This is a genomic window from Bacillus sp. LH1, from assembly GCF_057924895.1.
Genome location: NZ_CM175007.1, coordinates 4,777,501 through 4,892,843 on the forward strand (window position 1 = coordinate 4,777,501; position 115,343 = coordinate 4,892,843).

Sequence of the window (115,343 nt, forward strand, 5' to 3'; positions counted from 1 at the left end):
GTTTTCAAAGAACTACTTGGTCGCTCATTTGCGACTTCCTTATGTTAACATCTTCGTTTTTCGATGTCAACTAAGTTTTTCAATTTCTTTTTTGTCGTTTTCTGCGTTTCCGCATCAGCGACGGTTATTAATATATCATGGTGAAAAATGAAATGCAACACCTTTTATAAACTTTTTTTAAAACTGCCCACATTTCTTTTTTTATATCATATACTTAAACGAAATATCTCTTTCATGTATGAGCAATTCCTACATATATTTTATATAAAGTTACTCTATCAAAAGACGTTTCTTTCTATAATAAGCGTTTTATTCATATAGCATATCATACAGGGAGGAATATATATGGACTATACCGATTTATTAATCAAACTAGGTCTCTCGGCTATTTTAGGATTTGCCATTGGTTTAGAACGTGAATTAAAACGGAAACCACTTGGTTTAAAAACGTGTTTAGTTATTTCTATTATTAGTTGCCTCCTAACGATTGTTTCTATTAAAGCAGCTTATAACTTACCACATACCGATCATATGAATATGGATCCACTTCGACTTGCCGCTCAAATTGTATCAGGAATTGGTTTTTTAGGTGCTGGCGTAATTTTAAGAAGAGGTAACGATAGCATTGCAGGGCTCACGACTGCCGCTATGATCTGGGGTGCTTCTGGTATTGGTATTGCTGTTGGGGCCGGATTCTATATTGAAGCGATATTCGGAATGTGTTTCCTTATGATTAGTGTCGAACTTATACCACTCGCGATGAAATATGTAGGCCCTAGATCATTTCGTCAACGTGATATCGCTGTGAAACTTGTTGTACGAAATATGGACAATATCCCAATCGTAATTGAAGAAATAAAAGAAATGGATATAAAAGTTAAGAATATGAAGCTTAAAACATTAGAAAACGGTTCTCACTATTTACATCTTAAACTGTCCATTGATCAAAAAAGACATACTGCTGATGTTTACTATGCTCTCCAGCATCTTGAAAGTGTCCAACAAACTGAAGTGGAAAGTATGTAACATAAAACAAACTCTCTTTAATTAGAGAGTTTTTCTTTTTTCTATAATGGCAACAATGAATGTAGTCCTACAAAGTAAGGAGGAATAGGCAATTGAAATCCCGTCCGAATTTAGTAGATACATTTCGTGATTCCATTATTTTTCGTTTAATTTGTTTTATTATTGTACTGACTGCTTTTTCCGGTTTTCTTATACATAGATTAGAACCTTTTCATTTCACTACATGGTTTGACGGAATTTGGTGGTCAATCGTTACCATTTTTACAGTTGGATATGGAGACTTTGCTCCCCATACGACGATAGGAAAACTAATAGGTATAAGTATTATTTTATTAGGAACTGGCTTTTGTTCTTATTATATGGTGCTGTTTGCTACTGAAATGATTAATAAACAATATATGAAAATTAAAGGTGAAGAAGCCGCTACTTCTAACGGTCATATGATTATCGTTGGCTGGAATGAGCGCGCAAAACATGTTGTAAAGCAAATGCACGTATTACAACCAAACCTTGATATCGTTTTAATTGATGAAACACTTTCTTTACTCCCAAAACCATTTCATCATTTAGAATTTATAAAAGGTTGTCCGCATCACGATCAAACTTTATTAAAAGCCAATATTGCAACGGCACACACCATATTAATAACAGCTGATAAAGAAAAAAACGAAAGCTTAGCGGATACACAGTCCATTTTAAATATTTTAACTGCAAAAGGGCTCAACCCAAACATTCACTGCATCGCTGAACTTCTTACTTCTGAACAAATACAAAATGCAACGAGAGCTGGCGTGTCAGAAATTATAGAAGGAAATAAATTAACGAGCTATGTATTTACCGCTTCTCTTTTATTCCCTTCCATTTCAGGTGTACTATTTTCACTTTACGACGAAATCTCTGATAATAAATTACAACTGATGGAGCTTCCATCGTCCTGCACCGGACAAACTTTTGCCAATTGTAGCTATACTCTTTTAAAGCAAAACATTCTCTTACTAGGTATAAAGCGCGACGAACAATATATGATTAATCCAGTTCATTCCTTTGTTCTCATTGAAAGCGACATACTCATTGTTATTCACCATTAGTAAAATGACGCTCTAATTCTTGCATGAGCACTTTCCCAATATTGATATATTTTCTTTTCACATCTCCATCTGGATCTTTCGGCTCAGCAAATTGATCCATTCCACTCGTTCCAGCTGTTAAAGTATTCACATTATCATCTAGTTCGTCTTGATATACGTGCGAAAGAATATACGGCGTTCCAAGACGAACTATTACGCCTGGTACATCTAGTTCTCCATCAATGGCTGTAAATGGAACTCGTAAAAATTGATACCCATCTTCTTCATCAATTTTGTAATCGAAGCATCCTTTATCATAATCCCAATTACCACCGATGCTATATCCAAGTGGTTTCATAATCTCTTCTAACTTATATAACGCATATGTACGTCCTTCTAAATTTGATTGAATCGGAATCAAGCCCATCCCTCCTAGACTTTTCCTTTAGCATACCCACTTTAGTTTGAATATACTGATGGACTTTTCGATAAAATAATAAAAAGCGACCGGAATCCGGTCGCTTTTTATTATTTTAAACGCTCTTCTAATTCTGCTTTTAATTCTTCAAATCCTGGTTTACCAAGTAAAGCAAACATGTTTTTCTTGTATGCTTCTACTCCAGGTTGGTCAAATGGATTCACGCCTAATAAGTAGCCGCTCATCGCACATGCTTTTTCGAAGAAGTATACAAGGTAACCGAATGTGTACTCATTTAATTCAGGAATATTTACGATTAAGTTTGGTACTCCCCCGTCGCTATGTGCAAGTAATGTACCTTCGTATGCTTTTGTGTTTACGAAGTCTACAGTTTCACCAGCAAGGTAGTTTAATCCGTCTAAATCGTTTTCTTCTGATTCGATTGTTAGTTCATGTGTAGATTTACCTACTTTAAGAACTGTTTCAAATAAGTCACGACGCCCTTCTTGAACGTATTGACCTAATGAGTGTAAATCAGTTGAGAAGTTTGCTGAAGATGGGAAAATACCTTTTTGATCTTTTCCTTCACTTTCACCAAATAACTGTTTCCACCACTCAGCGAAGTATTGAAGTGCTGGCTCATAGTTAACAAGCATTTCAATTGTTTTTCCTTTATTGTATAAAGCGTTACGAACTACTGCGTATTGGTAAGCTGGATTTTCTTCTAGTTCTGATGTTCCGAAGTCATCATGACCAGCAGCTGCACCTTTCATCATCTCTTCAATATTTAAGCCACTTACTGCGATTGGTAATAAACCAACTGGCGTTAATACAGAGAAACGACCTCCAACATCATCTGGAATAACAAATGTTTCGTAACCTTCGTTATCAGCTAATGTTTTTAATGCACCACGCGCTTTATCTGTAGTTGCATAAATACGTTTGCGAGCTTCTTCTTTTCCATACTTTTCTTCTAATAACTTACGGAAGATACGGAATGCTAGTGCTGGCTCTGTTGTTGTACCTGATTTGGAAATAACGTTAATAGAGAAGTCTTTACCTTCTAATACGTCCATTAAATCTTTCATGTAAGTGGAGCTAATGTTTTGTCCAACAAATAGCACTTGTGGAGTTTTACGTTGTTCTTTAGAAAGCGTGTTGTAGAAAGAATGGTTTAACATTTCGATTGCTGCGCGTGCTCCTAGGTAAGAACCACCAATACCTACAACAAGTAAAATGTCAGAGTCATTTTTAATTTTTTCTGCGCATTTTTGAATGCGAGCGAATTCTTCTTTGTCATATTGAAGCGGAAGGTCTACCCACCCAAGGAAATCGTTCCCAGCTCCAGTTTTTTCGTGGATTGCGTGATGTGTTACTTTCACTGCATCACGTAAATAAGTGATTTCATGTTCACCGATGAAGGATAACGCTTTAGAATAGTCGAACGTTACATGTGTACTCATCTTTTTCCCTCCAATTATGGATATGTATTTCTGTATTCACTTTAGCGAAACTGAAGTTGTAAATCAAGCGATTAGGCAATTGTAAACGTAACCAATATATATTTTTTAGAAAAAGTTCATTTTTTGCATAAAAATTCGCATTTTTCGGTATAGATGTATATACATCCTTTTCTAAACATTTTTTATGTATAAAAACAACATAACTACCCCATTCTATAAAAGAGTTAATTAACTCATCGCTTGCTCATGCTTCACAATTAAGGGGGGCTTTTTCATGAGTACTTTGCAACGTATCGCATTAGTCTTTACTGTAATTGGCGCTGTGAACTGGGGACTAATCGGGTTTTTCCAGTTTGACTTAGTAGCAGCCATTTTCGGTGGACAAAATTCAGCTCTTGCACGTATTATTTACGGCATCGTTGGTATATCTGGGCTTATCAACCTTGGTTTACTGTTTAAACCATCTGAAAATCTTGGTACGCACCCAGAAACAAACGAAATTCGATAATCAGTATGTCCTTTCACCTCCGACATACGAATATGATTGCATGCAATCATATTTGCAAATATATATCATAAGATAAAGTAAAAGAGGAACGCTCATATGCGTTCCTCTTTTACTTTGTTAACTCGGACTCTTCAATCCATTCTGCCAACTTTTCTCGCAGCGTATTAAATCCGTCTTCAGATGGGTTCGGTATAAGAATCCTTCCTTGTTTTCTTTTCGCCGCTTTTAACGATAAACTCATTTTTCTGTGCTCTTCATCAATTGAAAGTACCTTTACTTCTACTGTATCGCCGACCTTTAAAAAGTCATGAATATCCTTTACATATCCATTTGTAATTTCAGATATATGCACAAGTCCTTGTGTTTCTGCATCTAACGCTACAAACGCACCGTAATCTTGAATTCCAGTCACTTTCCCTGTTACAACCACTCCTGTTGTATATTGTTCTGACATATGAAACACTCCCATACGTTTACCATTCTCTCTACAATTATAGAGAGCAAAGCAGATATATTTATTTTAAATATCCGATTGGTTAGTACGCATTCTAGATAACAATATCTAGAATGCGCATACCTTATATTAGTAAATTATACCACTATGACAGAACTCATTCAAAATTCATGAAAAATTTCCCTTAAAGAAGTATAATTCTCCAATATTGGGATAGACTACTAACACATGGCTTTCTAGTATTCCCCCCCTTTTATGGACAAAACGTATTACGTTTTGTCCTTTTTTTATTTTCAACAAACCGTTCCATTCTCTTCATTGCTTCCATAAGTTGTTCAAGCGACGTCGCATAAGAACAACGAATAAACCCTTCACCACTTTCGCCAAATACGCTACCAGGGACAACAGCTACTTTTTCTTCCAGCAATAACTGTTCTGCAAATTCCGCTGAAGATAATCCTGTTGAAGATATAGAAGGGAAAACATAAAATGCTCCGCCCGGCACATGACACGTTAAGCCCATTTCATTGAAAGATGTCGTCATAAAATTACGACGCTTCTTATAACTATCTCTCATCCGAATTACTTCATCATTCCCCGCACGTAACGCTTCAAGTGCTGCGAACTGAGACATCGTCGGTGCACACATCATGGAATATTGGTGAATTTTGAGCATCAATTCTGAAAACTGAACAGGAGCTGCAATCATACCGAGACGCCATCCTGTCATCGCAAATCCTTTGGAAAATCCTGAAATTAAAATCGTATGCTCGCGCATATTTTTAATACTCGCGAAACTTGTATATGCTTCGTCGTATACAAGCTCTGCATAAATTTCATCAGATAATACAATTAGATTGTACTTCTCAACAATCACTGCTATTTCTTCAAGCTCGGATTTATTTAGCATTGCACCTGTCGGGTTATTTGGTGAACAAAGCAAAATCGCCTTTGTTTTCGCTGTAATAGCTGCTTCAATTTGTTCTGGTTGTACTTTAAACTCGTTTTCTAGCTTAGTCTCCACAGGAACCGGAACTCCTCCAGCTAATGTCACAAGTGGTGCATAAGAAACGAAGCTTGGTTCAACAATGAGCACTTCATCATCAGGATTTATAATGGCACGCATCGCTACATCTAACGCCTGGCTCGCTCCAACTGTAACAATGATTTCATCACTTGGATCATAAGATACTGCAAATTGTTTTTTTAGATACTTTGCTATTTCTTGACGGAGCTCCAATAATCCTGCATTTGCTGTATATGACGTATACCCTTGTTCCAAAGAACGAATACATGCTTGCCTTACATTCCAAGGGGTAACAAAATCCGGCTCTCCTACCCCGAGGGAAATAACACCTTTCATATTTGCTGCTAAATCAAAAAATTTTCGAATACCAGATGGTTTTAAAGATTCTGCTGATCTAGATAGTTCAAATTGCTTCATGGTGTCACCACAATTCGCTTATCATCATCGTCTTTTTCATAAATAACGCCCTCATGTTTATACTTCTTCAAAATGAAATGAGTAGTTGTAGAAACGACAGATTCAATTGTTGCTAATTTCTCAGAAACAAACATCGCTACTTCCCCCATCGTTTTACCTTCTAATGTAATAGAAAGATCATATGTCCCTGACATTAAATAAACGGATTTCACTTCTGAATAACGATAAATTTGCTCAGCAACCGCATCAAACCCAACGCCATGCTTTGGCGTAACTTTCACATCGATCATTGCCGTTAAACCTGTATGTTCTTTCACTTTCGTCCAATCGATATGTGTTACATAATCCACAATAATCTTTTCATTTTCTAATCTCGCAACCATCTTCTTTACTTCTTCTACTTCTATATTTAACAGCTTCGCTAATGTATCTACAGATAATCGACTACTCTTTTCAAGACAAGCTAATAATTCTAATTCTTTTTCTGTCACCATATAAATCATCCTTCCTTTTCGTTTGTGTCTAAATTATACAAATACCCTTTCCAGTTTGAAAAGAAGATTTTTCTATTGAATTATGTCAAAATAAAGTGAAACTTTAATCAGCGGAAAAATGCGTGATAAAGCGAAAGGGGATGGAACCGTGAAACCAAAAATTTATATTGCTGAACCAGTTCCGACATTTGTAGAAAACTATTTATCAGAACACTGTGATTATGAAAAATGGGATCAAAATGAGAAAGTACCTCGTGATGTTCTATTAGAGAAAATACAAGATAAAGATGGGTTATTAAATTTCGGATCTGCTATTAATGAAGAATTACTGACAGTGGCTCCTAACTTAAAAGTAGTGAGCAACATTTCTGTTGGTTACGATAATTTTGATTTACAAGCGATGAAAAATCGAAAGGTTATCGGAACGAATACACCATACGTATTAGATGATACAGTAGCTGATCTCGTTTTCGCCCTTATGCTATCAGCTGGGCGCCGCGTTTGCGAACTCGATTCTTACGTAAAAAATGGTGAATGGAACGCTGAAATCGGAAAAGAACACTTCGGACTAGATGTACACCATAGCACAATTGGTATTATCGGTATGGGCCGAATTGGAGAAGCCGTTGCAAAACGAGCAAAATTCGGATTTGATATGAATGTTCTTTACTATAACCGCCGTCGTAAAGAAGAAGCTGAACAAAAATTCGATGCTACATATTGTGATTTACAGACGCTACTGAAGCAGTCTGACTTTATTGTTCTTCTTACTCCATTAACAGATGAAACATATCACCTTATCGGAGAAAAGGAATTTTCATTAATGAAAGAAACAGCAATCTTCATTAATGCTTCTCGGGGGAAAACAGTAGATGAAGAAGCGTTAATCCATGCTTTAACAGAAAAGAAAATCTTTGCAGCAGGCATCGATACTTTTACACAAGAGCCAATTCAAAAAGATAATCCACTCTTATCATTACAAAATGTTGTGACTTTACCGCACATCGGATCTGCAACATTAAAAACTCGTCAGCAAATGGCCATGGCCGCCGCTGAAAATTTAGTTGCAGGATTACAAGGAAAAACACCGCCTAATATTGTGCGCGGGTAATACTGAATAAACGAAAGGCAAGATGACATCGTCATCTTGCCTTTTTTTGTTAACATATTTTCTTCTTCCTTGGAGATGATATGAACAAAAATCAATGGAGTGACAAAAAATGAATCATAAATATACTTGTCCTTATTTCACTTTTTCCACTCGCGGCACTACTGTTCATTACGAATTGTATGAACATGATAATAAAACAGAACGCCCTACTTTCGTACTCGTTCACGGCTTTTTATCTTCCTCATTCAGTTACCGCCGTCTCATTCCTTTACTAGCGAAGGAAGGAACAGTCATTGCTCTTGATTTACCACCGTTCGGAAAAAGTGATAAGTCTCATCTGTTTAAGTATTCTTATCACAATTTAGCAACGATTATTATTGATTTAATTGAACATTTATCTCTCTCAAACATTGTATTAGTTGGGCATTCTATGGGTGGGCAAATTTCTCTCTATGTAAACCGTATACGTCCTGAACTCATTTCAAAGACGATTTTACTATGTAGCTCGAGCTATTTAGCGCGCGCAACCTTACCTTTACTATACTCTTCTTATTTACCGTTCTTTCATTTATACGTAAAGAACTGGATTATACGGCGCGGCATTGTTCATAACTTAATGAATGTCGTTCATGATCACTCATTAATTGACGATGAAATGAAAAAAGGTTACTCCGCTCCTTTTTATGACAACCGTATATTTCCCGCTTTAACTCGCATGATACGAGACCGTGAAGGTGACTTATCTTCAACTGAATTACAAAAAATCGAAACACCTATCCTACTCATTTGGGGTGAAAAAGACCGCGTCGTCCCTGTACATGTAGGTCATCGTCTACACAAAGATTTACCGAATTCGAAATTTATTTCTTACGAAAACACAGGACATTTACTACCTGAAGAAAAACCGGAACATGTTTATGAAGAAATTATGGCTTTTTCTGCGCAGTAATATAAAAAGGCTGTCGGAAATTCCGACAGCCTATAATGAACAGCTTCCACCTTCTTTTATTACAAGTAATTCCATAGCTAATTTCTCACATTTTTCAAGCGCAGGTACTTCCTCAAAAGACATAAAGTATATATGTTGAATCTTCTTTGCGATGTATTTTGGATCGTCAAACACACTTATGACGTTCACAACATCGCTCGCTTCTGTTTCATAAAACTCCGGTCCCATTTGAAACGGATCCCAATTCTTCACAACCTCTATCATCTTTTCATATGTACCCATTCGCTTCCCGCCTTTTCACTTTTTAATACTTTTCTTTATCCTATCACATCAGCTATTCTATAAGAAGAGAGAGAACTTTCATAACTTATTGGTTTTACAGAAGAAGGGAGCAAACTTATGCAACTATTTCATAAAGCAATCAATCGACGTGGAACGCATAGTATAAAATGGGATACATATAAAAACGAAGAACTTATCCATGCTTGGATTGCTGATATGGATTTTGAAGTACCAAAACCAATTCAAACTGCCTTAAAACAACGAATCGAACATCCGATTTTTGGCTATACACTTCCTCCCGAAAATATTGGGAATATTATTTGTAACTGGACAAAACAACAATACGATTGGGATATTCAAAAAGAATGGATTGTCTTTAGCGCCGGAATCGTTCCAGCTCTTAGTACGAGCATACAGGCTTTCACAAAAGAAAACGAATCCGTTCTCGTACAACCACCTATTTATCCTCCATTTTTCGAAATGGTCACAACAAACAACAGACAGTTATACGTGAGTCCATTACAGAAACAAAATGATACATATGTGATAGACTTCAAGCATTTAGAAAAGCAGTTTCAGCAAGGCATCAAACTCATGCTTCTTTGTAGCCCTCATAACCCAATCGGGCGCGTTTGGACGAAAGAGGAACTTTTGCAGCTCGGATCGTTATGTACTAAATATAACGTAATCGTTGTGGCGGATGAAATTCATTCCGATATTATTTACGCAGATCATACACATACACCGTTCGCTTCTTTATCTGAAGAATTAGCAGCTCGCACGATTACTTGTATGGCTCCAAGTAAAACATTTAATATCGCTGGATTACAAGCATCGATTATTATCATTCCAAATGAAAAACTCCGTCAAGCCTTTACATCTATCCAATATAGACAAGGCTTCCACGGATTAAATATCTTCGCTTATACAGCGATGCAAAGTGCCTATACAGAATGTAATGATTGGCTAAACGAAATTCGATTATATATAGAAGATAACGCTCAATTTGCTTGTGAATATATTAAAACTCACATACCTGCTCTTTCCGTAACGAAGCCAGAAGGTAGCTTTTTATTATGGATTGATTGTTCTCGTCTAAAGCTTTCTCAAAACGAGCGTACTGCATTACTTGAGGAAAAAGGAAAAATCATTGTTGAACCTGGTGAGAAATACGGGTTAGGTGGCGAAGAACATATTCGAATTAATATCGGCTGTCCACGATCTGTTTTAGAAGAAATTTTAAACAGACTGCGTCATACGTTTTCATAATAAGAAAGGAGTCTGTCCCCCTAATCATTCTTGGACAGACTCCTTTGTAATATTTTGTCGGTAAGTCGCTATATTTCAAGTTACGGTCGATATATTCCAATAATCGCCGATATAATTTGAGTTACAGTCGATATATTCCAATAATCGCTGATATATTTTTAATTACATTTCACAAAGAAAGCTACCATTCACGGTAGCTTTTACTTTTTCTTCATATCCGATGCTTTTTTTACAATTACGCCACAAGCAATTCGATCCCCTGATTTACCTGTCGGTTGAGTCATACCATCATCAGGGTTTTCTGTAATAATAATAGACGCTCCATCTTTTCTATGAATCGTCGTTTTTCCTTCTTCAAGTGTGATGTGAGGTGCATCGATTTCCGCTTTAATCTTTCCAGAACCATCTGCAACTACGTTCGGTAAATCACCGTTTTCTGCACCCTTCGGATTAAGAAGACCATGTTTTTTATCATCAGGATTAAAATGATTCCCGGATGATTCAAAACGAGGTGCCTTACACTCTCCGATTTCATGTACATGTAGTCCGTGTGGTCCTGGCGTGAAACCTTCTCCTTTAATCGTAATTTTCACGCCACTTGTTTGCTGCACTACTTTCGCAGTCCCTACTTCATCTCCTGAAGCATTATGTAATTTCACTTCAATTTCTTTCGGCTTTCCTTGGTCACAACCTGCCATCAGAAATAATAAACAACAACTGAAAAAAAGCCGTTTCTTCATTTTATTCCCTCCAAAATATATTCTGCCCTTAGATTGTCCGAGCATAGAGGGAAACATACAAAAATGCATTACTGTTTCTTTTCAGCTAATAGTTTTTCTTCAACTTTCTGCAATCGCTCTGCTTCTCTTTTTGATACACGAATAAACATGCGCCACGTGGCAATAGCACCGATAATAAATAGAACGCAAACAATCCCTGGAATAATATATTCTGTTTTATCTTCCGGAAAATATAAAGGCATCATATAGAACACTCCTTATTATAGGATTTATAAAACATCAGAATTTTCTGTTATATCATTTTAAATTATAGTGGAACCTATCTATATTCTCAAGGGGCGTTCTGAAAGCAAATGATTTCTTTGACTCCTTCTCCTACTTTCCTTACTATAAACTTGAGGTGAAAAATATGAGAGAAACATTTGAAATTGGCGAAATCGTTACTGGTATTTATAAAACAGGAAAATACATCGGCGAAGTTACAAATAGCCGCCCTGGCAGTTACGTCGTAAAAGTATTAGCTGTTTTAAAACATCCGGTGCAAGGTGACTTACATAACGTAAAACAAGCTGACGTACCATTTTTCCATGAAAGACGCGCTTTAGCTTTCCGTGAACAGACGAACATTCCAGAGCAAATGGTGAAAAAATATGAAGGAGAAATTCCGGATTATACCGAGTCACTAAAATTAGCATTAGAAACTCAAATGAATTCATTTTCTGAAGATGATTCACCTTTTGCAGAGCGTAGTCTAGAAACATTACAACAGTTAAAGAAAGACTACAAACTCTAAAAAACAAAACGACCAAATTACATAATGTGCAATTTGGTCGTTACTGTGTGCTCACTTTCTTTAACACTTTTGAAAAATCAACAAGTTCTCCTAATGTTGGAGGTGCTGGCTTTACTAAATACTCTTTATCTTTTTCTACTAGTTTAAAAATATTGTACGTCGTCATCGCATCATCAAGCGCACAATGATGCTTCCCTGTCCCTACTTTTCCATACGCCTCAATTGCTTTCCATAATCCTGTTTGATTTCTTTCTCCAAAAAACTTCTTATACTCAAGCGATAAATCACGACACTGTCCGAAGAATGGAAAAGCTATCCCTGCCATTTCACAATTATGTTTCAGCACTTTCATATCCATATTTCCCCACGTTACAATTGTCGGTTTACATTTCGTTTCGTATTCTGCAAGCTTCTTAACGAGTTCAGGAAATGAAATCCCTTTATCCACGACTTCTTGTTTTATTCCTAAAAACTTCTTACATCGATCCGTTAAAGAAGGAAATGTTTTCGGCCTGACATGTGATGAATACGTATCTTCTACCTTACAGCCAGCAACTGAAACGAGTCCTACCTCAATAATCTCTGGAAAAAATCCTTTCGGTTTCTTTCTATGCTGGGGCATCGTAAACTCAAAGTCTAAAAATAAAAATCGTTGTTCATCCATACGATCCCTTCCTTATCATTTTTGTCATTCCTTTCTATTTGAAACTCCTACACGAACAAGCTCGAATGCTAATTCCATTTTAAATATTCAGATTGGATGTATCTTATATATATGTCAAATGCCCACAAATATTTTAAAAAATAAGAAAAAATGACCTATGCAGAAAATATGACAAAATCTCTCCTTTCATTTACATCCGCAGTTTTTCTACTTTATAATGACGTTATGTGTGTTTCATCTAGTTAATATTTGACACACTAAGAAAAATGAATGAAAGGAGATGAGATTTTTGCACGAAACAACGCAAGAACTCGCTAACTGGCAGTATTATTTTGCTATCGCAGTCTTTTTAATTACATATGCCATTATTATTTCTGAAAAAATTAATCGCGCTGTCATCGCACTTCTCGGTGCAGCATTCATGGTAATTGTGGGGGTCGTCGATTTACATAACGCCTTTACGAAACATATTGAATGGGGAACGATTACGCTACTCATCGGTATGATGATTTTGGTGAACATTACGAGTAAATCAGGTGTTTTCCAATACGTTGCCATTAAAGCAGCAAAAGGGGCACAAGGAAATCCAATTAAAATTTTAATTTCCCTTTCCCTACTTACCGCGCTTGGCTCCGCATTTTTAGATAACGTTACAACTGTACTTCTTGTTGTTCCAGTTACTTTATCTATTACGCGCATACTGCAAGTAAATCCTGTTCCTTATTTACTTTCTGAAATTATTTTTTCAAATATTGGAGGAACAGCAACATTAATTGGTGATCCACCTAACATTATGATTGGTTCTGCAAATAAGCATTTAGACTTCAATGCTTTCCTATTAAATCTAGCACCAATCGTAATTATTATTATTGCAGTTACAGCAACAATACTTTACTTCATGTACCGTAAACAATTAATTGCCGATCCTGTACAAGTTAAAAAATTAATGAGCTTAGATGAAAAACAATACATTAAAGATCCAGTATTAATGAAAAAATCTTTAACGGTACTTGGACTTACAATTGTAGGTTTCATGACTCATTCTATTTTCCATATTGATGCCGCTATTATCGCCTTAACTGGTGCTACTGTACTTATGTTAATTGGTGTGAAAGAACATGAAATTGAAGAGGTATTCGCAAGTGTAGAGTGGGTAACAATCTTCTTCTTCGCAGGGCTATTCGTACTTGTTGGAGGACTTATCGATATCGGTCTTATCAAAATGTTAGCTCAAAAAGTAATTGGTATAACAGGCGGAGATATTTCTTACGCATCCATCCTTATCTTATGGGTATCTGGTATCGCCTCTGCAACAATTGATAACATCCCATTCGTTGCAACAATGATTCCACTTATTAACGATATGGCAGTTGGGCTAGGCTTATCACCATCTGACGCACAAATCGATGTATTATGGTGGGCATTAGCACTAGGTGCTTGTCTGGGCGGAAACGGAACATTAATCGGAGCTTCTGCTAACGTAATCGTTGCAGGTATCGCGAGCCGCGAAGGACATAAATTTAGTTACATGGACTTCCTAAAAGTCGGTTTCCCAATTATGATCGTTTCATTAATCATTTCTCACATTTATATTTATTTACGCTATCTTATGTAGTAAAAAAAGCGCTCTGATAATCAGGGCGCTTTTTTACTTATATCTAAAATATATCGACTTATCAACAAAAAAGAAAAATCTACTCTTTATATCTCACCGGTTCATTTCGAATGATAAATAAATGAATCGGTAAGAACACTGAAAATGTGATTACATGAATAATCGTAAATAATATAGAGTTCGTTCCGTATCTGTCTAAAATAGCGTAGATAAGATAAATGGACAATACAATCGATACAGCTGTTGCTAGTAAACTTATAATTGGTACGAAATTAAAAATAAAACATGCAACGTATATACCGAATACTTTCCACCCTGCTTCTTCTTTCAAAAAATCTGGTAATTTATCTTTCGCTAAGTCACCCCATGTCTTACTATTCAAAAACGGAATAAACGCAAGCACCCCGTCCGTTGCACCATCATTTTTCGCCATCGAATAAAGTGCAAAAGCCGTTAACAAATATGAAATAATTGCCCAAATCAATATAACAAGAATAAACGCAAAACTAAGAGCAAAGAAACCTGCTAATACGCCTTGATCCTCCATCTTATCCTCTCCTCTCTACTTTCAACATATTTCATTACATTGCAAGTTATGTTTTAAAATTTATCCAAACTCTTTGTATAATAAGAGAAGAAAGAGAATAAGAGAGGAGCAACACTTATGCATCCATTTGTAAAAGCATTACAAGAGCATTTCACAGCTCATCAAAATCCTGAAAAAGCAGAACCTATGGCTCGTTATATGAAAAATCACTTCCTATTTCTAGGTATTCAAACACCGGAAAGACGCCAATTATTAAAAGACATCATTCAAATACATACTCTCCCAGATCAAAAAGACTTCCAAATTATCATACGTGAGCTTTGGGACTTACCAGAACGTGAATTCCAAGCGGCCGCACTTGATATTATGCAAAAATATAAAAAGCATATAAACGAAACTCATATCCCCTTCTTAGAAGAACTGATTGTCACAAAATCTTGGTGGGACTCTGTCGATAGCATCGTCCCTACATTTTTAGGCGATATCTTTTTAAAACATCCAGAATTAATTTCTGCCTATATTCCAAAATGGATTGCATCAGATAACATATGGTTACAACGTGCCGCTATTTTATTCCAACTAAAATATAAACAAAAGATGGATGAAGAACTTCTTTTCTGGATTATTGGACAACTACATTCTTCAAAAGAATTTTTCATTCAAAAAGCGATTGGCTGGGTCCTTCGTGAATATGCAAAAACAAATCCGGATGTAGTTTGGGAATACGTTCAAAACAATGAGCTCGCTCCATTAAGTAAGCGTGAAGCAATTAAGCATATTAAGCAAAATTACGGAATAAATAATGAAAAAATAGGCGAGACTCTATCATAGATAGACGCGTTCCTCTATTGAGATTTAAAAAAGAACGTGTTAGAATATGTTCATTATTATTAATATAAGTAGCGATGACGGACTTATAAGTACTTGCATAAAAAGCGATTCAGGGATAGTGAAAGCCTGAAGCCGCAAGGAAACGGCAGTCCCGAGCAATACATGATAAAGTGGATGCACCTTTTGTGTATCAACTAGGGTGGAACCGCGGGCAAACGCTCGTCCCTAGGCAAATAAGCCTTGGGATGAGCGTTTTTTTATGTTCTTTTTAGCATATACTGCTCGTTTCCAAAGTATCAGAGTATGTCATCGCCAATACGTTAACTTTCAAAAGGAGGATTTTCTTATGTATTCAATGGAACAAGTTGTAAACTTAGCGAAACATCGCGGTTTTGTTTTCCCTGGTTCTGAAATTTACGGTGGTCTTGCAAACACTTGGGATTACGGTCCACTTGGAATCGAATTAAAAAATAACGTTAAAAAAGCTTGGTGGAAAAAATTCATTCAAGAATCTCCACACAACGTTGGTTTAGACGCAGCTATTTTAATGAACCCTAAAACTTGGATCGCTTCTGGTCACGTTGGTAACTTCAACGATCCAATGATTGACTGTAAAAAATGTAAAGCTCGTCACCGTGCTGACAAATTAATTGAGGATGCTTTAGATGCAAAAGGCATCGAAATGGTTGTTGACGGTCTTACTTTCGACCAAATGGCTGACTTAATGAAAGAACATGAAGTAAAATGTCCTGATTGCGGTAGTGAAGAATTCACTGAAATCCGTCAGTTCAACTTAATGTTCAAAACATTCCAAGGTGTTACAGAGTCTAGCACAAACGAAATCTTCCTTCGTCCTGAAACAGCACAAGGTATTTTCGTAAACTTCAAAAACGTTCAACGCTCTATGCGTAAAAAGCTTCCATTTGGTATCGGCCAAATCGGTAAGAGTTTCCGTAACGAAATCACGCCTGGTAACTTCACATTCCGTACACGTGAATTCGAACAAATGGAACTTGAATTCTTCTGTAAGCCTGGTGAAGATTTAGAGTGGTTTGCATTCTGGCGTGAAACTTGTAAAAACTGGTTACTTTCACTTGGTATGTCTGAAGAGAGCATGCGTCTTCGTGACCACGGTGAAGAAGAGTTATCTCACTACAGTAATGCAACAACTGACATTGAATTCAAATTCCCATTCGGTTGGGGCGAACTTTGGGGCGTTGCATCTCGTACAGACTTCGACTTAAAACGTCACATGGAACATTCAAACGAAGACTTTAACTATATTGATCCACAAACGAATGAGCGTTACGTGCCATACTGCATCGAGCCATCTTTAGGCGCAGACCGCGTAACATTAGCATTCTTATGTGATGCATATGAAGAAGAGCAATTAGAAAACGATTCTCGTACAGTTCTTCGTTTCCACCCTGCTTTAGCACCATACAAAGCAGCTATCTTACCATTATCTAAGAAGCTATCTGAAGGTGCTACTGAAGTATTCGCAGAATTAGCTAAAGACTTCATGGTAGACTTTGATGAAACTGGTTCTATCGGTAAACGTTACCGTCGTCAAGACGAAATCGGTACACCATTCTGTATCACATACGACTTCGACTCAGTTGAAGACAAAGCTGTTACAGTACGTGACCGTGACACAATGGAACAAGTTCGTATGCCAATTAGCGAACTAAAAGGTTTCTTAGAGAAGAAAATCCAGTTCTAATTATAAGAAAAAGAGGCTGCTCGTAAGAGCGCCTCTTTTTTACTTTTCACGTTTTTCTTTAATTGCTACTGTACATCTTGATATACATAGTAAATCATCATTTTCATCAATAATACGAACATCCCAAACCATTGTCGATTGTCCTCTATGTATCGGTGTTCCGATCGCCGTTACAATTCCATCTTTCTTTGAGCGAATGTGGTTTGCATTAATTTCTAATCCGAAACAAATACATTTTTCTTGATCAATTAAATTATATGAACCAACACTTGCCACTGTTTCCGCTAATGCAACCGATGCACCTCCATGTAAAAATCCAAACGGTTGATGCGTACGCTCATCAACAGGCATCGTAGCAACTACCTTATCTTCTGTCATCTCTAACAACTCAATTCCAAGTGAATCCATTAAAGTTTTTGCCATATCGCTTCCCCCTTCTCTTACTTTAATTAAATGTATAATTTTACCTATTTATTTTCAAACTACTTATAACACTTATATAAGGAGGCTTCACCTAAATGAAACAGAAATTTTGTATATTACTGCTTATGTTCTCCTTGCTGACTATTGTACCAAATTGTGCAATAACAGCCAAAGCATCTAACCTGACAATCGATGTTAAGACTGTAACGCAAAAAGGTAAGAAACCTTATATAGAATATCAAATAAATAGGCCTTCTTTTCACAACTTTTCTGATTCTAAATTTCAAAATAAACTCAATTTATACTACAAAAAATCCACTGACAAATTTAAAAACAAATTAGAAAAAGAAGCAAAAAAATATTATAAAGAGACAGCAGGATCTAGTACACCCTTTCATCCGTACGTAGCAAATGTTGATTATAAAGTCTCTTTAAACAAACCACCTTTTCTTAGCCTATATGTGAATTACTATCAATATACTGGCGGAGCACACGGTCTTTATACGTGGAAGGCAAATACATTTGATTTAAACGAAAAAAAGGTGCTGCACTTAGACGATTTATTTCAACAAAAGGATAAATATAAAGATGTAATCCGTGCAGAGATTGTACGACAAATTAAACAAAATGAAAGCATTTATTTTCCTGATGCAACTGAAAAAGTAATGAGTATGAAAAAATTTCACTTCTTTTTAGAGCCAGACAATCTCGTCATTTATTTCCCTTTATATGAGATTGCTCCCTATTCAAGTGGAATTCCGCAATTTCGTATTCCATATACGTTGCTAAGAGACTATTTAAAGCCTTCTTATCAAAATATTTTGATTGACAACAAGTAAATATTTTCGCTACGATAATGTTAACCTAAAAACAACAGGAGGTTAACATTATGAGAAGATTTCATGTTTTAGATTTAGCATTAGCTGCCATGTTCGTTGCTCTTATGGCCATCGGTGCAAATATTGTATCTTGGGCACCTTTCTTACAAGTAGCAGGCATCCCATTATCTATGCAACCATTTTTCGCAATTTTAGCAGGTCTTCTTCTTGGAAGTAGACTTGGTGCCTTATCCATGACTGTATATATGCTCGTTGGCTTAGCCGGCGCACCAATCTTCGCTAACTTCAAAGCTGGATTTGGAGCACTTTTAGATCCTACTGGTGGTTTTATTATCGCATTTATTATCGTTGCTTACGTATCAGGAAAACTAGTAGAACAAAAAGAAAGACCCACTTTCATTACATTTGCAATTGCCTCTTTCACTGGAATTATTTTAACTTATATAATCGGTACTACTTACATGTACGGAGCAGTCAATCTCTTTATGGGCGGTAATATGAGCTATAAAGCTGCTTGGATGATTATGATGTGGTTTGCAGTAAAAGATATTGCATTTACAATTATCGGTGCTATTATCGCACCTCGCATATACTATGCTGTGCGTCGCTCTGCTTATCAGCATTCTCATTCGACGATTTCATAATAAAAAAGAGTTATTGCAGCTTGCTGCAATAACTCTTTTTTTATATTAAGACTCTTGATTCGCTTGTTCTTCTAAAATTTTCTTCATCATTGCAACCATGTCATCACGTAATTCTGGGTGTTGCAGGGCCATTTCAATTGTCGTTTGAACGAATCCTAGCTTTTCACCTACGTCGTAGCGCTTTCCTTCGAAATCGTAAGCAAATACACGTTGGATTTCATTTAAGCTTTGGATTGCATCTGTTAATTGAATTTCACCACCAGCACCGACATGTTGCTGTTCTAAGAACATAAAGATTTCGGGCGTTAAAATGTAACGGCCCATAATTGCTAAGTTTGAAGGAGCTGTACCTTGTGCTGGTTTCTCAACGAAATTGCGAACTTGGTAACGACGACCTTCTTGTTCTAATGGATCGATAATTCCATAGCGATGTGTTTCCGACTCTGGAACAGTTTGTACACCAATAACAGAAGAAAGTGTTTTTTCATACTCATCCATTAATTGACGTAAACACGGTTTCTCAGCTTGGACAATATCATCACCTAGTAACACTGCAAACGGCTCATCACCAATGAATTTACGCGCACACCAAACAGCATGTCCTAGTCCCTTCGGCTCTTTTTGACGGATGTAATGAATATCTACCATTTTTGAAGAAGCTTGTACTTTTTCAAGCAACTCATATTTTTTCTTCTCTAATAAGTTTTGTTCTAGTTCAAATGCATTATCAAAATGATCTTCAATAGAACGCTTTGTTTTACCAGTAACGATAATAATATCTTCGATACCCGATTTCACTGCTTCTTCTACAATGTATTGAATCGTTGGTTTATCTACTATCGGTAACATTTCTTTCGGCATTGCTTTCGTTGCTGGTAAAAAACGTGTTCCTAATCCAGCTGCTGGGATTATCGCTTTTCTTACTTTTTTCATCACAAAATACCCTCTCTCCTGTCGGAATCAATAGCAAGCATTTCCTACATAAAACAAAAGGGAGATTTCGCTCCCTTTTGTTCCTTACTACTTAAAATTACTTTGTATTATAAACGATTCATAATGTCTTCTTTAATAGTAAGTAACTTTTGTTCACTATTTTGTAAAGAACTATCTTTTACACCAAAGTAAAACTTAATCTTCGGCTCAGTTCCAGATGGACGTAGGCAGAACCATGAACCATCCTCTAATTGATATTTTAACACATTTGATTTCGGTAAGTGAATCTCTTCTTTATGTCCATCTTGTAAAGATGTAACGATGCTTGCTTTATAGTCTTCCACTGCTACGACTGTTAAGCCAGCTACTTCTTTCGGCGGATTCTCACGGAACGTTGCCATCATCTCTTGGATTTTTTCAGCTCCATCTTTTCCTTTTAACGTTAACGATACAAGGTCTTCACGGAAGAAACCGTACTTCTCAAATACTTCTAATAGACCGTCATATAACGTTTTCCCTTGTGATTTGTAGTATGCAGCTACTTCACATGCAAATAGGACAGATTGTACTGCATCTTTATCACGGCAGAATGGGCGGATTAAATAACCATAGCTTTCCTCATAACCGAATTGGAATTCATATTGTCCGCTTTCTTCATACTGCCTAATTTTCTCACCGATAAATTTAAATCCAGTTAACGTATCAACTGTATCTAAACCGTATGCTTTCGCAATTGTACGGCCAATCTCAGACGTTACGATTGTTTTTAATACGACACCGTTCTCCGGAAGCGTTCCGTTTTCTTTCTTTTGAGATAGTAAGTAATCAAGCATTAATGCACCTGTTTGGTTTCCTGTTAATACTTGGAACTCACCATTATGATTACGCACTGCTACACCAAGGCGGTCTGCGTCAGGATCAGTTGCGATTAATACATCTGCGCCTACCTTTTCACCGTCACGAATGGCATACTCAAACGCTGCGTGCTCTTCTGGGTTCGGTGATTTTACTGTAGAGAAGTTTGGATCTGGTAACTCTTGCTCTTTTACAACTGTTACATCTGTAAATCCAACTTCTTTTAAACCACGGCGTACAGAAATATTTGATGTTCCGTGTAATGGTGTAAAGACGATTTTTAAGTCTTTACCAACCTTTTGCACCATTTCTTTATTAATGATGACATTGTTCAATTCTGCAGCATATGCATCATCTACTTCTTGTCCAATAATATGTAATAAACCGTCAGCTTTTAATTGCTCTACATCAGCGACTTCAACTGTTAATTCATCTTCTACTGCATTTACGTAGCTAATTAACTCATCTGCTTCTTTTGGGGGTAACTGTCCACCATCTTCACCGTATACTTTGTATCCGTTATATTCAGGTGGATTATGGCTTGCCGTAAGAACGATTCCACTTACTGTATGTAAATGACGAACTGCGAAAGAAAGTACTGGCGTTGGACGTAAGCTTTCAAACACATATGTTGTGATACCGCGTGCCCCAAGTGTAGCAGCAACTTCCATTGCGAACTCAGGTGATTTATGACGAGAATCATAGGCTACAACAACACCGCGTTTTTTCGCTTCCTCACCTAATTTTTCAATAAAGCTTGCTAATCCTTTTGTTGCTTTACGAACTGTATATACGTTTAAACGGTTCGTACCAGCACCAAGTTCACCACGCATACCACCTGTGCCAAACTCTAGATTTTTATAAAAGCTATCCTCGATTTTCTTCTCATCTTGCTTCATATTTTCTAGCTGTTCTTTTAATTCTGCATCTAATTGTGCGTAAGAAAGCCAGCGACTAAATTCTTGTTTCCAATTCATTCTTCTCTCTCCTCTCGCTCGTCATACCTTTATTATATGAAAAAAACATGCTGTATCTCAATATTTTATAAAATCTAGCAGGATTTTACTAGGAATATTTGTATACACTATTGTTAAATACTCCACTAAAGGGAATGAGGATTATGCACGAATGGGGCTTGTCAGAAGAGCTCAAAATACAAACAAAGCAAATGATTGAAATTGCTGAAAAAGAACTATCGATTATGAGGAACGCAATCGATAAAGAAGACGAATGTATTTTATGCAAAATGGAAGATATTCATCATATGTTAGCAAATGTACAAACATTGGCAGCTACATACTATATTCAGGCATATTTATCACCTTATACGGAAAGTTCATCTTTTATTACGACAGCTATCCAACACTTAAGCGCCAGAAAACATGGTGCTCTTATCGTTGTGGAAAGAAACGAGACGCTTGAAGCTCTCATTCAAACTGGAACGACATTAAACGCTCATTTAACTGCACCATTACTCGAATCAATATTTTATCCAGGTAACCCTCTTCATGACGGTGCCGTTCTCGTAAAAAATAATCATATTGTCTCAGCTGCTAATATTCTTCCTTTAACGAAAAGTACAGAAGTTGATCCTGAGCTAGGAACACGTCACAGAGCTGCAATTGGCTTATCAGAAAAGAGTGATGCACTTATATTAGTTGTCTCTGAAGAAACGGGCCGTACTTCTTTTGCTTTAAACGGGATTTTGTATACGATTTCTTTATAAACACTTTTTATCACTTTTTTGAACAGCACGGTAGTAAATGAAGTTATATCGAATTACCACCAAATACACCTACCATATCAATAGAAAAAGCTGTCTCCAAAATTTGAGACAGCTTTTTCTTCAAAAAAAATTATTCTTCTACAAAATGCTCGAAAAGTATACGAATTACCTATACCATTGCTCGAGCTGACCATAAATTATTTGCTCAAAGGGATGTCTAAGTACACTTACTACTCTTTTTGTACTCAAAACATGTTTAGACCTCTTTCATAACAACTGTATGTTTTCTAAAATGCTTCACTTCTAGCTATTATTTTTTATCTATTTTTAATAAATAGTAAAAAAGGGTACTTTAGAAATCCTATCTAAAGTACCCTTTTATTAAAAATCTATTTTATTATAAAGAATAATTGGAGACTGCAAAATGATAAAAATATAGCATACTTTCAAAATTATTTATAATTATTAATATTAATATTAAACATAAAGCAACTACTTTTACACGTCTCATCACTTTAAAACCATATGCTAATAATAACGGTATTGTAAACAGCATATGTGCGCCATAAATAAATGCTTCAGATGCCCCAAAACCAATAATTCCATGTAAAACAATATTAAATAGTAAACAGAAACTTAAAAACCTTACGAAAGGCTCTTTTCTAAAGTTTTTCCATACAGCTACTATTATAAAAGCATACACAGATACAATCACAATCCACCCGATCATAGTATGCGATGGAAGTATATTTAATTGTGCGAATTGCTCACCTTGTCTTAAAGTAACTTCCGAGAATGGTCCAAAGATGAATGAAGATCCTAATAATAGATGAAATACTAATATACCTGATGGCTTAACGTATTCTGGTGAAAAACTCTGTCCTTGCGCAGCAAAGTCCATACTACCCTTTAATCCTTCGATAAGAACGACATTATTTGCGTTCATTGCTAATACAAACAGGACCACGACAATAACAATCGAAATACCAGTCCAAATAATTTTTTTCCGTAGTTTCTTATAACTCATCAGACTACCTAAAAACCACATAAACGAATTGGTTAATGTAACCCCTGTTATTACTATTGCCAACAATACATTCGCAATACTAAATCCTATTTTCGCTTCTTTTTCCCCTGTAATAAATGGATAGCATACAAAGCACATAAGTACCAATGTGAAATTTGCATAGCTAAAAGATTCTGGTGTCCACGTAATAACTAACATTGTAGCTGAAAATCCATACATGACCGCTAGTAAAAAAGAAACAATCGTATTCTTACAAATTTTACAGCATAATGTATAAATCATCACTACACTGAGCGCGCTTAAAAACGTTTGAATGAATATAATACCATGTACAATATTCCCTACTTTTACTGTCTCCAGCATCCACATGAATTGCTGAATAAAATAATAAAGGAATGGATGTCGGAACCAGGTCGCCGCTGCTACATCTACTTTTTCAAGGAAAAAGGAGATGATATAATATCCTTGATCAAAAGAAAAATAGGTATCAACCACCCACGCTTCAATAAAAAGCTTAGAGTGAGTATCCATTTTCCAACCGATAAAAAAATAAAATGACCAATAAAAAATGAAAAGGACAAGGGCTAATATCCCCTTTCCTTTATAATCATTCCAAATATTCAATACTTCTTCTCCTCTCTACGGTAGAAATAACATAATTAGATGTGCCACGTATCCAATAACTGTTCCTAACACAAGCCCACCAAAAATCTCATGCCAATGATGTCCTTGACGCTCTCTTAATTTTTCTTCTTCCGAACTTATATGTTTATTCAACATTCTTGCATGTTTACCAACTGTACGGCGAAGTCCTGTGGCATCAATGATAACAATTGTTAAAATTGCCATCCCGATTCCAAACATCGGTGTATTAAATCCTTCATGAAACCCTATTGTCATGACCATACTTGATAAAATCGTTGTATGCGTGCTAGGAAATCCACCATTTCCAACTAAACGAAAAGCATCTTTTCCAGAACGAAGATAATTCACTAAAAATTTCAATACTCCCGAAGCTACCCAAGCTATAAATGGAAGTATACAATATAAATATGTTCCCATTGCTTTACCTCCTATGATTTTGCAATAAATAAAATGCCAGCTACTATACATACCATTCCAGCAATTTTCATGAAATTGATTGTTTCACCAAATAATAATGCTGACGCAATAATAACAAATACATATCCGAAACTCACCATTGGGTATGCATAACTTAAATCAACCTTTCTCAGCACAATCATCCATAATAATGCACTTAAACCGTAAAAAGCTAGTCCGAAAAAGTTCGGTACGTTAATGAAATTCATAATACCTACAGCCGCTGAACTTTGTGATTTCATTGCACCAAATTTTAATAAAATTTGCCCTACAACTCCCATACCAACTGATAAAATAATCATTAAAAATTGTTGCATCTCTATACTCCTTAACTGTTTATATTCAAAAAATGTTTTATTCCAAATAAAAAACGTTTAAGACACTCCTCTTAAACGTTTTAACAAACCCGAATAGAGTAATTAAAAGTTCAATAGTATAATAATAACTGTTATCGCATATAACAACACTGTTATTAAAATATGCTGATCCTCTAATAAAACTTTATCTGGTTCTCCACCTTTATCTTCCATGTGAACTAAATATAAATAACGAAAAATCCCGTAAATTACAAATGGGATTGTCCACATTAAATAGATACTTTTCCCTGCATTAAAAGTAAAGATAGCATAAGTTACAATAGTTGCCGATGTAACAATTGTACTTAATTGGTCTAACAAAGCAGGAGAATAACTTTCTAATACTTTTCTATGAGAACCTTTATTATTCTGTAACAATACTAATTCATGTCTTCTTTTATTAATAGCCAAGAATAGTGACAGTAATAATGTACATAATAAAAACCACGGTGTAAATGGCACTTGAATAACTAATCCACCGGCCAATGCTCGTAAAACAAATCCAGCTGCAATAATTAAAATATCAATGATTACAACGTGTTTCAAACGAATTGAATACGCTACATTTAAAATAAAATAGACTGCTAATACTAAGCACAATAACGGATTTAATATATATGAAACTACTAAAGACGCTACTAAAATAACACAACCTGCCGTAATAGCAAAGTACGGATTTAATGCCCCCGATGCCATCGGTCGATATCGCTTAACAGGGTGTTGTCGATCTGCCTCAATATCCATAAAATCATTTAAAATATAGACACAGCCAGATATTGCACAAAATAGCGCAAAACAAATTGCAGCTTGTGCCACCATAGTTAAAGATACTTGTTTTATTGAAAAGACTAACGCTGCAAATACAAGCAAGTTTTTAGTCCACTGTTTCGGGCGTAACTGTTTAAAAAACAATACAACTATATTTTGTTGAGATAAAGTTCCTTCCCTCATAATAATAAGAGTGCTTCTATTTTTATCACTCTCTTCTTTCCCTCCCTATTCAATTGTTATTTACTTCTAATACAGGAAAGATTATATCACATAAGTATAGCATTGAAAATCAACTATTAAATACCAATAAAAAAGGCTGCCTCAAAAATTTGAGACAGCCTTTTCTTCAAAGAATTATTCTTCTCCAAAACGCTCCACAAGTGTTGCAAGTGTACGTACCATTGCACCAGTTGCTCCAGCTGGACCTAAGTCGTGCGCGCCTTTTGTTTCTGATGTTCCAGCGATATCTAAGTGTACCCACGGTGTATCTTCAGCGAATTCGCCTAAGAATGTACCTGCCATAACCGCATGTCCTTCACGGCCTGGTGAGTTATTTAAATCAGCAAACTTACTGTTTCGAACGCGTTCTTTATCACGATCAAAAATCGGTAGTTGCCAAATTGGCTCATCTGTTTCCATAGAAGCCTCTAGCACTTGCTCAAATAACTCTTCATTATTTGTCATTGCGCCTGTCGTATAGTTTCCAAGTGCAACAATTACACCGCCTGTTAATGTTGCAACATCAACAAGGTAGTTTGCACCAAGTTTTTTCGCATACGTAATACCGTCAGCTAAAGCTAGACGACCTTCTGCATCCGTATTTAATACTTCAATTGTTTTTCCGCTCATAGATGTGATTACATCGTCTGGCTTAAATGCCGTACCACTTACAACGTTATCAGTTGAAGGAATAACAGCGATCACATTTTGTTCTGGGCGAAGTTCACCGATAATTTCCATCGCACCTAATACAGCAGCTGCACCGCCCATATCACCTTTCATACCAACCATGCCTTCACGTGGTTTTAAAGAATAACCACCTGTATCGTATGTAATACCTTTTCCAACGAACCCAATGACATCTTTCCACTCTTCTTTTCCCTTATAAATAAGAGCGATCATTTTTGGTGGCTCTACACTACCTTGGTTTACTGCAAGTAACGCACCCATACCAAGATCTTCCATCTCTTCTTTCTCAAGAACTTTATAGTCCATATCATACTTCTCCGCTAATTCAACAGCATACTCAGCAAGCTTTGTCGCTGTTAATACGTTTGGCGGCATATTTACAAGTGTACGAGCTGAATTTGTTGCACGTCCATGTACGTAGCCAACTGTTAATGCGGCTTCAATTTCTTGTGCATCTTCCGATGTAATAGCCGTGAACTTCTCTAACTCTACACGATCCTTTTTATCTGATTTATACGTTTGTAATTCATATGTACCAAGGCCTTGTACCTCTGCTGCAATATGAGCGACATCAATCGCGTCTAATTTCTCTGTTACGAAAGAATCAAGTAAGATTGCTGCATCTTGTACTTTTGCTGCTTGCAGTGTTTTAAATGCCTTACCAAGAGCCGCACGTAACGTTTCTGTCGTGTAAGACTCTTTCTTGCCTAAACCAACAAAGTAATAACGTTTCACATTTGTTTTTCCTAAGCTATGCACTTTCGAAATGGCCTTTTTCTTCGTAGATAATTCTTTCTCTTCTAGTAAAACTTGTAATTGTCCTTCAAACGCTTTGTCCAGTTCTTGTACAAAACTACTCATTTTCTCTTCTTCAAATAAAGCAACAATTACTGCTTCATGACCTGCTAATTCTTTTTGTACTTGAAACATGTTCAGACCCCCTAAATTTCTCTACCACCATTATAACTTTATTTTCGATAAAATGCGACAATTCTAACTACAGTTATATGACGTGTAAAATCCCCTCTATTATGAAATAAGCCAAGAAAAAAAGTCTAGCGTAATTACGACTAGACTATCTTTGTTTTAAATATTGACCACGAAACACTTGCATCGTTTCGTCTTGATTTAACATCGTTAACTCTTCTTCTGTAAACTTACCATTTCCTACTTTTACTACGTACACATTTACTTTTTTCTTACCCCATTGGCTATAAACATCTTTCACCGTATCATAATATAGATCAAGACGGTTTCCTTTTATTGCACCGCCCTTATCAGCTACTACACCATATCCATAACCTGGTACGAATAGAATCGTTCCAATCGGAAATACGCGTAAGTCCGCAGCGATTGTGGAATATAAATCCCTTTTCACTTTAACACCTGAATATGTAATACCATACTCTGGATGCCCTGGCCTCTTACCAGTTGACTCAATTCCCGACGTATAACCTGTTGCAGTCATTTCAATTGAACGATATTTAGACCAGTCGTTTGCCTGCTCTAAAGCATTTATCACTTCTTTACTCGGAGCAACATTTCTCTTAACTTCTGCTGCATGTACTTCTTTTGCACTCGTTCCCTCATACTTCTTTACAATCTCTAATAAAGAAACTCCTGTGAAAGCATTCCATGTTACGCATAATGCAATTGCAAGTAAACAAGTCATCATAATGCGAATACAATATCGTTTTAACATTTTTATATTCCACACTCCTTCATCGTTAATCATTCCCTATACCATGAAGGAATATGCAAAAAAATAATCTCCAACTTAATTGGAGATTAAAACATTTGATATCCGCTTTTCCGAAGTTTCTTGATTACGACTCCTGCTAAAGCAGCCCCTACTAATCCAGTAGATAGAATAAATACGTCTGCTTGTCCTAAGTGCGATACACTTGTCCCAAATGAAGAAAATGTTTCTTTCGGTTTTGAAAAATAATCCCACATACTCGCTTTATTAATAATAAGCATACAAACAATCGGATACACAATAACCATTACCCAAGTAGCTCGCAAAATCATGTTGAGTAAAAATCCAATTCCAAAGAACAAAATAAAGAATAACATCATTGAAATAAGTAGTACCGGTATACTCACTCTTTTCCCCTCTCCTTCGCACGTGCCGTAAATACGTGATAAGCTGTATAACCAAATGGTTCGCCTGGATTTAATGTTTTGTCCACTTCAAGATGTAGTTCTGATCTTCCTTCTAACAAATATTTAATAAGCACAGACGTATTCGGATCGTCTACAATCTTATCCGGATGTAAGAACGCCACTTCAGACAATTCTTTCTCCTGTATAATAATATTTTCTCCTTCAGGCTCCAAAAGAAAAATAATCATATTATCACTAATCTCATTACGAATAACACCCGATCGAACACCAATGATCCCCTTCACATGAGCGACAATGCCTGTCTCTTCTAACACTTCGCGTTTCACAGCTTCATCAACCGTCTCACCTTCATTTACAAAACCAGCCGGTAAAGACCATTTCCCTTTTAATCCACTGTATTTCTTCTTAACAAATAGCCACCTACCATCTTTTGTAGCTACTAAACCACTAACAGCTAGCCATACCTTCCCTCGTTTCTCCATGATGTAATAACCTCCTCTTTCAGAACGGACAGAATATTCTTTCTTTTTTATATTATACTATATTTTTAATATGAAAAAAGCAGAAACAGCTCTTAGCCGTTTCTGCTTTTTCTACTATATATTAAAAGAACTTTAATTTACCTTTTTTAAGAACTAATAAAGGTCCACCTAATAAGAATAGGTAACGGTTATCGATTACTTTCTTCATGAAGGAAGCTTTCCAACCTGTTAACTTTTTACCCATAACAACGCCCATTGCATCGTCATGACCTAAAGAACATACAGATCCTTTATTATCAAATGCGAATTTTTTCATTTCACCTTTACCACGAACTAATACAGTTAAGTTGTGTGCAATATTGTAACCTTGTTGAATTGCAATTTGTGCTGTTGGTGGGTATGGACGGTTAATTTCTTCATTAATGATTAACGCTGCGTCACCAACCATGAATACATCTTCGTATCCTGGAGCATGCATGTACTCATCAACTTTTACACGTCCGCGCATTGCTTCAAATCCAGACTCTTCCACAATACCGTTACCACGAACACCTGCAGCCCAAACTACTGTTTCAGACTTAATTAATTCAGTGTCATCGCCATTCGCAACGATAATACCTTCTTCAGTTGCTTCTTTAATTGCTGTACCGATGCGGAATTCTACACCTTTTTTCTCAAGTTGTTTTACAGCGTATTCTACTAACGCTGGATCGAAACCTGGAAGTGCTGTTGGAGCAGCTTCTACACAGATGATACGTGCTTTTTCACGTGGTACATTGTACTCTTTGCAAAGTTCAGGAACACGGTTTGCAAGCTCACCTACGTACTCGATACCAGTAAATCCAGCACCACCAACAACGATTGTTACTAACTCATCGCGTTGTTCAGTTGCATATTTAGAGAAACTAGCTTCCATATGCTCACGAATTTCACGAGTTGCATTAATGTTAGCGATTGAGAATGCATGCTCTTTTAATCCTGTAATTCCGAATGTTTCTGATTCGAAACCAAGACCAATTACTAAGTAGTCATACTCTAACTCGCCGTCTTTTAAGATAATGCGTTTTTCAGCAGCTTTAATTTCTACTACTGTGTCTTGTACAAAGTTTACTTTATTTGTATCAATAACGTCTTGAATATCTAGACAGATTTTTTCATCTTGTAATGTACCAGCTGCGCTCTCGTGTAACCAAGTCGCTTGGTAGTGATAGCTGTTGTTGTTTACTAGCGTAATTTCAGCTTCATTTACAGATAATGCTTTTTGCAGACGAACAGTCGTAATCATCCCGCCATAACCTGCACCTAAAACTACGATTTTTGGAGTCTTCACCAAATCACAACCCTTTTCTTTATATAATAGTAATGAGAAATAATACCAAGTACTAAAAACTCTATTTGTCAAGAATGTGGAATTTATCACATTCTATATCATAACAAAACGCAGTCAAAAAATCGTACGAATTTTGTCATAGAAATTTAACATAATACTTCCCTATATTAGTCGGTTTTATTCCAGAATTCAAGCGTCTGGAGAATTATCAATATTTTAAAATAACATAGCGTTTTCAAGGGTTTTTTAGACTTTTTTTCATGTATTTTCCTTTCTGTATATTTTATACAATAAAAAAGAACCTATGCGAAAACTTACACACAATTCAGTCGTTTTCAGAAGTATTATGAACTCAAATATGCTATCATTTATTTGAAAGTGTCATCATTTGCAGGATTTTCGTGTACATATGAACAATATATGAAATCAATATCAAAATTCCATCTATAGGGGGAATGAAAGTGGCAGAAAATCAAAAAGTTTACGACATAACAATTATTGGTGGTGGTCCAACAGGGCTGTTCACAGCATTTTATGGCGGTATGAGACAAGCAAGTGTAAAAATCATTGAAAGCTTACCTCAACTTGGAGGACAATTATCCGCACTCTACCCTGAAAAATACATTTATGATGTAGCTGGATTCCCAAAAGTGCGCGCACAAGAATTAGTTGATAACTTAAAAGAGCAAATGAAGAAATTTGACCCAACCGTTTGTTTAGAAGAAGCTGTCGATACGCTTGAGAAACAAGCTGACGGTATATTTAAACTTGTTACGAATAAGCAAACTCACTATTCTAAATCAGTTATTATTACTGCTGGCAATGGTGCTTTCCAACCACGCCGCTTAGAATTAGAAGGTACAGCAAAGTATGAAAAGAAAAACTTACATTATTTCGTTGATGATATGAATAAATTTGCCGGTAAGCGCGTCGTAGTATTTGGCGGCGGCGATTCAGCTGTTGATTGGACAATGATGTTAGAACCGATCGCTGAAAAAGTTACAATCGTTCATCGCCGCGATAAATTCCGTGCGCATGAACATAGCGTCGAAAACTTAATGAATTCTCGTGCAGAAGTAAGTACACCGTATGTTCCAGTTGAACTCATTGGTGATGACAAAATTGAACAAGTTGTTCTTCAGCACGTAAAAACGGAAGAAAAAGTTATCATCGATGTTGATGACGTAATTGTAAACTATGGCTTCGTTTCTTCTCTTGGCCCAATTAAAAACTGGGGCTTAGATATACAAAAAAACAGCATCCTTGTAAATTCAAAAATGGAAACAAATATTCCTGGCATTTACGCTGCTGGTGACATTTGTACATATGAAGGAAAAGTAAAACTCATTGCTTGCGGCTTCGGTGAAGCACCAACAGCAGTAAACAATGCAAAAGCTTACTTCGATCCAAATGCAAAACTTCAACCAATGCATAGCTCAAGCATGTTTTAATATGTAAAAATAAAAGCTCCTTCCATACGTGGAAGGAGCTTTTATTTTATATACCACGAAAGCACACTGAATTCGATAAACTATCGAATTCAGTGTGCTTTTCGTCTAAAAAAATTATTGTTTTCTTCTTCTACCTAATACGAATAATACTCCGCCAACTAAGAATGAAATTCCAGCACCAACTGACATCATCCATGGAGACGCTGCCCCTGTTTTCGGTAATTCTCTTTCTGTTTTTACTTGCGGCTCTTTAATTAATTTTTCCAATCTTACTTCCGGTTTCACTTCTGGCTCCTTCGGTTCTTCCGGATCTTCCGGTTTCACTTCTGGCTCCTTCGGTTCTTTCGGATCTTCTGGTTTCACTTCTGGCTCCTTCGGCTCTTTCGGATCTTCTGGTTTCACTTCTGGCTCCTTCGGTTCTTTCGGATCCTCCGGTTTCACTTCTGGCTCCTTCGGCTCTTTCGGATCTTCTGGTTTCACTTCTGGCTCCTTCGGTTCTTTCGGATCTTCCGGTTTCACTTCTGGCTCCTTCGGTTCTTTCGGATCTTCTGGTTTCACTTCTGGCTCCTTCGGTTCTTTCGGATCTTCCGGTTTCACTTCTGGCTCCTTCGGCTCTTTCGGATCTTCCGGTTTCACTTCTGGCTCCTTCGGCTCTTTCGGATCTTCCGGTTTCACTTCTGGCTCCTTCGGTTCTTTCGGATCTTCTGGTTTCACTTCTGGCTCCTTCGGTTCTTTCGGATCTTCTGGTATCTTAAAATCTTCTTTTGTTTTCGGTAAAATTGTAACTGTAGGCTCAAGTGGCGGATTTATTTTATCGTCCACTACTGCTTTATTTGTTATCCCTTTACTCGGCGCTTCTTTTACCTTCGCGTTAAAAATAATACTACGTTCTTTCGTATCTGTAATTTCTAGATACTTGGCGATTACTTTTCCAAACTCCATTTTTAACTCTATTGGATTTGGCTCAGCCCCTTCAAATCTAATACTACCTTGCACGTATTCTAAACCGGCTGGAATTTCATCTTCTATTGTAACTACATCTAGTTTTCCGTTTTCCACCGTATTTTTGAAGCTAATTCGGTATTCTACTTCTTCTCCGAGCTTTGGCTCTTTATTACTTACTGTCTTCGCTGCTGTTAACTTACCATCTTTATATTCTGGCTTTATTTTCGCTGTCGGTTCTATAACTGGATGTTTCGGATCATCCACTTCAATAATCGCTTTATTTGTTATTTCTCCTCCAACTTTTGCTGTTTCTTTTACCTTTACTTTAAAGATGACACTTCTTTCTTTCGTATCCGTAATTTCTGGATACTTCACTGTTACTTTTCCATTCTCTACTTTAAGTTCTGTAGGCACAGGCTTATCACCTACGGCCTCCAGACTATCTTTCACATACTCTAAACCAGACGGAATTTCATCTTCAATCTTTACATCAACTAACTTCCCGCCATCTACTGTGCCGTTAAAAGTAATTCGATATTCAATTTCTTCCCCTAGCTTTGGTCCATGATTACTTACTTCTTTCCTTGCCTCTAGTTTCCCATCTTTATATTGCGGTGTGATTGGTATAAGTGACTCAACTGGCGGAGTCGTCGGATTATTATCATCAACAATCGCCTTGTTTACAATCTCTTTTCCTACTTGTACCGTCTCTTGTACTCTCACTTTAAAGATGATACTTCTTTTTTTCGTATCCGTAATTTCTGGATACTTTGCTGTTACTTTTCCATTCTCTACTTTCAGTTCCACCGGATATGGTTCCGGCCCATCAGACTTTATACTATCTTGTACATATTCTAAACCGGCTGGAATTTCATCTTCTACCTTTACCTCAGTTAGTTTTCCGTTCTCTACCGTATTTTCAAAGCTAATTCGATATTCTACTTCTTCTCCTAACTTTGGTTCATGATTACTTACTGTTTTTTCTGCTTGTAATGCACCATCTTTATATTGAGGCTGAATAGAGATATTCGGTTGCTCTGGTGGATTTATTGTATCTTCCACAATCGCCTTGTTCACAATCTCTTCGCCTACTTTAGCTTTTTCTTTCACTTTCACTTTAAAGACGATACTTCTTTCTTTCATATCCGTAATTTCTGGATATTCCGCAAGGACGATTCCGTTTTTCACTTTCACATACAACGGTTTCGGATTCTCTCCCTCGGCTCTTTCACTACCTTCTACAAACTCTAAGCCAGTTGGTAATTCATCCTTAATCTTCACCTTCGCTACTTTTCCATGCTCTACTACGTTACGGAAAGTAATTCGATACTCTACTTCTTCTCCTAATTTTGGAGCTGGATTATTTACTGTTTTCTCAGCTTTTAGTTTTCCGTCCTTATACTCCGGCGTAATAATCGCTTCTGGTTTTTGCGGCGGATTCTTCGGATTGTCATCATCCACAATTGCCGTATTCACGATTTTCTTACCGACTTTTGCTACTTCCGTTACTTTCACTTTAAAGATAATACTACGCTCAGCTGTATCAGTAATATTTTCATACTTCGCTGTAATTTTCCCAGCTTCTTCTTTTAACTCTACTGGCGCTGGCTCATTACCTTCTGATTTTAAACTATCCTTCACATACTCTAAACCAGTTGGTAATTGATCCTCAATTTTCACTTCTGCTAGTTTTCCGTTTTCTACCGTATTTTTAAAACTAATTCGGTACTCTACTTCTTCTCCTAGCTTTGGATCTTTTTTATTTACCTTTTTATCAGCTTTAACTTTACCGTCTTTATGCTGCGGGGTAATTTCTACTTCTGGTCGCTCTGGTGGATTTTTTGTATCATCAACAATTGCTTTATTTACAATTGCTTTGTCCACTTCAACAGAATCTTTCACCTTCACTTTAAAGATAATGCTTCTTTCTTTCATGTCAGTGATATTTTCATACTTCGCACTAACCTTACCAGCTTCTTCTTTCAACTCTACTGGTGCTGGCTTATCACCTTCTGCTTTTAGACTATCTTTCACATACTCTAAACCAGACGGAATTTCATCCTCAATTTTCACCTCTGCCAGTTTTCCATCTTTCACCGTATTATTAAATGAAATTCGGTATTCGATTTCTTCCCCTAGCTTCGGTTTATGATTATTCACCTTTTTATGAGTAGCAATTTTACCGCCTTTATATTGCGGTGTAATTTTTGCTGTCGGATCAATTACTGGATGGTTCGGATCATCAACATGGATAATCGCTTTATTTGTGATGTCTTTACCTATTGCAACTGAATCTTTCACCTTCACTTTAAAGACGATACTTCTTTCTTTCGTATCCATAATCTCTGAATACTTTGCCATTACCTTACCATTTTCTACTTTCAGCTCCACTGGTTTTGGCTCTTCACCTTCAGCCTTTTCGCTTCCTTCTACAAACTCTAATCCAGCTGGAATTTCATCTTCTATTTTTACCTCTGCTAGTTTTCCATCTTTCACCGTATTATTAAAAATAATTCGATATTCGATTTCCTCACCTAACTTCGGTTCATGATTACTTACTTCTTTTCTTGCCTCAATTTTCCCATCTTTATATTGTGGTGTAATCGGTACATAAGGCTCTTCTGGCAGATTCTTTGTATCATCTATAATTGCCTCATTTACGATTTCTTCTCCCACTTTTACGCTTTCTTTTACCTTCGCTTTAAAGACAATACTTCTTTCCTCTGTATCTGTAATTTCTGGATACTTTGCCATTACCTTATTATTTTTCACCTGTAGCTCTACTGGTTTCGGTTTAGAACCTTCTGCTATGATGCTGCCTTCTACATACTCTAAACCATTTGGTAATGTATCCTTTATATTTACCTCTACTAGTTTTCCGTTTTCTACCGTGTTTTTAAAACTAATTCGGTATTCTACTTCTTCTCCTAGTTTCGGTTTATGATTATTTGCTACTTTCTGCGCAGCAATTTTACCCTCTTTATATTGCGGAGTAATTTCCACACGAGGCTCTTCTGGCTCATTTTTTGTATCTACTACGATTGCTTTATTAACAATCTCCTTGCCTATTTCTGCCTCTTCTTTTACTTTCACTTTAAAAATAATACTTCTTTCTTTTGTATCCGCAATTTCTAGATACTTTGCCATTACCTTGCCGTTTTCAAATTTCAATTCTACCGGACTTGGTTTAGAACCTTCTGCTTGTAAACTGTTCTCCACGTACTCTAATCCAGCTGGAATTCCATCTTCTACTGTAACCTCTACTAGTTTTCCGTTTTCTACCGTGTTTTTAAAACTAATTCGGTATTCTACTTCTTCTCCTAATTTCGGTTTTTTATTGTTTACAAATTTCTCTGCTTTAAGCTTACCGTCTTTATATTCTGGCGTAATTGTTACTTCTGAAGTTGTTGGATCTTTTGTATCATCAACAACTACTTTATTGACAATGCCTTCACCAACCTTAAATTCTTCTTTTACTCTCGCTTTAAAGACGATACTTCTTTCTTCTGTATCCATAATTTCTGGATATTTTGCGATTACTTTTCCATCTTTCACTTTCAGTTCTACCGGATCTGGCTTAGAACCTTCTGCTCGTAAACTATCTTTCACATACTCTAATCCATTTGGTAAATCATCTTTTATTGTCACCTCTGCTAGCTTTCCGTTTTCTACCGTATTTTTAAAGCTAATTCGGTATTCCACTTCTTCTCCTAACTTCGGTGTTTCATTATTTACCGTTTTCTTCGCTTCCACTTTTCCGTCTTTATGCTGTGGAGTAATTTCTGCCGTCGTTGTTTCTGGCTTATTTTTCGTATCATCAATAATTGCTTTATTGACGATTTTTTTACCGACTTTCACTTCATCTTTTACTTTCACTTTAAAAGTGATACTTCTTTCTTCTGTATCCGTAATCTCTGGATACTTCGCCATTACCTTACCATTTTCAAATTTCAATTCTACTGGATCCGGCTTAGAACCTTCTGCTTTCACACTGTTTTCTACGTACTCTAAACCTTCTGGTAAAGTATCTTCTATTTTCACCTCTGCTAGTTTTCCGTCTTCTACCGTGTTTTTAAAACTAATTCGGTATTCTACTTCTTCTCCTAACTTCGGCGTTTCATTATTTACCGTCTTCTTCGCTTTCACTTTTCCGTCTTTATGTTGCGGAATAATTTCTGCTGTCGGTGTTTCTGGCGGATGTTTCGTATCGCTCACAATCGCTTCATTAACAATTGAATCGCTCACTTTACCTTTTACTTTCACTTTAAAGGTAATACTTCTCTCTTTTGTATCTGTAATCTCAGGATACTTTGCCATTACCTTACCGTTTTCAAATTTCAATTCCACTGGATCTGGCTTAGAACCTTCTACTTTTACACTATCTTTCACATACTCTAATCCATTTGGTAAATCATCTTCTATCTTTACCTCTGTTAGCTTTCCATGTTCTACCGTATTTTTAAAGCTGATTCGGTATTCCACTTCTTCTCCTAACTTCGGCGTTTCATTATTTACCATCTTTTTTGCTTCAAGTTTTCCATCTTTATACTGAGGAATAATTTCCGCAGTCGGATTAACTGGCTTATTTTGCGAATCATCAATAGTTGCTTTATTAATGATTTTTTTACCGACTGTTACTCCTTCTTTTACTTTCACTTTAAAAACGATACTTCTTTCTTCTGTATCCATAATTTCTGGATATTTTGCCATTACCTTACCGTTTTCAAATTTCAGCTCTACTGAATCTGTTCCGGCACCTTCTGCTTTCAAACTATTTTCTACATACTCTAAACCTTCTGGTAAAGTATCCTCTATTATCACGTCTGTTAGCTTTCCGTACTTAACCGTATTTTTCATACTAATTCGGTATTCTACTTCTTCTCCTAACTTCGGTGTTTCATTATTTACGCTTTTCTTCGCTTTAATTTTTCCATCTTTGTGTAATGGTGTAATTTTCACTTCTGGTTCTTTCGGATCTTTCATATCATCCACAATTGCCTTATTGATGATTTCCTTACCTACTTCCGCTTCTTCCTTCACCTTTACCTTAAAGACAATACTTCTTTCTTTCATATCCGTAATATTTTCGTATTCAGCAGTGACTTTTCCATCTTTCACACTTAACTTTAATGGAGCTGGTTTATCACCTTCAGCCTTTTCACTGCCTTTTACATACTCTAAACCGTTAGGAATTGTATCCTCTATTATTACCTTTTCTAGTTTTCCGTTTTCTACCGTGTTCTTAAAGCTAATTCGGTATTCTACTTCTTCTCCTAGTTTTGGTGATGGATTATCTACTGTCTTCTTCGAATCAATTATTCCATCCTTATGTTGCGGAGTAATTCTTTCCTCCGGCTCAATCGGTGGATTTTTCGTATCATCAACAATTGCTTTATTGACAATCTCTTTATCTACTTTTGCTTCTTCCTTCACCTTTACTTTAAAGACGATACTTCTTTCTTTCATATCCATAATATCGATATACTTAGCTTTGACTATCCCATTTTCAACAGCTAATTCTACTGGTCCAGGTGCTTCTCCTTCGGCCTTGATGCTATTTTCTACATATTCAAGACCTTTTGGAATTGTATCTTCCACTCGCACCTCTTCAAGTTTTCCGTTCTCAACCGTATTATGAAAACTAATGCGGTACTCGATTTCTTCGCCTAACTTTGGCTTCTTATTATTAACTACCTTTGTAGCAGCAATTTCACCTTTTTTACTTTGCGGTGTAATAACAACCTTTGATTCAACAGGCTCATTTTTCGGATCTTTTGCAATTGCTTTATTTACGATTGCTTCCCCTACTTTTGCCGAATCTTTTACTTTCACTTTAAAAACAATACTTCTTTTTTCTGTATCCGTAATTTCTGGATACTTTGCCATTACTTTTCCGTCTTCCACTTTTAGTTCTACTGGCTCTGGTTTTATACCTTCAGCTTTCAAACTATCTTTCACGTATTCAACACCTTTAGGTAGTGTATCTTCTACTAGCACCTTTTCTAGTTTTCCGTTTTCTACCGTATTATAAAATGTAATTCGGTATTCCACTTCTTCTCCTAGTTTTGGTGTTTGATTCGTTACGCTTTTTTCAACATCCACTTTACCGTATTTATAATCCGGCGTAATCTTTTCTTCTGGATGCTCAGTTTGTCCATTCGGCTCACTCACAACCGCTTTATTAACAATCGTTTCTCCGGCTTTTGCCTCTTCTTTTACTTTCACTTTAAAGGCAATGCTTCGCTCTTTTGTATCCGTAATCTCTGGATATTTTGCGATTACCTTACCATTTTCTACTTTTAACTCTACTGGATTTGGTTCAGCACCTTCAGCTCTCTCACTGCCTTGAACAAATTCTAAGTTAGCTGGAATTTCATCTTCTATTGTAACTGCATCTAGTTTTCCGTTTTCCACCGTATTTTGGAAGCTAATTTGATATTCAAATTCTTCTCCTAGCTTTGGCTTCTTATTTGTTGCTTTTTTCTTTGCAGCAATTTTACCGGCCTTATGCTGTGGTGTAATCTTCTCTTCTAGATTCTTTGGTGGATTTGTTTTATCACTAACGGTTGCTTTATTAACAATTTCTTCACCAATTTTTGCAGTTTCTTTTACTTTTGTTTTAAAAACGATACTTCTTTCTTCCATATCCATAATTTCTGGATACTTTGCAATTACTTTTCCATTTTCAAACTTCAGCTCTACTGGCTCTGGTTTTGCACCTTCTGCTTTCAAACTATCTTTCACGTATTCAAGATTGCTTGGTAATTCATCTTCAATCGTCAATACATCTAGACGTCCATCTTTTGTCTTATTTTTAAATGTAATACGATACTCTACTTCTTCACCTAGTTTCGGTGTTTTATTAGATGCTATTTTTTTAGCTTCTATTTCTCCAGGGATCTCTTTTGGAGTCGTAACCGTAATATCTGCATCATCTGCAGTTTCATAATTTACCTCGGTACTATCTTGTCCCTTTACAACAACGATATTTTTTACTGTTGTATCTGATTGTACAGAAGCTTTCACTTTTACTTTGAATGTAATAATGGCACTTTCACCAGGCTTTAAAACACCGCCGTCTTTAGCATTAGCACCTTCACCAACACGGAAATCAATTTGATTATTTACAAACTCTGCTTCATCATCGCTTGCATCATCTGTTTTATTTCCTTTATTACTTCCAGAAATATATTGTATAGATCCCGGAACATACTCTAAACGATCATCTAATTTATCAAAACCTTTTACATTCGATACCGGCGCTTGATTATTTTTCGTATCATTTTTCACTTCAATTTGATACGTAAACTCTTCACCAGCTTTAATTTCCTTAATTTCTTTACCGGTACTATCTAATGCCTTTTTATCAACTTGTAAGTTTGGAGCATTATGCTCTGTAACGAATGTGGCGTTATTTAATACGTAAATATCACCAGTACCAGCATATGCTCTAAAACGCATTTTTCCTTCTTTCAAATCATTCTTTACTTGAGTCGGTCCTTCAAGATGATACGTATGAATGTCAGTACTGAATGAATTTGTCCAATCCGGGTTATATCCTGGATATTTTTTTGTAACAAACTCGTTAGTACCGTCTACTTGTACTTCTGTCATAGATGAGTCATTAACATCATTATCTTTACCTTTAATATTTTTAAATTTTTGATACCCTAATCCAAAATCATACTCTCCATAATCATAGGCATACCCATCGTTATCAGCTGGATCACCTTGCGATGAAAAATAACTAAATTTCGCCTTAAAAGCACCTTCTTTTGGTGTGTTTATTTTATTAACACTAATATCTGTCCAAGCTGTACTTTTTTGAGCAACTAAACCTTCCCAAATCTTCATATCTTTTACTGTTTCTTTATAGTTTTCATACACTAATATAAGATTCCAGTTGCCCCAGTAGTAACCACTGCCTTTTTCAAATTTAATTTGTGGCACATTCGCAACTGTCACCGTTTGAGAAATACCTTGTTTTGCAATCACATTTGTTACGTCAGCATATGCAACATATCCTGCGCCACTGCTATAGTGATTTGCAATATACGGTAAATAATCCGCTTTTCGTATACTATCAGCACTTATTTCAGCATATTGCTTATTTCCCATCTTCATTTTAACGGGTTCTCTTACATCTTCATCGCTAACTCTATAATCTGTCCTTGCATCACTTGGAGTCCCCATAGCTGCTGTCCAAAATAAATATGCCTTTTTCACTTTACTTCCAGCAGGAATGTTAGGAAATGCACCTGTTGATGAATTAAATGTAGTATCATCATTATCAACATCTACAGCTTTTTTATTGGTTTTGCCACCAACACTTTGCCTAGTATAATGATTATCTGTCAAACCAAGCGTCACATTACCAGTCTGTACTAAATTACCAGGAGCAATTATAGAATACAACGGGTCTCCAAATCCTTGTTTATCTCCTGTTTGGATTTGAACCTTCGAAGCATTTTCTGACGCAGCTTGTACTTCTGCAACACTCTGCTTTACTGCCTCTTTTTCTGGCTGTTTCTCAGCTTCGGTTACTGGTTGTTCTGGTAGTTCTGTTTTTGATGTAGGGTTATTTTTATCTTCTACAGATACTTTTAGCTTTTCATCAACTTTTTTAATTGTATTATTAGCTGATGGGCCAACTTCTTTCTTACTACTGTCAGCCTCCTCATCGGCATTAGCTGCTACCTTTTCTTCAGAAGGGATTCCCTCAACATCTACAGACATGTTTCCTATTTGTACTTGATCTTTTTGCACACTAATCTTTTGTTTGTATTCTTTATTAAAATGCTGCGTGCGGCTAGCCTTTATTAGCACCGTCATTTTTTCGTGTGATTTTAAATCTCGAATTTTAAGATTAGAAGAAAGAAGTTTTCCTCCCTTATCTTTTTCTTCTACATAGAAATCCGCTACTTTATTTTCAGGTAACTTCTCTCCGTTTACTTTCACAGATTGCGAGAGGAACGTAATTTGATTTTCATTACTTTGTTTAAGCACCAATTCTTGAATTGGTGTATCTCCCGTATTTTCAATCGTATATTGAAATACGTGCTCCCTCTTAGCTACTTCCCCCTTATATATTTCGGCATTTACTTGCTCTGCCTTAATTTTCACATCATTTCCTTGTAACTCATCCCAGCTTTTTTTATTTATCTCTGCAAAAGCACTGGGTGAAGGCAATATGATGGATAGGAGAAGTGTGATCATCGTTACGACATTAAAACACTTCAATACTTGTTTCATATTTTTTACCTTTCTCCTTTCTATATGCTTGCTATCCGTCTACTTAATTTCGTAGCCGTATACATAGCAATATATATCCACTCGCAACAATCCGACCTACGAAAATGTATTGTTGAATCCCAATGTCAACAATATAAATCTCATAGAATATTACTATTTTAATTTATCAAAAATAGCATATATATATCGGACACTTATACAAACCTTCACCATTTTTTAACATAGTAAAAAATGCCCTATTGTATAGGTTTATATAACAGTTAAAGGATACATAAAAATCTTAACATACTCCCAAATCTATTTGTACACGAAATAGAAATTTTACCATTTTTTACTTATTTTTATTTATAATTAAAATTTTCAAAAAAACTCCACATATAAAAATATGTTATATTAAAATCAGGAACGAATGTTCTTATTTTAAAGGAGGAATTTTCATGATTAACGAGCCCATTATAATGAAAAAAGAAGCTTTCCAAGCAATCGGTGTTTCAGTTACGACGACTAACGGAAGAGAGGCATCTACTAAAGGAAAAATCCCCGAGCTTTGGAACCGCTACTTCCAAGAACAAATGATGCATCACATCCCAAACAAAAAAACGAAAGCAACATTTGCTTTCTACTCAAACTACGAATCAGATGAAACTGGTACATATACATTCACAATCGGTACCCCCGTTTCTTCATTAGAAGACGTTCCTGAAAATATGACAACTTTAACAATACCTGCTGCTACATATGCGGTATTTACAACGAGAAAGGGACCAGTTGCTGAAGTCGTTTGCGAAGCTTGGGAATATATTTGGCAATGGTCGAAAGAAAATAAACGTGCCTTCACAACAGACTTCGAGCTTTACGACGAAAGAGCATTAGACCCAAATCATGCACAATTGGATATTTATATTGCGTTAGCCTAAAAAAAGATGCCCATTCGGCATCTTTTTTTGTCGTTAAATAGCTACTGGGCAAATTCATTATTATTGTCTACAATGAGAAAGTGCAGTATAGAAATATTAGAAACTGTATAAAGTGAAACTATAATCAGTGGGGGCATCTCCCATTAAGTATTAGCCCTCACCAATCGGGCGTTTACTGGTTTTTTAGTTTAAATTTGTCACATAGAAAGGAAGCAATATGGAGGAACTACAACAAAATAAAACTGCTTTAGAAGGAAGCGGAAAACCGTTATTAAAAAATACGAATTTCCTTTTTCTTTGGGCAGCTACTCTTTTTTCAAGCTTTGCTTTAGCCTTTTTTACTTTTTCACAAACGTGGTACATAGCAAAAACATTAAACCTTGAAGCTTCACTCGGTGTTGTTTTCGTAGCTCTTAGTGTTCCAAGGCTTATTTTTATGATTATCGGCGGCGCTGTAGCTGATAAATTCCCGAAAAAAAATATTATGTTTTACTCCAATATTATTCGAGCGATTCTTGTCGCAACCATTCTCACATGGTTTATCGTTGGTGATGTAACACTATATACATTTGCTTTATTCGCTTTATTCTTTGGACTTGCTGATGCTTTTTTCTGGTCAGCAGATGGATCTATCTTACCTGAATTGGTAGAAAAAAGCCGGTTAACACAAGCGAATTCACTTACACAAATGACGAACCAAGCATCGGTCATCTTAGGCCCTGTACTTGGCGGAATTCTGATCAAATTTACAAACTACGAGACAATATTTTCTATTACAATTTTATTACTGATTGTCGCAGCCATACTCGTTCAAAAAATACAATTTACGATGCCAGAACTAAAAGATACAGATAAAGGTATGTTCACTTCCATTAAAGAAGGAATCTTATATGTAAAGGAATCGCCATTCCTTTCAACTTTCCTTATTTGTAGCGCTTTTTTAAATCTATTTTTAATCGGCCCGATGCAAGTTGGTTTCCCGCTTTTTGTTAAAAACGTGCTGCATGGTGATTCGCTCCAGTTTAGTTACTTAGAAGCGTCTGTCGGCGGCGGAATGGCAATCGGTGCGGTCATTGTCGGTTTAAAAAATATTAATCGTAGACGCGGTCTATTTTGCATTATCATGATGCTACTGTCTGGTGTCTTCTTCTTATCCATCAACTTTAGTACCGTACTATGGCAAGCATTATTAGCTGGCATGTTTTACGGTATTACAATCGCAATGGCTATCGTTCCACTGATGGCGATGATTCAATCGACAGTAAAAGAAGAAATGATGGGGCGCGTAATGAGTTTGCTTATGCTATCATCAATGGGCTTTATCCCGCTTTCTTATGCATTCACATCCATCGCGCTTGCAATAGGAATTCCAATCGTAACCGTTATGAAAAGCGGTGCAATCGCCGTTATTGTCTTCGTACTCTTTGTAGCGATTCGTGTTCCAGTTGTAAGAAAGTTTGATTAACTACTTGGAGTCATGCATTTACGCATGGCTCCTTTTTAAAAGGATCAAATAACGGTATCCCCTTACTTCTTCTCACAGCTGCTCCCCATTCTAATCCAATCTCTAAAAATAAATCCCGCACTGTACTATATAAAAGTGCCTTCACATTTTTACGGATTTCCCCGTATTTATACGCCCTCACAACACTTTTCACGCGCCAAATGAAATTCCCATACACTTCTTCATCAGCTAATATTTGCTCCAGTAAAACACCTTGCTCTAGTAATCCACTCTTTTTATATGCAAGTTCCACCTTACTCCAAAATATATTAATCTTCTTCGGATTACTCGTCATCGGCAGAAGTGCGTATATAAAAGGCTTCGGTATATCATGACGGCAATACGTCTCATCAAGCTCGTACGTTATTTTTCTTTTTTCTTTTATTTGTGGAATGTTTTTAGAAAGAATTGTTTCCCTTTCGCTTTTTTGCTCCTTTCCGCTACAGCCAGCTGTATAATCCTCACTTTCACATGCGGACATTTTCATACGGTCATCCATGCGGTCAATTGCAGATATAAGAAATACATATAAGTTCGCACTATATCCGCCGCGCCTATGTCTTTCTTTTGTCGCAACACGCTTTATAATTCCTAGTTCCTCTAACTTTGCAATAGAGCGGCGTACCGTACGAATACTCTTTCCAACATTTGTAGCAATCGTCTCCATTAATGGACAAGCAACCCCCACTGTTTTCTGTTTCTCATTCACTGCATACTTTCCTAAAAAATGAATAATGGTAGCATCCGTTTTATTTAATTGAAATCGATAATGTTTCAAAACTTGTTTTTGATATGTATTAAACTCTTCTTTACTTCGAAATTCACTGTATGGTTTCATTAAATTATATAAGCTTCCCATTTATATCACCTCATTTATAAGTAAGAGGCAGGAAGAGAATTTGGCGTGGAATTTAATATTTTTTTAATGGAGATGAAAATATGATCGTAATTAGCGCTTGTTTAGGTGGTATAGCTTGTCGATATGACGGAAATGACAATCTCGTTTCAAAAATAGAGGAGCTTTTGCAAAAAGAAGATACAGTCCTCATTTGTCCTGAAGTATTAGGAGGACTGCCAACACCTCGTCCTTCTGCTGAAATTATTGGCGGGAATGGCGACGACGTTTTGGACGGAAAAGCGAAAGTGATGACAAAAGATGGTGAAGATGTTACAGAAGCTTTCGTGAGCGGTGCTTATAAAGCGCTAGAACAAATTAAAAATTTACACCCAGAATATATTATTTTGAAAGAACGTAGTCCATCTTGTGGTAGTTCTACAATTTACACTGGAGAATTTAACGGGAATAAACAAACTGGTTACGGGGTAACAACTGCTTTATTCAAAAGACATGGATTTACAGTCATTTCAGAAGAAGATTTTGAGAATATAAAAAGGAATTGACCCTGTTCGTCAATTCCTTTTTTCTTTCTTATTTTGCACCTAATTTTTCTTTCACTTTCGCTGGAAGCTCGTCTTTCTTTACTTCTTCCCAAGCCGAAACACCTTTTTTATCTGAGTGGTATACGCGTAGGAATGCTTCTTTACGAAGATTTTTTTGAGCTGTAAATTCTAATTCTTTCTCTTTACCGTCTTTATCAAAGCCAGTCAACTTATATTCATAATCTTTAAATTTTTGACCATTATCAGCTTTACTATGAACTTCTTTTCCATCTACTGTAATTTGAACGTAGTACTCATCTTTACCCATACGGTTTAAATCACAACCAACTAACAAGCTTGCGAATACAACTAAAATACTAAATAGTGCAATGTATCTTTTCATTTCCTTCACCTCATATGTTTTTTCTTATATTCTTATCTTAAAGCCCAGAGCTTAAAGAAGAAATTCAAAAACATGACATGAACATTACACTTTTGTAAGATAATAATTATTTCTTCACTTTAGAAATTGTCATTCCATCATCAATTGGAACGAGTATAGATTGTAAATGCGGGTCGATTTCTATCATTTCATTAAACTTCTGTATAACGTTTTTGTTTCGCACGCTTATCAGCTACACTACCGCCAATAACGTCTTTCACGCCAATTTTTCCACTTATCACGTAATTTCCTTATACCGTTTATTACGCCTTCTATTATACCCTCAATTATAATCTCTATTACAAAATATCTTACTAAATTAATAATAGGTTTAATTACGTATCTCCCTATGAATTCAAAAATATCCTCTATCATATTTTCCTCCTTCTTTCAAAAGGAAGCTGCTACTCCTCCACATCCTTTTACGTCCAGTTACAATTGCTGCCCTACTGCGGTATATATCAACAAAAATAATACGGCAACAACATCCACAATAACGCTATTGAATTTGGAAGAAGCTTCGGTAAATACTAATACTATAATTATTTTTTCACCTATATTGGGAGATGCTCCCAAAAACTTTATAAAATCAAAGACAACTTTACTACAATTCTTCCCGTAATTAATTTATTATCGTGGTAAACCGTCTTCCACTACATCCGTAACAGTTCCATTCGGTTCAAAGATTACACGTAATGATCCTTCTCCACCATAACCAGTATAGTCATATACTGAATAAGATTTATATTTCTCAATCACATGTGGCTGTCCAATTGTAGCTTTTACCTGATTCGCGGGCATACCTTTTTTTATTTTCAAATATTGATTGTAACTTACTGCTGCCGAATTGTTGTTTACATCTTTATACCACGGTACACGATCGTTTTTTTCTTCATATTCCTTTACAGGCTCTTCAATACGTTTCATAGATACCTCATTCTCTTTATCTGTACCCTTTATAGCAGTACGTTCAATATTCACAACGTAACCATATGTATTTAATTCAACCATAATTTCATATGTACCATCCGTATCTTTTTCAGTATAAAATACGCGTTTTTCATTGTTATTATAATATTTTATGTTCTCACCATCGTAGTCAATCGTATTAAGAATATCCGTATACGTCATACCTTCCTCAATCTTTTGAGATTCGTCATGAGAAATATAACGCTTCTTTGATGATGGAGCATCCTCATTTTTAATATTTTCACGTTTACTCGTGGTCATAGGTGTTTTCTTCTGATCTTTTAATACTTCTTCACCTTCGGCCTTCGCTGGTTGCTTTGCTCCTACTTTTGTTAATACGTCTGTATCGCTAGAACAAGCTCCCAAAATCGATACTGTAGTCAACGCCACCCCTACTATAAGTACTTTCTTAAATAACTTCATTCTAATCCCCCCGGTGTTTTTTAATATCTAGTAATCAACGTAATTTAATGAATACGGAACTATTCAGTTCTATACAATTTGCTATAGCCTTCTCCCTCATACACCTTTTTTATATAAAGTGAAACTTTAATCAGCCCTCACCAATCGGGCTTTTATGGGATAAATCTACCTATTAGTAATAACCGGTGAAACTACAGCTAGTCCGAACACGATCGCCAATCATCTTCGTTACAAATATTAACATTAAATACAACTAATAAATAGTATATTTCTTCTATTTATTTACATTTCTGTTACGAAATCTTATCTTAAAACGAGCAATATGAAACTGGAATTCACAATATAAATTACATATCCTATATATAATAACATTTAAATTAAATTCCAAAGTAACTTTACATGCATTTTCTGTTTTAACGCCAAAAGAAAAGACCTTTCTAACGATTTTATTCCATCGCTAAAAAGGCCTTTTCTATTTCGTCTAAAAACTTAGCATTCTTCTGGTTTACCAGCATTCGTCGCTGTACGGAAAGATGATCCACATCCGCATGATGCGATTGCGTTTGGATTATCAATTGTGAATCCGCCGCCAAGCATAGATTGTTTATAATCAATTTTTACTCCTTTAACAATCGGAGCACTTTCTTTATCGATAACAAATTCAACACCGAAAAACTCAAGAACTGTGTCGTCTTCTTTTGGTTCTACTTCAAACCCTAAGCCGTAAGAAAGACCGCTACATCCGCCGCCGTGTACAGCAAGGCGCACGTACTTCTCTCCATCTTCAGCATCTTTTAACATATCTTTAATTTGAAAAGCTGCTTGTTCTGTTACTTCAATCATGAAATACACCATCCTTTCTGTTCTTCTTCTATTATACATCTTTACGCTTCTATCTTGTACTCATACACTCCGCGGCAAATTACTTCTGCTGGTCCTTTCATTAACACGTTTCCTTCTTCAGTCCACGCAATCATTAAATCGCCGCCAGCTAAATGAACTGTAATTTCCTTACCTCGTTCCATCTTTCCATTTAAAATAGCAGCTACAACTGCAGCGCACGCTCCTGTTCCGCAAGCTTGCGTTACACCAGATCCACGTTCCCAAACGCGGAAGTTCATCTCGTCATCATTCAAAATTTCGATAAACTCAACATTTACTCGCTCTGGAAACATTTCATGTGTCTCGAGGACTGGTCCAAGTGTTGTAAGAGGTGCTTTTTCTACATCATCAACAAAAATAACCGCATGTGGATTTCCCATTGAAACAGCTGTAAATGCATAACGATGATTATTGTATAAGAAGTTTTCACGAATAAATGGTGTTTCACCTTCACCAAGCATCGGTATTTCTACACGTGTTAGACGCGGTGCTCCCATATCGATTTTCGCTAATGTCACGACACCATCTTCTACTGTTACTTCAGCCGTTACAATACCAGCCAACGTTTCAATTGTAAAAACTGTTTCTTCTACTAGTTTATGCTCATACGCATATTTCGCTACGCAGCGTAAACCGTTACCACAGCTCTTTCCTTCTGATCCATCATTATTAAACATGCGCATTTTCACCGGTGCTACATCAGATGGACAAATTAAAATCATTCCATCTGCTCCAATACCAGTATTAATATTTGAAACCTTTTCCGCCACAAGAGCTAAATCTTCTTCAGGAATTTGTTCTTCAAACATATTTACATATATATAACTATTGCCAAGACCATGCATTTTTGTAAAAGAAAATTGGCTCATTTATATTCACTCCAAAAATAATTTGTTATGTTAAGTATAAAATGCATGCTTTTAGAACACAATATGAATGTCCCCCGTTTCTCATATTTGACAACGTTTGGCGATGAGCCACTCTTACAAAATTTGTGTAAGAAAAAAGCCCTTCTAAAAAGGGCCTTTTTTTATTTATCCCACTATTTTCAATTGGGGAAGGCTAATAATCAGCATTAGTCTTCCCCACAAAATAAAGTTTTATCTAATGGAAAAGGTGCTGCTAATTCGCAACACCTTAAAACATTGGATTTTCATCCAAATACTCATATACATTATTAACAAGCTCTTCTACTGTTGCACCTTGTACAACTTCACCATTTACAAGTGCAAACGGTCCTTCAAAACAAATACCACAATATCCTAGACAACCATACTCCATTACATCTAAATTCGGATCTTTTTCTAATTTTTCTAGAGCTGCTTGTGAACCACTTGCAAGGTTACCTACACAAAATTCAATTAATGGTTTAATCAAAATTCTCCCCCCTGTACTACAAAACAAATTACCTTTTCACTTTATCTATAAGAAGAAAACTAAGCTGTTTCTTGTTGTTTTCGTTACACAGTCTAAACTATTTAGTTACTTCATTATTTCACTTCAAAGTAGATGATTTCTTCTATATAACATGCTACTTCCAATGAAATAGTAACTACAAAGGAAAAACAGTTTATTTTACTTTTCTTCTTATTGTACAACAGAGTATTCATTCATGCATTGTTATTTGTTCACAAATTCGATATAATTTGATTGAGTAAAGTCAAAATATTTTATTAATATAAAATTTTATGATTAGGGGATATTTCAACAGAAAAGGGGTAATCCATCATGAAACACCTCGTAATACTAGGTGGCGGCTACGGTGGAATGAGAATTCTGCAAAGGCTACTTCCAAGCAACCAACTTCCAGATGATGTACAAGTGACATTAATCGACAAAGTACCATATCATTGCTTCAAAACTGAATATTATGCATTAGTTGCGGGTACTATTTCAGAAACGCATATTCGTATACCGTTTCCTGAACACCCACGCCTCAATATTCAATACGGCACAATAACAAATATTGACCTCGAAGAAAAAGCTGTTCATCTCGATGGCGGCGAAGCAATCCAATATGATGACTTAATTATCGGACTTGGCTGTGAAGATAAATATCATAACGTTCCTGGGGCTAGGGAATATACACATAGTCTACAATCAATTGAACAAACACGTAAAACATATGAACAATTAAATAGTCTAGAACCAAATGCAACAGTAGCTGTTGTTGGTGCTGGCTTAAGTGGCGTTGAAGTAGCAAGTGAACTTCGTGAAAGCCGTTCTGATTTAAAAATCTATTTATTTGATCGAAAAGATAGAATTTTATTCCCGTATCCAGAGAAATTAAGTAGATACGTAGAAGAATGGTTCGTAAAACATAAAGTTAATATTATAAGAAACTCTAACATTACAAAAGTGGAACCAAATATTGTGTATAATCACGATGAACCACTTGAATGTGATGCAATTGTCTGGACAGCTGGTATTCAAGCAAATGAAGTTGTTCGAAACCTTCCAGTTAAACAAGATGGTAGCGGACGGGTTGTCTTAACGAAATATCACAATATTCCAAACAACGAGCATGTTTACGTTGTAGGAGATTGCGCAGCACTTCCACATGCACCATCTGCCCAACTTGCTGAAGGTCAAGGAGAACAAATTGTCCAAATATTATTAAAACGTTGGAATAATGAACCACTCCCGGATGAACTACCTGTTATTAAATTAAAAGGTGTTCTAGGATCTCTTGGTAAGAAGCATGGATTCGGTTTACTCGCAAACCAACCATTAATGGGACGTGTACCGAGATTATTAAAATCTGGTCTTCTTTGGATGTACAAATATCATAAAGGTTAATACTTTACAGGCTGTCTACTATGTAGGCAGCCTCTTTGCATCAGTTTTTAAAAATTATCAGACACATCTTTCTCAATATTTATAATGATTTATTTTTCATTTTTATATTAAAAAATATTGATAAACATTGTATGCTATTTGTAAGTTGTTTTATTATTTCCTTGAAGACCGAATTCATTCGGTCTTATTTTTTATGTGATAAATACTTTTGTAGGAGGCATTACATTCCACTTATGAACTTATCGAAACTAAACAATCGAATAGAAGCGAAAAAGAAAGAGTTAATCTATCTCGTTGAACGATACGGATTGACTCATGATAAAGTGATTTCTTTCAGCCAAGAATTAGATCGTTTACTTAACTTATTAATAAAACTCAAGACGAAGAAAAAACGTTGCTCTTTATAACCGTTATCTTCTCTTTTTTGATACGATATAACTAGAATCAGAAAGGAGCGATTTATGTTTATATTAAAAAACGTTATATATAAAGATATACTACACATTCCTTATTTACAGATTCAAAAAGAAAAGATTACTTGCATTATCGGTGAAAGCGGAAGCGGAAAAAGCACGTTGCTTCGCATGTTAAACGATTTACAATCTCCAACATCCGGCACAATTGAATATAACGGAAAATTAATTTCTGATTATCATCCTATTCAATTACGTCGTGACGTAGTTATGCTTGGGCAAACTCCACCTATTTTTGATGGAACCATTAAAGACAACCTATTAATGGGACTTCGTCTTTCTGAAAAACCATTTCCAAATGATGATGCCCTGCGGAGTGCATTACAAACCGTTAGCTTAGACAAGCAATTAGAAGATAGCGCCTCCTCACTATCTGGCGGTGAAAAACAAAGACTTGCCTTTGCACGTATCGTACTTATGGATCCGCCTGTCTATTTATTAGATGAACCTACTTCAGCATTAGACAGTGATACAGAACGCCACGTTATGAAACAATTTACTGAACTAGCACGAAAAAAGAAAAAAACAATTATCTTCATCACACACTCACAACAACTTCCAAAAGAAGTTGCAGACGACATTATTGAGATTAGTAAAGCAAACGGTGCAACTAGAAAGGAAGTGCTCTCTGTTGAAGGGCGTTATTGAACTCCAAATTTGGCAACTTGCAGCTGCCTATATTTTTATTCTTATTTTAATTGGACTTGTAAAATTAAAAGGAATACCTCGCGAAAAACAAATCGCGCTCGCAACATTCCGTATGACGATTCAGCTCGTACTTGTTGCATATGTCCTTACATACGTATTTGAAAACAGTAATCCATTTTATACAATTGCTCTCATTACTTCTATTACTACCTTTGCAATTTTTAATATTTATAAACGAGTTAACATCCCAATGTCTAAAGAATTAAAACGAGTAGCCGCCCTTTCCATGGTCGCCGGATCAATTGGGCCACTTCTACTATTTATCTTTGTTATTATCGGACATGATCCGTGGTATGCTCCGCAATATATCGTCCCTATTACAGGAATGTTAGTTGGGAATGCCATGACTGGTGTTTCTCTCGGCGCAAATACGTTCTTAAACAATATGAAATCGCAAAGAGGTCAAATTGAAGGTGCACTTATGCTCGGCGCAACACCGAAAGAAGCAGCTGCTCCGCTCATTCGAGACGCTTTTGACTCTGCTATTTTACCAACAATTAATTCTATGGTCGGAATGGGAATTATAAGCTTACCAGGCATGATGACTGGTCAAATATTATCCGGTGTATCACCATTCACAGCCATTCAATATCAAATCGCCATCATACTCGGTATTTCTGGAAGTACTGCCTTTGCTGTCATTATCTTTTTACAGCTTGGATATAAAACGTTCTTTAATAAGCGATGTCAATTGAAAGAAATTGACTATGGTGCACGGTGAATCGTGCGTAGTTCACGATGAATGAAATTATATTAACGATTTTTTCAATATATCTATCATAACTTGCAATATATCAACGATTTTTCAAATATATCTATCATAACTCAGAATATATCAACGATTTTGTACGAAATATCGATTTACCGACAAAAAGTGACATAATAAAAAGAGGAGGCTATTCGCCTCCTCTTCTATTTACTTACGCCTTCTTAACGAACTGTGATTTTAACTTCATAGCTCCGAAACCGTCGATTTTGCAATCGATATCGTGATCGCCATCAACTAGACGGATACTCTTTACTTTCGTACCGATCTTCACAACTGAAGAAGTTCCTTTTACTTTTAAATCTTTAATAACAGTAACTGCATCGCCGTCTTGCAGAACGTTTCCGTTCGCATCTTTTACAACTTTTGCACCATCATTATTTTCAGCTTCTGCTTCTTGGCCCCACTCATGAGCACATTCTGGACATACGAAAAGAACGCCATCCTCATACGTATATTCTGAATTACATTTTGGACAATTTGGTAAAGTAGCCATAAATTCATTTCCTCCGTTCATTATTTATACGTAAAAATCAAAATTGATGTTTACATCTCGATAAATAAAATTTGTATAGCATTTCTTTATAGTGCCATAGTCTCACGTTATTGACAAGCCTACCTCAAATTCTCATTTTTTATTGTATTTTACAAAATTTCAATTTGTATGCCGTTTTTCTATTTGCTCTTCTACTAATTTTAAAAATCTTCGTTGTGCATTTTTATTTTTTACAAGCAATCGAACTCTTAGCTTACTTTGTAAATATGAGCGAACTTTGTAGTTCGTAATAAATAACTTTCGATACTTTTCGTCTTCATATATCATTCGAAACCATTCATACTGCTGCAAGTAACGTATGTTAGCATCAATCTTTTTCGTGTGTAAACCCGTACTTAAACTAATCGATCCTATTAGAGCTTCTATTAATACTGAAATCATTTCTCTCCCCCTAATAAACAAAAGAAGAACCTTCACAAGATTCTTCTTTTCAAAATGAACGAGTTCCCTCTAGAAACCCCAATTATTTTCTTCAATGTAAATTTGATATTCTTCTACTTCTTCTTCACTTAACTTCTTATTATTTTCATATACCTCTTGCCACTCGAAATAATCTTCATCGAAATAAACAGCAAATTTAATTTTCACGTTTTTCTTCTCTGTATAATCATAACCAGTAAACTCTACTACGTCATAATCTTTTTCTTTCTTCACAAACTTCCAAGTTGGATTATCAGTCATAATCTCTAAAGTAACCCCTTCGCCACTTGAACGAACAACGTTTTTAATATTCGGCTCAGTTGGTAAAAAGGACAGCCCGAACGCAGCTAATCCATACACAATCCCGACTATAATCTGTAAACCAATCATACCAGCAATACTCACGCCGCCCTTTGATTGTAAGAAATACGCCTTCTCATGATCAGACGCATCTTCTCCCTTACGAAAAACACGAACAGCCTGCTTATAATATAAACGGTTTCCTTGCCATCCAGTAAATATCATCATTCCTAATTGAAGAGCTAAACTAAATGTTACATAAATCCCATCTGGAATATCTATAAAAGGGGGTATAACTATACTAGGTATAGCCAATAACGCAAATATAATAAATAACTTATACATTTTACGATAAGCTAACCAAAAAGTTGGGAAGAAAAAGGCTACCCAATTCCATGTATTCCCTTGCGCTGGATTTTCTACTTTACCCCACTTAAAGTCATAATAAGCTGTGTTCTTTTGAACAACTTTATGTAATTCTTGTGGAGAAATCGTTTCTTGTAAAACCGTGTCCTTCACGTACATCATCCTTTTCTTATTTCTATATACATTTATTGTATATGGACAAAATGAAGGAATCTAACAAAAAGTACACATATTTCATAAAAGTGAACGGAAATCGAATATATTCCGACAATTATCCGTTTCTTATTTCATTTTACTTTTAAATATATTAAAATAATCGTGTATCATACCTTTAATACACTAAGTTAATTATTTTATATATTCACTAAAAAGGATGCATCAAAATCATTTTTATACATCCTTTTTAGTGAATATATACTACTATTTTAAAACAAACATCTCGACTTAAGAGCGCTCACAAATTAGCCTTCTACTATTTCAAACATATTTCCACTTACACAACTAATGAATAGTCCATTATTACCTGCCTCAATTGATACAATAAAATCTATTACAACAACATTTTTAGGGAGTTTAATTATATCTTTTACTTCACCACATTCAGCATCAAGTATTATCAATTCTAAATTTGAAGTTGCAATGTAAATTTCTCCATCTTTATATAACAGAACCTCTGTAATATCATGTAGAGTAGTATTGTTCCAAAGCACTTTACCTGTTTGAATATTAATACCACAAATTCTGCCTTCTCCTAAGGACAATACCATCATCTCTCCGATAAGAAATGGAGGCAATTCAATTTCAAAAGACATATTTACTTCATATAACTTTTGACCGCTCTTATGATCATAACATTGTATTTGTCTACTTACCCCTTCATATCCATACTCAGTTCTTGTTAATAGTATTTTTGCTTCCTTTGATTCAATGCAAGAGTACCATACCTCATCAAAAGCTTTTTCAAAAATTAAGTTACAGCCTTCTTTTCCATATTCCCACTTTTGTAATACCTCCATTGCTACACATATAAAATGTTCATTAGTTAAAGTAACTGGTTCATTTGGATTACAATCTTCCATCATTTGTTTCCATCGTGTAGAAGCATCTAATAATTGAATGGCAATTGCAACATTACTATATGCATCAACTTCCCCATCTTCATCAAAAGGATTCCCTGCTAATACATAGTAATCTGGGCCAAGATGGCACTGCAATTTTTCTCCTCCGACTCGAACATTCTTTTCCCATACTTTTACTCCACTTTCAAGCTCTAATAAAACATTGTAGCCTTCTTGTGTAATAACTAGTAAACGTGGTAACTCTTCTCCCGTAGTTTTTACATCTTGTATAATATGCCCTTCTATTTCTAAATCCCATAGAAGCTCTCCACAACTTGATGAAATAGCATACAATTTCGCAATACTTTCTCCAAATCTATTTGCATGCCAAATAATTACGACACCATTCACAGTAATGCAATTACAATCTTCTACTATTGGAATACGGCACTGCCAAATCTCTTCTTTCGTTTCACTATCGAGTTTACGAATTCTGTGGTTATTTTCCTCTACATAAAAGATACTCTTCTTATCATGAGATAGTACCGGAGTAAATATCGGTTCAACCTCTCTCCCTTTTAAATACTTCCATTTTAATTCATACTTGTCACTTGTAGAATGATAAGTTCGATACATAATTTCGTCATTTCCATTTACAAGTTTAGGAACAAATGGATCAATTTCTAACATTCTATGGTAAGCATCTTTGATTCGAAAAGAATCAACTCCACTCATGTAAATCTGCCCTATCTCCTTTTTAAGAAACGAAAAGAGTACTCGTAAAAATTGCTCGCTATCAACACTAGCTAACTTCTTGCCTCTCTGATTAATAATGAGAAACTCCCCATCTTTCTTCTTAAATTCCATCTTTTTTTCATATTCATTTAAGAAAATTGTAGCGTCATCATATCTAAAGACCTCGATACAAGCGTCAAACAACTGACAAATCGGGTCTATTATGTCTGTTTTTTCTTGAAACACAATACTCTCATCTATACTAAGTACTATTTCTCCGGCATTTTCTGTCGGCAGTTTATTTAGTTCGATTTGAAACTTTTTCATTATTTCCTCCCTCTATTGCGTGTTATCTAAACTAACTATAATATATGACATAAGATTCTTAAAACTATTATTTGAGGTGACCGAATATGAAGAGTACAATTTGGGCAGACGATGACTATTTAAAACTAGCACCCATTAACGATGAACTAATCAAAAAAGCAGAAGAAGTACTGAACGTAAAACTTCCAGAATCATATATAAACCTTCTAAAAGAACAAAATGGGGGAACTCTTCGTCTCGATGTTCACCCTACTTCAAAGCCAAATTCTTGGGCAGACGATCACGTTAATGTATCTGGTTTATATGGTATTTCTTTTAATGAAAATGAATCTAGTATTTTAGAGAGCCGCTATTTAATTCGAGAATGGGAAATGCCTGAGAATATCGTACTTTTATCTGGTGATGGACATACATGGATTGCATTAGACTATCGAAATGTAGCTGAAAATCCTCCAGTTATATTTATCGATAATGAATTTGAGGAAATTATTGAATTAGCACCTAACTTTGAAAGGTTCTTACAAAACTTAACTACTTATGAATATGACGAAGAATAAGCCTGGCTCTAAAAAGGAGCAAGATTTTATTACAAATTTACACGCCACTTTAAAACCACTCGGCTTTAAGAAAAAAAGACATACATTTTTCAAAGCTGAAAACGGATTTTATAAGCTCATTAACATACAAAAAAGCCAGTTTGGAGATGATTTTTATATAAATATAGGAGTTCACCCTATCGGTCTCCCGCAGCTTATTACGAACCAATTACAAATAAAAGAAAACATTTCAATATTCGCTTGCATTCTACAAACAAGAATAGAGCCTATACATATCAAACAGAACCAGCTATTGCACAATGTTTCACATGAAACTATCAACATTCCGAATTACCTTTCTACTATTTTCGACTGGTTTCAAACGTGGGCATCTTATGAAAATTTAGTGGAAATAAATATACATTCCATTACTCCGATACTAGCTGTCGTTCCAATATTAGAAGAAAAAGCGTTTCTACTTCTTACCTGTTTTTCTTTCTACAAATTAAAACAGTACGAACAAGCTAATCGCTACTTACAGCAATATTTACATTGCACCGTGCATCTGAATACCGAGGAAAAAGAGCCCATATTCTTTCACGAAGTTGATATGTATATGAAAAAACTAGTAGAAAGTACAATGTAATTTCACATTGTACTTTCTACTAGTGCTTTATATTCCTCTTGTAACTTTTTAAATCGGAAACATGTTATCCCCCCTACAACTCCCAAGTAATATTCATTTCTTCAAATGAATCCTTACTAACTTCCAATCCTTTACTATCTTCCGTTCCAATCATTGCTACTTCTTCTTTGGACAACTTAATTTCCTCATTTGGACTTTGGATTTTTTTCTTATACACGAGTTGTAAAAGCTCTATTTGTTCCTCTGTCAGTTCATACTCTTCTTCTAGTCTTTCTATTGCTGATGCTGTATCAAGTAATGGAATTTCTAATAAGAATCCGCCGTGCTCTTCCATCTCTTCAAATGAATCAATTGAATACGCACCGCTATCCTCAATCCAAAATGCAGTTGTAATAAAAGGAACTGTTTCACCTTCTACTTCTTCTAATACATATTGAAGTGCTTCTTCTTTCGCAATATCTATTACTTCCGAAGGTGCCCCTTCAAAATAATTTTTCGCATCAATCCACTCATCAATTCTCTCGCTATTCACATCTTGAAGACATACAATCGTGTAATTCGGATGAAACGTAATTGTCCCTTGTCCCCCTTGGCTATCTTGCATACTATAGTTAAATCCATCCCATGAACTTTCATGTGAGAAATCTGGACAATGCGCTACATTAATTGCATGGGCAATCGAATTTAAAACGCATCCTTTCCATAATTGTTCTCTATCTATATGTAATTTATATTTACTCATCATCTTCCCCCATGCGCATATTTTTTTCTATTATCTTTCCTCTACACAATACTTGTAAATACTTTTCTATCTACTACAAAATAAAAAAGACAATACCCCCCACTGTATTGTCCATTTTCTTCCCTACCATTTCTCTCTACACGTCTCAATTAAATGCAGTAAGTACCTCTTCGTCATATCTGCCCTTCTCCACCTTGAGAGCATTCTCTTTTCTTTTGGATTGTGCCGTATTCTCGCTACTTCTTTTAATAAGAGCTCCCATTCTTCCGCTGAACGTTCTGACAAGTATTGCAATCCTCTATCTTTTGAAACGATTGTTTTATAATCTAGTGTATATAAAATGCGTCCCATCGTAACGACAGCTGATTCTACCCACTCTTCTATAAAAAATAAATATGGCTTCTTCGCCTTTTCACTCCAGTACTGTTCTACGTTGTATTTCATCGTATTTACTACATCATTCCATTGTATTTGCAGCGGAAGATCTTCTGCTTCTTTTCCTGTAACTGTAATGCCTTGATTTTTCAACGTCCACCATGTGACCGCATTAATGTCCCAATGACCAACATTAGCTTTACCATCTGCACAATACACGTACTCGTTCATTTCATCATTGTATTTCCCTAAGTCAGCAAGCGGAATATACATACCGTCCATTCTTTTACCTAGCGTATTGTCACTAAGTTTCTTATGTAGTTCCACAAGCTGCTGTTTTTCAGCTTCATTCACGGAATCATTTATCACTGTAACAAAATCAACATCGCTCGTTTCCTTATGAAATGCACCTAGTGCGATGGATCCGTAAATATATACCCCGACTATTTTTTCATCCAAAAAAATTTCTTTTAATTCTACTGTGTACCGCTCCATTAACTGTTGTACTTCCGTTGGTAACGCATGCTTCACTCCATTTTTCATATCTATCCCTCCAATAAAAAAGCCTTTGCAAATTCGCAAAGACTTCTTGTTTTATAAATATTTCTCGATTTCTTCATAAACATCCTTCAAACGAGGATTTCCTTCTCCAACAATTTCTCCATTTACAAGAACGACCGGATAAAATAAATCTTCTTCCACTACTCGCTCTGCGAATGCTTTTTTATCTTCATCTTCTTGTTCTTCTTGGAAATCAATATACTCGAAATTAAATTTATTTTCTTGTCCTTCATATTTACGACCAATTGCCGCTTGTAACCATTCAAACGTTTCTGTTGAAGATGGCATTCCGACGCAGCTCGCACAAATTACTTTCGTCCCATACACTTGCACATTAACCATTTCTTCTCCCCCACTTCTTGTCCCAACAGTATATTCAGATGTCTTATTACATAAGCACATCATTTTACAAACTTATTCCATACCCCTATACTGAAAAAACACGATACAATATTTCGACAATAAAACAAGAAGAGAAAAAATAGATTTTCCCCTCTATCTTGATTATAATAAAACTGATGAAAGGAGTCGATAAAAATGGAAAACCCACATATGCAAGAACAAGTATTAGAAGTATTAGATAAATTACGTCCATTCTTACTTCGCGATGGCGGAGACGTTGAATTAGTAGACATTGAAGAAGGTATCGTAAAACTACGCCTTATGGGTGCATGCGGAAGCTGCCCAAGTTCTACAATCACACTAAAAGCTGGTATCGAGCGCGCGTTACTTGAAGAAGTACCAGGCGTTATCGAAGTAGAACAAGTATTTTAATTAAAAGCGGAAGCGGCTCGCTCAAAATGTGAGGGGGATGGAGCTTCTGACATAGAGGCGCTTTTTGCCTCGGCGGAAGAAGCGAAGCCACCGAACATTTTAGCCGCTGGAGCTGGATATTAATCTAAAAGCAGAAGCGGCTCGTTCAAAGTCACTTGCTAAAAGGAGACCAAATTTGGTCTCCTTTTTTTTATTCAAATTATATTTATCCGTTAACATCATAAAACAAAATTGGAAATCCTTCTCAAAAAATGCGATAATTAATACTATATAGTGAATCGTTCACACATATACAGTAAAAAAACATAGGGGGGGACGACAGATGCCAAAAATGGGGAACACTTTTGTAACAATCCAAGAACTAGAAAAGAAAAAAGAGTATTTATTAGGCCTTTCATCCGTTATACCAACATGGAATACAAGCTATCAATTTTTATTTAAAGAAATCCAGCAAGAATTATTGGGTAAAGTAAATGAAAAGCTCGAAAGGCATCAATTCGTTTTAAATATATGTACAGATCAGCAGGTAGGGGCATAATGTATTACATAAAATTGTGGTATATAAAAAAGAGACCTCACTCGGTCTCTTTTTTATATTTTTAAGATAACCAATCTAATTTTCTAATCCCGAGCTTATCTACTGGTAAACGAAGTGAGCCATAAAAGTGCTTCATAAATTGCTCTGAGCGGTTCACATCGTGTAAAATGGCTTCTAAGCGATCTCTATATATGCTTTTTTGTTCTTCGTTTCCAGTTTGATAATATCGTTCGACCGTTTCAAAATAGTGAAGTGGGAACAGGAGCCTTGCAAATAATAAACGCCAACCAAATGAGGACAGCGAGTAATTCCGTTCATAATCTGTAACAAATTGAACGATTGTTTGATCCCAGTCTTTCTTTTTTTCAATCATCATATAGCGAATCCATTCTGCTATATCTCGAGTTGGGTGATCATACACCCAATCAAAAGGAAGTTTGAGACGCTTCGTTTGATGCCATAATAAAGGTGTGAATCGTTCTTGGCAAATTGTCGCTGCATCCGTTAGTTGCGGCGTATCATCCATTTCTGTATCAACAACATATTGAATGGCATTTTCTGCAACTCCTAAGTAATACGGGAAGGATTCAATAAACAATTGATCGAATACGTCTGTAGGGTGGTTCATCACTTGTGATTGCCAAAACTTTTCTAACTGATCGAGTCTCTTTTCCCATAACGCTTTCCATTCACCAATGCGGCTTAATTGCTCGATTTCTTCTGGAAAGAATGCACCTCGTTTATGGAATATAGAAAGTTCACTCCCTAATGACGTAGCATGTCGTTCTAACGCTCGCATACCTTTTAATAAGCAGTAATTTTGTTCTTCTATCTCACTTACATAGTAGCCGTGTATAGTTGGAACGAAAGTCGCTACAGTTATATCCCCTTGCTGGTTCATATAGTCACTGAGCTTTTTCATCTCTACAAGTACTTCTTCCTCCATTTCTCCAATTGGAACAAGTACATAAATTTTGTTGCGAATCCAAAAGCTTTTATAGGGGCCAAGGGGGATTAATTCTTTAACATGCATGTGATAATGCTCATAAATATGCTGAATCATCGCAGTCGCCACCTATGGTTTTTCTTTATATATATGAGCTTGTGCTCGCCTTTCATTCCTATGCACATGATAAAGCAACGAAACGTATACAAATACTAAAAAGAAAAAAAGGTGATAAACATGAAAGAATCAAATCAACTACAAGAAAGAGCATTACAACTATTACAAGAACGTGGTGTAACAATTGACGATATTGCTGAACTTGTTCATTTTCTTCAAAAAAAATATCATCCAAATTTAGAGATGTCAGAATGCCGTTACAATGTAGAACGTGTACTATCAAAACGTGAAGTACAAAACGCACTGATTACTGGTATCGAGCTTGATGTCCTTGCTGAAAAGGGAATGCTAAGTGAACCGTTACAAGATATTGTAAAACGTGATGAAGGCTTATACGGAATTGATGAAGTTATCGCACTTTCTATCGTAAACGTGTACGGCTCTATCGGTTTCACGAACTTTGGATATATTGATAAATTAAAACCTGGTATTTTAGAATACTTAAATGATAAATCAACTGGAAAGGTGCATACATTCCTTGATGATATCGTTGGCGGAATCGCTGCCGCTGCTTCAAGCCGTTTAGCGCACCGAGCTGAGCACTCAGAATAATAATGTTTTCTAGGCCGTCAGTTTCATGCTGACGGCCTTTCGTATTCCATAAGCATAAATTCTCTTCCGCGGCTCAAAAAAATAATCCCTTGTTTAAATCCGATATTTTTATATAACGTAATCGCTCTTGTATTAAATGTTGCTACGCTTAATCGAAACATTTTTGCATTAAACTCTTTCGTGGCAAACGCTATTCCAGCTTGGAAGAATTCTTTCCCTATTCCCTTCCCAGTTAACGCCGGCTTCATGCCAAGTCCGATATCAATCACATCTTCTCCACCATATAAATTAGCATCTCTTCCACCTGGCACTTGTGCATTTGCTCCAAAACAAAAATAACCGATGAGGTCTCCTTGATCGTCACAACAGCCATAATACGTTCCATCTAATAGCTCTTCTATTACTTCTTTCTCGCCTGAAAAACTATATAAACTATAAGGTTCCTCGTACGTCCACGTATTTATCTCCATCGCTTCTTCTTTTGTTAACACATGTATATCCAACCTTCTCACTCCTTATCAAATTTCTATATATTTACTCATTCATTTTTCACATTAAATTTCCCTCTAATTGCAATATGCAGAATTACATACGCACAGCTATTAAACAGATGGTACAATTTATTTGAATCGCTGTTGCTACACTTCTTGATTAGAGAAAAGGCGTTAAAACGGAAATTAGCGTCTTATCAACCTCAAGCAATTGGCACATTTTGTCATCTTAAAAGACACTCGAACGAGTGTCTTTTTTTCTATATCCAACAAGGACTTACTCATTTCAAAGTATAAATACATAAAATAATGTAAATCATGACACGCATGAATCACTTTCTAAAAGTTATAAAGTAGATTCAAAATAAAAAAGCACTCTTAACTAGAGTGCTTTTTACTTTCAAACAAGGAGGCTACATATATGGATAGTACTCTCGTATTTAACTTTGGCATTGGTATTGTTATCATTTTATTCGTCTTCTTTGTACTTTGTATGAGCGGGGTATAAAAAGGCGATTTTCGAGCGTCTTTTTATACATACATATGTATTACTTGACTTCTATAAAAGTAGTAACCATAATAGTTACAGAAATACAAATAGCTATTCACATATCCACAAATAGGAGGAAGAAAAATGAAACATGTAATCGTTTATGCACACCCGAATACAGAAAGCTTCAACCATGCGATTTTAGAAACGGTAAAAAGTGAATTAGAAGGAAAAGGTCACGAAGTACGCGTTCGCGATCTATACGAATTAAACTTTAATCCAGTATTAGGCGCTTCCGATTTCATCTCATTTTCTCAAGGAAATACACCAGAAGATATTAAAGAAGAACAAGAACATATCTCTTGGGCTGACAGCATTACATTCATTTATCCAGTGTGGTGGGCGGGACTTCCTGCTATTTTAAAAGGATACGTTGACCGTGTATTCAGCCATGGATTTGCTTATGCTTACGGTGAAAACGGCATTGAAAAGTTATTAAGCGGTAAAAAAGGATTGTTATTATCTACAATGGGCAATACGAAAGAGGCATACACAGCAGGCGGCATGTTTGATGCAATGAAGAAAACAGCGGATGTTGGTATTTTTGAATTCACAGGTATTGAAACAATTGAGCATACATTCTATACAAGTGTCCCTTCTGTGGATAATGATGTGCGTAAACAATATCTTGAAGAAGTAAAAGACGTTGTGAATCGTGCATTCTAATAAAAAAACTCCGGCTTTAACAACCGGAGTTTTTTTATTTCATCATTAATTTCGGAATATATCTTTGAAGAATGCTTTCTAATTCATTCATATCTTCCTGTCTAATAAGTAAATTCACATTGTCATTCATTTTTTCTCGCCCGCGATATAAAAATATATTTTCTTTTGGATTTTCCCATGTTGATGTTTTATAGCCTTTCAATTCTTCATATGAATAAAAGTTTAATCCATCTATTACACCTTTTTCATATATTTGTACACTTTTAATAAGATGTATAGCTATTAAAGTCATAAAACAACTTGCTACAGCATGAATACCTAGCTGAATAAAAAACTGTTCAACTGTATCAATATCGCCACTTACGTACTGAGCATATATATACATACATTGTCCAATGAAATATGCTGGTCCAAGTAATGCAATCCAACGTCTTTTCACCCGAGGATACATTGCAATAAGTTTTCCTGCGCTTTTTTTCATTTCATTTATTATATATATTTTCCATAGAACAAAGAACAAAACGCATAATGTAAAAACAAGCATAATACATGACATCCAGTACATTCTTATTCCTCCCTTATATCAATACATTTAAATTTTACATTCCGCATACCTATAGTACATATGCAATTATGCATAAAAAATGCAGGTAACCTCTTCCGGCTACCTGCATTTCATTACATCTTCTCAATCCACTCCGTCAAGTTATGCACAACTTGCGTCGGTTGAACTTCGTATTCTGTTAACTTCTCCACAGTTGTGACTCCAGTGTGGACAAGAAGCGTATGCATACCAGCATTTATTCCTGCTAAAATGTCTGTATCGTAGTTATCCCCAACCATTAATGCTTCATTCTTTTCTATGCCAAGCACTTTCAAAGCTTGTTCCATAATGATTGATTCTGGTTTTCCGATAAAGATTGGATCCACACCTGTTGATACTGCTACAACTGATGTTAATGAACCATTACCTGGTAATAATCCTCGCTCAGTTGGGATGGCAATATCCCCATTTGTAGAAATAAACGTTGCGCCATTACGCACAGCAAGACACGCTTTTGCTAATTTTTCATATGTGATGTCACGATCTAAACCCACAACAACGAAATCAGGATTTTCATCCACAAGTTCAAATCCTTTTTCCACAAGTGCATCGTGTAAGCCTTCTTCACCAATCATATATACAGTTGCGTCTTGTTTACGTTCATAAATAAAGTTCGCAGTCGCCATACTCGTTGTGAATACTTGCTCTGCTTTCGCTGGAATATCGAAACGAACAAGCTTTTCTGCTACCTGTTCCGGTTTGCGAGTTGAGTTATTCGTAACGAATAAATATGGAATGCCGCGCTCTCCTAATGCTTTTACGAAGTCGCTTGCTTCTTCAATTTGTTCTTCTCCGCGATACATCGTACCGTCTAAGTCAATTAAGTAACCTTTATACATCGATTATGTCTCTCCTTCTATGCTAACGTTCTCACCTTATCATACCACTCTTATATTACCCGCTTTTCCAAAAGAAAAAAACGCTTTACCTTAAAGCGCCCCATAACGTTCATTTTTTCTCTTTTATTTGGTAAGAACAACTACAATCGCCCTCGCACATATTTGCTAGCGTTTTCACTTCTGCGTTCGTAAATAAACGCTTATACATTTCTTTTTCATCTTCACACACTTGCGGGAATCTCTCGGCAATTTCCTTTAACGGACAGTTTTGTTTTTCAATTACGAAAGATTTCTCTCCATCTCTCTTTATTTGAACCATATAACCATTTTTCTCTTGCATAGCTGCTATCTCTTGCACTTTATATGCTAAATTCTTTTGATTACTCACTCTCTTTTGTAACTGTTCTTCCATTCGCTTCGTTCTCTCTTTTAAAACGTAACGAAGTATTTTTTCATCGCCCATTCGAGCTAAATCTTCTAGCATATCAATCGCAAATTGCTTATACTCTTTCGGGAATGTATCTTCTCCCTTTTCGCTTAATCCATACAAATAAGTTGGTCTTCCGACATGTTGCCTTACCATCTTAGAATAAATGAGTCCGTCTTTCTCAAGATTACTTAAATGTCTTCGAATCGCCATTTCTGTAATCTCTAAAACGTCAGCTAGTTCCGCTACCGTGTGCTCTCCCTTTACTTTCAACAATTGTACAATCTCGTCTTTCGTAGTACGTGCTTCCCCCATACTTCACCCTTCTCCCTTTTCTTTCTCACATACAATATAAGATCCCCAAAAGGCATTCTCTGGGGATCTTATAAGCATAATTATTCTGGTACAAATGCAGATACAGGTCCTAATTCCTTTTCTAAATAACTGCGAATATTTGCTGGGTATTTCTCTACCACTGCAATATGTTTTTGAATCGTCTTATATAATTCATCATGATTCATTTGAATATAATCTTGCGTAAGCATTTTTCGAAGAAGGATAATTTCTTTCATCCCTTGTCCATCTTCTTCACTTATCACTCGCTCGTCCATTAAAATATCAATAATATCTTCATAGCTTCCTGGATCACGCATAATAAATCCATCAATCATCGCATTTCCTACATCTAATACACAATCAATAATAAGATGGGCTATGCGCTCTAATGCGTAAAATTCAAACTCGGTTTCATATATCTTTTTCTCTTGAAATGTACTTGTTGCTCGTTCTAAACATACTAGCATTTGTTCTATTTTCTTTCTGTCTACGAAATACATGAATGTCACCTACCTGGAAATTAAAGCATTTACATTTTAATTGTAACGCTTTCTTCTGAAAAAATCGACAATTTTTCGAATTCACCTTTTCTCCGTTATTTGTTATAGTTATATTTGTATGATTTTTGAAATTGGAGGAATGGAATCTTGGAACGTGAACTCGCACTAGAAATTGTCCGTGTAACAGAAGCAGCAGCCTTAGCATCCGCACAGTGGATGGGCCGCGGAAAGAAAAATGAAGCAGATGATGCAGCAACTACAGCAATGCGTGATATGTTCGATTCAGTAAACATGGCAGGTACAGTTGTAATTGGTGAAGGAGAACTTGATGAAGCACCGATGTTGTATATTGGTGAAGAACTAGGAACAGGTAATGGTCCAGAAGTAGACATCGCCGTTGATCCATTAGAAGGTACAAACATCGTTGCAAAAGGTCTTGCAAATGCGATGGCAGTTATTGCAATCGCAGACAAAGGGAACCTTCTTCATGCTCCTGATATGTACATGGAAAAAATCGCGGTTGGTCCAAAAGCAGCTGGTAAAATTAGCTTAGATGATCCAATTGAAAAAACAATTGAAATTGTAGCAGAAGCTAACAATAAAAAGATTCGCGATCTAACAGTTATCGTTCAAGAACGTGAACGTCATCAAGATATTATTGACCGTGTTCGTGCAAAAGGTGCACGCGTAAAATTATTTGGTGACGGTGATGTTGGTGCGTCAATCGCAACAGCACTACCTGGAACGGGTATCGACTTATTCGTAGGTATTGGCGGAGCTCCAGAAGGTGTTATTTCTGCAGCAGCATTAAAGTGCCTTGAAGGTGAAATGCAAGCTCGCTTAGTTCCAATGAACGAAGAAGAAGAAGCTCGTTGTCGTGAAATGGGATTAGAAGATCCTCGTCAACTTCTTATGTTAGATGACTTAGTATCTGGGGATGATGCAATCTTCTCAGCAACTGGTGTATCTGCTGGTGAGTTATTAGACGGTGTTAAATTCCTTGGCGGAGACTTAGCTGAAACATACTCTATCGTAATGCGTTACAAAACAAGAACAGTACGATTCATTAAAACGCATCACCATTTAGATCATAAGCCACACTTAAACTTAGATATTTAATAAAAGGAGCCATGTGTATGGAAGAACGTTTCTTTCTGTACGACGACACTGTCGCTACAAAAACTCGTTTCGTTAGCTTTATGGGAGAAAATGAGCGTCATGATTTAGCGCTATTATACTCCGATCGTCATTACGGTAAAACAATTGTCCTTGATATGCAGCGTAATAAATTCGCAATCATCGGCGCTGACGATTTAAACGAACCAGGCTACTTAGAGCACGCATTTTCTATGACTGAAGAAATTGCAGAAGAATTACGCTCATTTTTATTTGAACTTATATAATTTATCTTAGGCACCAGCTTTTTAGCTGGTGTTTTTCATTATAATTATTTTAAATTTTCAATCTTTTAATTATAATTAAGAATAAATCTATTTGGATGAACACTCCCCCACTTAGCAAAGCTTGAAGTGGGGGTTTCTAACGTTTCGACCTAACGGACGATTAACGTCAGGGGAGTTAACACATTAGCGAGCTGTTTCACACCTAACCCCTCTATCCCATTTGTCCATGCATTTGGGATTACTTTTCGTAAAATGTTAGCCGCAGCATTTACATCTGCATGAATTAAAGTTTTATTTGCTGAACAATATATGCCGCGCTTTATTCGTTTTCCTGAAAAAGTTGTATTTTGGTCATTTTCTCCATACGTTGGAATGAAGTCGTTATCCAGAAAACTTGCTTTCGATGTATATGATTCTTCAGTTACAATAACTTGAATGCCTACAGCATTTGCTTTGTATGTAATCATTTGAATCAATAAACTATGTGGGATATGACAAAACGATTGGTTATTTCTTTTTCCCATATTTGTTTCTTGTTTCCAACTTTTGTTTTGACCAATAACGATTTTACAAACATCTTCTTCTTGTGCTAGTTTTACGATATGGTGACTAACTTTATGGAAGACGTCTTTTATTTTCAAGTAACGTTTTTGATGAAGTTTTTCTATCCTTTTAGAAGTAAAAGGTCCTTCATTCGTTTGTTTTCCATTTCTAAGAATGCTTGTAAAATGACTCTTCATTTTGTTGTAATATTGATTTATGCTTTTGACATGTTTGCCCTTAACAAGGACAGGTTTCATACCTGTGTTTGTTACGATGGTTGCAAGGTTATCAATACCTAAATCAATACTCATATAACGAGCATTCTCTTCAATAATTTGTTGTTCAGAAGGAACATCAATTACCAATTCCACTACATATTCATTGTATTTTGGAATCACACGAACTTGTTTCAGTTTACCTTCAGTGAAACCTAGTTTCCCAATATTTAATTGCAATTTCGTCTTTGGAAACTTTAAAAATCTACTGTTTTTAATGATGCAATCTTGGTTTGTATACAGAATCTCTTTTTCAGAAGAACGAATATACTTTGGAATCCTAGGCATTCCAGCATATTTGTTTGGATTCTTTTTATAGTCTTTTAAACTAGCAAGAAAAGATTTCCAATTTTGGAACACACCTTTCATGATTGACTGGCTACATTGCGTAGGCAAAGCTCGATAATCATTTTGAATCATAGCCTTAAATAGTGCATCTAGAAAGTTGTAATCTACATAAGGTTTTTCAAAATTAGGTTCTGAAAACAAATTACATGTAATCTCTTTCTGTTCTTCTTTAGGCTTTAATTTCTCTTTTTCCAATTTCTTCTGATAGGCAAGAAGTTGTGTGTCATTCATCTTACCAATATTTTTATGAATATGATCCAGAACTTCTTTTTGCAATGGCTGTAACTCTTTTTCTTGTGTTAATCCAGTGTACACCTGGCGTATATAAAAGTTTGTAGTGTTGTACATATTCTTAGCGTTATGACAACATTCTTGAAAATAAGAATACATACGATGCCCTTTTTTAATCCAAATTTGAAGGGTTTTATAGTTTGATGGATTTTCTTTTGCCATTTTATTCACCTCCTTGTTAAGGATATTATAGCAAAAAAGAACATACGTTTCTGTTTTTCTCAAAAATAAAATATTTCTTTCGATTCACCTCACCACCTTCACTTACGTTTAGAGGTGGGGGTCCTCTCGAAAGGCATGATAGAAAGGACATTTACGACGTATGCCAACAACTAATTTGTAATGGACCAGCAATTGGATAGCATTACTCTCAAAAAAGCACCGTGCTTTTTCAAGGGAGTAGTCTGCCCATTCCCATTACAAAGGAGCGTATTGCATCTGTAGTATGATGTTTACGGAGGTTCCTCTTTGGGGACCTCCTTTTATTCTTGTCTTTTTCTCATGCCTTCATACTACAAGACATCCAAATAGCTGTATTACGTTCCTTTACCACTACTATAAGAGGTGAAGGAAAATGCAGAAAGTACAACTTTCTTGGAGTTTATATGAAAACGAGCAAAACACAATCGAAAAATATTGTAAAAATTGCAGACGTACTACCCTATTTACCGACACAAATATTCGTAGGCATAACGCCAACGGAAAAAACATATACCGCTTTGCCATTTATAAATGTCCGAAAGACCATACGTGGAATCAAAAACTTCGTATTTATAAAGCATTTACTGATCACGTTGAAACAGTCGATATGACGCAGCAGGATCAGCCAGAAACAACTACTACCATTTCCATTACGCAACATCAAGAAAGCGGCATAACCGAAATCACGATCGTATTAGATATTGTTTTCGGTTCCCACCGCATCGATAAAGCCTTATCCACATATATTTCCGACTGGAGCCGTACACGCATTGTGGATAAAATTAAAAATGGGGATATTCAATTAAACGGACAACAAATGAAGCCAAATACAATACTTTCTGAAGGCGATCATATCTCGATTTGTTTGTAAGCAAAAATATGCAAAAAATCCTCTTACAATTGTAAGAGGATTTTTTTATTTCTTCACTTTTCGTAATACAAAATGTGCGCAACCGAAGTTACAGTACTCGTATAAATACTCCGTTAACGTACTAATTTTCGTATCATATGTCGCACGTTGGTTACTATCATCAAAGAATCCGCGCAATCTAAGTTGCTCATATCCCCAGTCCCCAACGATGTAATCATATTTATTTAAAATTTCTGCATAGCGCTCTTTAAATGCTTCTTCACTAAAACCGTCACGAAAGTTTTTAATTACTTCGTACTGAACATTATTAATGCTCACCGTAGCATGAATCTCTTGCTTTTGCTCCATCATTAACTTCCTCTCTAAGCATTCTTCTTTTTATCGTATCACAAAGCATAACAACCAACAATTTCAAATACAAAAAATTGCAAATTAGTACATGCTATGGAGAAGGAGGTGATACATCGTGAAAAAACAAATTTTACTTTCCCTTCTCACTCTTTCCTTATTTGCAGGCTGCCAATCAGCGAACAAAGCTGAAATGGAACGTGAAGAAGGAAGCCGTGTTCTTGTTTCCAATAAAAACGACATGTATCATACGGAAAATACAAATACAAGACTCACAAGAGTCGGTTATTCTTCTAAACAAAAGCATGAAGTATCTAACAAACAAGTAGGGGCCATTAATCGCGAGAAGGTCGCTGAAATGATTACAAGCATGACAGTCAAACTTCCTGACGTTACAAACGCTGCTACACTCGTTACTGATGATGAAGTGTTCGTTGTATACCGTGCAAACACAACGGATCCAAAACTCGTAGCGGATCAAGTATATAGAGCTGCTTTGTCCATCGTTCCTCGCTATTATAAAGCATATGTATCAACAGACCAAAAGTTGATTTCTCAAATTCAAGGGCTTCAATCTGGCGCATTAAATGATACAGAATATACACAAAGCCTCGATATGTTAAAACGAGAAATGAGTAAAAATCCTCATTTGAACAATACGGGAGATCAGACTTTGAATGATATGATTAAAAAGTAAAACAGGTGGAGAAAATCTCCACCTGTTTTACTTTTTATTTTTTATTACGATCCGCATAAACCTCCATCGCATCACACATAAACTGCGCTAATCCCTCACCAAACTTATCGATATTTTTCGTAAAACGCTCATCAGCGACGTACATTTGACCGAGTCCTTTAAAAGCATCTAACGAATATTCACCGAAGTTTTGCAAGTAATCGTACCATACTTTAATAGCTGCCTGCGCCTCTTTAGAATCTGGTGCATCGTGTCTAAGCGTTGCTAAATTTCTATAAATAGCATTAAACTCCTCTTGGTTCTCTTTTGACATACCTTTTGCATATTCGTTCGCTTTATCTACAGCTGCGTCTCCCCATTTTTCACGTGCTTCTTCTTCATATAGGTTATGGCTGAAATCGAATCCTTCAAATTTCTCTTTATTCGTCATTTCAATCTCTCCTTTTGTATGCTGAATTGTTTTATCAATCGTCGCAATCACCTTATCTAATCTGGCACGCTTTTCAAGAAGCATCTTCTTATGGAGCTGTAGTGCCTCTTCGCGATCAAATGATGGACTCATGATAATCTCTTTAATTTTCTTCAAAGGGAAGCCAAGCTCTTTAAAAAACAAAATTTGCTGCAATGTCTCTAAATTTTCATTGGAATACAGACGATATCCAGACTCTGTCGTCTCGTCTGGGGTTAACAACCCAATTTCATCGTAATGATGCAGTGTGCGCACACTAATTCCAACTAAATCAGCTACTTCTTTTACTCTCATTGTCATTTGTATCTCCCCCTTAGTACATACGATAAAGTATGACGCAACGTTAGAGTCAATAAGTAAATTCATTTTCTTTCTAAAAGTTTCATCTCTCCCCTATTTCATGCATAATAGATATGTACATATATTAGAAAGCGGTGAAAGTATGGTTTCAAATACTGTAATTGCCAGCATCATTTTTCAACTCATTGTCTCGATTCTGGTCCCAATTATCGTACTCGTTTATTTCCGTAAAAAATATAATATGAATTGGAAAGTGGTCGGCGTTGGTGTTCTTATCTTTATCGGATTCACCCAAATTCTTGAAACACCATTCCACCTATTTATGCGCGGTAATCCAACAATCGCTCCATTTTTAGAAAATCCGTTTGTCTTCGCAATTTATGGCGGATTGACTGCTGGTATTTTTGAAGAATTAGGACGCTTCGTTGCCTTCTTCTTCTTACTAAAAAAATATCTAGAATATAAAGATGGCTTCGCTTATGGAATTGGTCACGGCGGAATTGAATCTATTTTAATTGGCGGTTTTTCTGCATTACAAGCATTAATCTTTGCTAATTCTATTAACGATGGTAGCTTCGCTCGACTGATTGAACAAAAACCCGAGCTTAGCATTTTACAGGACATGTTAATTCAGCAACCTGCCTACTTATACTTCCTTGGTAGCTTAGAAAGAATTATGGCACTCGTGCTTCAAATCGCCTTTACAATGCTTGTTTTATACGCAGTCAAACAGAAGAAATATATCTTCCTAGTATACGCTATACTATTCCACGCATTTGTAGACTTTTTCGCGGCACTTTACCAAACAAAAACAATCAATATCTTTGTTGCCGAAGGAATTACCCTTCTCTTCACAATTGGGGCTGTCGTTCTTATTCGCAAGATGAAAGCGAAATTAATGAGTGTGCCGGAGTAAAAAATAACCCACCGATTGGTGGGTTATTTTTTATGGATTGTCGCAATGGTGATAGCTTTTTCCTTCTTGCAGCTCCCTCTTTGTTTCTGCATCTATAACGATGTACTTATGAAACTCTTCTACTTCATTTTGAGAAAAGGAAGCGAAAAAATAAACTTGGCGATCAGGATGAACAAAAAAATCTTGAAGCATCACACTACTCCGACAACCCATGGTTGTTTTTTGTAGGAAAGAAAATTCCTCATCAGCCACTTCTTTAAATAAGATTTTTTTCCGAACACTATATGCTGCATTATTGTATTCTTTATAGATTTTCTTATCTAACTGTTTATAAAAAACATCCTCACTCACAAATGACTTATTTCGATTGCTTGGATAATTTAGTTTTTGATTCGACTCTGCATAAGTTGTGGACAAGTGTATAAAAAAACAAAGACTAAATACAATACATATCATTTTATTCATGATTGCACCTCAAATGTTCATTATCCACATTACTTTTCCACATATTTAAATCAATATGCTGTTTCCAATAAAAAGGAATTATTTCTACATTTGTCGAAGTATATAGCGTCAACTTGAAAGATGGGGATGAATTATGAAGAAAATTATTGTAATACGACATTGTTCAGCAATTGGGCAAAAACGTGATGATGAATTAACGACCGATGGAAAAGACCAAGCAAACACCCTTGCTACATTCCTCTTAGAAAATCATCTACAAATCGATCATATTATTTCAAGCCCATTTGTCCGAGCTATCGATTCCATTCGGCCCTATGCGCTCCAAGCTAACTTATCTATCCAAGAAGATGAACGATTAACTGAACGCATATTGAGCAACATTCCAATGGATGATTGGATGCAAAAACTAGAATCTACTTTTACAAATATAGATATTGCCTTTTCAGGCGGAGAGTCAACAAAACAAGCAACAGACCGGGCCCTATCGCTTATTCAAGACGTTTTACAATTAAACCATACGACAACACTACTTGTTACACATGGCAATTTACTTACGCTCATTTTAAAGCATTTTGATCATACGATTGGCTTTAATGAATGGAGAACTCTAACGAATCCTGATATTTACGAAATTACAATCGACGAACAATGTATCATAAAACGCTTATGGGAAGCATCGTCCAAGTAATATCCCTTTCCAAAACATTCAGTTGACGCCACGAGAAGAGACTGTTCTAACAATAGAAAGGGGTATCATTTCATATGTACGAAGACGTACTTGCTTTACTACATAAAACAAATGTTTCTTATGAAAAATTCGAACACGAACCAGTACTCGATTATGAGACCGATCGGATCGTACGCGAGAGACTTGGCTTACAAGGCACTCCAAGTAAAAGCTTATTTTTAAAATCAAAGTCTGGAGATTATTACGTATTTTTTACGTTAGAGGGCACAAGGCTCAACCGGGGAGAGATGAAAGAACTATCAGGAGAACGCTTATCTCTCTGTTCTCCTGATGAACTGCGAGACAAAACTGGTTGTACGCCGGGATGTGTGGCTCCTTTCGGATATTCACACGATGTAACAATTATTGTGGATAACGCTATTTATACGTACGATAAAATTTTAATTACACCTGGTGTTCCTGAATTTACAATTGAATTATCCACAGAAGAATTAAAAAAGATTTTATTAACATGTCCAAATACCGTTTTAGAGTACAAACAAAAAGAGAGCTAATCATTAGCTCTCTTTTTTTCATTATTTAGCTTCTGCTGTTTTTTCTTTTGCAGAACGTACTTGCTCGTCCGCATGGTAAGAAGAACGCACAAGTGGGCCAGCTTCACAGTGGCTAAATCCTTTGCTAAGTGCAATTTCTTTAAGCTCTGCAAATTCTGCTGGTGGGTAATATTTAAGAACTGGTAAATGCTTCTTAGATGGTTGTAGGTATTGCCCAAGAGTTAAAATATCCACATTGTTTGCACGTAAGTCATCCATTGCTTCAATTAAATCTTCTCTCGTTTCACCTAAGCCCACCATAATGCTCGATTTAGTTGGAATATCAGGCTGCATTTCTTTCGCTCGACGTAAAAACTCTAATGAACGTTCATATTTTGCTCTAGCGCGAACTCGGTCAGATAATCGACGTACTGTTTCAATGTTATGGTTTAAAATATCTGGTTTTGCATCCATTAACATTTTTAAGTTTTCTTCTACTCCACCCATATCAGATGGTAATACTTCGATAGACGTGAATGGGTTTTTACGACGTACTGCGCGTACTGTTTCAGCAAAAACAGCTGCTCCCCCGTCCTTTAAATCATCACGTGCAACCGCTGTTATAACAACGTGCTTTAAGCCCATTTGTACTACTGAATCTGCTACGCGTTCTGGTTCTTGTAAATCAAGCTCAGTTGGTAAGCCTGTTTTAACCGCACAAAAACGACAAGCACGTGTACAAACCGCACCTAAAATCATAAATGTTGCTGTTTTTCTTACAGCCCAGCATTCATGAATATTCGGACATTTTGCCTCTTCACAAACGGTATGAAGATTCTTAGAACGCATCATTTTCTTTAAGCCTGTATAGTTTTCATTCGTGTTTAACTTAATTTTCAACCATTCGGGCTTGCGCTTATATTCTGTTTGTTTTGTCATGGTTATCAACTCCGCACAATATGAAATAGTTTACCGTGTTCGCTTCTTTCAATGTAACATATCTATTCTAACGTATGAAAGCGATTTGCTCAAATGAAGATTCTAAGATTTTTTCCAATCGTTCCCTATAATGAAATACTCCGTATATCCCACACTAAAAAGAGTGATGTTGTGAAAGGAGTCTATTTCATGCTTCGAAAAATTTCTCTTTTGCTTTCTATTTGTTTTCTTCTCCACCAAAACATCGCTTACGGTGAAGATAATCAGCAAAGCATATACGAAAAGCGCATGGCACTATATAAAGAAACCGAGCAGTCTTCAGGCATTCCATGGTATTACTTAGCTGCAATGGATCAATATGAAAGAAATATACGGAGCGTAAGAAAAGATATTCCGAAAAAACCAGATGCCATCATTTCCCTTTATTTCAAACCAGAAATATGGGCTGGACCTATTAATAGTAACGATACTCTCCCCCATACAATTTCTCTATTTGGCGGAATAGGTTTAGATGGTGACAAAGATGGATTTGCAAATGCAAATAGCGACCGTGATCTTCTGCATACCGCAGCGACTATTTTAAGGAAACAAGGAACGTCAGAAGACCGTATTAAAATTATGCTCTGGGAATATTATAGACGTGCAAAAACAGTTGATTTAATTAGCGAATATGCCCAAATTTATAAACATTATGGCCGTATTAATTTAGAGGGAAATGCTTTTCCTCTTCCGATCCGTAGTGACCATAGCTACCGTAGTACTTTCGGCGCTGGAAGAAGTTTTGGCGGCAGAAGGATTCATGAAGGAACAGATATTTTCGCCGGATATGGCGTGCCAGTAAGATCGACTTGCTATGGCATTATTGAAACGAAAGGTTGGAACCGCCTTGGTGGATGGCGCATTGGTATTCGCGACCTTCATAACAATTACCATTATTACGCTCATTTAGGCGGGTTCTCAAAAGAAATACAGCTTGGACAAATTGTTGAGCCAGGGAAAGTAATCGGATTTGTTGGTAGCACTGGTTATGGACCTCCTGGTACAGCCGGAAAATTTCCGCCCCACTTACATTTTGGCATATATAAAGACAATGGCTATACAGAATGGGCCTTCGATCCATACATGCATTTAAGCCTTTGGGAACGCAAAGAACGAGCAAATACAAAACGATAACCGTAGCTGCATTGCTACGGTTATTTTTTATCCATTAAAAGCCTGGCTGAGCCGGATTTCACTTTATTTACAACTAACTATCTGTTTTCTTTTTATCAGGTACAGCAACACTTCCACTTCCATAATACGTAGGCACTTCCCCTTGAACGATACGCGTCGCAATCGGAACATTTTGTTTCACCGTTATCTCTTTCGTATGAAATGGAATAATTACTTGCAATGTTACTTCCATTTCCATAACAATTTGAATCGCTGTAGTATTAATCCCATGCGGCTCAATTTTTTGTTTAATATCTGTATTCACATGCCCAATTGGCGTGAAATGAATCGGAATATCTGGTCCTATATTACCAAGAAGCGCATTATCAGTTACACGCCCAAAAGGAACTGCCATAGTCGCCCCGTTTTTTTCAGAAATACCTAGCTCCTTCAACTTCCCTTGTTCTACTTGCTGCAAATATTTTTCTATGTACGTGGTCGTTGACGTTACGATTTCATTTACTTGCTTTGTATTTAAATTAATTGTAGATACTTTTCCGTTTTTATCATTCTGTACTTTCATTAATGAATCTACATCGAATCCTTCATTAATTCGATCCTTTACTGCCTTCGTCATAATTGCCGTCGCCATTTTATGCGTCTCTACTTCCCCATATTTAATTAAGGTCGGCTGAATATTATTATTCACAATCCACAACCCTTGCGTAAGTAATATAATAAAAAGAATAAACGACATAAGCAGTATATACCGAAAGGCAATAGGTCCCCTTCGAAACCGCGAGTTTTTCGAGCGAAATATACTCATAAAAAAACCTCCTTCTTATATCATTTCTATGCAAGAAGGAGGGACGATATATGCTTATCTCATTTTTAATAATGCTTCTTTTCCAATCGTTCCTGCTGGAATGCCTAATGCTTCAGCTCCAGTCGTTACCGATTCTAGCGGCGCTTCAAGAAGTTGTTCAATCGTTCTTACACCAACCGCACGGCCAGCAATAATTCCTCGATCACCTAACTTCTCATTTAAAAGACCTACATCTAATGCACCACACATAATATATCCTTTATCGCTCATTACAGCTAGCAAATTTGTCTTTGGAAGTTTCACGCTAACCGCAATAAACGTATAATTATCAATTATAATTGGCTCCACATTAACCATAGTTCACACTCCTCTCTTTCTTATCTGTATGACAAGAGAAAAATGAGTGTTACAAGTTAACTAGCCTATAGTTTAACAGAAGAAGTATAAGTTATTAATATATCTGTTAACACATCTCTAAGTAGTTCTGGCATATAATATTGTTTGTCAGAAAGTGTGGATTGCTCTGGGTATAAGTAGCCAAATGTAAACATATCAATTGTTCCTACTGTATATATACGATCTAATTCCAGCGATTCCCCGTTAATTAATACATCTTCGAGTAAAATTTTATTCCCAGGAATCGTATCTGGAATTACTTCTACACCCGCGTAAATCATTTTCCCCATCACTTTCCCACGAAATCCGAATCCTTTCACCTCAAGATTCTCCATATTCGGCTTACGTGCTTTCAAAATAACTTCTCTTAATATCTTTCCTGGAACTTTCAAAGCACACGGATTAATTGGATGTGGACAAATTCTGTGAATATCTCCGCGCGTTACGACACCCTCTTCTAACCCTTCAAGAAGTACACCAGCATTCACCATGCCAATTTCTGCACCGCACCATGTTTTCAGCGCACTTGCTAACATATAAGAAAACGGCGTCTCATGAAACCAATCAACCTGTAATGACTCTTTTAAATGAACGACAGGCTCTGCCATTATATGCTTACTTTCTTCCTGCAGTATTTCAATTGTGGATAACGGCTCGCTATAAGCACCTAACCGTTCCGTCTTAATCGCTCTACCGTCCTTTTTCAACAGCTTCTTCGTCTCTTTATCCACAGTAAGCTGCACGTGCCCAACGTAACGTCCCCACTTTTCACAGCAACAAAGTAAAGTATTATTCATTAGAACACCACGCTCAAATAAATGATGCGTATGTGCCCCTAAAATAACATCTATATCATAATGCTCTGCCATATACTCATCCATACTTTTTCCAAGGTGAGAAAGGACAACTGTTATATGAGCTTCATCTCTCACTTCTTCTAAAATAGACTCTAAATGGATAAGCGGATCTTCAATATGCCAATCGAGCATTTGATAAAACTCTGGATACGCAACAGTTAACCCGATAAAAGCAATCGTAATCCCATCTGTCGTTGTATGTAATTTATAAGGCTTTGCCCATGATGGACGTACACCTTCTTTTTCAAATAAATTTGCGACAAGTACTTCAAATCCAGCATCATCATAGAGCCGATTTAAATGCTCTTTCGCTAACGTAATGCCTTCATTATTTCCGATCGTTATATAATCATATAACGCCTCATTTAAAAGCTTCGTATTCCCAATCCCATTTGTCGCTTCCGAAATACTATGAAAACGATCCACATGATCGCCGATATCAATCGTCAAAACCGTCTCTCCCGCTTCCTGTCTTCGCTTTTTCTCCCCTAGAACAAACCGAGAAATTTGCGGCCAATTTTCAAAATGACTATGTATATCGTTTGTATGATAAAGGTGGATGATTGTTTCTTTATTTGTATTCAGAGAAAAAACCTCCTCTCAGTTCCTTACTGCCATTTACGCTATGCGCACACAATAATCCTGTAAATACTTTTCGTCTTTTCTTGCTATTTTACATTGTACTCGCATTGTGAGAAAAAGCAAAAGATTGTCCTTTTTATATGAGAAACTTTTGCTAATGCAGGAAAAAATTCCAGATAGTGGAGGGAGGGGGGGATTTGTCAAAAAGTTTAATAGAGAATTCAGTGGGTGGTTGTTCAAGTGGATTTGTCAGTATCTTTGTCTTAAACCTAGTCGTTCTCTGTTCTTATAAAATATTTGGGGTATGTGAGGATTTTCTTTTGTCTTATCTTGTCGACAAATCGATATTCCTTGTCGAAACGTTGATATATTGAAATAATCGTTGATATATTCCCGTTTATGATCGATATATTTGAAAAATCGTTGATATATTTAGCTGAACACCCACCCGGGTATCCTCTCCCACGGCCAAGACAAATCCGCAAAACAAAAAAGCGCCCTGCACAGCAGGACGCTTTCTTCATACATATATTATCCAGTTCCAGCGACTAGAATGTTCGGTGACTTCACTTCTTCCTATGAGGCAAAAAGCGCCTCTACGTCAGAAGCTCCATCCTCCTCACATTCTGAACGAGCCGCTTCCACTTTAAATATGTCCAGCTTCGCCTCCTAGACCCTCATGTCTAAGAACCTTCCGCACGAGAAGATAAAAAGCATCTTCTGTGCGAAAGAACTTTAGCCAACGGGTCTGAACAGTCGGCTCCGCATTTCTATTTAACCGATAGAACCTTCCATCTCAAACTTGATTAGGCGGTTCATTTCAACTGCGTATTCCATTGGAAGTTCGCGAGTGAATGGCTCGATGAAGCCCATTACGATCATTTCTGTAGCTTCTTGCTCAGAAATACCGCGGCTCATTAGGTAGAATAATTGTTCTTCTGATACTTTCGATACTTTCGCTTCGTGCTCAAGTGAAACGTAATCGTTTTTGATTTCGTTGTAAGGAATTGTATCAGATGTAGATTGGTTATCCATGATTAACGTGTCACACTCGATGTTAGAGCGAGAGTTTTTCGCTTTTGGTCCGAAGTGTACGATACCACGGTAAGTTACTTTACCACCATGCTTCGCAATCGATTTAGAAACGATTGTTGAAGACGTGTTTGGTGCTAAGTGAATCATTTTCGCACCAGCATCTTGGTGTTGGCCTTTACCAGCAATCGCGATAGATAATGTTAAACCACGAGCGCCTTCGCCTTTTAAGATAACTGCTGGGTATTTCATCGTTAATTTAGATCCGATGTTACCGTCAATCCATTCCATCGTTGCGTTTTCTTCACAAACCGCACGTTTTGTAACTAGGTTGTATACGTTGTTCGCCCAGTTTTGGATTGTTGTATAACGGCAATATGCATCTTTCTTAATGATGATTTCTACTACCGCACTGTGAAGTGAGTTAGTCGTGTAAACAGGTGCTGTACAACCTTCTACGTAGTGTACGTGTGCGCCTTCGTCTACGATGATAAGCGTACGCTCGAATTGTCCCATATTTTCAGAGTTAATACGGAAATACGCTTGAAGTGGTGTATCAACTTTAACACCTTTTGGAACGTAGATGAATGATCCACCAGACCAAACTGCAGAGTTTAATGCAGAGAATTTGTTGTCTGTTGGTGGGATTACTTTTCCGAAATGCTCACGGAAAATATCTTCGTTCTCTTTTAATGCGCTATCTGTATCTTTGAAGACGATTCCTAGAGCTTCTAGGTCTTCTTTCATGTTGTGGTATACAACTTCAGATTCGTACTGTGCAGATACACCAGCTAAATATTTTTGCTCAGCTTCTGGAATACCTAATTTATCAAATGTTGCTTTAATTTCATCAGGTACTTCATCCCAAGACTTCTCAGATTTCTCAGATGGTTTTACGTAGTACGTAATTTCATCGAAATCTAAGTCGTTTAAGTCGCCGCCCCATTGTGGCATTGGCATTTCGTAGAACTTATCCAGTGATTTTAAACGGAAGTCTAACATCCACTGTGGTTCTTCTTTCATACGTGAAATTTCTTCAACGATCTCTTTTGTTAAACCGCGTCCAGCACGGAAAATCGAAACGTCTTTGTCTTTGAAACCATATTTATAATCGCCGATATCTGGCAGTTGCTTCGCCATGTTGGTGTGTCCCTCCTTAGATAACCTCGTTTTTAGGAACCTTTAACATTACTTATCTTCGTTTAAGCCCTTTTCTAACGCTTTCCACGCTAATGTTGCACATTTAATACGTGCAGGGAACTTGCATACGCCTTGTAATGCTTCAATATCTCCTAAATCGATGCTGTCATCGTACTCTTTTCCTAGCATCATGTCAGAGAAAATTTTCGAAAGCTGAAGTGCTTCTTCAATTTTCTTACCTTTTACTGCTTGTGTCATCATTGAAGCTGAAGACATTGAGATTGAACATCCTTCACCTTCAAACTTCGCCTCTTGCACAATACCTTCTTCTACTTTCATCGTAAGTTGAATACGATCGCCGCAAGTTGGATTGTTCAAGTTAACGGTAACACTATCTTCTAACACGCCATGGTTACGAGGATTTTTGTAATGATCCATAATAACTTGACGATATAACGTATCTAAATTATTAAATGACATTTGTGAAATACTCCTTTGTCTTGATTAGCGATTCAACAAATGTATCAATTTCTTCTTTTGTATTATATAAATAGAAGCTCGCACGTGCTGTTGAAGAAGCTTTTAGCCACTTCATAAGCGGTTGTGCACAGTGATGTCCTGCGCGAACTGCAATGCCTTCTACATCTAATACAGTCGCTACATCGTGAGGATGTACGTCTTCAATATTAAATGTAACAAGACCAGCGCGATGCTTTGGACCATAAATTGTAACGCCATCTACTTCTGATAGTCTTTCTAAAGCGTATTGCGCTAATTCATGCTCATGCTTTTCAATATTATCAAGACCGATTTCTTCTAGGAAATCAATTGCTGCACCAAGTCCGATTGCATTACCGATAATCGGTGTACCTGCTTCAAACTTCCACGGAAGCTCTTTCCACGTAGATTCTTGTAAATCTACGAAATCAATCATTTCACCGCCAAATTCAATTGGCTCCATATTGTTCAGCAATTCTTTTTTACCATATAATACGCCGATACCTGTAGGTCCGCACATCTTATGAGCAGATAATGCGTAGAAATCACAGTTTAAATCTTGTACATCCACTTTCATGTGAGGTGTACTTTGTGCACCATCAACGACCATAATTGCGCCATTTTCGTGTGCGATTGCTCCGATTTCTTTTACAGGGTTAATCGTTCCAAGTACGTTTGATACTTGCATAATAGAAACGATTTTTGTATTCGGTGTAACTGTTTGACGAACATCTTCTAAAGAAATTGTACCGTCTGGTTGAAGCGGAAGATATTTTAAAGTTGCACCAGTTTTCTTCGCAACTTGTTGCCACGGAATGATATTACTATGGTGCTCCATGTAAGAAATAACGATTTCATCGCCCTCTTTTACATTTTCAAGACCATAGCTAGCTGCTACTGTATTTAATGCAGTTGTCGTTCCGCGTGTGAAAATAATCTCTTCCATTGATTTCGCGTTAATAAACTTGCGAACTTTCTCACGTGCACCTTCATACGCGTCGGTAGCTTTCGTACCGAGCGTATGAACACCGCGATGCACGTTAGAATTATATTCTTTATAGTAACGTTCTAACGTTTCAATGACTTGAATTGGTTTTTGAGAAGTTGCTGCACTATCGAAATAAACAAGTTGTTTGCCGTTCACTTTTTGATCAAGAATTGGAAACTGTTTGCGTATTTCATGAATATTCATTAGCGAACTTTCCTTTCAATTACCTCAACAAGCTGTGCCTTTACTCCTTCAATTGGAAGCTCATTAACTACAGGTGCTAAGAATCCATGGATGACTAAACGTTCTGCTTCGCGTTTTGGAATACCACGGCTCATCAAGTAGTATAGTTGGACTGGATCTACGCGACCTACTGAAGCTGCGTGACCTGCCATTACATCATCTTCGTCGATTAAAAGAATTGGGTTTGCATCACCGCGTGCTTTTTCATCTAACATAAGAACGCGAGAAGATTGTTGTGCATTTGATTTAGATGCACCGTGTTCAATCTTACCAATTCCGTTAAAGATAGATGTTGCACTATCTTTTTGTACACCGTGTTTTAAAATCCAACCTTCAGAGTGTTTACCGAAGTGAACAACTTTAGTTGTAAAGTTTTGTGTTTGGTTACCACGGCCAATTGTTACTGTTTTCGTATCAGCATATGAACCGTCGCCCATTAAGTTGGTAACATTCTCTGAAATTGTGTTTCCGTCATTCATAAGGCCTAGAGCCCAATCAATACGGCCGTCGCGTCCTACAACGCCGCGGCGGTTAACGTAAGTTGTTACGTCTTTTGCTAATAGATCAACCGCACCGAATTTCACTTGTGCGCCTTGTTCCACGATTACTTCTGCTACGATATTTGCAATACCTTTAGCATTTTCATTTGCAACGTAGTTTTCTACATAAGTTGCAGTACTGTTCGCATCAGCTACGAATAATACGTGGTTATATACGTTAGCTTCTTCGCCGTCTACTAAGAATACAGCTTGAAGTGGAGTTTCAAGAACAACGTTTTTCGGAACATATACGAATGCACCGCCGTTGATTAATGCAGCATGAAGTGCAGTTAGACGATGCTCGTCTACTTTCACGCCGTCTTTCATTAAGTACTTTTGTACTAGTTCAGCGTGCTCAGTTGCTGCTGTTACGATGTCTGTAAAAATAACACCTTTTTCTTTTGCTTCGTCTGCTAAAGAAACGAATGCAGTTGTACCAGTACGTTGCACTAATACGCTGTTATTTTCATCGATTAAGTTTTTCACTGCCTCTGGAAGTTCAGTTAAAGAACTTACAGGCTCTTGCTTAGCAGCGTCGCCTTTTCCGATAAAGTCCCATTTGTCAATTTTCGTTTTATCAGGCGTTGGCATTGGAAGTTCAGTTGCTTGTGCAAGAGCTTGTAAGCGGAACTCAGTCAACCAAGCTGCTTCGTTTACTTCGCTTGCGCGTTGACGGATTGTTTCTTGATCGAAAGGTAATGTACCGATTGTCATGTTTATGCTCCTCTCTTACGCTTCTTGCTCTGTTGTTTCGTCTTCAATACCTAATTCTTTTTTAATCCAGTCGTAACCTTCAGCTTCTAGACGTTGTGCAAGCTCAGGGCCACCAGATTTAACGATACGACCGTTCATCATAACGTGAACGAAGTCTGGAGTGATGTAGTTTAATAAACGTTGGTAATGCGTAATCATTAGGCAACCGAACTCTTCGCCGCGCATTTCGTTAATACCTTTAGATACAACTTTTAATGCATCGATATCAAGACCTGAGTCGATTTCATCTAAGATTGCGATTTTTGGCTCAATCATCATTAATTGAAGAATTTCGTTACGTTTTTTCTCTCCACCAGAGAAACCTTCGTTTAAGTAACGTTGTGCCATTTCTGGATCCATTTCTAGGAATTCCATGTTTTTATCTAATGTACGGATAAATTTCATAAGAGAAATTTCATCGCCTTCTTCACGACGTGCGTTAATTGCAGAACGTAAGAAGTCAGCGTTTGTTACTCCGCTAATTTCACTTGGATATTGCATTGCTAGGAATAGACCCGCTTGTGCGCGCTCGTCTACTTCCATTTCTAATACATCTTCACCGTCGATGATGATGCTACCTTCTGTTACTTCATACTTTGGGTGACCCATAATTGCAGAAGATAAAGTTGATTTACCTGTTCCGTTAGGTCCCATAATTGCGTGGATTTCTCCACCTTTTACTTCAAGGTTTACACCCTTTAAAATTTCTTTGCCATCAATTGATACGTGTAAGTCTTTAACCGTTAATGTAGAACCAGCCATCTCAATACCTCCATTAATCCTATATATACATTTTAAAAATTCCTAAAACGTTCATATTCTCATTTTATTCTCATTCTAATTTTATATCAAATAAAATGATATCGCAAACGACGAAAAAAAGTAACCGTTTTTTCACAAATGTATATAAGTATTTCCTTCACATCTTTCTATGATACACCTTTCTTCTTATTTATATAAAGAAAAAAGGACTGGTAATTTTCCAGCCCTTTCCTTATATTTATTCACTTACCGGAAGTACAGCACCTTTATATTCTTTATTAATAAAATCTTGAATTTCTTTTGAATGTAGCACTTCTACTAGCTCTTTAATTTCTTTTTTCTTCTCATCACCTTTACGAACTGCAATGATGTTTGCATACGGAGAGTCTGATCCTTCAATCGCAATTGCATCCTTTGTTGGATTTAATTTTGCATCAATTGCATAGTTTGAATTAATAAATAAAGCATCTCCCTCATTATTTTCATACAATTTCGGTGAAAGTCCAGGTTCAACATCTGTTTTAAATTTTAAGTTTTTCGGGTTTTCTACAACATCTTTTACTGTTGCTTTAACAACATCTACTCCGTCTTTTAATTTAATAACGCCACCTTTTTGTAACAATGCTAACATACGGCCTCGCTCCGCTACGTTATTACTCATAATCACTGTTCCGCCATCTGGTAAGTCTTTTAAGCTTTTATATTTCTTAGAATAAATGCCCATAGGTTCTAAATGGATTTTTCCTGCGTTTACAATTTTATATCCCTTTTCTTGAATTTCTTTATCTAAGTAAGGAATGTGCTGGAAGTAGTTCGCATCAATTTCTTTATCCGCTAAAGCCTTATTCGGCAACACATAATCTTGGAATTTTTTAATTTCTAATTTAATACCCTTTTTCTCTAATATCGGCTGTGCCTTTTCTAAAATAACAGCGTGTGGCACGTTAGAAGCTCCCACAACAAGCTTATTCTCCTCTTTTCCTCCGCAAGCAGCTAATGTAAATACAGACAACGCTGTAACAACTGACAGTAGAACCTTTTTCATATGATTTCCCCTTCTCCCCAATGGTTATGTAGTTATAAAAAGAGCCGGCATACACCAGCCCTTTTCAGCAATTATTCTTTTACAGGAACAACTGCCCCTTTATATTCTTTATTAATGAAGTTTTCAATTTCTTTAGAATGCAATACTTCTACAAGAGCTTTAATCTCTTTCTTATCTTTATCACCTTTACGAACAGCTACTATGTTTGCGTATGGTGAATCATTTCCTTCAATTGCAATTGCATCTTTTTCCGGATTTAACTTTGCATCAATTGCATAGTTAGAGTTAATTAAAACAGCGTCGCCTTCTTTATTGTTATACACTTGTGGCAATAAACCAGGCTCGATATCCGTTTTGAATTTTAGATTTTTCGGATTATCTGCAATATCTTTTGGAGTTGCTTTAACTGGATCTATTCCGTCTTTAATTTTTAAAATACCTTCTTTTTGTAAAATTGCTAAACCACGTCCATGGTCAGCAACTGAATTACTCATAATAATTGTCGCTCCGTCCGGAAGCTCTTTTAAGCTCTTATACTTTTGAGAGTACACACCAATTGGTTCTAAATGAATTTTTCCTGCTACTTCAAAGTCATATTTTTTATCTTTAATTTCTTTTTCTAAATACGGAATGTGCTGGAAGTAGTTTGCATCTAAATCCTTATCCGCCAACGATTTATTTGGTAATACGTAGTCTTGGAATTTTTTAATTTCTAACTCAATTCCTTTTTTCTCAAGTAACGGTTTTGCCTTTTCTAAAATAACAGCGTGCGGTACGTTAGAAGCACCCACAACAAGTTTCTTTTCATCTTTATCTTTCCCGCCACAAGCAGCTAATCCAAAAATTGAAGTTGAAATAAGTGCCGTAAGTAACAATTTTTTCATTTGAAACATCCTCCCGTTTTTCATTATCGTTTATCTATTCGAGTCGTTAAACTATCACCAATCCACTGAATTAAAAATACAACTAGTAATACACAAATTGTCGCAACGATTGTTACATCGTTATTCCCTCTTTGGAATCCTTCTAAGTAAGCAAGTGTTCCAAGGCCACCAGCACCAACAACTCCTGCCATTGCTGTATAGCCTACTAAAGCAATTGTCGTAACCGTAATACCAGATACTAATGCTGGTAACGATTCTGGAATTAACACTTTCAAAATAATTGTGCTTGTTTTTGCTCCCATTGCTTTTGAAGCTTCAATTACACCTTTATCAATTTCGCGAAGTGCGATTTCAACCATTCTCGCGTAGAATGGTGCTGCTCCAATAATTAAAGCCGGCAAAGCTGCACTTGCTCCAAGAATTGTTCCAAGAATAATCTTTGTGAATGGGATTAATAAAATAATTAAAATGATGAATGGTATAGAACGGAATATATTTACGAATGCTCCAATCACCGTATTAATTGATTTGTTTTCCCATAAATTATCTTTTGCTGTCATGAAGAGTAACAATCCTAAAATGAGTCCTAAAACAAATGTCGCAAGAGCTGCGATTGCCGTCATATATAACGTTTCACCAGTTGCTTCTAACATTTGATTCCAATCAACATTTGCAAGTAACTTATCCATGTGCAATCACCTCCAGCTCTACTTGATCTTGATGAATTCCTTCTATTGCTTGCTGGATCGCTGTTTCCTCACCATTTAAATGAACGACTAAACTACCGTAAGAACCGTTATTCGTTTGTGCGATATTTCCTTGCAAAATGCTAACTTCTATGTCACTGCGTTGCATCAATCGTTGAAGCACTGGTCTTTCTACAGCCTCACCGATAAACTGCAAACGAATTACTTTTCCATCTGGATATTTTTCAATTAAACTTTCAATCGTTTCATTTGTATCTTCAGAATCCGTTAACTGCTTTACAAATCGTTTCGTAATATCTTGCTTCGGATTACGGAATACATCAAGTACTGGGCCTGTTTCTACAATCTTTCCTTTCTCCATTACCGCAACACGATTACAAATCTTTCGAATTACGTGCATCTCATGTGTAATGAGTACAATTGTTAAACCAAGGCGCTTATTAATGTCTAATAGTAAATCCAAAATTTGATCTGTCGTTTCCGGATCAAGAGCTGACGTTGCTTCGTCACATAAAAGCACTTGTGGATTATTAGCTAATGCTCTTGCAATCCCGACGCGTTGCTTTTGTCCCCCGCTCAGCTGAGATGGGTACGCGTCTCCTCTTCCTTCTAATCCAACAAGATGAATTAATTCATCAACACGTTTTCTTCTCTTCGCTTTATCAACACCTGCAATTTCAAGTGGAAACTCTATATTTTCACGTACTGTTCGTGACCAAAGTAAGTTGAAGTGCTGAAAAATCATTCCAATTTCTTGTCTTGCCTTACGAAGTTCGCTTCCTGTAATTGCTGAAATGACACGATTTGCAATTGTAATTTGGCCAGAAGTTGGTTTCTCCAACTGATTGAACAATCTAATTAAAGAACTTTTTCCAGCGCCACTATATCCGATAACACCAAATATTTCACCTTTATCTATTTTTAAATTGGCGTTATCTACAGCAGTGACATCACCGCTTTTCGCCTTATATATTTTCCTTACATTCTCTAATAGAATCATGATGTTCACCCCTTTTTTGTTTAGGTCGACTCCGCAATTTTTTATTTTTAATGCGTGTAGTCCACTATTATCATTACTTTTATTATTTGAATGTCCTCCACATTCAAACAATAAAAAAACCTTTCTGCTTTAGAGAAGCAGAAAGGTTTTTATGCGTATATAACAACATTATCCCTCTCTCTCATCTCTCAAAGCATTTGCTTTGCAGGAATTGGCACCATTTCAACATAAGTTGACGGTTGCCGGGCTTCACAGGGCACAGTCCCTCCACCTCTCTTGATAAGAGAAATCAGATTCAATTTTCGTCTGATTTGAAATTTATGAAATTGTCTATATTTTATGACTTGAATTGTATCAATATACACTCACCATGTCAACAGAAATTTTCGCAAAAAATGAAACTTCAGAATTTTAAGCACCTACTGACATCGGTTTACATATATGAAACATCGATTCCACTAATAACATCGTTCGGTACGTTCCCGAATATTGTACACGTCCATCATTCATTAGCATTTGCAATCGTACATTTCCATTCACCAATTGTTCTATATCCTTTTCATCTAAGCAAATGATTTGTTCCGTTCCTCTTTCCTCATGTACCAACTCTATATAATCTCTTGAAATTTGTAACGAACAACTTTCATCTCCAAAGCGAAAATTAACAGTTTTTTCTTCTTGTCTTAAAAGCGGTTCTAAATGATATTGACCATTAGCGTAATTTACAAATGATTGAAGCAAAGAATATAATCTCACCCTAAATCACATCCTTCATATCACTTTCTATTACATACCATTCCCTCTCACTAAAGAGCAATCCTGTTATTTTCGCTCGACAAATACTGTATCCATCCTGCATCTCGACATATTTCCCAAGAAATATGTCGAGGCGGCAAAATTTTTGCCGCCTACTTTAATTCCGTATATAAATATTCAACCGAATGAAATGCGTATATCTTCTTCATCAGTGTCCCATTTTCAAAAACAAGTAAACAAGGTACACTTTCAATCCCATACTCTTTTGCTAAATGCGGAGCATAATTTAAATCTAACATCCCAATTTTCAAATCTTCAATTGTCATCTCAACCACTGTTAACATCTTTTTTGCTAATTGGCATGTTCCACACATTGGAGTATATACATATAATACTGTTTTTTCTTCGTTCTCTATTAGGGCTGTAGCTTCGGCTCCTGTCCAATCAATCACTTCTATCATTCCTTACCGTAAATATTCTGTATAAACGTCAATGTCGGCTCCCCATAATACATTTGCTAAGTGTGTAGATGGCGCAGTTGCCACTTCTCGGTACGAGCGATCAATATAGATATGCTCGGCTTGCGGGAATTCTTTTCGAAATTGTTTCCTTAACTTTTCTCCAGCATCATCAGCATCCACTAGCACATACACTTCCTTATCAAAAAACTGATCAACGAGCTCATCCATTTTCGACAAACCAATTGTACCATTTGTACAAACAATTTCCACCGGTTCACGAATAATAGATTCAATCTTTCTTCTATCTGATGTACCTTCTACAATAATGACTTTTTCTACATAAATCATATGTCATCACCCGATCACCATATACTATACAACCTTGAACTTAGTATATAGTATATTCGTTATTTTCATGTTGTTTCCTGTTTATTTTTGCAAAAGAAAAGCGCAAGCGGCTCGTTTAGATTGTGAGGGGGATGGAGCTTCTGACGTAAAGGCGCTTTTGGCCTTGTAGGAAGAAGCGAAGCCACCGAACAATCTAGCCGCTGGAGCTGGATCATAAAGAAAAGCGGAACCGACTGTTTAGCCCTGTTGGCTAAGGTTCTTTCGCACAGAAGACGCTTTTTGTCTTCTCGTGCGGAAGGTTCTTAGACATGAAGGGCTAGGAGGTGGAGCTGGACAATGAAAAGCGCAAGCGGCTCGTTTAGATTGTGAAGACTTATGAAACCTTACCAAAAAACAGTTTTTCTCATAATAGCTTATTTATTTACATATAACTTGAATTTCATTATTTCACAAAAAATAAAAAAGGACAGCACAAAGGCTGTCCTTTAGTCGACTATAATTAGTCTTGGTTTGTCATTTCTGCATATTTTTCTGCAGTTAATAACTTCTCAACTTGGCTTGCATCAGAAAGTTCAACTTTAACCATCCATGCACCCTCGTATGGAGATTCGTTAACAAGTTCTGGTTGGTCACTTAATTCTTCGTTTACTGCTACAACTTTACCGCTTACAGGTGCGTATAACTCAGAAACTGTTTTAACAGATTCTACGCTTCCGAATGGCTCGTTAGCTTCGATTGTTGCACCTACTTCAGGAAGTTCAACGAATACGATATCGCCTAGCTCACCTTGTGCAAAGTGAGTGATACCGATAACAACTTCATTACCTTCAGTTTTTACCCATTCGTGTTCTTCAGAGTAACGTAAATTATTTGGAATGCTCATGACTGTACCTCCAGTGAATGTATTAATTATGTAAAAATACCTTATTGGTACTTTTTCCACACACTTTCAAACTGCTCTTCATTAAAACCAAGTGTTACATTCGTTCCATCTGTTACAATTGGACGTTTAATCAACATGCCATCAGATGCTAAAAGCTCATACATTTCGTCTTCGCTTGCATCTTTCAACTTATCTTTTAGACCAAGTTCACGGTAACGCATTCCACTTGTATTAAAGAATTTTTTTAATGGTAATTCACTTTTTTCATGTAAATTACGTAAATCTTCTTTTGATGGTGGATTTTCAACAATATGAATCATCTCATATGCTACATCGTTTGCCTCAAACCATTTCTTTGCCTTTTGACATGTGCCACACTTTGGATATGAATAAAATGTTACTGTCATAAATTCACCTACTTTTTTACTAACCTTTACCTTTATCATATAGAAAACGTTTTATTATTTCAAACCATTATTCGCTAAACTTTTACTTATTTCGTGATAATTTTTAATAATCCTGCGAATTTTTCTTATTTTTCCGCCATTTGTTAAGAAAAAAATAAATATATAAATTTTTCAGATTCTGCACCAAACATATATCTTAAACAAGCGTTTGATTAATTCTCCATTTTCTTTCTTAACCTTTGAACTACAGGAGTTTCTTTCTACCGAACATACAGCTTAAACAAACGTTTGATTAATTCTCTATTTTTCTTTGTTAACCCTTGAGTTACATCGGTTTCTTCCTACCGAACATACAGCTTAAACAAACGTTTGATTAAAAAAATAAGAAGCCTCTTTTGCAGGCTCCTTCATTATCTATTTAAATAATCTGCAATTGTTTGAAATACGACGATATACATATTATGAATACTTTCTTCTGTATTTCCACCATTCGATAAACCAACTGCCCATTGTTGTCCTTCACCACTTCCGATATTCGCAAACCCTTGCGTATACATAGCATTTACATCTTTTCGGGCACTGTTATACTCTATCCCTTTTGTAATAAAAATCGAATATGATTTATCTTGTAAACCGATAAAAAACACTGGTTTCTTTAGTGATGAAAATACATTTTTATATTGCTCTGTTGAGGCTTCTTGAAAGTGATCTTTCATTATTAGAAAACCATCTACTTCCTTAGATTTCTTTTCCAGTTCCTCTAACTTCATTTCCTCAAACTTTATATTCCTAAACGTATCTTTCGGTTTTTCTCCAACAACTCCAATTACGAGTGCTCTTCCGTTATATTCTAATTTCTCTCCTTCTTTATCCTTTGCACACCCAGCACCGACTAGGCATATCAATATAAAAAATAAGAAATACGATAAACGCTTCATTTAGCACCCTCCCCTTCTTTTTAGTCAAGTGACAAAAACGTAAGGTTAATTCAAGAAAATGTAAGTAAAATCGATAGCCCAATTCACGTTTCTATATTATAATCAATTGAATTTACTTACATTACTAAACATAGGAGATCAACATGAAGAAATTTAAACTTTCATCTTTTCTTCCGTTAAGTTATATACTTCTACTCGTGCTCGTAAGTCCCCTTTACGACGTATTAAATAAATCGACTGTTCACGCAGTAGACGTTACAACTGTAGTGGATGATTGGATTCCATTTGTAAAAGCATTTATTATTCCTTATTTACTTTGGTTTCCATACTTATACGGCGCACTTATTTATTACTGCTTTGCTGACCGAAAGCAATATTATGTTACTTTAAGTAGTGTTATTTTTGGAAAGCTTGCTTGTTTTTCTATTTATTATTTTTGGCAAACAACTGTACCACGTCCGACTGTCGTTGGAACAGATGTATTTTCTGAACTAGTTCGCTATATTTATAGTATCGACCAGCCAGTAAACTGTTTCCCTAGCATTCACGTTCTTACTACATTTGTAATTATGTTAGCTGCCTTTAAGCGTAGAGAACAGCATGTTTTTGAATATTACATCCTTACTTTCTTCGGTACACTTATTATTTTATCAACGCTATTTACGAAGCAGCATGCCTTTGTAGATGCCGTTTCTGGAATGACGCTTGCAAGCATACTTTACTTCGGCGTTCAGCTCTTATTGGCCAAAGAACCAATAAGAGTTCCAGTAAAACAAAATCATAGAATGTAGCATGACAAAAAAGCAGACTGTGGCTTCAGTCTGCTTTTATCTATTATTAAGGAGATTTTCAATTTAAGATTGCGGTACAGTCATATCACCAGAATGAATACGACCTGCTTTTTTAAGAGCAATGTAAAGTATATAAGAAACAGCTACTGGAATGACGATATAAGTAATTACCATCGCCGGGAGAACTTCCCATCCTTGGCTGGAAATTAAATTAATTGGTGCTATAAGAGAACTTAATCCAAGACCTGCAATTTCCTTTCCTGCTTCCAGTTGGAAAATTAATGCTGATACTGGACCGACTATAGCACTGGCGACGACAGTTGGGACGAGAATCATTGGATTTTTAGTGATATTTGGTAACTGTACTTTCGGAGTACAAAGTGCTTGAGCTAATATGCCACCTAAATTGTTTTCTTTTGCTGAGATGACAGAGAATCCGATAAACTGAGCAACGCATCCAGCAAGAGCTGCACCACCTGCAACACCGTCTAAGCTAAGTGCAATTGCTAACGCAGCTGATGAAGCTGGAGAGATAAGTAATAGTCCCCAAACTACTGCAATGACGATAGAAGCGATGAATGGGCTACCAGCTGAGCTATCTTTAATAAACGCTCCAACTGCATTTAAAACAGGAGTAATATTATGAGATAACCAAATGCCTACTAAACCAGAACCTAATATGGCCGCAAATGGAACGAGCATCATATCTAACGCAGTTTTTCCGCTTAAACGTTTACCAATATATACAGCTAAAGTTGCTGTTAATAATGCACCGATTGGCTCACCTGTTTTAATAATTAGACCAGCTTCAGTAATCGAAATGGATCCGGCACCAATCGCTCCGGCTACCATCGCCGAGAAGATTACAAGACCGTTTGCACCGAGCATAAAAGCAATTCCAGCACCAATTGCCGGTGCCATTAGTGATTTTGCAACAACTCCGATTGTAATAAGTAATGGTATATCAACAATTCTTCCTATATTTTCGATCAGTAAACCAATTCCGAGGGATACGAAAATACCTTGTGCGATTCCAGCAGATGCTTTAAATACACGAGACATTATATATTCCTTCATTTGTTTCACCTTCTCCTATAAGTTAGTAACCAATTGTTTTCATATAATCACGTAAAATATCGTTTGATTTTGCGAATCGAGATTCTTCATCCTCTGTTAAATTGAGTTCTACAACTTCTCTTATACCGTCTCTAGTAATAATAGCTGGTACTCCTGTACAAATATCATATTCACCGTACTCACCATCTAAAATGGCTGATACAGCAATGACACGGTGATCATCATTAAAGATTGAACTCGCAATATATGCTAGAGAATTTCCAATCCCGTAATAAGTAGTTCCTTTACGTTTATAAATTTCCCAGCCAGCTTTTGCAGTCTTCTCAACAATTTCATCTAAATCTATTTCACCAAATCGCTCTTTTTGTTCTTCTAAAATTTGCAGAATTGGCTTTCCACCAACAGTTACATGAGACCAAGCAACCATTTGAGAATCACCATGTTCTCCTAATGAATACCCATGAATACTACGAGGATCTACATGTAGCATTTCAGATAAAATTGTTCTTAAGCGAGAAGAATCTAGTGATGTACCAGTACCGATTACGCGATTTCTAGGTAATCCAGATAATTTCCACACTTGATATGTAATAATATCAACTGGGTTCGATGCAAGTAAGAAAATACCATCAAATCCACTTGCCATTACACCACCAACAACACTTTCCATAATCTTCGCACTCGCTCCTAAAGTATCTAAGCGACTTTGCCCTGGTTTTGGTGCTGGCCCTGCTGTAATAATGACAATGTCCATATCTTTGCAGTCTTCATAGCTTCCTGCATATACTTTTGTTCTTGTATTTGTAAAGTTAATGCAATGTGATAAATCCATTGCTTCCCCAACTGCACGTTCATGATTTATATCAATTAATAATAGCTCTTCGCAAATCCCTTGATTTACAATGGAATACGCACAACTTGATCCAACTAATCCAGTACCGATAATTGCAATTTTTCTTGTATGTCTTTTCATAGCAATCTCTCCTAATTGATCATATAATCTATTTCTTTTGTTCTTTACATTCTTAATTATAGAGGTTCCCACGATAGAAACCATGGATACTTTGTGAAATGTTGAACAAAGTTTTTGTCCTTTTTGTGAATTGTCATATTCCATTTTCGTCATATTTGTTACAACTGGAAAAATATTTATTATGTATTTATTGACATATACAAAAAGAAAACGAGCGAATAAATTCGCTCGTTTTCTTTTTCCTGTTATTCCGCACTTAATTGGCTTTTTAATTGCTGTACAATCATCGGATTAGCAGGTGCTGCCGGTTTGTAATAACTCTTTTGCTTTGCGTACTCATACATATTACGTTGGCGCGCCTCGTCTTGATTACGAATTTGAATTAACGTTTGATGTAACTGTTCATTATCAGACTGAGCAATATAATTTGCATAGCTTGTTAAACTTGCATTTAATCCTGCTAAATAATCATTTACCATATCTTTTTCATTCATTTTCCGCTTCCTCCTATCCTAGGAAAGTCATTAATTGCTGTTTCGTATTTCGTGCATCTTGCGCATCTTTTTGTAGCATTTGTTTCAGTTGTGGATCTGTACACGTCTGTGCATACTGCTCCAACTTGTTAATAATTGTTGCGTGTCCACCAATTAAATGACGTAAATTTTCTACTTCAAGCTCTGTTAAGTTTTGCATATAACATACCCGCCTTTCTTTGTTCATTCATCATTAGTATTTGGTTCTTTTTGGATTGTATTCATCAACTTTTCCTACATATAAACAAAATAAAAGATGAATAGCTAGGCCATTCATCTTTTATGCTAAATATTCATTCAATTTTATAAAGAAACAATCATACTTATACTCACAAGTAGGTTCCATACAATATGTAAAATGATGCTAGGTAAAATAGATTGTGTTTTCTTATATAACATAGCAAATACAATCCCCATAATCATTGCCGTAACTGGAAAACCACCATGAAGAATCCCAAAGATAAAGGAAGAAATAATGATACCAACTAGAAAACTATATTTCTTTTCAAAAAATCGATACAAAATACCTCTATATAAAATTTCTTCTTTAATTGGTGTAATTATAGCAACACTTAACACATATATAATACTTTGTAGACTATTTTGAAGTCCTAAGCTCCCTAATTGATCTCGTTGCTGCTCTGCACTTTCAAAGCTAAACAACTCTAACATTACATACTGAGTTAATGCAATGATGATAAAACCTATTAATAAATACAAGTAGGTTTTCCCATTTTTTAAAATAGATACATCCCATATGTTCTTAATAAAATGAAGCACTGGTTTATACGCAAATAAAACAATAGTAACAACAGCTGCATCAAATAGAAGTAAATAATATCCCTCTAAATTAGCACGTAATACCTCTTCTCCAAAAATTCCAAGGGCTAAAGCAAGGAATAATCCCCCTAAGAGTGAGAACCCTAGAATGCTTGCAATCGTTACAACTAGATTTTTATATGTTATGTTATCTACTTCTCTTTCTGCATTATACGCTTCTAATACTGTTTTTCTCATACTATTCCTCCATTTGTTTTCATTACCTTAACAAAAAAACCTTTAATACAAATATATAGATAATATAACAAATTTTTCAAAAAGAATAATATGCAATTTTACATATCATGAAAGCTTTGTATTATATAGTTTTTGGAATTAGATTACTATATAATAATTATTAGATGAAATTCCAAAAATTTCTTATCTATCCACCATAACCCTCGCATCATATAAATTTTATTAGTTAAAGGAGCAATGAACATGAAAACACATGACTTCCTTACAGAAATCCAGAAGGGCTCTGAGCCTAGTCCATATCAAGATCCTACCGTATTCAGTTTCGTTTGCTTTTTCTTAGCCATATACACATTTTTCAAACCTGTAAAATAATATCATGTAATGAGAAAAAGCCTACCGCTCTTTTCGAATTATATGCACTAAAAAACCTTAGAATCACTTCTAAGGTTTTTGTTTGCCTCGCTTCTTATTCACGTAACCCTTTAATAAACGTTTCCAACAATACATGTAAACTTATATCTAAATCTAACGGCAAACCAAATCCGCCCTGTTGTTCAATCGAAGCAAATCCATGACAAATACTTCTGAATCCGCGTGTCGCATGAAGTGCATTCTCTCCTTCTAAGCCGTACTGTTGTAAAACCTGAAGACAAAGCTTTACAATTCCGTCACCTGCTTTTCTTACTTCTTCATCTCGTAAAAAAGTTGCTTCATATAGTCCAGGATGTTTTCGGACAAATGCTACATATGCTTCTCCTAATGCATGAATTGCTTCATCCATACGTTTATCCTCGGCTGCTTCTTCCAGTTTGTTATGCAGATGTTTTATTCCGTAAATACCAAGATGTTTCCGTACATCTTGTAACCCTTTTACATGATTATATAGTGAGGGCGAACGTATCCCTAATCTTTGCGCTAATGAAGCTAACGTTACTTCTTGTATTCCATTTGTATCTGCAATTTCTGCAGCTGTTTCTACAATTTTCTGTAATGTAAGTCCGATTCTCGGTGACATAAATTAACCCTCTTTCTTACTTTCTATATTCCGCTTCGCTTCCTTAATAGCAAGCTCTATGACAGCCCCTGGATCCTTTATCATTTTTCCGTGCCCTGCTGCAAGCAAGGAAGGCTCATATTCGCTTAGCTTCTGTGCACTTTGTAATGATATTTCTTTGCTCCACGTTGCCATCGCCGGAAACGGAAACCAAAATTTTATTTGTCCCGAAACGGCCATACCTCCTCTTGTTTGAAATGCATCCCCAACAATAAGAGCTTTATTTCTTACATCAAGAAACGACATGGAGCCCGGCGTATGTCCCGGTGTCATAATCGCAAGAAGCGATCCAACTCGGTCTCCATCTCCCAATAAAACATCAGGTACCGTTTTTAATTTTTTAGGTACACCGCCTTTTATCGGTATATTCGGTTCATCCTTTTGTAACGTCGTATCTCCTTCTAACAGCTTTCCGTCCCGCTTAGAAATATAGACTGGAACATGAGGAAGTACTTCCTTTAATGCGTCTAATGCACCAATGTGATCATCATGCGCATGTGTTAATACAATTTTAGTAATTGGTTTTCCTATTTTCTCAGCCGCCTGTAAAATACCTTTTGCGCTATATGGCAAAGCCGCATCAATTAAAGTTAAACCATCTTCTTCCTCTACAAAGTAACAATTTACAGGAAACGCTCTTGGCAAAAATGACAATTGATATAACGTTTTTTCATGTATCATCCTCATAGTCCCATCTCCCTTTTCACGAAAACTAATACCATTAGTTTTATTATACTAATGGTATTAGTTTTATGTCACTAAAAATTTCTTTTTTTCAAAAAAAAGAACAGTAGCCGTATAAACGACTACTGTTCTTTAAAGATATTAAACTGTGTAACGCTCATCTTCTAAAATTTTCGCAGCGATTTCACGTTTCTTCGGAATTACGTTAAGTGGTGTGTGGCGAGTTAATTTACGTAATGATGATAACATCATGCGCAGCATGTCGCCGTTTTCAACTGCGATAAGTGTTTCTTTCGCATCTGCTTCGATTTCGTTAAATGCTTCTTGGCAGAATACTTCAGTGTATAACACTTTTTGTTTATTCTTTTCAAGACCAGTTGTTTTGATTGCTTTTTCTGTACGAAGAACAGCTGATTCCATTGCGTATAGATTGCTTACGATGTCAGCGATATTTACAAGAATTTCTTGCTCTTTATCTAATGCTTTACCGTATTTTTGAGCCGCTAATCCAGCTACCATTAAGCCGATTTTCTTCGCATTAGTTACTAAATACTTTTGAAGTGCTAATGGCTCATCGCCTACTTCTTCTGGCATCATCATCATTAACTCTTCTTGTAATTTTTGTGCTTTTTGAAGAAGTGGTAATTCACCTTTCATCGCTTTACGTAAGAACGTACCTGGTACGATTAGGCGGTTAATTTCGTTCGTTCCTTCGAAAATACGGTTAATACGAGAATCACGGTACATTCTTTCAATCTCGTACTCTGCCATAAATCCGTAACCACCGTGAATTTGAACACCTTCATCTACTGTATAGTCTAATACTTCAGAACCGAATACTTTGTTTAAAGAGCACTCGATTGCATATTCAGCGATAGAAGCTGCTACTGCTTTACCATCTTTTACTTCTTCTTCAGATAATGTGCTCATGCGGCTTTCGAATAAACCTACTGTACGATATACAGAGCTTTCAGCTGCATATGTTTTTGCTGCCATATTCGCAAGTTTCTCTTGAATTAATGGGAAGCGAGCGATTGGTTGTTTGAACTGTTGACGTTGGTTTGCATATTGTGCTGAAATTTCTACTGCACGTTTCGCAGATCCAACTGTACCAACACCTAATTTATAACGACCGATATTTAAAATGTTGAATGCGATAATATGACCTTTACCGATTTCACCAAGTAAGTTTTCTTTCGGTACTAACGCATCTTCTAAAATTAACGTACGAGTTGAAGAACATTTAATACCCATTTTCTTTTCTTCTGGGCTTGTAGATACGCCAGCGTAGTCTTTCTCTACGATAAATGCTGAGAAGTGCTCTCCATCGATTTTTGCATATACAATAAATACGTCAGCGAATGCAGAGTTTGTAATCCACTGTTTTTCACCGTTTAATACGTAATGTGTACCTTCTGCATTTAAACGTGCAGTTGTTTTTGCACCTAATGCGTCAGATCCTGAACCTGGCTCTGTTAATGCGTATGCAGCTAATTTTTCACCAGTTGCAAGTAATGGTAAATACTTTTTCTTTTGCTCTTCGTTACCGAATAATACGATTGGTAAAGATCCGATACCTACGTGAGCACCGTGAGTAATTGCAAAGCCACCAGCGCGAGAGAATTTCTCTGCGATTAACGCTGAGCTTACTTTATCAAGACCAATTCCGCCGTACTCTTCTGGTACGTCAGCGCCTAATAAACCAAGTTCCCCAGCTTCTTTTAAAAGACGAACTGAACGATCAAACTCATGTTGCTCTAAATATTCAAGCTCTGGAAGAACTTCATTTACAATAAAGTCCTCTGTCGTTTTTGCAATCATTTTATGCTCAGATGAAAAATCTTCTGGCGTAAACACTTGATCAATCGTAATCTCATCTACTAAAAAGCTACCGCCTTTAACCGCATTTCCTACTGTTTTTTCCATGAAAATTTCCTCCTTCATATTTTCATGAGCCGCCTCTCTCTTTTTGAAAGAAGCTGGCTCTCCCTTTTTTTATAAACCTTTGTTGCTTCCATTCTTTGCTTTAGCGTCGTCTCGTTCTGAGCGAGCCGCTTCCACTTTTTATAGTAATTCAAATACTCCCGCTGCTCCCATTCCGCCGCCGATACACATTGTTACGATACCGAATTGTTCGTTGCGGCGTTTCATTTCGTGAATAAGAGATAGTGTTAGTTTTGCTCCTGTACAGCCAAGTGGATGTCCAAGTGCGATTGCACCACCGTTTACGTTTACTTTTTCTTCATCTAAACCAAGTTCACGAATAACTTGAATTGATTGAGAAGCGAATGCTTCATTTAGTTCAAATAAGCCAATATCAGATAGCTCTAAGCCAGCTAGTTTTAGCGCTTTTGGAATTGCAGCGATTGGGCCGATTCCCATTACTTCTGGTGGTACGCCAGCTACTGCAAATGAACGGAATTTCGCAAGTGGCTTCATGCCATCGCTCACTGCTTTTTCGCGATCCATTAATAGTACAGATGCTGCACCGTCACTCATTTGTGAAGAGTTACCAGCTGTTACAGAACCGCGAACGTTAAATGCTGGACGTAATTTCCCTAAAATGTCTAGCGTCGTCTCTGCTCTTACACCTTCGTCTTGTGCGAAAGTGATTGTTTCTTCTTGCAGTTTATTGTTTGATCCAACCGAGCGTAACGTCACATCTACAGGTACTGTTTCATCAGCAAAGTTTCCTGCAGCTAATGCTTTTGCAGCACGTTGATGACTTCTTACTGCAAATGCATCTTGCTCTTCACGAGAAATTCCATATTTCACAGCAACTTGCTCTGCTGTATGTCCCATACCCATATAATATTCTGGAGCGGCTTCTACAAGGCGACTATTCGGACGAACAACGTGTCCCATCATTGGAACTAAACTCATTGATTCTGCTCCGCCTGATAATACAGCTTCAGAGTGACCAAGCATAATACGCTCTGCTCCGTAAGCGATACTTTGTAAACCTGAAGAACAGTAACGGTTAATCGTAATAGCTGGAACATCGTAAGAAAGTCCTGCTAATCCGCCGATATTACGAGCCATATTTAAACCTTGCTCTGCTTCTGGCATCGCACAACCGAAAATTAAATCATCGATTGGTCCTTCATAATTCGCACGCTTTAACGTTTCCTTTACTACTAACGCCCCTAGATCGTCAGGACGAACTGTTTTTAATGAACCCCTCTTTGCCTTTCCAATTGGTGTTCTTGCTCCCGCAACAATGACAGCTTCTCTCATGAACGATATCTCCCCTCGTTATTAGTTACGTAATGGCTTTCCTTTTACAAGCATGTGCTGCATTCTTGCTTGTGATTTCATCTCACTTACTAAGCTAATAAATGCTTCACGTTCTACATCTAATAAATATTGCTCATCAACTTCTGTTCCGTACGGTACTTTTCCGCCCGCAATGACATATGCAAGTTTCTTCGCAATGTGAAGGTCATACTCTGAAATGTAACCAGATAAATGCATTGCTTCTGCACCAAGTGCAAGAGTTGCATATCCTGTTTCCCCAACAACTGGTATCTTTTTGCGGATTGGCGCTTTGTAACCAGCTTCATATAAAGCAAGTGCTTTCTGTTTCGCATCGTATAGTAAGTGATCACCATTCACACTAATACCATCTTTATCACCTAAGAAGTTATGAGAAACTGCTTCTTGTCCTGAAGTTGAAACTTTCGCCATTGCGACTGTTTCGAACACTTTATTTGCAACTTTTTGCAGATCAAACTCTACACCGTTTGCCATTTTGTTTAAGTGTTTAATGTATAGCTCTTTATTACCGCCTCCGCCAGGGATTAAGCCAACACCAACTTCTACTAAGCCCATATACGTTTCACTAGAAGCTTGAATGCTCGCTGCTGGTAAGCAAACTTCTGTACCTCCGCCAAGCGTCATACCATATGGTGCTGCTACAACTGGCTTAGAAGAGTACTTAATTTTCGTCATTGCATCTTGGAAGTTTTTCACAACTAACTCAATTTCAAAGTAGTTGTCGTCTTGTGCTTCCATTAAGATCATTGCTAGGTTCGCACCAACGCAGAAGTTCTTCGATTGGTTACCGATAACAAGACCTTTATAATTCTTTTCTACTTCATCAACAGCGTAGTTAATCATTTGCGTAATATCCATACCGATTGCATTGCTCTTCGAATGGAACTCTAAGCAAAGGATGCCGTCGCCTAAATCAATTAAGCTCGCTCCGCTATTTTTCTTTAATACACCATTTTTCGCTTTTAATTGCTTAAGAGAAATTGCTTTTTTATTACGCTCGATTAGCTTATATTCGCCATTATCGTAATAGTAGCTATCGCCGTTATCATGTTTATAGAAAGTAGTGAAACCTTTCTCTAACATTTCTTTCACCCAAGTAGGAACAACTACGCCGTTTTCTTCCATCTTTTGAACAGATTTTTCAACGCCGATTGCATCCCACACTTCAAATGGCCCTTGCTCCCATCCAAAGCCCCACTTCATCGCTTGGTCAATTGCAACGATATCGTCAGCAATTTCTTTATGAAGTTTTGCAGAGTATAAAAGAGTTGGTGTAATGATGTTCCATAATAACTCTCCTGCACGGTCTTTTGCGTATACAAGCGCTTTCAATTTATTCGCTAATCCTTTTTCTTGTTTACTTAACTCTACGGATGCAGCTTTTAATTTTTTACGCGCTTCGTATTCCATCGTTTCAGGATTTAATTCTAAAATTTCTTTTCCTTGTTTTAAGAAGAAGCCTTGACCCGTTTTACTTCCAAGCCATTTTTTCTCCAGCATGTCATGCATGAAAGCTGGTACTTTAAATACATCACGCTCTTCTTCTTGCACATTTTCATATACGTTATTTGCAACGTGTACGAATGTATCTAAACCGACAACATCTAATGTGCGGAACGTTGCGCTCTTCGGACGACCAATAAGTGGGCCTGTTACAGAATCAACTTCCCCAATGCTATAGCCGCGTTTTACCATCTCTTGAAGAGTAACAAGTAAACCGTACGTACCGATGCGGTTTCCAATAAAGTTTGGTGTATCTTTTGCGATAACAACGCCTTTTCCAAGAACGTCTTCGCCAAATAGTTTCATGAAGCTTAATACTTGTGGATCTGTTTCTTTCGTCGGTATTACCTCTAGAAGTTTTAAATATCGTGGTGGGTTAAAAAAGTGTGTGCCTAAGAAGTGTTTCTGGAAGTCGTCTGAACGACCTTCTGCCATTTTTTCAACTGAAATACCTGACGTATTCGAGCTTACGATAGAACCCGGTTTACGAACCGCATCTACTTTTTCAAATAGTTTCTTTTTAATATCTAAGTTTTCAACTACTACTTCAATAATCCAATCTACATCAGCTAGACGCTCAAGGTCATCTTCTAAATTACCTGCTTCAATCAGTGCTAAATTTCCTTTCACTGTCAGAGGAGCTGGTTTTTGCTTTAATAGTTTTTGCACAGCCGTATTACTAAAACGATTTCTCACACTTTTATGTTCTAATGTAAGTCCCTTCGCTTCTTCTTCTTTCGTAAGCGCAGGTGGTACAATATCAAGTAATAATGTCGGAATACCAATATTAGCTAAGTGTGCCGCAATTCCCGAACCCATTACGCCTGAACCTAGAACAGCAGCCTTTTTAATTTGGAACATCCAATTCTCCCCCTATTCTTGAATGAATGCTCATTCAATTTTTCGACATAAGTCGCAATCAATGAGTGAGCCTCTACTAATAAATATATGATACTGTTTAAATTTTCGCAATATATTTATTGATAAAATTTTCTGAAATAAATATTTTTCTTTCATTTGGCTATGCTATACATGTGTATTTTCTTTGTTTAAATGCACTTTTCCTTTTTATAATCTGACGAAACTGGAGGAATATATATGGCAAAACTTAAGAAGAACCCTTCAAAGGCTGGAATTAGTGCAGCTAGTGTAACTGGAAACGCAGGTCCACATAATCACGGTGTTGAAAAAGGACGCCAAGGTAATAACCAACAATATAAAAAGCATAATATGGGCGAAAAATAACGCTATATTTTTGGGCAGAGAACGTGGCATAATGATTAATGGCTGCTTTTTCTGCCCAATTTATTTGTAACAAATGAGGGAATTATAATGAAACGAACAATAGTTATGATTGTAATGATTGCCACACTATTTACAGGGATGATTTTCTTCTCTTATGCACAAAGGCAACAAGCTGTAAGAGCTGATCAACCTAATATTACTGGGCAATATGGAGTTACAATCGATGCAGACACAGGTGAAGTTTTGTATGGAAAACGCGAAGACGAACGCTCTTATCCGGCTAGTATAGCCAAAATGATGACAACCCTTCTTTTACTAGAGAATGTAAAAGAAGATGAAGAAATTACAGTTACAGAAAACGCAATTAAAACAGAAAGTCAAAGTAAGAAAATTAAACTTCGTGCTGGGGAAAAGTTAAAACGTGATGAAGCATTAAAACTGATGCTTATCATTAGTGCAGATCCAATAGCTGAATCCATCGCAGAACATATTGCAGGATCAAAAAATGAATTTGTGAAAATGATGAATGCTAGAGCGAAGGAACTCGGTACAAAGCATGCGACTTTCAAGAACGCAAGTGGTGCTGATGCACTTGGAAATAAAGTATCGCCATATGACATTGCTATTATTACGAAAGAAGCATTAAAGTATCCAGTTGTTTTAGAATATATGAATTCAACACGTACAACTCTACATACTTCAGAACGCTCTCCAAACATCGCAAACTACGGACGAGAAGAACTATATGACGATCCATATGCGATTGGAAGTAAAAGCGGTCTATCAGCACTTGGCAAATATACAGTCGTAACAGTGGATGAAAAAGACGGTAAACGCGTCATTAACGTCGTATTATCTTCTACTCGCGCGCAACTATATCCTGATACGAAGAAAATGGCACATTATGCATTTCAGCAATTAAAATAACCAAGGAGTATTTTCTCCTTGGTTATTTTTTAACCATACCTTTTAATACGAACGCAACGTTTGCTGGACGCTCTGCTAGACGGCGCATGAAATATCCATACCAATCGTTTCCATAAGGTACGTAAACACGCATTTTGTAACCTTCTTTTACTAGCTCAAGTTGACGCTCATTACGAATACCATATAACATTTGGAATTCAAATTGATCCCTTGGAATATTATGTTCTTCAGCAAGTTTTTTTGTATATTCAATAATTGCTTCGTCATGTGAAGCAATTGCAGTATAATTTCCATTTAATAAGTGCATTTTAATAATCTTTTTATAATTGTCATCTACATCTTTCTTGTCCGGGAACGCCACTTCTTCAGGTTCTTTATAAGCTCCTTTTACAAGACGTAAATTAGGTTTATAAGCATTTAAATCCTCAATATCTTTTTCTGTACGATATAGGTAAGCTTGAATAACAGTACCAATATTATCGTACTCAGATTTTAATTGTTTAAAGATATCAATTGTTTTACCGCAGCGTGTATAATCTTCCATATCAATTGTAACGAACACACCATTTTCTTTTGCAGCTTCTAAAATACGGCGCATATTGTTCATTACGATTTCATCAGAGATATCTAATCCCATAGAAGTCATCTTTAAAGAAAGCTGCGAATCAAGACCTTCTCTTCCAATTGCACGGATCGCTTCAATCGATTGGTTAGCCATTTCATTTGCTTCCGCTTCATTATCAACGAATTCACCTAAATAATCGATTGTTACACAAAGACCTTGCTTATTTAATTGTTGAATGGCAGCTGTCGCTAATTCAATCGTCTCCCCTGCGACGAAGCGACCTGCACCAAAGCGTAAACCGTACTTTTTAGCCAGTTTTGTTAGCGCTTTATTTTTAGATAAGAAAAGAAACGAATTTCGCATTAATTGTTCCATGTAATTCACCCCTATGACTGTAATTTATCTGTTTTTTACCCCTCTTCAAAATTATATCATTGTTTAAAATTATTGGATACAAATAATTATTTAGATAATTTATAAAATACTATAAAAACATTTAAAAACCTATATTTCTGCTTATAAATATACCCGAAATATTTTTCGACATTTAGAAAAATGGAGTTTAATAGGCATAAAATAGGCATGTCGAAAATATTCGACATGCCTATAAAATCCTTTATATTCCATGTAAATTATATAAGGATATTAATACAGAAAACTTGCGATTATATTTACCTCAAGTTTTTTTATTGCTCATTTCGCTTCTCTTCATTCAGCCTTTTAATATCTGTAATTAACTGTACCATCTCTTCTTTCGCATCTGGATAAGTTTCATTCCAATGCTTTACTAAAGCTGGCATCGTCTTAGCTATGTAAGAATACAGTGCCCACTTCTGTACCTGTTCTTTTCTCTCTTCATTGCTCTCTCCAAGTAACAGCTCAGTATATTTCTCCAGTAAACCATCAAACTGCTCGTTAAACTTTTCACTCATTTTATTTACCTCCTATATGAAAAAAGCAGCGAAGATCGCTGCTTTTTCTTATAATTTTGATCGAACAGAGTTTAATTTTTTCTCCATTGTGCTTACTTTATCACGACGATCATCAATACGAATAGTTGTTGCAACACGCTGTGCACCTTTCGTATATGGAACTTCATGCATTTGTTGTATTACTTCTAGAATGACAGGAAGATCTCCTTCAATAATTGTATTCATCGGTGTTAATTGATACTTCACGCGATCCGCATTTTTCTCTAGCACCTTTTGTACTTCTGCTACATATTCACTAACACTTGGATTACCTGTTCCTACTGGAATAATCGATACATCAACAATTGCCATAGTAGTCTTCCTCCTATAATCGTTTCTTATATATCCATTGTCTATTTTACCGAAATCCTCATCATTTTACTAATATGTTACTCTTCCACTTTAAACTGCTCGACTAATCTTTCTAAATCTCTCATATGTTCTGTCAAACTTTCCATCGTGTGAGCTACCTTTTCTAAATGATTCACCTGTGATTCCGTTGCAGCATGTACCTCTTCAGAAACAGCTGCACTTTCTTGACTCGTACCAGCAATTGTATGCATTACCGCTGTAATTTCCCCTTGCTCATAACCTATGTTATGTACCTCTTCTACAATTTTTTCAACTGAAGTACTAATCGTATTTACAACTGACATAATTGTACGGAACTCCATTTCCGCCTCTGACGTCACTTTATTTTGCACATCTGCAATGTCTTTCAATTTACTTACAACTTCTACAACCCTTTTTACTTCTAATTGTACATCACCAATCATCATTGTGATTTCTCCGGTTGCCTCTTTTGATTGTTCCGCTAATTTCCGAACCTCTTCAGCAACAACCGCAAATCCCTTACCTTGCTCACCTGCACGGGCAGCTTCAATCGATGCATTTAAAGCAAGTAAATTTGTTTGATCCGAAATGCCTTTTATAAGCTCAACAACATTTTGAATCGATCCAACTCTTTGTTCTAACTTATCCGATGCTTCTTCTGTATGAACAACAATCGAAGATGATTGTCCCCTCGTACGGATTAAATTCCTCATTGTATTTAATCCTTGCTTAGATGCCTCTTCCGCTTTGCCAGCCACTCCTTTTATTTCACCAACGGAGCTATTCATTTGTTCTACTGACTCCGCCATATTCTCGAGCTGAGCTGAAACTTCATCCACACTATTCGCAAGAGTAGAAGCTCCTCCGCTCACATCATCCATCGCTCCTGAAACTTCTCTACTAGCCGCTACTGTTTCGTTCGTTAAATAATGTAAACTATTCGTTGATTGTTGCACCGTTGATACGCTGTTTTTAATTTTACTTACCATTTCATTCATTTGTTCAACCATATCATTAAAGTGCTTAGTCAACTCTCCAACTTCATCTTTACTTGTCACTTTCATTCGCAGCGTTAAATCGCCTTCTGCTACTTTTTGCACGTGATTCTTTAATAGTTGCAGTGGTCTTGCTAATCTTCTTGAGAACAAGTAGGAAGCTACGATTCCAACTAATAAACTAATACATGCCATTATAATAACTGTATTTCTCGTACTATTTAATAGCCCATCGATCGTTTCTTTCGGATAAAAGATTCCTATCGTCCATTTCATCGTATCAAATGATTGACTGTAAACAACTACATCTTCACCTTTTATTGTAGTGACCGCATATTTTGTTCCCTCTTTATTTAAGCTCTTTATAAGTGGTTCTTTAGAAACATCTTTTCCTATCTTTTCTGGATAAACAAGAGCCATATTTTTATCATTTATAATAAACATTTCTCCGTCATTATTGTATTGAATATTGTGAAGCAACTTCTGAATCGTCCCAAGCGATACATCCATCGCAACAACGCCTAATACAGACCCATCTTGAGCTGTAATTGCTTTAGAAACACCTACACTTAACTTTCCTGTTGCAATTTCATAAGAAGGTTGTCCCCAATGGACCTTTTTTACATCAGCCTCTGAATCTTTATACCATGGTCTTGTCGTTGGATCATATCCTTCTGGCACTTGCCCACCTTCAGCAAGATTGGCACTTAATGTTTTTTTATCTTTCGTACCAATATATAAATCTAAAATACCAGGATGATTCTTTTTATACTCCGCAAACTCTTTCGTTAAAAACGCTTCCTCTTCTGGAGTAACCCCACCTTGAAGTATATTACGAATCATCTCACTGTTCGCGTAATACCCCATATCTTCATCCGTTCTTTGAACAAATGTCGTAAGTTGCTCTGTCACAAGATCCATCGCATTTTGAGAATACTCGTCTAAGGAGCGCACTTCCTTTTCTTTCTGTAATTGATACACAGCTGTACCCAATATTACGAACATCATAGAAATAAGTACTGAAAACACTACCGCAATTTTTAAACGTAAACTTCTTAACATTTTCCCCAAAGCATCCCCTTCGTATTAAATTAAAATCTTATTAATCATTATATTAAGTATAATAGATAAAATTAAAAAATTGAAATTAATTCTCACCTTAATACAATTAGAAAACGGACTACCACTTGTGCAAAAACAAATAGTTCATTATCCTTAAAATATAATCTCATTCGTTCGGAGGGAACTATGTTACAAAAATTCGGTTTCTCACAATATGAAAGCCAAGCTTATGAAGTTGTCGTATCAAGCAATGAACCATTAGATGCTACAACAATTGTGAAGCATTCAGGTGTTCCAAAAGCAAAAATATATGAAGTACTAGCACGCCTAATCGATAAAGGAATGGTAATGGATTCTGTTTCAGAAAAGAAAAAATTGTATACAGCATTACCACTAAAACTAGCAATTGAAAAATTAACGACAGAATTCCAATCAAATATTAAAGAACTGGAAACAAATATATCAAAAAAATCATTTACAGATGACCGTGTGTGGAGCTTAAAAATGCAATCTTCTATTCGAGTTCAAAGTAAAGAACTCATTGAAAGTGCACAAGAATCAATCCGTATTTCAGCTTGGAATGATACTCTTTTAGAATATCTCCCTTTACTAGAACAAAAAGCAAAACAAGGTGTTCAAATTGAATCCCTTATTGTTGGAGAAGTAGAAACAGACTTAGAAAACATGCATTTTCTAATCCCAGCTGAAGAACCTAATGCATTAGAGCGCTACTTGCTACTTATCGTTGACGATCGTGAAATTTTATTTGCTGGCGTAGAACAAGAGTCATGGCAAGCGATGAAAACAATGTCACAACCTTTCGTAAAGTTCTTTACAGAATTTTTCTATCACGACGTTGCACTTGCAAAGATCACCCAGAAGCACCACGATCTCTTTATGGAAGATGATGAAATTAAGAGTTTGTTGATGAAGTTGAGATACTAATTAAATAATAAAAAGGAGTCTAATTTTTCACTTAGACTCCTTTTTATTTTGTTCCTTTATCTCCATCAACAGCTCAATGATTTTCTCATTTTGCTCCACTTGTTTCTCTGAATTTTGATAGATGCAACGAATCCAGCCTAATACAAAAACAGCTACAACTATCGGTAATAGTGTAAGTATTATACCGAATATCGAGAAATTAAACACCATTTTCCCATCACCTCGCTATATACCAATTCTCCATATTCTTACTAAAACCTGCAATTTTTTACAAATAAAAAAAGAACCTATCAAACGATAGATTCTTCTTTTACGAACTGAGTAGAGCGTCCTCTCGTAATCGAGAAAATCGCGCAAAGCAGTGCTAATATAATAAAGCCACCGCCTACCCAAGCATTATATATAACAGATGATTTTTCAATAACAACTCCGCCTACTGTTGAACCAAGTGCAATTCCTAAATGAAGCGCAGAGTTATTTAAACCTTGCTGAATACCAGCTGATTCCGGTGCAATTTCAATTAAATAATTTTGCTGTGCTGGTGAAATCGCCCAGCTCAGCATACTCCAAAGTCCCATCATAATGATGAAGAGCGGGAATGAGAATGTCATTAATGGCAGTATGAAGATTGCACACGCAAATACGATAATGATAGAAATAATACTTTTCTTCGATCCCCATTTATCAGCAAGCCAGCCACCGAATCCGCCGCCGATTACTGCTGCGATTCCGAAAATAAAGTAAAACACACTTATCCAGTTTGCTTCAACATTCATAACATCTTTTAAAAATGGTGTTAAATATGCATACAATGTTAAATGCCCCGTTAAAAACAAAAATGATGTTAACTGTGCACTTACAATTTTTTTATCTTTTAAAGTAGCAAGTTGTTCTTTTATTGATAATACCGATGTCGGTGGTACCTTCGTTAAGAACAATGAAATACAAGCTATTGCCATAACTGTTAACACAGAAATTAATACAAATGGTGCACGCCATCCGTATGCATTTCCGAGTACAAGACCGAGCGGTACTCCAAGTACAAGTGATCCACTAATTCCCATAAAAATGATTCCAATTGCACGCGCACGAAAATGCGGTTCTACTACACTAGACGCAAGTGTTACAGATAGTGCAATAATTAATGAACCACTCGCCGCACAAATAACCCTTGAGAACATTAGCATTCCGTAATTCACACTAAACGCGGAAATAATATTTCCGATTAAGAAAATCGATAATGCTCCAACATACAATGTTTTTCTTTCAAACTTCCCTGTCACAGCTAATAAAACTGGACCTGACAAAGCAAATACTACCGAAAATATTGTTATAAGCTGACCAGCTGCGCTAATAGATACTCCTAAATCATTGGCAACTAAATCGAGCGTTCCTCCTATAATTAACTCAACCGTTCCGACTACGAAAGCCGCGATAGCTAAAATATAAACACGAAAATTCAAGTCTTTCCCCACGCTTTCTATTTTGGTTACTACGACTATAGTAACCAAAATAGAAAGTGGACGCAAGTATAATTTTTTATAATAAAAAACTTCCCTCTTATGATATATCTCCAACATTTAAATAAAGATCCTTATCTGAAAAATTATCACTACTTCTATCCAATTTGTAATCAAACTAAGAAATATTAATAAAAAACAACATTCATTATTAAATTTATATATATAAATTTAATTTATAATAAACTTGATTAAATTTCCTATTATTTACAAACAAATTGTACCAAATAAGATTTTTCTTTACTAGACTTGTATTAAAATTACAGAAAAATTATTATTTTCTTGTAGAGTAAATACTATACTTTACAAACACACAATAGTTTGGAATATCAAAAAACTTAGGGGGAAAAGAAATGAAAAAATTAACTGCACTAACTTTGACAGCAAGTATTTTAGCTTCAGCTGGGCTTGTGCCTACATCATCTTTCGCAGCAAGTAACGAACTTCCGTATTTAAATGAGATTAAGAAATTGCAGCCAGACGTAAGTACAGAAGAGTTAATTTCAGATATTATTGAAGTTGCAAAAAATACGGGCAATACAAAAGAAGCTTTAGCAGAACAAATTTATAAAGAATTAAAAGCAAATCATGAACAAGGAGAACGAGAAGCTACTCAACGAAATAATAAAGATACTACTAATGTTCAATATGGTGCTAGCGGCGGAAATGTAAAAGTAGGAAATTCTAATATGGGCGACTTTTATTATACTGGATCTACAACTGCTTATATGAATCACGGACATGTCGGTATGTACTATAGTAAAGACTTGATTGTTGAATCTGTACCAGACAAAGGTGTGCGCACAATTGCTACTAATAAACGCTTAGTTGATAAAGGTGATGCAGTTGTCAAATCTGTAAATACTTCTTGGCAAAATAAAAATGACGCAGCTTGGTGGGCGAAAGATCGTGTAGGAAAGGATGACTATTCTTATAATTTCGCAAACAATAGAAATACTAGCCATTATGGCGCGAAGAATTGTTCTAAATTGATATGGTCTGCTTATAAATTACATGGTGGTTTAGATTTAGATAAAGATGGTGGAGCAGGTGTATATCCTCGAGATGTTAGAGATGCGCAAAAAACATCATTAATTCGTAATATATAATTTTAAAACTGAAAGTGAAACAATTTATTTGTTTCACTTTTTGGTTATTTGAGGAGCAGAAGTGAAAATGAAAAATCACCGGAAAATAATTCTATTTTTTACGATTATTATAACGATTGCAGTATTAGCTTACTATTTATGTATAAAAGATAAGAATGCAAACTTAATATCAGATAAAGAAATACAAAATAAAAATTTTTTAGATGATAAAAAGGCTGTGCTTTACTTCTCATCCACTGCCGATCAAGATTTAGATGGTAAAGGCATTAGTTATGCCATATTTATAAATAAACAAGGCGTTGCTAGCGGATATAAAATGGGTGGTCTAGAGCTCGGCGGTATTGGTGTATCTGACGATAAAAAACAAGTTCTATTAGAGAGTAAAAATACTATAACATTTCTAGGAGAAAATCCTACTACTCATA

Annotated in this window: 122 protein-coding genes, 2 pseudogenes and 1 riboswitch (1 of these 125 running past the window's edge); of the genes and pseudogenes, 41 read left to right on the forward strand and 83 right to left on the reverse strand. The window is 36.3% G+C overall.

The genetic code is table 11. The features are described from left to right. Nucleotides 1-345: 345 nt before the first annotated feature. Both ACX9TM_RS24810 and ACX9TM_RS24815 read left to right on the forward strand, forming a co-directional pair. Complete coding sequence (locus ACX9TM_RS24810; protein WP_000386676.1) at nt 346-1,026, forward strand: MgtC/SapB family protein; 681 nt, start codon at nt 346-348, stop codon at nt 1,024-1,026. A 92-nt stretch (nt 1,027-1,118) separates the two neighbouring features. Continuing rightward, nucleotides 1,119-2,114 carry a potassium channel family protein gene (locus tag ACX9TM_RS24815; protein WP_000842320.1) on the forward strand — a complete coding sequence of 332 codons (996 nt, stop codon included), beginning with the start codon at nt 1,119-1,121 and terminating at the stop codon, nt 2,112-2,114. Here the strand turns inward: ACX9TM_RS24815 and ACX9TM_RS24820 are convergent. Next, nucleotides 2,101-2,514, reverse strand: coding sequence for a YugN-like family protein (locus ACX9TM_RS24820; protein WP_000612334.1), 414 nt, complete (start codon nt 2,512-2,514; stop codon nt 2,101-2,103). The genes ACX9TM_RS24815 and ACX9TM_RS24820 overlap by 14 nt on opposite strands. 107 nt (nt 2,515-2,621) lie before the next feature. Next, complete coding sequence (locus ACX9TM_RS24825) at nt 2,622-3,974, reverse strand: glucose-6-phosphate isomerase (RefSeq protein ID WP_000103654.1); 1,353 nt, start codon at nt 3,972-3,974, stop codon at nt 2,622-2,624. Nucleotides 3,975-4,248: 274 nt separating this feature from the next. Here ACX9TM_RS24825 and ACX9TM_RS24830 point away from each other — a divergent pair, with 274 nt between their 5' ends. Continuing rightward, a complete protein-coding gene (locus ACX9TM_RS24830) occupies nt 4,249-4,482 on the forward strand; it encodes a DUF378 domain-containing protein (RefSeq protein ID WP_000105788.1) in 234 nt (77 codons plus the stop codon). 109 nt (nt 4,483-4,591) lie between these two features. On the opposite strand, the gene yugI is transcribed toward ACX9TM_RS24830, so the two are convergent. From yugI to ACX9TM_RS24845, 3 genes are all read right to left on the reverse strand, one after another. Then, nucleotides 4,592-4,936 carry a S1 domain-containing post-transcriptional regulator GSP13 gene (yugI, locus tag ACX9TM_RS24835; RefSeq protein WP_000003763.1) on the reverse strand — a complete coding sequence of 115 codons (345 nt, stop codon included), beginning with the start codon at nt 4,934-4,936 and terminating at the stop codon, nt 4,592-4,594. A 253-nt stretch (nt 4,937-5,189) separates the two neighbouring features. Beyond that, nucleotides 5,190-6,380, reverse strand: a complete 1,191-nt coding sequence (locus tag ACX9TM_RS24840) for an aminotransferase (protein ID WP_000808537.1) — start codon at nt 6,378-6,380, stop codon at nt 5,190-5,192. Then, nucleotides 6,377-6,874, reverse strand: a complete 498-nt coding sequence (locus ACX9TM_RS24845; RefSeq protein ID WP_000255696.1) for an Lrp/AsnC family transcriptional regulator — start codon at nt 6,872-6,874, stop codon at nt 6,377-6,379. The genes ACX9TM_RS24840 and ACX9TM_RS24845 overlap by 4 nt, the downstream gene beginning before the upstream one ends. A gap of 118 nt (nt 6,875-6,992) precedes the next feature. Here ACX9TM_RS24845 and ACX9TM_RS24850 point away from each other — a divergent pair, with 118 nt between their 5' ends. Together ACX9TM_RS24850 and ACX9TM_RS24855 are read left to right on the forward strand one after the other, a co-directional pair. Next, nucleotides 6,993-7,985, forward strand: coding sequence for a 2-hydroxyacid dehydrogenase (locus ACX9TM_RS24850; protein ID WP_065382089.1), 993 nt, complete (start codon nt 6,993-6,995; stop codon nt 7,983-7,985). Nucleotides 7,986-8,094: 109 nt separating this feature from the next. Continuing rightward, nucleotides 8,095-8,934 carry an alpha/beta fold hydrolase gene (locus ACX9TM_RS24855; protein WP_001015861.1) on the forward strand — a complete coding sequence of 280 codons (840 nt, stop codon included), beginning with the start codon at nt 8,095-8,097 and terminating at the stop codon, nt 8,932-8,934. 30 nt (nt 8,935-8,964) lie between these two features. Here the strand turns inward: ACX9TM_RS24855 and ACX9TM_RS24860 are convergent, their stop codons facing one another. Beyond that, nucleotides 8,965-9,216, reverse strand: coding sequence for a YugE family protein (locus tag ACX9TM_RS24860; RefSeq protein ID WP_000537638.1), 252 nt, complete (start codon nt 9,214-9,216; stop codon nt 8,965-8,967). A 117-nt stretch (nt 9,217-9,333) separates the two neighbouring features. Here ACX9TM_RS24860 and ACX9TM_RS24865 point away from each other — a divergent pair, with 117 nt between their 5' ends. Then, nucleotides 9,334-10,485 carry a MalY/PatB family protein gene (locus tag ACX9TM_RS24865; protein WP_063220137.1) on the forward strand — a complete coding sequence of 384 codons (1,152 nt, stop codon included), beginning with the start codon at nt 9,334-9,336 and terminating at the stop codon, nt 10,483-10,485. Between the two features lie 200 nt (nt 10,486-10,685). Here ACX9TM_RS24865 and sodC read toward each other — a convergent pair whose 3' ends face one another. Next, entirely contained in the window at nt 10,686-11,225 is a 540-nt protein-coding gene (sodC, locus tag ACX9TM_RS24870) for a superoxide dismutase [Cu-Zn] (RefSeq protein ID WP_000746520.1), read from the reverse strand. A gap of 68 nt (nt 11,226-11,293) precedes the next feature. Beyond that, on the reverse strand, nt 11,294-11,470 hold the full coding sequence (locus tag ACX9TM_RS24875; RefSeq protein WP_000982757.1) for a hypothetical protein: 177 nt from the start codon (nt 11,468-11,470) through the stop codon (nt 11,294-11,296). 164 nt (nt 11,471-11,634) lie between these two features. On the opposite strand from ACX9TM_RS24875, the gene kapB reads away from it, so the two are divergent. Continuing rightward, nucleotides 11,635-12,018 carry a kinase-associated lipoprotein KapB gene (gene kapB, locus ACX9TM_RS24880; protein WP_001209344.1) on the forward strand — a complete coding sequence of 128 codons (384 nt, stop codon included), beginning with the start codon at nt 11,635-11,637 and terminating at the stop codon, nt 12,016-12,018. A gap of 40 nt (nt 12,019-12,058) precedes the next feature. Here the strand turns inward: kapB and kapD are convergent, their stop codons facing one another. Further along, on the reverse strand, nt 12,059-12,682 hold the full coding sequence (gene kapD / locus ACX9TM_RS24885) for a 3'-5' exonuclease KapD (protein ID WP_000344356.1): 624 nt from the start codon (nt 12,680-12,682) through the stop codon (nt 12,059-12,061). 289 nt (nt 12,683-12,971) lie between these two features. On the opposite strand from kapD, the gene ACX9TM_RS24890 reads away from it, so the two are divergent. Next, the gene (locus tag ACX9TM_RS24890; protein ID WP_000545209.1) at nt 12,972-14,297 is read left to right on the forward strand and encodes an ArsB/NhaD family transporter; all 1,326 of its coding nucleotides are present in this window, start codon (nt 12,972-12,974) and stop codon (nt 14,295-14,297) included. Between the two features lie 79 nt (nt 14,298-14,376). Here ACX9TM_RS24890 and ACX9TM_RS24895 read toward each other — a convergent pair whose 3' ends face one another. Further along, on the reverse strand, nt 14,377-14,844 hold the full coding sequence (locus ACX9TM_RS24895) for a hypothetical protein (RefSeq protein WP_000390061.1): 468 nt from the start codon (nt 14,842-14,844) through the stop codon (nt 14,377-14,379). A 117-nt stretch (nt 14,845-14,961) separates the two neighbouring features. On the opposite strand from ACX9TM_RS24895, the gene ACX9TM_RS24900 reads away from it, so the two are divergent. Together ACX9TM_RS24900 and ACX9TM_RS24905 are read left to right on the forward strand one after the other, a co-directional pair. Then, nucleotides 14,962-15,675 carry a DNA alkylation repair protein gene (locus tag ACX9TM_RS24900; protein ID WP_000553305.1) on the forward strand — a complete coding sequence of 238 codons (714 nt, stop codon included), beginning with the start codon at nt 14,962-14,964 and terminating at the stop codon, nt 15,673-15,675. Nucleotides 15,676-16,021: 346 nt separating this feature from the next. Continuing rightward, the gene (locus ACX9TM_RS24905; protein ID WP_000287147.1) at nt 16,022-17,398 is read left to right on the forward strand and encodes a glycine--tRNA ligase; all 1,377 of its coding nucleotides are present in this window, start codon (nt 16,022-16,024) and stop codon (nt 17,396-17,398) included. Between the two features lie 39 nt (nt 17,399-17,437). On the opposite strand, the gene ACX9TM_RS24910 is transcribed toward ACX9TM_RS24905, so the two are convergent. Continuing rightward, nucleotides 17,438-17,821, reverse strand: a complete 384-nt coding sequence (locus ACX9TM_RS24910) for a hotdog fold thioesterase (RefSeq protein ID WP_001140612.1) — start codon at nt 17,819-17,821, stop codon at nt 17,438-17,440. A 95-nt stretch (nt 17,822-17,916) separates the two neighbouring features. Here ACX9TM_RS24910 and ACX9TM_RS24915 point away from each other — a divergent pair, with 95 nt between their 5' ends. Together ACX9TM_RS24915 and ACX9TM_RS24920 are read left to right on the forward strand one after the other, a co-directional pair. Next, complete coding sequence (locus tag ACX9TM_RS24915) at nt 17,917-18,660, forward strand: DUF3298 and DUF4163 domain-containing protein (protein WP_000810326.1); 744 nt, start codon at nt 17,917-17,919, stop codon at nt 18,658-18,660. Nucleotides 18,661-18,710: 50 nt separating this feature from the next. Then, nucleotides 18,711-19,304 carry a biotin transporter BioY gene (locus tag ACX9TM_RS24920; protein ID WP_001252150.1) on the forward strand — a complete coding sequence of 198 codons (594 nt, stop codon included), beginning with the start codon at nt 18,711-18,713 and terminating at the stop codon, nt 19,302-19,304. 45 nt (nt 19,305-19,349) lie between these two features. Here the strand turns inward: ACX9TM_RS24920 and galU are convergent, their stop codons facing one another. Beyond that, nucleotides 19,350-20,237: a UTP--glucose-1-phosphate uridylyltransferase GalU gene (gene galU, locus ACX9TM_RS24925; protein WP_002097988.1), complete on the reverse strand. Its 888-nt coding sequence runs from the start codon at nt 20,235-20,237 to the stop codon at nt 19,350-19,352. A 107-nt stretch (nt 20,238-20,344) separates the two neighbouring features. Next, entirely contained in the window at nt 20,345-22,069 is a 1,725-nt protein-coding gene (locus ACX9TM_RS24930; protein ID WP_001104221.1) for a phospho-sugar mutase, read from the reverse strand. Between the two features lie 143 nt (nt 22,070-22,212). On the opposite strand from ACX9TM_RS24930, the gene cdaS reads away from it, so the two are divergent. Further along, entirely contained in the window at nt 22,213-22,818 is a 606-nt protein-coding gene (gene cdaS, locus ACX9TM_RS24935) for a sporulation-specific diadenylate cyclase CdaS (protein WP_000545252.1), read from the forward strand. A gap of 397 nt (nt 22,819-23,215) precedes the next feature. Here cdaS and ACX9TM_RS24940 read toward each other — a convergent pair whose 3' ends face one another. From ACX9TM_RS24940 to ACX9TM_RS24980, 9 genes are all read right to left on the reverse strand, one after another. After that, complete coding sequence (locus tag ACX9TM_RS24940; protein ID WP_025710385.1) at nt 23,216-24,469, reverse strand: DUF6080 domain-containing protein; 1,254 nt, start codon at nt 24,467-24,469, stop codon at nt 23,216-23,218. Nucleotides 24,470-24,484: 15 nt separating this feature from the next. Beyond that, nucleotides 24,485-24,907: a divergent PAP2 family protein gene (locus tag ACX9TM_RS24945; RefSeq protein ID WP_000537660.1), complete on the reverse strand. Its 423-nt coding sequence runs from the start codon at nt 24,905-24,907 to the stop codon at nt 24,485-24,487. An 11-nt stretch (nt 24,908-24,918) separates the two neighbouring features. Further along, nucleotides 24,919-25,263 (reverse strand): EamA family transporter, encoded by a 345-nt coding sequence (locus ACX9TM_RS24950; RefSeq protein WP_001183889.1) that lies wholly within the window; start codon nt 25,261-25,263, stop codon nt 24,919-24,921. A 102-nt stretch (nt 25,264-25,365) separates the two neighbouring features. Beyond that, complete coding sequence (locus ACX9TM_RS24955; protein WP_001206693.1) at nt 25,366-26,253, reverse strand: decaprenyl-phosphate phosphoribosyltransferase; 888 nt, start codon at nt 26,251-26,253, stop codon at nt 25,366-25,368. A gap of 174 nt (nt 26,254-26,427) precedes the next feature. Further along, nucleotides 26,428-27,912 (reverse strand): cytosol aminopeptidase, encoded by a 1,485-nt coding sequence (gene pepA / locus ACX9TM_RS24960; RefSeq protein ID WP_000487946.1) that lies wholly within the window; start codon nt 27,910-27,912, stop codon nt 26,428-26,430. A gap of 145 nt (nt 27,913-28,057) precedes the next feature. Continuing rightward, nucleotides 28,058-28,684, reverse strand: coding sequence for a 3D domain-containing protein (locus ACX9TM_RS24965; RefSeq protein WP_000920103.1), 627 nt, complete (start codon nt 28,682-28,684; stop codon nt 28,058-28,060). 86 nt (nt 28,685-28,770) lie between these two features. Next, nucleotides 28,771-29,088: a YuiB family protein gene (locus ACX9TM_RS24970; protein ID WP_000027016.1), complete on the reverse strand. Its 318-nt coding sequence runs from the start codon at nt 29,086-29,088 to the stop codon at nt 28,771-28,773. Further along, the gene (locus ACX9TM_RS24975) at nt 29,085-29,591 is read right to left on the reverse strand and encodes an NUDIX hydrolase (RefSeq protein ID WP_000415315.1); all 507 of its coding nucleotides are present in this window, start codon (nt 29,589-29,591) and stop codon (nt 29,085-29,087) included. Before ACX9TM_RS24975 ends, ACX9TM_RS24970 begins: the two co-directional genes overlap by 4 nt. A 121-nt stretch (nt 29,592-29,712) precedes the next feature. Continuing rightward, nucleotides 29,713-30,921 carry an NAD(P)/FAD-dependent oxidoreductase gene (locus ACX9TM_RS24980; RefSeq protein ID WP_000856612.1) on the reverse strand — a complete coding sequence of 403 codons (1,209 nt, stop codon included), beginning with the start codon at nt 30,919-30,921 and terminating at the stop codon, nt 29,713-29,715. 461 nt (nt 30,922-31,382) lie between these two features. Here ACX9TM_RS24980 and ACX9TM_RS24985 point away from each other — a divergent pair, with 461 nt between their 5' ends. After that, nucleotides 31,383-32,372 (forward strand): NAD(P)/FAD-dependent oxidoreductase, encoded by a 990-nt coding sequence (locus ACX9TM_RS24985; protein WP_000829785.1) that lies wholly within the window; start codon nt 31,383-31,385, stop codon nt 32,370-32,372. Between the two features lie 114 nt (nt 32,373-32,486). Here the strand turns inward: ACX9TM_RS24985 and ACX9TM_RS24990 are convergent, their stop codons facing one another. Then, entirely contained in the window at nt 32,487-42,569 is a 10,083-nt protein-coding gene (locus tag ACX9TM_RS24990; RefSeq protein ID WP_077393181.1) for an isopeptide-forming domain-containing fimbrial protein, read from the reverse strand. A gap of 437 nt (nt 42,570-43,006) precedes the next feature. Here ACX9TM_RS24990 and ACX9TM_RS24995 point away from each other — a divergent pair, with 437 nt between their 5' ends. Then, a complete protein-coding gene (locus ACX9TM_RS24995) occupies nt 43,007-43,486 on the forward strand; it encodes a GyrI-like domain-containing protein (protein WP_063220583.1) in 480 nt (159 codons plus the stop codon). 217 nt (nt 43,487-43,703) lie between these two features. After that, nucleotides 43,704-44,951, forward strand: coding sequence for an MFS transporter (locus tag ACX9TM_RS25000; RefSeq protein WP_000391929.1), 1,248 nt, complete (start codon nt 43,704-43,706; stop codon nt 44,949-44,951). Nucleotides 44,952-44,961: 10 nt separating this feature from the next. Here ACX9TM_RS25000 and ACX9TM_RS25005 read toward each other — a convergent pair whose 3' ends face one another. Beyond that, nucleotides 44,962-45,849: a helix-turn-helix domain-containing protein gene (locus tag ACX9TM_RS25005; RefSeq protein WP_000535274.1), complete on the reverse strand. Its 888-nt coding sequence runs from the start codon at nt 45,847-45,849 to the stop codon at nt 44,962-44,964. An 80-nt stretch (nt 45,850-45,929) separates the two neighbouring features. Between ACX9TM_RS25005 and ACX9TM_RS25010 the strand changes: the two genes are divergently transcribed. Further along, nucleotides 45,930-46,391 (forward strand): 2-thiouracil desulfurase family protein, encoded by a 462-nt coding sequence (locus tag ACX9TM_RS25010; protein WP_000635496.1) that lies wholly within the window; start codon nt 45,930-45,932, stop codon nt 46,389-46,391. Nucleotides 46,392-46,419: 28 nt separating this feature from the next. Here ACX9TM_RS25010 and ACX9TM_RS25015 read toward each other — a convergent pair whose 3' ends face one another. The 7 genes and pseudogenes from ACX9TM_RS25015 to ACX9TM_RS25045 form a co-directional block, all read right to left on the reverse strand. Continuing rightward, nucleotides 46,420-46,773 carry a YxeA family protein gene (locus ACX9TM_RS25015; protein WP_065382071.1) on the reverse strand — a complete coding sequence of 118 codons (354 nt, stop codon included), beginning with the start codon at nt 46,771-46,773 and terminating at the stop codon, nt 46,420-46,422. A 106-nt stretch (nt 46,774-46,879) separates the two neighbouring features. Beyond that, nucleotides 46,880-47,054: pseudogene (locus ACX9TM_RS25020) on the reverse strand (methyltransferase). Between the two features lie 113 nt (nt 47,055-47,167). Further along, a pseudogene (locus ACX9TM_RS25025) lies at nt 47,168-47,388 on the reverse strand (hypothetical protein). Nucleotides 47,389-47,442: 54 nt separating this feature from the next. Then, nucleotides 47,443-48,204 carry a hypothetical protein gene (locus ACX9TM_RS25030; RefSeq protein ID WP_065382070.1) on the reverse strand — a complete coding sequence of 254 codons (762 nt, stop codon included), beginning with the start codon at nt 48,202-48,204 and terminating at the stop codon, nt 47,443-47,445. A gap of 489 nt (nt 48,205-48,693) precedes the next feature. Then, nucleotides 48,694-49,047, reverse strand: coding sequence for a HesB/IscA family protein (locus ACX9TM_RS25035; RefSeq protein WP_000573822.1), 354 nt, complete (start codon nt 49,045-49,047; stop codon nt 48,694-48,696). Nucleotides 49,048-49,088: 41 nt separating this feature from the next. Then, entirely contained in the window at nt 49,089-49,955 is an 867-nt protein-coding gene (gene dapF / locus ACX9TM_RS25040) for a diaminopimelate epimerase (protein ID WP_033696605.1), read from the reverse strand. Nucleotides 49,956-50,223: 268 nt separating this feature from the next. Beyond that, nucleotides 50,224-50,463 carry a YuzB family protein gene (locus ACX9TM_RS25045; RefSeq protein ID WP_000595026.1) on the reverse strand — a complete coding sequence of 80 codons (240 nt, stop codon included), beginning with the start codon at nt 50,461-50,463 and terminating at the stop codon, nt 50,224-50,226. A 351-nt stretch (nt 50,464-50,814) separates the two neighbouring features. Between ACX9TM_RS25045 and ACX9TM_RS25050 the strand changes: the two genes are divergently transcribed. The 4 genes from ACX9TM_RS25050 to ACX9TM_RS25065 all read left to right on the forward strand — a co-directional run bounded on the left by ACX9TM_RS25050 (nt 50,815) and on the right by ACX9TM_RS25065 (nt 53,787). Then, entirely contained in the window at nt 50,815-51,885 is a 1,071-nt protein-coding gene (locus ACX9TM_RS25050; protein WP_065382069.1) for an NAD(P)/FAD-dependent oxidoreductase, read from the forward strand. 233 nt (nt 51,886-52,118) lie between these two features. Then, nucleotides 52,119-52,292: an aspartyl-phosphate phosphatase Spo0E family protein gene (locus ACX9TM_RS25055; RefSeq protein WP_001054091.1), complete on the forward strand. Its 174-nt coding sequence runs from the start codon at nt 52,119-52,121 to the stop codon at nt 52,290-52,292. 54 nt (nt 52,293-52,346) lie between these two features. After that, nucleotides 52,347-53,006, forward strand: coding sequence for an ABC transporter ATP-binding protein (locus ACX9TM_RS25060; RefSeq protein ID WP_065382068.1), 660 nt, complete (start codon nt 52,347-52,349; stop codon nt 53,004-53,006). After that, complete coding sequence (locus ACX9TM_RS25065) at nt 52,990-53,787, forward strand: ABC transporter permease (RefSeq protein WP_000679254.1); 798 nt, start codon at nt 52,990-52,992, stop codon at nt 53,785-53,787. The genes ACX9TM_RS25060 and ACX9TM_RS25065 overlap by 17 nt, the downstream gene beginning before the upstream one ends. 199 nt (nt 53,788-53,986) lie before the next feature. Here ACX9TM_RS25065 and phnA read toward each other — a convergent pair whose 3' ends face one another. The 4 genes from phnA to ACX9TM_RS25085 form a co-directional block, all read right to left on the reverse strand. Next, entirely contained in the window at nt 53,987-54,328 is a 342-nt protein-coding gene (gene phnA / locus ACX9TM_RS25070) for an alkylphosphonate utilization operon protein PhnA (protein ID WP_000212737.1), read from the reverse strand. A 159-nt stretch (nt 54,329-54,487) separates the two neighbouring features. Then, nucleotides 54,488-54,769, reverse strand: coding sequence for a hypothetical protein (locus ACX9TM_RS25075; protein ID WP_000626489.1), 282 nt, complete (start codon nt 54,767-54,769; stop codon nt 54,488-54,490). Nucleotides 54,770-54,838: 69 nt separating this feature from the next. Continuing rightward, nucleotides 54,839-55,636, reverse strand: a complete 798-nt coding sequence (locus ACX9TM_RS25080) for a DUF2628 domain-containing protein (RefSeq protein WP_002026505.1) — start codon at nt 55,634-55,636, stop codon at nt 54,839-54,841. Nucleotides 55,637-55,935: 299 nt separating this feature from the next. Then, nucleotides 55,936-57,594 carry an outer membrane protein assembly factor BamB family protein gene (locus ACX9TM_RS25085; RefSeq protein ID WP_000714467.1) on the reverse strand — a complete coding sequence of 553 codons (1,659 nt, stop codon included), beginning with the start codon at nt 57,592-57,594 and terminating at the stop codon, nt 55,936-55,938. An 86-nt stretch (nt 57,595-57,680) separates the two neighbouring features. Here ACX9TM_RS25085 and ACX9TM_RS25090 point away from each other — a divergent pair, with 86 nt between their 5' ends. After that, nucleotides 57,681-58,151, forward strand: coding sequence for an SMI1/KNR4 family protein (locus ACX9TM_RS25090; RefSeq protein ID WP_002184004.1), 471 nt, complete (start codon nt 57,681-57,683; stop codon nt 58,149-58,151). After that, a complete protein-coding gene (locus ACX9TM_RS25095; protein WP_063220579.1) occupies nt 58,138-58,776 on the forward strand; it encodes a DUF4304 domain-containing protein in 639 nt (212 codons plus the stop codon). Before ACX9TM_RS25090 ends, ACX9TM_RS25095 begins: the two co-directional genes overlap by 14 nt. Nucleotides 58,777-58,849: 73 nt before the next feature. Here the strand turns inward: ACX9TM_RS25095 and ACX9TM_RS25100 are convergent, their stop codons facing one another. The 3 genes from ACX9TM_RS25100 to ACX9TM_RS25110 all read right to left on the reverse strand — a co-directional run bounded on the left by ACX9TM_RS25100 (nt 58,850) and on the right by ACX9TM_RS25110 (nt 60,796). After that, the gene (locus ACX9TM_RS25100; RefSeq protein WP_061457841.1) at nt 58,850-59,518 is read right to left on the reverse strand and encodes a hypothetical protein; all 669 of its coding nucleotides are present in this window, start codon (nt 59,516-59,518) and stop codon (nt 58,850-58,852) included. A gap of 123 nt (nt 59,519-59,641) precedes the next feature. Continuing rightward, nucleotides 59,642-60,436, reverse strand: coding sequence for a nucleotidyltransferase domain-containing protein (locus ACX9TM_RS25105; RefSeq protein WP_000788486.1), 795 nt, complete (start codon nt 60,434-60,436; stop codon nt 59,642-59,644). A 51-nt stretch (nt 60,437-60,487) separates the two neighbouring features. Next, entirely contained in the window at nt 60,488-60,796 is a 309-nt protein-coding gene (locus ACX9TM_RS25110; protein ID WP_000248590.1) for a YuzD family protein, read from the reverse strand. Between the two features lie 195 nt (nt 60,797-60,991). Between ACX9TM_RS25110 and ACX9TM_RS25115 the strand changes: the two genes are divergently transcribed. Then, the gene (locus tag ACX9TM_RS25115) at nt 60,992-61,228 is read left to right on the forward strand and encodes a NifU family protein (RefSeq protein ID WP_000431159.1); all 237 of its coding nucleotides are present in this window, start codon (nt 60,992-60,994) and stop codon (nt 61,226-61,228) included. Between the two features lie 322 nt (nt 61,229-61,550). After that, nucleotides 61,551-61,766: a hypothetical protein gene (locus ACX9TM_RS25120; RefSeq protein WP_001125507.1), complete on the forward strand. Its 216-nt coding sequence runs from the start codon at nt 61,551-61,553 to the stop codon at nt 61,764-61,766. 61 nt (nt 61,767-61,827) lie between these two features. Here ACX9TM_RS25120 and yutH read toward each other — a convergent pair whose 3' ends face one another. After that, a complete protein-coding gene (yutH, locus tag ACX9TM_RS25125; RefSeq protein ID WP_000614215.1) occupies nt 61,828-62,829 on the reverse strand; it encodes a spore coat putative kinase YutH in 1,002 nt (333 codons plus the stop codon). A gap of 120 nt (nt 62,830-62,949) precedes the next feature. Here yutH and ACX9TM_RS25130 point away from each other — a divergent pair, with 120 nt between their 5' ends. Next, nucleotides 62,950-63,441, forward strand: coding sequence for a phosphatidylglycerophosphatase A family protein (locus ACX9TM_RS25130; RefSeq protein ID WP_000665103.1), 492 nt, complete (start codon nt 62,950-62,952; stop codon nt 63,439-63,441). A 23-nt stretch (nt 63,442-63,464) separates the two neighbouring features. Here ACX9TM_RS25130 and ACX9TM_RS25135 read toward each other — a convergent pair whose 3' ends face one another. Then, on the reverse strand, nt 63,465-63,944 hold the full coding sequence (locus ACX9TM_RS25135) for a GNAT family N-acetyltransferase (protein WP_000351221.1): 480 nt from the start codon (nt 63,942-63,944) through the stop codon (nt 63,465-63,467). A gap of 622 nt (nt 63,945-64,566) precedes the next feature. Here ACX9TM_RS25135 and ACX9TM_RS25140 point away from each other — a divergent pair. Continuing rightward, a complete protein-coding gene (locus ACX9TM_RS25140; protein ID WP_000683440.1) occupies nt 64,567-65,148 on the forward strand; it encodes an NAD(P)H-dependent oxidoreductase in 582 nt (193 codons plus the stop codon). Between the two features lie 34 nt (nt 65,149-65,182). Here ACX9TM_RS25140 and ACX9TM_RS25145 read toward each other — a convergent pair whose 3' ends face one another. The 4 genes from ACX9TM_RS25145 to ACX9TM_RS25160 form a co-directional block, all read right to left on the reverse strand. After that, nucleotides 65,183-65,713, reverse strand: a complete 531-nt coding sequence (locus ACX9TM_RS25145; protein WP_000289908.1) for a hypothetical protein — start codon at nt 65,711-65,713, stop codon at nt 65,183-65,185. Between the two features lie 113 nt (nt 65,714-65,826). Then, nucleotides 65,827-66,591 (reverse strand): TIGR01457 family HAD-type hydrolase, encoded by a 765-nt coding sequence (locus tag ACX9TM_RS25150; RefSeq protein WP_000276467.1) that lies wholly within the window; start codon nt 66,589-66,591, stop codon nt 65,827-65,829. Between the two features lie 109 nt (nt 66,592-66,700). Beyond that, complete coding sequence (locus ACX9TM_RS25155; RefSeq protein WP_000503345.1) at nt 66,701-67,333, reverse strand: helix-turn-helix transcriptional regulator; 633 nt, start codon at nt 67,331-67,333, stop codon at nt 66,701-66,703. 80 nt (nt 67,334-67,413) lie between these two features. Beyond that, entirely contained in the window at nt 67,414-67,854 is a 441-nt protein-coding gene (locus tag ACX9TM_RS25160; protein WP_000274006.1) for a DUF86 domain-containing protein, read from the reverse strand. A gap of 147 nt (nt 67,855-68,001) precedes the next feature. On the opposite strand from ACX9TM_RS25160, the gene glpX reads away from it, so the two are divergent. Together glpX and ACX9TM_RS25170 are read left to right on the forward strand one after the other, a co-directional pair. Next, on the forward strand, nt 68,002-68,973 hold the full coding sequence (gene glpX, locus ACX9TM_RS25165) for a class II fructose-bisphosphatase (protein ID WP_000439090.1): 972 nt from the start codon (nt 68,002-68,004) through the stop codon (nt 68,971-68,973). 17 nt (nt 68,974-68,990) lie between these two features. Continuing rightward, nucleotides 68,991-69,257, forward strand: a complete 267-nt coding sequence (locus ACX9TM_RS25170; RefSeq protein WP_000392606.1) for a DUF3055 domain-containing protein — start codon at nt 68,991-68,993, stop codon at nt 69,255-69,257. A gap of 149 nt (nt 69,258-69,406) precedes the next feature. Here the strand turns inward: ACX9TM_RS25170 and ACX9TM_RS25175 are convergent, their stop codons facing one another. Continuing rightward, a complete protein-coding gene (locus ACX9TM_RS25175) occupies nt 69,407-70,876 on the reverse strand; it encodes an RNA-guided endonuclease InsQ/TnpB family protein (RefSeq protein ID WP_063220578.1) in 1,470 nt (489 codons plus the stop codon). A gap of 412 nt (nt 70,877-71,288) precedes the next feature. On the opposite strand from ACX9TM_RS25175, the gene ACX9TM_RS25180 reads away from it, so the two are divergent. After that, nucleotides 71,289-71,786 (forward strand): hypothetical protein, encoded by a 498-nt coding sequence (locus ACX9TM_RS25180; RefSeq protein WP_001174567.1) that lies wholly within the window; start codon nt 71,289-71,291, stop codon nt 71,784-71,786. Nucleotides 71,787-71,831: 45 nt separating this feature from the next. Here the strand turns inward: ACX9TM_RS25180 and ACX9TM_RS25185 are convergent, their stop codons facing one another. Further along, nucleotides 71,832-72,134, reverse strand: a complete 303-nt coding sequence (locus ACX9TM_RS25185; protein ID WP_000435943.1) for a YutD family protein — start codon at nt 72,132-72,134, stop codon at nt 71,832-71,834. A gap of 118 nt (nt 72,135-72,252) precedes the next feature. Between ACX9TM_RS25185 and ACX9TM_RS25190 the strand changes: the two genes are divergently transcribed. Further along, entirely contained in the window at nt 72,253-72,831 is a 579-nt protein-coding gene (locus tag ACX9TM_RS25190) for a YhcN/YlaJ family sporulation lipoprotein (RefSeq protein ID WP_000744132.1), read from the forward strand. Between the two features lie 34 nt (nt 72,832-72,865). Here ACX9TM_RS25190 and ACX9TM_RS25195 read toward each other — a convergent pair whose 3' ends face one another. Continuing rightward, entirely contained in the window at nt 72,866-73,600 is a 735-nt protein-coding gene (locus ACX9TM_RS25195) for a MerR family transcriptional regulator (RefSeq protein WP_063220577.1), read from the reverse strand. Nucleotides 73,601-73,700: 100 nt separating this feature from the next. Here ACX9TM_RS25195 and ACX9TM_RS25200 point away from each other — a divergent pair, with 100 nt between their 5' ends. Further along, a complete protein-coding gene (locus ACX9TM_RS25200) occupies nt 73,701-74,516 on the forward strand; it encodes a YhfC family intramembrane metalloprotease (RefSeq protein ID WP_002164635.1) in 816 nt (271 codons plus the stop codon). A gap of 30 nt (nt 74,517-74,546) precedes the next feature. Here the strand turns inward: ACX9TM_RS25200 and ACX9TM_RS25205 are convergent, their stop codons facing one another. Next, nucleotides 74,547-74,981 (reverse strand): hypothetical protein, encoded by a 435-nt coding sequence (locus ACX9TM_RS25205; protein ID WP_001038433.1) that lies wholly within the window; start codon nt 74,979-74,981, stop codon nt 74,547-74,549. Nucleotides 74,982-75,114: 133 nt separating this feature from the next. Here ACX9TM_RS25205 and ACX9TM_RS25210 point away from each other — a divergent pair, with 133 nt between their 5' ends. Further along, on the forward strand, nt 75,115-75,669 hold the full coding sequence (locus ACX9TM_RS25210) for a histidine phosphatase family protein (protein WP_000721022.1): 555 nt from the start codon (nt 75,115-75,117) through the stop codon (nt 75,667-75,669). Between the two features lie 74 nt (nt 75,670-75,743). Then, nucleotides 75,744-76,223 carry a YbaK/EbsC family protein gene (locus ACX9TM_RS25215; protein ID WP_000272746.1) on the forward strand — a complete coding sequence of 160 codons (480 nt, stop codon included), beginning with the start codon at nt 75,744-75,746 and terminating at the stop codon, nt 76,221-76,223. A gap of 21 nt (nt 76,224-76,244) precedes the next feature. Here ACX9TM_RS25215 and lipA read toward each other — a convergent pair whose 3' ends face one another. Then, the gene (gene lipA, locus ACX9TM_RS25220) at nt 76,245-77,141 is read right to left on the reverse strand and encodes a lipoyl synthase (RefSeq protein ID WP_000166372.1); all 897 of its coding nucleotides are present in this window, start codon (nt 77,139-77,141) and stop codon (nt 76,245-76,247) included. A 189-nt stretch (nt 77,142-77,330) separates the two neighbouring features. Between lipA and ACX9TM_RS25225 the strand changes: the two genes are divergently transcribed. Beyond that, entirely contained in the window at nt 77,331-78,314 is a 984-nt protein-coding gene (locus ACX9TM_RS25225) for a M23 family metallopeptidase (RefSeq protein ID WP_000944663.1), read from the forward strand. A 73-nt stretch (nt 78,315-78,387) separates the two neighbouring features. Here ACX9TM_RS25225 and yunB read toward each other — a convergent pair whose 3' ends face one another. The 18 genes from yunB to ACX9TM_RS25315 form a co-directional block, all read right to left on the reverse strand. Next, nucleotides 78,388-79,119, reverse strand: coding sequence for a sporulation protein YunB (gene yunB / locus ACX9TM_RS25230; protein WP_000021800.1), 732 nt, complete (start codon nt 79,117-79,119; stop codon nt 78,388-78,390). 54 nt (nt 79,120-79,173) lie between these two features. Then, nucleotides 79,174-79,476: a YunC family protein gene (locus ACX9TM_RS25235; protein WP_000248466.1), complete on the reverse strand. Its 303-nt coding sequence runs from the start codon at nt 79,474-79,476 to the stop codon at nt 79,174-79,176. Between the two features lie 65 nt (nt 79,477-79,541). Continuing rightward, nucleotides 79,542-80,957 carry a bifunctional metallophosphatase/5'-nucleotidase gene (locus tag ACX9TM_RS25240; protein WP_306427316.1) on the reverse strand — a complete coding sequence of 472 codons (1,416 nt, stop codon included), beginning with the start codon at nt 80,955-80,957 and terminating at the stop codon, nt 79,542-79,544. 771 nt (nt 80,958-81,728) lie between these two features. Further along, nucleotides 81,729-83,126, reverse strand: a complete 1,398-nt coding sequence (gene sufB / locus ACX9TM_RS25245) for a Fe-S cluster assembly protein SufB (protein ID WP_001118827.1) — start codon at nt 83,124-83,126, stop codon at nt 81,729-81,731. Nucleotides 83,127-83,174: 48 nt separating this feature from the next. Further along, on the reverse strand, nt 83,175-83,606 hold the full coding sequence (gene sufU, locus ACX9TM_RS25250) for a Fe-S cluster assembly sulfur transfer protein SufU (RefSeq protein ID WP_000009523.1): 432 nt from the start codon (nt 83,604-83,606) through the stop codon (nt 83,175-83,177). Next, a complete protein-coding gene (gene sufS, locus ACX9TM_RS25255; protein ID WP_001020767.1) occupies nt 83,596-84,816 on the reverse strand; it encodes a cysteine desulfurase SufS in 1,221 nt (406 codons plus the stop codon). The genes sufU and sufS overlap by 11 nt, the downstream gene beginning before the upstream one ends. Beyond that, nucleotides 84,816-86,108, reverse strand: a complete 1,293-nt coding sequence (gene sufD / locus ACX9TM_RS25260) for a Fe-S cluster assembly protein SufD (protein WP_000152167.1) — start codon at nt 86,106-86,108, stop codon at nt 84,816-84,818. The genes sufS and sufD overlap by 1 nt, the downstream gene beginning before the upstream one ends. Before the next feature lie 15 nt (nt 86,109-86,123). Further along, nucleotides 86,124-86,909: a Fe-S cluster assembly ATPase SufC gene (gene sufC, locus ACX9TM_RS25265; RefSeq protein WP_000929160.1), complete on the reverse strand. Its 786-nt coding sequence runs from the start codon at nt 86,907-86,909 to the stop codon at nt 86,124-86,126. Nucleotides 86,910-87,147: 238 nt separating this feature from the next. After that, entirely contained in the window at nt 87,148-87,954 is an 807-nt protein-coding gene (gene metQ / locus ACX9TM_RS25270) for a methionine ABC transporter substrate-binding lipoprotein MetQ (RefSeq protein WP_000757013.1), read from the reverse strand. Between the two features lie 71 nt (nt 87,955-88,025). Further along, on the reverse strand, nt 88,026-88,838 hold the full coding sequence (gene metQ, locus ACX9TM_RS25275; RefSeq protein ID WP_065381815.1) for a methionine ABC transporter substrate-binding lipoprotein MetQ: 813 nt from the start codon (nt 88,836-88,838) through the stop codon (nt 88,026-88,028). A gap of 23 nt (nt 88,839-88,861) precedes the next feature. Beyond that, nucleotides 88,862-89,527 (reverse strand): methionine ABC transporter permease, encoded by a 666-nt coding sequence (locus ACX9TM_RS25280; RefSeq protein WP_065381816.1) that lies wholly within the window; start codon nt 89,525-89,527, stop codon nt 88,862-88,864. After that, entirely contained in the window at nt 89,520-90,545 is a 1,026-nt protein-coding gene (locus ACX9TM_RS25285; RefSeq protein ID WP_000601789.1) for a methionine ABC transporter ATP-binding protein, read from the reverse strand. Before ACX9TM_RS25285 ends, ACX9TM_RS25280 begins: the two co-directional genes overlap by 8 nt. Before the next feature lie 178 nt (nt 90,546-90,723). Further along, nucleotides 90,724-90,831: riboswitch (SAM riboswitch) on the reverse strand. A gap of 125 nt (nt 90,832-90,956) precedes the next feature. Continuing rightward, nucleotides 90,957-91,301, reverse strand: coding sequence for a hypothetical protein (locus ACX9TM_RS25290; protein ID WP_001242139.1), 345 nt, complete (start codon nt 91,299-91,301; stop codon nt 90,957-90,959). Nucleotides 91,302-91,453: 152 nt separating this feature from the next. After that, a complete protein-coding gene (locus ACX9TM_RS25295) occupies nt 91,454-91,762 on the reverse strand; it encodes a thioredoxin family protein (RefSeq protein ID WP_002008881.1) in 309 nt (102 codons plus the stop codon). Nucleotides 91,763-91,765: 3 nt separating this feature from the next. Continuing rightward, nucleotides 91,766-92,110 (reverse strand): toprim domain-containing protein, encoded by a 345-nt coding sequence (locus tag ACX9TM_RS25300; protein ID WP_000640870.1) that lies wholly within the window; start codon nt 92,108-92,110, stop codon nt 91,766-91,768. A 499-nt stretch (nt 92,111-92,609) separates the two neighbouring features. After that, nucleotides 92,610-92,993: a glycine cleavage system protein GcvH gene (gene gcvH, locus ACX9TM_RS25305; protein WP_000026897.1), complete on the reverse strand. Its 384-nt coding sequence runs from the start codon at nt 92,991-92,993 to the stop codon at nt 92,610-92,612. Nucleotides 92,994-93,034: 41 nt separating this feature from the next. Beyond that, nucleotides 93,035-93,400, reverse strand: a complete 366-nt coding sequence (locus ACX9TM_RS25310) for an arsenate reductase family protein (protein WP_000218968.1) — start codon at nt 93,398-93,400, stop codon at nt 93,035-93,037. Nucleotides 93,401-93,810: 410 nt separating this feature from the next. Beyond that, nucleotides 93,811-94,338, reverse strand: coding sequence for a hypothetical protein (locus ACX9TM_RS25315; RefSeq protein WP_000826874.1), 528 nt, complete (start codon nt 94,336-94,338; stop codon nt 93,811-93,813). A 143-nt stretch (nt 94,339-94,481) separates the two neighbouring features. Here ACX9TM_RS25315 and ACX9TM_RS25320 point away from each other — a divergent pair, with 143 nt between their 5' ends. Continuing rightward, nucleotides 94,482-95,129: a phosphatase PAP2 family protein gene (locus ACX9TM_RS25320; RefSeq protein ID WP_000713775.1), complete on the forward strand. Its 648-nt coding sequence runs from the start codon at nt 94,482-94,484 to the stop codon at nt 95,127-95,129. 63 nt (nt 95,130-95,192) lie between these two features. On the opposite strand, the gene ACX9TM_RS25325 is transcribed toward ACX9TM_RS25320, so the two are convergent. From ACX9TM_RS25325 to ACX9TM_RS25370, 10 genes are all read right to left on the reverse strand, one after another. Beyond that, nucleotides 95,193-96,206, reverse strand: a complete 1,014-nt coding sequence (locus tag ACX9TM_RS25325) for a PTS sugar transporter subunit IIC (protein ID WP_000666172.1) — start codon at nt 96,204-96,206, stop codon at nt 95,193-95,195. A gap of 22 nt (nt 96,207-96,228) precedes the next feature. Next, nucleotides 96,229-97,179 carry an L-lactate dehydrogenase gene (locus ACX9TM_RS25330; RefSeq protein ID WP_000820649.1) on the reverse strand — a complete coding sequence of 317 codons (951 nt, stop codon included), beginning with the start codon at nt 97,177-97,179 and terminating at the stop codon, nt 96,229-96,231. A gap of 245 nt (nt 97,180-97,424) precedes the next feature. After that, entirely contained in the window at nt 97,425-97,673 is a 249-nt protein-coding gene (locus ACX9TM_RS25335) for a spore coat protein (protein WP_001002981.1), read from the reverse strand. A 13-nt stretch (nt 97,674-97,686) separates the two neighbouring features. Next, a complete protein-coding gene (locus ACX9TM_RS25340) occupies nt 97,687-97,872 on the reverse strand; it encodes a hypothetical protein (protein ID WP_001180555.1) in 186 nt (61 codons plus the stop codon). A gap of 143 nt (nt 97,873-98,015) precedes the next feature. Further along, complete coding sequence (locus tag ACX9TM_RS25345) at nt 98,016-98,729, reverse strand: CPBP family intramembrane glutamic endopeptidase (protein ID WP_065381817.1); 714 nt, start codon at nt 98,727-98,729, stop codon at nt 98,016-98,018. A 466-nt stretch (nt 98,730-99,195) separates the two neighbouring features. Continuing rightward, entirely contained in the window at nt 99,196-99,744 is a 549-nt protein-coding gene (locus ACX9TM_RS25350) for a TetR/AcrR family transcriptional regulator (RefSeq protein ID WP_000074933.1), read from the reverse strand. Nucleotides 99,745-99,747: 3 nt separating this feature from the next. Continuing rightward, nucleotides 99,748-100,470 (reverse strand): MBL fold metallo-hydrolase, encoded by a 723-nt coding sequence (locus tag ACX9TM_RS25355; protein ID WP_063220575.1) that lies wholly within the window; start codon nt 100,468-100,470, stop codon nt 99,748-99,750. 138 nt (nt 100,471-100,608) lie between these two features. Next, complete coding sequence (locus ACX9TM_RS25360) at nt 100,609-102,393, reverse strand: acyl-CoA dehydrogenase FadE (protein WP_000416282.1); 1,785 nt, start codon at nt 102,391-102,393, stop codon at nt 100,609-100,611. A 138-nt stretch (nt 102,394-102,531) separates the two neighbouring features. Beyond that, complete coding sequence (locus ACX9TM_RS25365) at nt 102,532-103,704, reverse strand: acetyl-CoA C-acetyltransferase (protein WP_001206324.1); 1,173 nt, start codon at nt 103,702-103,704, stop codon at nt 102,532-102,534. A 21-nt stretch (nt 103,705-103,725) separates the two neighbouring features. Continuing rightward, nucleotides 103,726-106,107 (reverse strand): 3-hydroxyacyl-CoA dehydrogenase/enoyl-CoA hydratase family protein, encoded by a 2,382-nt coding sequence (locus ACX9TM_RS25370; RefSeq protein ID WP_000486377.1) that lies wholly within the window; start codon nt 106,105-106,107, stop codon nt 103,726-103,728. A gap of 237 nt (nt 106,108-106,344) precedes the next feature. Here ACX9TM_RS25370 and ACX9TM_RS25375 point away from each other — a divergent pair, with 237 nt between their 5' ends. Together ACX9TM_RS25375 and ACX9TM_RS25380 are read left to right on the forward strand one after the other, a co-directional pair. Next, the gene (locus ACX9TM_RS25375) at nt 106,345-106,491 is read left to right on the forward strand and encodes a YuzL family protein (RefSeq protein WP_001096344.1); all 147 of its coding nucleotides are present in this window, start codon (nt 106,345-106,347) and stop codon (nt 106,489-106,491) included. Nucleotides 106,492-106,578: 87 nt separating this feature from the next. Beyond that, entirely contained in the window at nt 106,579-107,418 is an 840-nt protein-coding gene (locus ACX9TM_RS25380) for a D-alanyl-D-alanine carboxypeptidase family protein (RefSeq protein WP_000831462.1), read from the forward strand. Between the two features lie 22 nt (nt 107,419-107,440). On the opposite strand, the gene ACX9TM_RS25385 is transcribed toward ACX9TM_RS25380, so the two are convergent. The 4 genes from ACX9TM_RS25385 to ACX9TM_RS25400 form a co-directional block, all read right to left on the reverse strand. After that, nucleotides 107,441-108,358, reverse strand: a complete 918-nt coding sequence (locus ACX9TM_RS25385; protein ID WP_000436783.1) for a proline dehydrogenase family protein — start codon at nt 108,356-108,358, stop codon at nt 107,441-107,443. A 311-nt stretch (nt 108,359-108,669) separates the two neighbouring features. Next, nucleotides 108,670-108,915: a YusU family protein gene (locus ACX9TM_RS25390; protein WP_001290594.1), complete on the reverse strand. Its 246-nt coding sequence runs from the start codon at nt 108,913-108,915 to the stop codon at nt 108,670-108,672. A 48-nt stretch (nt 108,916-108,963) separates the two neighbouring features. Beyond that, the gene (locus tag ACX9TM_RS25395; protein WP_001018860.1) at nt 108,964-109,266 is read right to left on the reverse strand and encodes an MTH1187 family thiamine-binding protein; all 303 of its coding nucleotides are present in this window, start codon (nt 109,264-109,266) and stop codon (nt 108,964-108,966) included. A 77-nt stretch (nt 109,267-109,343) separates the two neighbouring features. After that, nucleotides 109,344-111,344: a methyl-accepting chemotaxis protein gene (locus ACX9TM_RS25400; RefSeq protein WP_065381823.1), complete on the reverse strand. Its 2,001-nt coding sequence runs from the start codon at nt 111,342-111,344 to the stop codon at nt 109,344-109,346. A 186-nt stretch (nt 111,345-111,530) separates the two neighbouring features. On the opposite strand from ACX9TM_RS25400, the gene ACX9TM_RS25405 reads away from it, so the two are divergent. Next, nucleotides 111,531-112,289: a TrmB family transcriptional regulator gene (locus ACX9TM_RS25405; protein WP_016125651.1), complete on the forward strand. Its 759-nt coding sequence runs from the start codon at nt 111,531-111,533 to the stop codon at nt 112,287-112,289. Nucleotides 112,290-112,316: 27 nt separating this feature from the next. Here the strand turns inward: ACX9TM_RS25405 and ACX9TM_RS25410 are convergent, their stop codons facing one another. Both ACX9TM_RS25410 and ACX9TM_RS25415 read right to left on the reverse strand, forming a co-directional pair. Continuing rightward, the gene (locus tag ACX9TM_RS25410) at nt 112,317-112,499 is read right to left on the reverse strand and encodes a hypothetical protein (protein ID WP_017674523.1); all 183 of its coding nucleotides are present in this window, start codon (nt 112,497-112,499) and stop codon (nt 112,317-112,319) included. 80 nt (nt 112,500-112,579) lie between these two features. Further along, nucleotides 112,580-113,764 (reverse strand): MFS transporter, encoded by a 1,185-nt coding sequence (locus ACX9TM_RS25415; RefSeq protein ID WP_119684097.1) that lies wholly within the window; start codon nt 113,762-113,764, stop codon nt 112,580-112,582. Between the two features lie 398 nt (nt 113,765-114,162). On the opposite strand from ACX9TM_RS25415, the gene ACX9TM_RS25420 reads away from it, so the two are divergent. Continuing rightward, the gene (locus ACX9TM_RS25420) at nt 114,163-114,918 is read left to right on the forward strand and encodes a YiiX/YebB-like N1pC/P60 family cysteine hydrolase (RefSeq protein ID WP_000736809.1); all 756 of its coding nucleotides are present in this window, start codon (nt 114,163-114,165) and stop codon (nt 114,916-114,918) included. Nucleotides 114,919-114,985: 67 nt separating this feature from the next. Further along, on the forward strand, nt 114,986-115,343 hold the start of the coding sequence (locus ACX9TM_RS25425; protein WP_000788577.1) for a hypothetical protein. 857 nt of this gene lie beyond the right edge of the window; only the first 358 of its 1,215 coding nucleotides appear in the window; the start codon lies at nt 114,986-114,988; its stop codon lies off the right edge, out of view.

Bases quoted from the DNA above. Each gene is read 5' to 3' on its own strand.
- ACX9TM_RS24920 (WP_001252150.1), top strand. From the start codon at position 18,711: ATGAGAAGATTTCATGTTTTAGATTTAGCATTAGCTGCCATGTTCGTT.
- ACX9TM_RS25350 (WP_000074933.1), bottom strand. From the start codon at position 99,744: ATGTCACCGAGAATCGGACTTACATTACAGAAAATTGTAGAAACAGCT.
- ACX9TM_RS25215 (WP_000272746.1), top strand. From the start codon at position 75,744: ATGTACGAAGACGTACTTGCTTTACTACATAAAACAAATGTTTCTTAT.
- ACX9TM_RS25295 (WP_002008881.1), bottom strand. From the start codon at position 91,762: ATGATAGAAGTGATTGATTGGACAGGAGCCGAAGCTACAGCCCTAATA.
- ACX9TM_RS25120 (WP_001125507.1), top strand. From the start codon at position 61,551: ATGCCAAAAATGGGGAACACTTTTGTAACAATCCAAGAACTAGAAAAG.
- ACX9TM_RS25210 (WP_000721022.1), top strand. From the start codon at position 75,115: ATGAAGAAAATTATTGTAATACGACATTGTTCAGCAATTGGGCAAAAA.
- ACX9TM_RS24825 (WP_000103654.1), bottom strand. From the start codon at position 3,974: ATGAGTACACATGTAACGTTCGACTATTCTAAAGCGTTATCCTTCATC.
- ACX9TM_RS25285 (WP_000601789.1), bottom strand. From the start codon at position 90,545: ATGATTCTATTAGAGAATGTAAGGAAAATATATAAGGCGAAAAGCGGT.
- ACX9TM_RS25420 (WP_000736809.1), top strand. From the start codon at position 114,163: ATGAAAAAATTAACTGCACTAACTTTGACAGCAAGTATTTTAGCTTCA.
- ACX9TM_RS24900 (WP_000553305.1), top strand. From the start codon at position 14,962: ATGCATCCATTTGTAAAAGCATTACAAGAGCATTTCACAGCTCATCAA.
- ACX9TM_RS25355 (WP_063220575.1), bottom strand. From the start codon at position 100,470: ATGAGGATGATACATGAAAAAACGTTATATCAATTGTCATTTTTGCCA.
- ACX9TM_RS24850 (WP_065382089.1), top strand. From the start codon at position 6,993: ATGCGTGATAAAGCGAAAGGGGATGGAACCGTGAAACCAAAAATTTAT.
- sufC (WP_000929160.1), bottom strand. From the start codon at position 86,909: ATGGCTGGTTCTACATTAACGGTTAAAGACTTACACGTATCAATTGAT.
- ACX9TM_RS24905 (WP_000287147.1), top strand. From the start codon at position 16,022: ATGTATTCAATGGAACAAGTTGTAAACTTAGCGAAACATCGCGGTTTT.
- ACX9TM_RS25300 (WP_000640870.1), bottom strand. From the start codon at position 92,110: ATGATTTATGTAGAAAAAGTCATTATTGTAGAAGGTACATCAGATAGA.
- ACX9TM_RS25005 (WP_000535274.1), bottom strand. From the start codon at position 45,849: ATGGGAAGCTTATATAATTTAATGAAACCATACAGTGAATTTCGAAGT.
- ACX9TM_RS25160 (WP_000274006.1), bottom strand. From the start codon at position 67,854: ATGTATTTCGTAGACAGAAAGAAAATAGAACAAATGCTAGTATGTTTA.
- ACX9TM_RS25115 (WP_000431159.1), top strand. From the start codon at position 60,992: ATGGAAAACCCACATATGCAAGAACAAGTATTAGAAGTATTAGATAAA.
- ACX9TM_RS25385 (WP_000436783.1), bottom strand. From the start codon at position 108,358: ATGGAACAATTAATGCGAAATTCGTTTCTTTTCTTATCTAAAAATAAA.
- ACX9TM_RS24915 (WP_000810326.1), top strand. From the start codon at position 17,917: ATGAAACAGAAATTTTGTATATTACTGCTTATGTTCTCCTTGCTGACT.
- ACX9TM_RS25325 (WP_000666172.1), bottom strand. From the start codon at position 96,206: ATGAAGGAATATATAATGTCTCGTGTATTTAAAGCATCTGCTGGAATC.
- cdaS (WP_000545252.1), top strand. From the start codon at position 22,213: ATGCACGAATGGGGCTTGTCAGAAGAGCTCAAAATACAAACAAAGCAA.
- ACX9TM_RS25315 (WP_000826874.1), bottom strand. From the start codon at position 94,338: ATGAAGCGTTTATCGTATTTCTTATTTTTTATATTGATATGCCTAGTC.
- ACX9TM_RS25335 (WP_001002981.1), bottom strand. From the start codon at position 97,673: ATGAATGAAAAAGATATGGTAAATGATTATTTAGCAGGATTAAATGCA.
- sufS (WP_001020767.1), bottom strand. From the start codon at position 84,816: ATGAATATTCATGAAATACGCAAACAGTTTCCAATTCTTGATCAAAAA.
- ACX9TM_RS25330 (WP_000820649.1), bottom strand. From the start codon at position 97,179: ATGAAAAGACATACAAGAAAAATTGCAATTATCGGTACTGGATTAGTT.
- ACX9TM_RS25150 (WP_000276467.1), bottom strand. From the start codon at position 66,591: ATGTATAAAGGTTACTTAATTGACTTAGACGGTACGATGTATCGCGGA.
- ACX9TM_RS25000 (WP_000391929.1), top strand. From the start codon at position 43,704: ATGGAGGAACTACAACAAAATAAAACTGCTTTAGAAGGAAGCGGAAAA.
- ACX9TM_RS25170 (WP_000392606.1), top strand. From the start codon at position 68,991: ATGGAAGAACGTTTCTTTCTGTACGACGACACTGTCGCTACAAAAACT.
- ACX9TM_RS24875 (WP_000982757.1), bottom strand. From the start codon at position 11,470: ATGATGCCTTTATATTTTCCGGAAGATAAAACAGAATATATTATTCCA.
- ACX9TM_RS25010 (WP_000635496.1), top strand. From the start codon at position 45,930: ATGATCGTAATTAGCGCTTGTTTAGGTGGTATAGCTTGTCGATATGAC.
- ACX9TM_RS24845 (WP_000255696.1), bottom strand. From the start codon at position 6,874: ATGGTGACAGAAAAAGAATTAGAATTATTAGCTTGTCTTGAAAAGAGT.
- ACX9TM_RS25390 (WP_001290594.1), bottom strand. From the start codon at position 108,915: ATGAGTGAAAAGTTTAACGAGCAGTTTGATGGTTTACTGGAGAAATAT.
- ACX9TM_RS25400 (WP_065381823.1), bottom strand. From the start codon at position 111,344: ATGTTAAGAAGTTTACGTTTAAAAATTGCGGTAGTGTTTTCAGTACTT.
- ACX9TM_RS25030 (WP_065382070.1), bottom strand. From the start codon at position 48,204: ATGAAGTTATTTAAGAAAGTACTTATAGTAGGGGTGGCGTTGACTACA.
- ACX9TM_RS25090 (WP_002184004.1), top strand. From the start codon at position 57,681: ATGAAGAGTACAATTTGGGCAGACGATGACTATTTAAAACTAGCACCC.
- ACX9TM_RS25235 (WP_000248466.1), bottom strand. From the start codon at position 79,476: ATGGTTAATGTGGAGCCAATTATAATTGATAATTATACGTTTATTGCG.
- ACX9TM_RS24965 (WP_000920103.1), bottom strand. From the start codon at position 28,684: ATGTTAAAACGATATTGTATTCGCATTATGATGACTTGTTTACTTGCA.
- phnA (WP_000212737.1), bottom strand. From the start codon at position 54,328: ATGGCTACTTTACCAAATTGTCCAAAATGTAATTCAGAATATACGTAT.
- ACX9TM_RS25050 (WP_065382069.1), top strand. From the start codon at position 50,815: ATGAAACACCTCGTAATACTAGGTGGCGGCTACGGTGGAATGAGAATT.
- ACX9TM_RS25095 (WP_063220579.1), top strand. From the start codon at position 58,138: ATGACGAAGAATAAGCCTGGCTCTAAAAAGGAGCAAGATTTTATTACA.
- ACX9TM_RS25100 (WP_061457841.1), bottom strand. From the start codon at position 59,518: ATGAGTAAATATAAATTACATATAGATAGAGAACAATTATGGAAAGGA.
- ACX9TM_RS24830 (WP_000105788.1), top strand. From the start codon at position 4,249: ATGAGTACTTTGCAACGTATCGCATTAGTCTTTACTGTAATTGGCGCT.
- ACX9TM_RS25110 (WP_000248590.1), bottom strand. From the start codon at position 60,796: ATGGTTAATGTGCAAGTGTATGGGACGAAAGTAATTTGTGCGAGCTGC.
- ACX9TM_RS25195 (WP_063220577.1), bottom strand. From the start codon at position 73,600: ATGACAATGAGAGTAAAAGAAGTAGCTGATTTAGTTGGAATTAGTGTG.
- ACX9TM_RS24865 (WP_063220137.1), top strand. From the start codon at position 9,334: ATGCAACTATTTCATAAAGCAATCAATCGACGTGGAACGCATAGTATA.
- ACX9TM_RS24895 (WP_000390061.1), bottom strand. From the start codon at position 14,844: ATGGAGGATCAAGGCGTATTAGCAGGTTTCTTTGCTCTTAGTTTTGCG.
- ACX9TM_RS25370 (WP_000486377.1), bottom strand. From the start codon at position 106,107: ATGTTCCAAATTAAAAAGGCTGCTGTTCTAGGTTCAGGCGTAATGGGT.
- ACX9TM_RS24945 (WP_000537660.1), bottom strand. From the start codon at position 24,907: ATGGGAACATATTTATATTGTATACTTCCATTTATAGCTTGGGTAGCT.
- ACX9TM_RS24995 (WP_063220583.1), top strand. From the start codon at position 43,007: ATGATTAACGAGCCCATTATAATGAAAAAAGAAGCTTTCCAAGCAATC.
- ACX9TM_RS25280 (WP_065381816.1), bottom strand. From the start codon at position 89,527: ATGGATAAGTTACTTGCAAATGTTGATTGGAATCAAATGTTAGAAGCA.
- ACX9TM_RS24930 (WP_001104221.1), bottom strand. From the start codon at position 22,069: ATGAATTGGAAACAAGAATTTAGTCGCTGGCTTTCTTACGCACAATTA.
- kapD (WP_000344356.1), bottom strand. From the start codon at position 12,682: ATGGATGAACAACGATTTTTATTTTTAGACTTTGAGTTTACGATGCCC.
- ACX9TM_RS25200 (WP_002164635.1), top strand. From the start codon at position 73,701: ATGCATAATAGATATGTACATATATTAGAAAGCGGTGAAAGTATGGTT.
- ACX9TM_RS25345 (WP_065381817.1), bottom strand. From the start codon at position 98,729: ATGAGAAAAACAGTATTAGAAGCGTATAATGCAGAAAGAGAAGTAGAT.
- ACX9TM_RS25375 (WP_001096344.1), top strand. From the start codon at position 106,345: ATGGCAAAACTTAAGAAGAACCCTTCAAAGGCTGGAATTAGTGCAGCT.
- ACX9TM_RS25035 (WP_000573822.1), bottom strand. From the start codon at position 49,047: ATGATTGAAGTAACAGAACAAGCAGCTTTTCAAATTAAAGATATGTTA.
- ACX9TM_RS25105 (WP_000788486.1), bottom strand. From the start codon at position 60,436: ATGAAAAATGGAGTGAAGCATGCGTTACCAACGGAAGTACAACAGTTA.
- ACX9TM_RS25060 (WP_065382068.1), top strand. From the start codon at position 52,347: ATGTTTATATTAAAAAACGTTATATATAAAGATATACTACACATTCCT.
- galU (WP_002097988.1), bottom strand. From the start codon at position 20,237: ATGAAAAAAGTAAGAAAAGCGATAATCCCAGCAGCTGGATTAGGAACA.
- ACX9TM_RS24955 (WP_001206693.1), bottom strand. From the start codon at position 26,253: ATGAGGGAAGGAACTTTATCTCAACAAAATATAGTTGTATTGTTTTTT.
- metQ (WP_065381815.1), bottom strand. From the start codon at position 88,838: ATGAAAAAATTGTTACTTACGGCACTTATTTCAACTTCAATTTTTGGA.
- kapB (WP_001209344.1), top strand. From the start codon at position 11,635: ATGAGAGAAACATTTGAAATTGGCGAAATCGTTACTGGTATTTATAAA.
- ACX9TM_RS25130 (WP_000665103.1), top strand. From the start codon at position 62,950: ATGAAAGAATCAAATCAACTACAAGAAAGAGCATTACAACTATTACAA.
- sufD (WP_000152167.1), bottom strand. From the start codon at position 86,108: ATGACAATCGGTACATTACCTTTCGATCAAGAAACAATCCGTCAACGC.
- ACX9TM_RS25180 (WP_001174567.1), top strand. From the start codon at position 71,289: ATGCAGAAAGTACAACTTTCTTGGAGTTTATATGAAAACGAGCAAAAC.
- yutH (WP_000614215.1), bottom strand. From the start codon at position 62,829: ATGATTCAGCATATTTATGAGCATTATCACATGCATGTTAAAGAATTA.
- yugI (WP_000003763.1), bottom strand. From the start codon at position 4,936: ATGTCAGAACAATATACAACAGGAGTGGTTGTAACAGGGAAAGTGACT.
- ACX9TM_RS25405 (WP_016125651.1), top strand. From the start codon at position 111,531: ATGTTACAAAAATTCGGTTTCTCACAATATGAAAGCCAAGCTTATGAA.
- ACX9TM_RS25395 (WP_001018860.1), bottom strand. From the start codon at position 109,266: ATGGCAATTGTTGATGTATCGATTATTCCAGTAGGAACAGGTAATCCA.
- sufU (WP_000009523.1), bottom strand. From the start codon at position 83,606: ATGTCATTTAATAATTTAGATACGTTATATCGTCAAGTTATTATGGAT.
- ACX9TM_RS24910 (WP_001140612.1), bottom strand. From the start codon at position 17,821: ATGGCAAAAACTTTAATGGATTCACTTGGAATTGAGTTGTTAGAGATG.
- ACX9TM_RS25185 (WP_000435943.1), bottom strand. From the start codon at position 72,134: ATGGAGCAAAAGCAAGAGATTCATGCTACGGTGAGCATTAATAATGTT.
- ACX9TM_RS25075 (WP_000626489.1), bottom strand. From the start codon at position 54,769: ATGATTTCAGTATTAATAGAAGCTCTAATAGGATCGATTAGTTTAAGT.
- gcvH (WP_000026897.1), bottom strand. From the start codon at position 92,993: ATGAGCATTCCAAATAATTTACGTTACTCTGAAGAACACGAATGGGTA.
- ACX9TM_RS25380 (WP_000831462.1), top strand. From the start codon at position 106,579: ATGAAACGAACAATAGTTATGATTGTAATGATTGCCACACTATTTACA.
- ACX9TM_RS25145 (WP_000289908.1), bottom strand. From the start codon at position 65,713: ATGTACTGGATGTCATGTATTATGCTTGTTTTTACATTATGCGTTTTG.
- ACX9TM_RS25320 (WP_000713775.1), top strand. From the start codon at position 94,482: ATGAAGAAATTTAAACTTTCATCTTTTCTTCCGTTAAGTTATATACTT.
- ACX9TM_RS25140 (WP_000683440.1), top strand. From the start codon at position 64,567: ATGAAACATGTAATCGTTTATGCACACCCGAATACAGAAAGCTTCAAC.
- ACX9TM_RS25365 (WP_001206324.1), bottom strand. From the start codon at position 103,704: ATGAGAGAAGCTGTCATTGTTGCGGGAGCAAGAACACCAATTGGAAAG.
- dapF (WP_033696605.1), bottom strand. From the start codon at position 49,955: ATGAGCCAATTTTCTTTTACAAAAATGCATGGTCTTGGCAATAGTTAT.
- metQ (WP_000757013.1), bottom strand. From the start codon at position 87,954: ATGAAAAAGGTTCTACTGTCAGTTGTTACAGCGTTGTCTGTATTTACA.
- ACX9TM_RS25410 (WP_017674523.1), bottom strand. From the start codon at position 112,499: ATGGTGTTTAATTTCTCGATATTCGGTATAATACTTACACTATTACCG.
- pepA (WP_000487946.1), bottom strand. From the start codon at position 27,912: ATGTTTCAAGTACAAAAAGAATTAGCAGGTCATGAAGCAGTAATTGTT.
- ACX9TM_RS25225 (WP_000944663.1), top strand. From the start codon at position 77,331: ATGCTTCGAAAAATTTCTCTTTTGCTTTCTATTTGTTTTCTTCTCCAC.
- ACX9TM_RS25080 (WP_002026505.1), bottom strand. From the start codon at position 55,636: ATGATGTACGTGAAGGACACGGTTTTACAAGAAACGATTTCTCCACAA.
- ACX9TM_RS25155 (WP_000503345.1), bottom strand. From the start codon at position 67,333: ATGGGGGAAGCACGTACTACGAAAGACGAGATTGTACAATTGTTGAAA.
- ACX9TM_RS25055 (WP_001054091.1), top strand. From the start codon at position 52,119: ATGAACTTATCGAAACTAAACAATCGAATAGAAGCGAAAAAGAAAGAG.
- ACX9TM_RS24950 (WP_001183889.1), bottom strand. From the start codon at position 25,263: ATGCAACAATTTTTAATGATTATTTTATCAGTTGGTATGGGAGTTGTA.
- ACX9TM_RS24990 (WP_077393181.1), bottom strand. From the start codon at position 42,569: ATGAAACAAGTATTGAAGTGTTTTAATGTCGTAACGATGATCACACTT.
- ACX9TM_RS24855 (WP_001015861.1), top strand. From the start codon at position 8,095: ATGAATCATAAATATACTTGTCCTTATTTCACTTTTTCCACTCGCGGC.
- lipA (WP_000166372.1), bottom strand. From the start codon at position 77,141: ATGACAAAACAAACAGAATATAAGCGCAAGCCCGAATGGTTGAAAATT.
- ACX9TM_RS25340 (WP_001180555.1), bottom strand. From the start codon at position 97,872: ATGCAAAACTTAACAGAGCTTGAAGTAGAAAATTTACGTCATTTAATT.
- ACX9TM_RS24975 (WP_000415315.1), bottom strand. From the start codon at position 29,591: ATGGAGAAACGAGGGAAGGTATGGCTAGCTGTTAGTGGTTTAGTAGCT.
- ACX9TM_RS24840 (WP_000808537.1), bottom strand. From the start codon at position 6,380: ATGAAGCAATTTGAACTATCTAGATCAGCAGAATCTTTAAAACCATCT.
- ACX9TM_RS24810 (WP_000386676.1), top strand. From the start codon at position 346: ATGGACTATACCGATTTATTAATCAAACTAGGTCTCTCGGCTATTTTA.
- yunB (WP_000021800.1), bottom strand. From the start codon at position 79,119: ATGAGTATATTTCGCTCGAAAAACTCGCGGTTTCGAAGGGGACCTATT.
- sufB (WP_001118827.1), bottom strand. From the start codon at position 83,126: ATGGCGAAGCAACTGCCAGATATCGGCGATTATAAATATGGTTTCAAA.
- ACX9TM_RS25085 (WP_000714467.1), bottom strand. From the start codon at position 57,594: ATGAAAAAGTTTCAAATCGAACTAAATAAACTGCCGACAGAAAATGCC.
- sodC (WP_000746520.1), bottom strand. From the start codon at position 11,225: ATGAAGAAACGGCTTTTTTTCAGTTGTTGTTTATTATTTCTGATGGCA.
- ACX9TM_RS24860 (WP_000537638.1), bottom strand. From the start codon at position 9,216: ATGGGTACATATGAAAAGATGATAGAGGTTGTGAAGAATTGGGATCCG.
- ACX9TM_RS25310 (WP_000218968.1), bottom strand. From the start codon at position 93,400: ATGACAGTAACATTTTATTCATATCCAAAGTGTGGCACATGTCAAAAG.
- ACX9TM_RS25360 (WP_000416282.1), bottom strand. From the start codon at position 102,393: ATGGAAAAAACAGTAGGAAATGCGGTTAAAGGCGGTAGCTTTTTAGTA.
- ACX9TM_RS25015 (WP_065382071.1), bottom strand. From the start codon at position 46,773: ATGAAAAGATACATTGCACTATTTAGTATTTTAGTTGTATTCGCAAGC.
- ACX9TM_RS25205 (WP_001038433.1), bottom strand. From the start codon at position 74,981: ATGAATAAAATGATATGTATTGTATTTAGTCTTTGTTTTTTTATACAC.
- ACX9TM_RS25175 (WP_063220578.1), bottom strand. From the start codon at position 70,876: ATGGCAAAAGAAAATCCATCAAACTATAAAACCCTTCAAATTTGGATT.